The sequence below is a fragment of the Vibrio sp. Y29_XK_CS5 genome (genome assembly GCF_024181835.1).
In the GTDB taxonomy this organism is placed as follows: domain Bacteria; phylum Pseudomonadota; class Gammaproteobacteria; order Enterobacterales; family Vibrionaceae; genus Vibrio; species Vibrio harveyi.
Genome location: NZ_JAMZAM010000003.1, coordinates 205,383 through 320,018, shown reverse-complemented (window position 1 = coordinate 320,018; position 114,636 = coordinate 205,383). Strand labels below are relative to the sequence as shown.

At 44.4% G+C, this 114,636-nt stretch carries 122 protein-coding genes, 1 pseudogene and 1 riboswitch (2 of these 124 running past the window's edge); of the genes and pseudogenes, 47 read left to right on the top strand and 76 right to left on the bottom strand.

Annotation, left to right across the window (positions count from 1 at the left end; all coding sequences use genetic code 11):
* From leuB to NL647_RS15455, 4 genes are all read left to right on the top strand, one after another.
* A protein-coding gene (leuB, locus tag NL647_RS15470) for a 3-isopropylmalate dehydrogenase (RefSeq protein WP_005450462.1) crosses the window boundary here: on the top strand, positions 1-314 show its 3' end. Its footprint begins 778 nt before the window's first position; 314 of the gene's 1,092 nt are visible here — the last part of the coding sequence; the start codon falls outside the window, past its left edge; its stop codon occupies positions 312-314.
* Between the two features lie 111 nt (positions 315-425).
* Positions 426-1,844 (top strand): 3-isopropylmalate dehydratase large subunit, encoded by a 1,419-nt coding sequence (leuC, locus tag NL647_RS15465; RefSeq protein ID WP_053049222.1) that lies wholly within the window; start codon positions 426-428, stop codon positions 1,842-1,844.
* Between the two features lie 10 nt (positions 1,845-1,854).
* Positions 1,855-2,457 (top strand): 3-isopropylmalate dehydratase small subunit, encoded by a 603-nt coding sequence (gene leuD / locus NL647_RS15460; RefSeq protein ID WP_253650371.1) that lies wholly within the window; start codon positions 1,855-1,857, stop codon positions 2,455-2,457.
* 133 nt (positions 2,458-2,590) lie between these two features.
* Entirely contained in the window at positions 2,591-3,373 is a 783-nt protein-coding gene (locus tag NL647_RS15455) for a DUF547 domain-containing protein (protein WP_061065568.1), read from the top strand.
* A gap of 136 nt (positions 3,374-3,509) precedes the next feature.
* On the opposite strand, the gene djlA is transcribed toward NL647_RS15455, so the two are convergent.
* Complete coding sequence (gene djlA, locus NL647_RS15450) at positions 3,510-4,370, bottom strand: co-chaperone DjlA (protein ID WP_009698850.1); 861 nt, start codon at positions 4,368-4,370, stop codon at positions 3,510-3,512.
* 269 nt (positions 4,371-4,639) lie between these two features.
* On the opposite strand from djlA, the gene lptD reads away from it, so the two are divergent.
* The 6 genes from lptD to apaH all read left to right on the top strand — a co-directional run bounded on the left by lptD (position 4,640) and on the right by apaH (position 11,399).
* A complete protein-coding gene (gene lptD / locus NL647_RS15445; RefSeq protein WP_253650370.1) occupies positions 4,640-6,985 on the top strand; it encodes an LPS assembly protein LptD in 2,346 nt (781 codons plus the stop codon).
* A gap of 61 nt (positions 6,986-7,046) precedes the next feature.
* Complete coding sequence (gene surA / locus NL647_RS15440) at positions 7,047-8,330, top strand: peptidylprolyl isomerase SurA (protein WP_005450468.1); 1,284 nt, start codon at positions 7,047-7,049, stop codon at positions 8,328-8,330.
* Positions 8,320-9,318 carry a 4-hydroxythreonine-4-phosphate dehydrogenase PdxA gene (pdxA, locus tag NL647_RS15435; protein WP_005450469.1) on the top strand — a complete coding sequence of 333 codons (999 nt, stop codon included), beginning with the start codon at positions 8,320-8,322 and terminating at the stop codon, positions 9,316-9,318. Before surA ends, pdxA begins: the two co-directional genes overlap by 11 nt.
* Positions 9,315-10,124 carry a 16S rRNA (adenine(1518)-N(6)/adenine(1519)-N(6))-dimethyltransferase RsmA gene (rsmA, locus tag NL647_RS15430; protein WP_005450470.1) on the top strand — a complete coding sequence of 270 codons (810 nt, stop codon included), beginning with the start codon at positions 9,315-9,317 and terminating at the stop codon, positions 10,122-10,124. Before pdxA ends, rsmA begins: the two co-directional genes overlap by 4 nt.
* A 75-nt stretch (positions 10,125-10,199) precedes the next feature.
* Positions 10,200-10,580: a Co2+/Mg2+ efflux protein ApaG gene (apaG, locus tag NL647_RS15425; RefSeq protein ID WP_005450471.1), complete on the top strand. Its 381-nt coding sequence runs from the start codon at positions 10,200-10,202 to the stop codon at positions 10,578-10,580.
* 12 nt (positions 10,581-10,592) lie between these two features.
* Positions 10,593-11,399 (top strand): bis(5'-nucleosyl)-tetraphosphatase (symmetrical) ApaH, encoded by an 807-nt coding sequence (gene apaH, locus NL647_RS15420; protein WP_005450472.1) that lies wholly within the window; start codon positions 10,593-10,595, stop codon positions 11,397-11,399.
* Between the two features lie 67 nt (positions 11,400-11,466).
* On the opposite strand, the gene folA is transcribed toward apaH, so the two are convergent.
* From folA to rplU, 6 genes are all read right to left on the bottom strand, one after another.
* Positions 11,467-11,946: a type 3 dihydrofolate reductase gene (gene folA, locus NL647_RS15415; protein WP_005450473.1), complete on the bottom strand. Its 480-nt coding sequence runs from the start codon at positions 11,944-11,946 to the stop codon at positions 11,467-11,469.
* A 9-nt stretch (positions 11,947-11,955) separates the two neighbouring features.
* Positions 11,956-12,429, bottom strand: a complete 474-nt coding sequence (locus NL647_RS15410; protein WP_009698851.1) for a threonine/serine exporter family protein — start codon at positions 12,427-12,429, stop codon at positions 11,956-11,958.
* On the bottom strand, positions 12,429-13,229 hold the full coding sequence (locus NL647_RS15405; RefSeq protein WP_017817252.1) for a threonine/serine exporter family protein: 801 nt from the start codon (positions 13,227-13,229) through the stop codon (positions 12,429-12,431). Before NL647_RS15405 ends, NL647_RS15410 begins: the two co-directional genes overlap by 1 nt.
* Positions 13,230-13,532: 303 nt before the next feature.
* Complete coding sequence (cgtA, locus tag NL647_RS15400; RefSeq protein ID WP_005450476.1) at positions 13,533-14,705, bottom strand: Obg family GTPase CgtA; 1,173 nt, start codon at positions 14,703-14,705, stop codon at positions 13,533-13,535.
* Positions 14,706-14,916: 211 nt separating this feature from the next.
* A complete protein-coding gene (rpmA, locus tag NL647_RS15395; RefSeq protein ID WP_005383095.1) occupies positions 14,917-15,174 on the bottom strand; it encodes a 50S ribosomal protein L27 in 258 nt (85 codons plus the stop codon).
* A 20-nt stretch (positions 15,175-15,194) separates the two neighbouring features.
* The gene (gene rplU, locus NL647_RS15390) at positions 15,195-15,506 is read right to left on the bottom strand and encodes a 50S ribosomal protein L21 (RefSeq protein ID WP_000271393.1); all 312 of its coding nucleotides are present in this window, start codon (positions 15,504-15,506) and stop codon (positions 15,195-15,197) included.
* Between the two features lie 257 nt (positions 15,507-15,763).
* On the opposite strand from rplU, the gene ispB reads away from it, so the two are divergent.
* The gene (gene ispB, locus NL647_RS15385) at positions 15,764-16,735 is read left to right on the top strand and encodes an octaprenyl diphosphate synthase (protein ID WP_005450493.1); all 972 of its coding nucleotides are present in this window, start codon (positions 15,764-15,766) and stop codon (positions 16,733-16,735) included.
* Positions 16,736-16,810: 75 nt separating this feature from the next.
* Here ispB and NL647_RS15380 read toward each other — a convergent pair whose 3' ends face one another.
* Together NL647_RS15380 and mdh are read right to left on the bottom strand one after the other, a co-directional pair.
* The gene (locus NL647_RS15380; RefSeq protein WP_005430528.1) at positions 16,811-17,002 is read right to left on the bottom strand and encodes a hypothetical protein; all 192 of its coding nucleotides are present in this window, start codon (positions 17,000-17,002) and stop codon (positions 16,811-16,813) included.
* Between the two features lie 133 nt (positions 17,003-17,135).
* Entirely contained in the window at positions 17,136-18,071 is a 936-nt protein-coding gene (gene mdh, locus NL647_RS15375; RefSeq protein ID WP_172580349.1) for a malate dehydrogenase, read from the bottom strand.
* A gap of 358 nt (positions 18,072-18,429) precedes the next feature.
* On the opposite strand from mdh, the gene argR reads away from it, so the two are divergent.
* The 4 genes from argR to NL647_RS15355 all read left to right on the top strand — a co-directional run bounded on the left by argR (position 18,430) and on the right by NL647_RS15355 (position 23,621).
* Positions 18,430-18,900: a transcriptional regulator ArgR gene (argR, locus tag NL647_RS15370; protein WP_005430583.1), complete on the top strand. Its 471-nt coding sequence runs from the start codon at positions 18,430-18,432 to the stop codon at positions 18,898-18,900.
* A gap of 384 nt (positions 18,901-19,284) precedes the next feature.
* Positions 19,285-20,253 carry a TAXI family TRAP transporter solute-binding subunit gene (locus NL647_RS15365; RefSeq protein ID WP_009698854.1) on the top strand — a complete coding sequence of 323 codons (969 nt, stop codon included), beginning with the start codon at positions 19,285-19,287 and terminating at the stop codon, positions 20,251-20,253.
* 306 nt (positions 20,254-20,559) lie between these two features.
* Positions 20,560-23,139, top strand: coding sequence for a TRAP transporter permease (locus NL647_RS15360; protein ID WP_005450496.1), 2,580 nt, complete (start codon positions 20,560-20,562; stop codon positions 23,137-23,139).
* Positions 23,140-23,183: 44 nt separating this feature from the next.
* Positions 23,184-23,621: a universal stress protein gene (locus NL647_RS15355; protein WP_005450497.1), complete on the top strand. Its 438-nt coding sequence runs from the start codon at positions 23,184-23,186 to the stop codon at positions 23,619-23,621.
* A 94-nt stretch (positions 23,622-23,715) separates the two neighbouring features.
* On the opposite strand, the gene thiQ is transcribed toward NL647_RS15355, so the two are convergent.
* The 5 genes from thiQ to mpl all read right to left on the bottom strand — a co-directional run bounded on the left by thiQ (position 23,716) and on the right by mpl (position 29,261).
* Complete coding sequence (gene thiQ / locus NL647_RS15350; protein WP_253650369.1) at positions 23,716-24,420, bottom strand: thiamine ABC transporter ATP-binding protein; 705 nt, start codon at positions 24,418-24,420, stop codon at positions 23,716-23,718.
* On the bottom strand, positions 24,420-26,006 hold the full coding sequence (gene thiP / locus NL647_RS15345) for a thiamine/thiamine pyrophosphate ABC transporter permease ThiP (RefSeq protein WP_253650368.1): 1,587 nt from the start codon (positions 26,004-26,006) through the stop codon (positions 24,420-24,422). The genes thiQ and thiP overlap by 1 nt, the downstream gene beginning before the upstream one ends.
* 14 nt (positions 26,007-26,020) lie before the next feature.
* On the bottom strand, positions 26,021-27,013 hold the full coding sequence (thiB, locus tag NL647_RS15340; protein WP_005450500.1) for a thiamine ABC transporter substrate binding subunit: 993 nt from the start codon (positions 27,011-27,013) through the stop codon (positions 26,021-26,023).
* A 69-nt stretch (positions 27,014-27,082) separates the two neighbouring features.
* A riboswitch (TPP riboswitch) is annotated at positions 27,083-27,232 on the bottom strand.
* 32 nt (positions 27,233-27,264) lie between these two features.
* A complete protein-coding gene (locus tag NL647_RS15335; protein ID WP_005450501.1) occupies positions 27,265-27,903 on the bottom strand; it encodes a flavin prenyltransferase UbiX in 639 nt (212 codons plus the stop codon).
* On the bottom strand, positions 27,903-29,261 hold the full coding sequence (gene mpl, locus NL647_RS15330) for a UDP-N-acetylmuramate:L-alanyl-gamma-D-glutamyl-meso-diaminopimelate ligase (RefSeq protein WP_005450502.1): 1,359 nt from the start codon (positions 29,259-29,261) through the stop codon (positions 27,903-27,905). The genes NL647_RS15335 and mpl overlap by 1 nt, the downstream gene beginning before the upstream one ends.
* A gap of 314 nt (positions 29,262-29,575) precedes the next feature.
* Between mpl and fbp the strand changes: the two genes are divergently transcribed.
* Complete coding sequence (gene fbp, locus NL647_RS15325) at positions 29,576-30,592, top strand: class 1 fructose-bisphosphatase (protein WP_005450509.1); 1,017 nt, start codon at positions 29,576-29,578, stop codon at positions 30,590-30,592.
* Positions 30,593-30,717: 125 nt separating this feature from the next.
* A complete protein-coding gene (gene ppa, locus NL647_RS15320; protein WP_050924601.1) occupies positions 30,718-31,248 on the top strand; it encodes an inorganic diphosphatase in 531 nt (176 codons plus the stop codon).
* Positions 31,249-31,311: 63 nt separating this feature from the next.
* Here ppa and NL647_RS15315 read toward each other — a convergent pair whose 3' ends face one another.
* The 4 genes from NL647_RS15315 to NL647_RS15300 all read right to left on the bottom strand — a co-directional run bounded on the left by NL647_RS15315 (position 31,312) and on the right by NL647_RS15300 (position 37,794).
* A complete protein-coding gene (locus NL647_RS15315) occupies positions 31,312-31,671 on the bottom strand; it encodes a DUF2799 domain-containing protein (RefSeq protein WP_005450511.1) in 360 nt (119 codons plus the stop codon).
* Positions 31,672-31,794: 123 nt separating this feature from the next.
* Positions 31,795-32,142 (bottom strand): gamma-glutamylcyclotransferase, encoded by a 348-nt coding sequence (locus NL647_RS15310; protein WP_005450512.1) that lies wholly within the window; start codon positions 32,140-32,142, stop codon positions 31,795-31,797.
* Between the two features lie 28 nt (positions 32,143-32,170).
* On the bottom strand, positions 32,171-36,085 hold the full coding sequence (locus NL647_RS15305) for a translocation/assembly module TamB domain-containing protein (protein WP_253650367.1): 3,915 nt from the start codon (positions 36,083-36,085) through the stop codon (positions 32,171-32,173).
* The gene (locus NL647_RS15300) at positions 36,082-37,794 is read right to left on the bottom strand and encodes an autotransporter assembly complex family protein (protein WP_009698863.1); all 1,713 of its coding nucleotides are present in this window, start codon (positions 37,792-37,794) and stop codon (positions 36,082-36,084) included. The genes NL647_RS15305 and NL647_RS15300 overlap by 4 nt, the downstream gene beginning before the upstream one ends.
* Before the next feature lie 166 nt (positions 37,795-37,960).
* Between NL647_RS15300 and msrA the strand changes: the two genes are divergently transcribed.
* Complete coding sequence (msrA, locus tag NL647_RS15295) at positions 37,961-38,599, top strand: peptide-methionine (S)-S-oxide reductase MsrA (RefSeq protein ID WP_253650366.1); 639 nt, start codon at positions 37,961-37,963, stop codon at positions 38,597-38,599.
* 48 nt (positions 38,600-38,647) lie between these two features.
* Here the strand turns inward: msrA and NL647_RS15290 are convergent, their stop codons facing one another.
* Positions 38,648-38,848, bottom strand: a complete 201-nt coding sequence (locus NL647_RS15290; protein WP_005450516.1) for a DUF1107 domain-containing protein — start codon at positions 38,846-38,848, stop codon at positions 38,648-38,650.
* 215 nt (positions 38,849-39,063) lie between these two features.
* Between NL647_RS15290 and NL647_RS15285 the strand changes: the two genes are divergently transcribed.
* From NL647_RS15285 to NL647_RS15255, 7 genes are all read left to right on the top strand, one after another.
* Positions 39,064-39,615 carry a YtfJ family protein gene (locus NL647_RS15285; protein ID WP_101904259.1) on the top strand — a complete coding sequence of 184 codons (552 nt, stop codon included), beginning with the start codon at positions 39,064-39,066 and terminating at the stop codon, positions 39,613-39,615.
* 205 nt (positions 39,616-39,820) lie between these two features.
* Positions 39,821-40,120 (top strand): DUF2607 family protein, encoded by a 300-nt coding sequence (locus NL647_RS15280; RefSeq protein WP_005450520.1) that lies wholly within the window; start codon positions 39,821-39,823, stop codon positions 40,118-40,120.
* 94 nt (positions 40,121-40,214) lie between these two features.
* Positions 40,215-40,910 (top strand): DUF2796 domain-containing protein, encoded by a 696-nt coding sequence (locus NL647_RS15275; RefSeq protein ID WP_253650365.1) that lies wholly within the window; start codon positions 40,215-40,217, stop codon positions 40,908-40,910.
* Positions 40,911-40,962: 52 nt separating this feature from the next.
* Positions 40,963-41,691 carry an ABC transporter ATP-binding protein gene (locus NL647_RS15270; protein WP_009698868.1) on the top strand — a complete coding sequence of 243 codons (729 nt, stop codon included), beginning with the start codon at positions 40,963-40,965 and terminating at the stop codon, positions 41,689-41,691.
* The gene (locus NL647_RS15265) at positions 41,688-42,947 is read left to right on the top strand and encodes an ABC transporter permease (RefSeq protein ID WP_154203235.1); all 1,260 of its coding nucleotides are present in this window, start codon (positions 41,688-41,690) and stop codon (positions 42,945-42,947) included. The genes NL647_RS15270 and NL647_RS15265 overlap by 4 nt, the downstream gene beginning before the upstream one ends.
* A gap of 4 nt (positions 42,948-42,951) precedes the next feature.
* Positions 42,952-43,446: a DUF3299 domain-containing protein gene (locus NL647_RS15260; RefSeq protein WP_005450528.1), complete on the top strand. Its 495-nt coding sequence runs from the start codon at positions 42,952-42,954 to the stop codon at positions 43,444-43,446.
* Between the two features lie 321 nt (positions 43,447-43,767).
* A complete protein-coding gene (locus NL647_RS15255) occupies positions 43,768-44,673 on the top strand; it encodes a TIGR03899 family protein (protein WP_253650364.1) in 906 nt (301 codons plus the stop codon).
* A gap of 90 nt (positions 44,674-44,763) precedes the next feature.
* Here NL647_RS15255 and cysC read toward each other — a convergent pair whose 3' ends face one another.
* The 5 genes from cysC to cobA form a co-directional block, all read right to left on the bottom strand.
* Entirely contained in the window at positions 44,764-45,381 is a 618-nt protein-coding gene (gene cysC / locus NL647_RS15250; RefSeq protein ID WP_005450533.1) for an adenylyl-sulfate kinase, read from the bottom strand.
* Between the two features lie 24 nt (positions 45,382-45,405).
* On the bottom strand, positions 45,406-47,130 hold the full coding sequence (locus tag NL647_RS15245) for an SLC13 family permease (protein WP_009698870.1): 1,725 nt from the start codon (positions 47,128-47,130) through the stop codon (positions 45,406-45,408).
* Between the two features lie 210 nt (positions 47,131-47,340).
* Positions 47,341-48,771, bottom strand: a complete 1,431-nt coding sequence (gene cysN, locus NL647_RS15240) for a sulfate adenylyltransferase subunit CysN (RefSeq protein WP_253650363.1) — start codon at positions 48,769-48,771, stop codon at positions 47,341-47,343.
* A gap of 18 nt (positions 48,772-48,789) precedes the next feature.
* Positions 48,790-49,698 (bottom strand): sulfate adenylyltransferase subunit CysD, encoded by a 909-nt coding sequence (gene cysD, locus NL647_RS15235; protein WP_253650362.1) that lies wholly within the window; start codon positions 49,696-49,698, stop codon positions 48,790-48,792.
* A 58-nt stretch (positions 49,699-49,756) separates the two neighbouring features.
* Positions 49,757-50,632 (bottom strand): uroporphyrinogen-III C-methyltransferase, encoded by an 876-nt coding sequence (gene cobA / locus NL647_RS15230; RefSeq protein ID WP_009698871.1) that lies wholly within the window; start codon positions 50,630-50,632, stop codon positions 49,757-49,759.
* 275 nt (positions 50,633-50,907) lie between these two features.
* Between cobA and cpdB the strand changes: the two genes are divergently transcribed.
* The gene (gene cpdB / locus NL647_RS15225; protein ID WP_029788845.1) at positions 50,908-52,869 is read left to right on the top strand and encodes a 2',3'-cyclic-nucleotide 2'-phosphodiesterase; all 1,962 of its coding nucleotides are present in this window, start codon (positions 50,908-50,910) and stop codon (positions 52,867-52,869) included.
* Positions 52,870-53,016: 147 nt separating this feature from the next.
* On the top strand, positions 53,017-53,589 hold the full coding sequence (locus NL647_RS15220; RefSeq protein ID WP_009698873.1) for a Crp/Fnr family transcriptional regulator: 573 nt from the start codon (positions 53,017-53,019) through the stop codon (positions 53,587-53,589).
* A gap of 67 nt (positions 53,590-53,656) precedes the next feature.
* Here NL647_RS15220 and dbpA read toward each other — a convergent pair whose 3' ends face one another.
* The gene (gene dbpA / locus NL647_RS15215; protein WP_005430562.1) at positions 53,657-55,036 is read right to left on the bottom strand and encodes an ATP-dependent RNA helicase DbpA; all 1,380 of its coding nucleotides are present in this window, start codon (positions 55,034-55,036) and stop codon (positions 53,657-53,659) included.
* Positions 55,037-55,182: 146 nt separating this feature from the next.
* On the opposite strand from dbpA, the gene NL647_RS15210 reads away from it, so the two are divergent.
* Positions 55,183-55,635 (top strand): GNAT family N-acetyltransferase, encoded by a 453-nt coding sequence (locus NL647_RS15210; protein ID WP_005450547.1) that lies wholly within the window; start codon positions 55,183-55,185, stop codon positions 55,633-55,635.
* Positions 55,636-56,496: a DMT family transporter gene (locus NL647_RS15205; protein WP_038897748.1), complete on the top strand. Its 861-nt coding sequence runs from the start codon at positions 55,636-55,638 to the stop codon at positions 56,494-56,496. It abuts the gene before it with no gap.
* A gap of 76 nt (positions 56,497-56,572) precedes the next feature.
* Here the strand turns inward: NL647_RS15205 and NL647_RS15200 are convergent, their stop codons facing one another.
* Positions 56,573-57,169: a LysM-like peptidoglycan-binding domain-containing protein gene (locus NL647_RS15200; RefSeq protein WP_005450551.1), complete on the bottom strand. Its 597-nt coding sequence runs from the start codon at positions 57,167-57,169 to the stop codon at positions 56,573-56,575.
* 231 nt (positions 57,170-57,400) lie between these two features.
* Here NL647_RS15200 and NL647_RS15195 point away from each other — a divergent pair, with 231 nt between their 5' ends.
* Positions 57,401-58,021, top strand: coding sequence for an FKBP-type peptidyl-prolyl cis-trans isomerase (locus NL647_RS15195; protein WP_005450553.1), 621 nt, complete (start codon positions 57,401-57,403; stop codon positions 58,019-58,021).
* 151 nt (positions 58,022-58,172) lie between these two features.
* Entirely contained in the window at positions 58,173-58,652 is a 480-nt protein-coding gene (locus NL647_RS15190) for a DUF2780 domain-containing protein (protein WP_038897746.1), read from the top strand.
* 156 nt (positions 58,653-58,808) lie between these two features.
* On the opposite strand, the gene rplQ is transcribed toward NL647_RS15190, so the two are convergent.
* The 29 genes from rplQ to rpmE form a co-directional block, all read right to left on the bottom strand.
* On the bottom strand, positions 58,809-59,189 hold the full coding sequence (gene rplQ / locus NL647_RS15185; protein ID WP_005383141.1) for a 50S ribosomal protein L17: 381 nt from the start codon (positions 59,187-59,189) through the stop codon (positions 58,809-58,811).
* A 26-nt stretch (positions 59,190-59,215) separates the two neighbouring features.
* The gene (gene rpoA, locus NL647_RS15180; protein ID WP_005383143.1) at positions 59,216-60,208 is read right to left on the bottom strand and encodes a DNA-directed RNA polymerase subunit alpha; all 993 of its coding nucleotides are present in this window, start codon (positions 60,206-60,208) and stop codon (positions 59,216-59,218) included.
* A gap of 24 nt (positions 60,209-60,232) precedes the next feature.
* A complete protein-coding gene (gene rpsD / locus NL647_RS15175; RefSeq protein WP_005383146.1) occupies positions 60,233-60,853 on the bottom strand; it encodes a 30S ribosomal protein S4 in 621 nt (206 codons plus the stop codon).
* A 27-nt stretch (positions 60,854-60,880) separates the two neighbouring features.
* Entirely contained in the window at positions 60,881-61,270 is a 390-nt protein-coding gene (rpsK, locus tag NL647_RS15170) for a 30S ribosomal protein S11 (RefSeq protein WP_001118870.1), read from the bottom strand.
* An 18-nt stretch (positions 61,271-61,288) separates the two neighbouring features.
* The gene (gene rpsM / locus NL647_RS15165; RefSeq protein WP_005450559.1) at positions 61,289-61,645 is read right to left on the bottom strand and encodes a 30S ribosomal protein S13; all 357 of its coding nucleotides are present in this window, start codon (positions 61,643-61,645) and stop codon (positions 61,289-61,291) included.
* A gap of 149 nt (positions 61,646-61,794) precedes the next feature.
* Positions 61,795-61,908, bottom strand: a complete 114-nt coding sequence (gene rpmJ, locus NL647_RS15160; protein ID WP_000868186.1) for a 50S ribosomal protein L36 — start codon at positions 61,906-61,908, stop codon at positions 61,795-61,797.
* Between the two features lie 38 nt (positions 61,909-61,946).
* Positions 61,947-63,281, bottom strand: coding sequence for a preprotein translocase subunit SecY (secY, locus tag NL647_RS15155; protein WP_005435093.1), 1,335 nt, complete (start codon positions 63,279-63,281; stop codon positions 61,947-61,949).
* A gap of 20 nt (positions 63,282-63,301) precedes the next feature.
* Complete coding sequence (rplO, locus tag NL647_RS15150) at positions 63,302-63,736, bottom strand: 50S ribosomal protein L15 (RefSeq protein ID WP_005450562.1); 435 nt, start codon at positions 63,734-63,736, stop codon at positions 63,302-63,304.
* A gap of 5 nt (positions 63,737-63,741) precedes the next feature.
* Positions 63,742-63,918, bottom strand: coding sequence for a 50S ribosomal protein L30 (rpmD, locus tag NL647_RS15145; protein WP_005450564.1), 177 nt, complete (start codon positions 63,916-63,918; stop codon positions 63,742-63,744).
* Between the two features lie 7 nt (positions 63,919-63,925).
* The gene (rpsE, locus tag NL647_RS15140) at positions 63,926-64,429 is read right to left on the bottom strand and encodes a 30S ribosomal protein S5 (RefSeq protein WP_005435090.1); all 504 of its coding nucleotides are present in this window, start codon (positions 64,427-64,429) and stop codon (positions 63,926-63,928) included.
* A gap of 14 nt (positions 64,430-64,443) precedes the next feature.
* A complete protein-coding gene (gene rplR, locus NL647_RS15135) occupies positions 64,444-64,797 on the bottom strand; it encodes a 50S ribosomal protein L18 (protein ID WP_005435088.1) in 354 nt (117 codons plus the stop codon).
* Positions 64,798-64,806: 9 nt separating this feature from the next.
* Positions 64,807-65,340 carry a 50S ribosomal protein L6 gene (gene rplF, locus NL647_RS15130; RefSeq protein WP_005450565.1) on the bottom strand — a complete coding sequence of 178 codons (534 nt, stop codon included), beginning with the start codon at positions 65,338-65,340 and terminating at the stop codon, positions 64,807-64,809.
* 12 nt (positions 65,341-65,352) lie between these two features.
* On the bottom strand, positions 65,353-65,745 hold the full coding sequence (gene rpsH, locus NL647_RS15125) for a 30S ribosomal protein S8 (RefSeq protein ID WP_005450567.1): 393 nt from the start codon (positions 65,743-65,745) through the stop codon (positions 65,353-65,355).
* A gap of 29 nt (positions 65,746-65,774) precedes the next feature.
* Complete coding sequence (gene rpsN, locus NL647_RS15120) at positions 65,775-66,080, bottom strand: 30S ribosomal protein S14 (RefSeq protein WP_004410442.1); 306 nt, start codon at positions 66,078-66,080, stop codon at positions 65,775-65,777.
* A 17-nt stretch (positions 66,081-66,097) separates the two neighbouring features.
* Complete coding sequence (rplE, locus tag NL647_RS15115; protein ID WP_005450569.1) at positions 66,098-66,637, bottom strand: 50S ribosomal protein L5; 540 nt, start codon at positions 66,635-66,637, stop codon at positions 66,098-66,100.
* Positions 66,638-66,660: 23 nt separating this feature from the next.
* Positions 66,661-66,978, bottom strand: coding sequence for a 50S ribosomal protein L24 (gene rplX / locus NL647_RS15110; RefSeq protein WP_005435084.1), 318 nt, complete (start codon positions 66,976-66,978; stop codon positions 66,661-66,663).
* A gap of 13 nt (positions 66,979-66,991) precedes the next feature.
* Positions 66,992-67,363 carry a 50S ribosomal protein L14 gene (gene rplN, locus NL647_RS15105; protein WP_004410450.1) on the bottom strand — a complete coding sequence of 124 codons (372 nt, stop codon included), beginning with the start codon at positions 67,361-67,363 and terminating at the stop codon, positions 66,992-66,994.
* Positions 67,364-67,527: 164 nt separating this feature from the next.
* Positions 67,528-67,782 (bottom strand): 30S ribosomal protein S17, encoded by a 255-nt coding sequence (rpsQ, locus tag NL647_RS15100; RefSeq protein ID WP_005450571.1) that lies wholly within the window; start codon positions 67,780-67,782, stop codon positions 67,528-67,530.
* The gene (gene rpmC / locus NL647_RS15095) at positions 67,782-67,973 is read right to left on the bottom strand and encodes a 50S ribosomal protein L29 (protein WP_004410456.1); all 192 of its coding nucleotides are present in this window, start codon (positions 67,971-67,973) and stop codon (positions 67,782-67,784) included. The genes rpsQ and rpmC overlap by 1 nt, the downstream gene beginning before the upstream one ends.
* Positions 67,973-68,383 carry a 50S ribosomal protein L16 gene (gene rplP / locus NL647_RS15090; protein ID WP_005379577.1) on the bottom strand — a complete coding sequence of 137 codons (411 nt, stop codon included), beginning with the start codon at positions 68,381-68,383 and terminating at the stop codon, positions 67,973-67,975. The genes rpmC and rplP overlap by 1 nt, the downstream gene beginning before the upstream one ends.
* Before the next feature lie 11 nt (positions 68,384-68,394).
* Complete coding sequence (gene rpsC / locus NL647_RS15085) at positions 68,395-69,093, bottom strand: 30S ribosomal protein S3 (RefSeq protein ID WP_005435080.1); 699 nt, start codon at positions 69,091-69,093, stop codon at positions 68,395-68,397.
* An 18-nt stretch (positions 69,094-69,111) separates the two neighbouring features.
* Positions 69,112-69,444: a 50S ribosomal protein L22 gene (rplV, locus tag NL647_RS15080; protein WP_005383164.1), complete on the bottom strand. Its 333-nt coding sequence runs from the start codon at positions 69,442-69,444 to the stop codon at positions 69,112-69,114.
* Between the two features lie 10 nt (positions 69,445-69,454).
* Complete coding sequence (gene rpsS, locus NL647_RS15075) at positions 69,455-69,733, bottom strand: 30S ribosomal protein S19 (protein ID WP_005431614.1); 279 nt, start codon at positions 69,731-69,733, stop codon at positions 69,455-69,457.
* 21 nt (positions 69,734-69,754) lie between these two features.
* The gene (gene rplB, locus NL647_RS15070; protein WP_005450574.1) at positions 69,755-70,579 is read right to left on the bottom strand and encodes a 50S ribosomal protein L2; all 825 of its coding nucleotides are present in this window, start codon (positions 70,577-70,579) and stop codon (positions 69,755-69,757) included.
* Positions 70,580-70,594: 15 nt separating this feature from the next.
* Positions 70,595-70,897 (bottom strand): 50S ribosomal protein L23, encoded by a 303-nt coding sequence (gene rplW, locus NL647_RS15065; protein WP_004398471.1) that lies wholly within the window; start codon positions 70,895-70,897, stop codon positions 70,595-70,597.
* A complete protein-coding gene (rplD, locus tag NL647_RS15060) occupies positions 70,894-71,496 on the bottom strand; it encodes a 50S ribosomal protein L4 (protein WP_005435074.1) in 603 nt (200 codons plus the stop codon). The genes rplW and rplD overlap by 4 nt, the downstream gene beginning before the upstream one ends.
* A 17-nt stretch (positions 71,497-71,513) precedes the next feature.
* Positions 71,514-72,143 (bottom strand): 50S ribosomal protein L3, encoded by a 630-nt coding sequence (gene rplC, locus NL647_RS15055; protein WP_005435072.1) that lies wholly within the window; start codon positions 72,141-72,143, stop codon positions 71,514-71,516.
* 14 nt (positions 72,144-72,157) lie between these two features.
* A complete protein-coding gene (gene rpsJ, locus NL647_RS15050; protein WP_004410492.1) occupies positions 72,158-72,469 on the bottom strand; it encodes a 30S ribosomal protein S10 in 312 nt (103 codons plus the stop codon).
* Between the two features lie 456 nt (positions 72,470-72,925).
* On the bottom strand, positions 72,926-73,147 hold the full coding sequence (gene rpmE, locus NL647_RS15045; protein WP_005450576.1) for a 50S ribosomal protein L31: 222 nt from the start codon (positions 73,145-73,147) through the stop codon (positions 72,926-72,928).
* 296 nt (positions 73,148-73,443) lie between these two features.
* Between rpmE and priA the strand changes: the two genes are divergently transcribed.
* The 7 genes and pseudogenes from priA to rraA all read left to right on the top strand — a co-directional run bounded on the left by priA (position 73,444) and on the right by rraA (position 81,897).
* A complete protein-coding gene (gene priA / locus NL647_RS15040) occupies positions 73,444-75,645 on the top strand; it encodes a primosomal protein N' (protein WP_253650361.1) in 2,202 nt (733 codons plus the stop codon).
* Between the two features lie 203 nt (positions 75,646-75,848).
* Positions 75,849-76,859 (top strand): annotated as a pseudogene (gene cytR / locus NL647_RS15035) (DNA-binding transcriptional regulator CytR); the annotation flags it as partial.
* Between the two features lie 165 nt (positions 76,860-77,024).
* Complete coding sequence (locus tag NL647_RS15030; protein WP_017817240.1) at positions 77,025-77,570, top strand: SPOR domain-containing protein; 546 nt, start codon at positions 77,025-77,027, stop codon at positions 77,568-77,570.
* Between the two features lie 585 nt (positions 77,571-78,155).
* Entirely contained in the window at positions 78,156-78,707 is a 552-nt protein-coding gene (gene hslV, locus NL647_RS15025; RefSeq protein ID WP_009698878.1) for an ATP-dependent protease subunit HslV, read from the top strand.
* A gap of 29 nt (positions 78,708-78,736) precedes the next feature.
* Positions 78,737-80,068 (top strand): HslU--HslV peptidase ATPase subunit, encoded by a 1,332-nt coding sequence (gene hslU / locus NL647_RS15020; RefSeq protein ID WP_009698879.1) that lies wholly within the window; start codon positions 78,737-78,739, stop codon positions 80,066-80,068.
* A gap of 308 nt (positions 80,069-80,376) precedes the next feature.
* Entirely contained in the window at positions 80,377-81,294 is a 918-nt protein-coding gene (locus NL647_RS15015; RefSeq protein ID WP_005450584.1) for a 1,4-dihydroxy-2-naphthoate polyprenyltransferase, read from the top strand.
* A gap of 75 nt (positions 81,295-81,369) precedes the next feature.
* On the top strand, positions 81,370-81,897 hold the full coding sequence (gene rraA, locus NL647_RS15010; RefSeq protein ID WP_005450585.1) for a ribonuclease E activity regulator RraA: 528 nt from the start codon (positions 81,370-81,372) through the stop codon (positions 81,895-81,897).
* 96 nt (positions 81,898-81,993) lie between these two features.
* Here rraA and zapB read toward each other — a convergent pair whose 3' ends face one another.
* A complete protein-coding gene (gene zapB, locus NL647_RS15005) occupies positions 81,994-82,236 on the bottom strand; it encodes a cell division protein ZapB (protein ID WP_005450586.1) in 243 nt (80 codons plus the stop codon).
* 347 nt (positions 82,237-82,583) lie between these two features.
* On the opposite strand from zapB, the gene glpX reads away from it, so the two are divergent.
* From glpX to NL647_RS14990, 3 genes are all read left to right on the top strand, one after another.
* A complete protein-coding gene (glpX, locus tag NL647_RS15000) occupies positions 82,584-83,591 on the top strand; it encodes a class II fructose-bisphosphatase (RefSeq protein ID WP_253650360.1) in 1,008 nt (335 codons plus the stop codon).
* Between the two features lie 961 nt (positions 83,592-84,552).
* Complete coding sequence (locus NL647_RS14995) at positions 84,553-85,167, top strand: metalloregulator ArsR/SmtB family transcription factor (RefSeq protein WP_005446749.1); 615 nt, start codon at positions 84,553-84,555, stop codon at positions 85,165-85,167.
* A 137-nt stretch (positions 85,168-85,304) separates the two neighbouring features.
* Entirely contained in the window at positions 85,305-85,649 is a 345-nt protein-coding gene (locus tag NL647_RS14990) for a DUF3135 domain-containing protein (RefSeq protein ID WP_009698881.1), read from the top strand.
* On the opposite strand, the gene NL647_RS14985 is transcribed toward NL647_RS14990, so the two are convergent.
* The 3 genes from NL647_RS14985 to NL647_RS14975 all read right to left on the bottom strand — a co-directional run bounded on the left by NL647_RS14985 (position 85,646) and on the right by NL647_RS14975 (position 87,337).
* Positions 85,646-85,909 carry a GIY-YIG nuclease family protein gene (locus tag NL647_RS14985; RefSeq protein ID WP_367618295.1) on the bottom strand — a complete coding sequence of 88 codons (264 nt, stop codon included), beginning with the start codon at positions 85,907-85,909 and terminating at the stop codon, positions 85,646-85,648. The genes NL647_RS14990 and NL647_RS14985 overlap by 4 nt on opposite strands.
* A 476-nt stretch (positions 85,910-86,385) precedes the next feature.
* Positions 86,386-86,808 (bottom strand): DUF805 domain-containing protein, encoded by a 423-nt coding sequence (locus tag NL647_RS14980; protein WP_005451171.1) that lies wholly within the window; start codon positions 86,806-86,808, stop codon positions 86,386-86,388.
* A gap of 181 nt (positions 86,809-86,989) precedes the next feature.
* Positions 86,990-87,337, bottom strand: coding sequence for a 5-carboxymethyl-2-hydroxymuconate Delta-isomerase (locus tag NL647_RS14975; RefSeq protein WP_020195823.1), 348 nt, complete (start codon positions 87,335-87,337; stop codon positions 86,990-86,992).
* Between the two features lie 271 nt (positions 87,338-87,608).
* Between NL647_RS14975 and tpiA the strand changes: the two genes are divergently transcribed.
* Positions 87,609-88,379: a triose-phosphate isomerase gene (gene tpiA / locus NL647_RS14970; RefSeq protein WP_005428123.1), complete on the top strand. Its 771-nt coding sequence runs from the start codon at positions 87,609-87,611 to the stop codon at positions 88,377-88,379.
* Between the two features lie 673 nt (positions 88,380-89,052).
* Entirely contained in the window at positions 89,053-90,402 is a 1,350-nt protein-coding gene (locus NL647_RS14965) for an MBL fold metallo-hydrolase RNA specificity domain-containing protein (RefSeq protein ID WP_253650359.1), read from the top strand.
* A gap of 29 nt (positions 90,403-90,431) precedes the next feature.
* On the opposite strand, the gene NL647_RS14960 is transcribed toward NL647_RS14965, so the two are convergent.
* The 17 genes from NL647_RS14960 to NL647_RS14880 form a co-directional block, all read right to left on the bottom strand.
* Positions 90,432-91,436 carry an NAD-dependent epimerase gene (locus NL647_RS14960; RefSeq protein WP_253650358.1) on the bottom strand — a complete coding sequence of 335 codons (1,005 nt, stop codon included), beginning with the start codon at positions 91,434-91,436 and terminating at the stop codon, positions 90,432-90,434.
* 68 nt (positions 91,437-91,504) lie between these two features.
* On the bottom strand, positions 91,505-92,671 hold the full coding sequence (locus NL647_RS14955) for a nucleotide sugar dehydrogenase (protein ID WP_253650357.1): 1,167 nt from the start codon (positions 92,669-92,671) through the stop codon (positions 91,505-91,507).
* A gap of 157 nt (positions 92,672-92,828) precedes the next feature.
* Positions 92,829-94,778, bottom strand: a complete 1,950-nt coding sequence (locus tag NL647_RS14950; protein ID WP_253650356.1) for a nucleoside-diphosphate sugar epimerase/dehydratase — start codon at positions 94,776-94,778, stop codon at positions 92,829-92,831.
* Between the two features lie 178 nt (positions 94,779-94,956).
* The gene (locus tag NL647_RS14945) at positions 94,957-96,132 is read right to left on the bottom strand and encodes a DegT/DnrJ/EryC1/StrS aminotransferase family protein (RefSeq protein WP_053301951.1); all 1,176 of its coding nucleotides are present in this window, start codon (positions 96,130-96,132) and stop codon (positions 94,957-94,959) included.
* An 18-nt stretch (positions 96,133-96,150) separates the two neighbouring features.
* Positions 96,151-96,783 carry an acetyltransferase gene (locus NL647_RS14940; protein WP_053301952.1) on the bottom strand — a complete coding sequence of 211 codons (633 nt, stop codon included), beginning with the start codon at positions 96,781-96,783 and terminating at the stop codon, positions 96,151-96,153.
* Complete coding sequence (locus tag NL647_RS14935) at positions 96,783-97,391, bottom strand: sugar transferase (protein WP_053301953.1); 609 nt, start codon at positions 97,389-97,391, stop codon at positions 96,783-96,785. Before NL647_RS14935 ends, NL647_RS14940 begins: the two co-directional genes overlap by 1 nt.
* Positions 97,388-98,596: a glycosyltransferase family 4 protein gene (locus NL647_RS14930; protein ID WP_029788859.1), complete on the bottom strand. Its 1,209-nt coding sequence runs from the start codon at positions 98,594-98,596 to the stop codon at positions 97,388-97,390. Before NL647_RS14930 ends, NL647_RS14935 begins: the two co-directional genes overlap by 4 nt.
* Before the next feature lie 53 nt (positions 98,597-98,649).
* A complete protein-coding gene (gene wecB / locus NL647_RS14925) occupies positions 98,650-99,780 on the bottom strand; it encodes a non-hydrolyzing UDP-N-acetylglucosamine 2-epimerase (protein WP_025540060.1) in 1,131 nt (376 codons plus the stop codon).
* A 19-nt stretch (positions 99,781-99,799) separates the two neighbouring features.
* A complete protein-coding gene (locus tag NL647_RS14920) occupies positions 99,800-100,903 on the bottom strand; it encodes a capsular polysaccharide biosynthesis protein CapF (RefSeq protein WP_029788860.1) in 1,104 nt (367 codons plus the stop codon).
* Entirely contained in the window at positions 100,904-101,941 is a 1,038-nt protein-coding gene (locus NL647_RS14915) for a polysaccharide biosynthesis protein (RefSeq protein ID WP_053301983.1), read from the bottom strand.
* On the bottom strand, positions 101,934-103,052 hold the full coding sequence (locus NL647_RS14910; RefSeq protein WP_053301954.1) for a glycosyltransferase: 1,119 nt from the start codon (positions 103,050-103,052) through the stop codon (positions 101,934-101,936). Before NL647_RS14910 ends, NL647_RS14915 begins: the two co-directional genes overlap by 8 nt.
* Positions 103,039-104,166, bottom strand: coding sequence for a glycosyltransferase (locus tag NL647_RS14905; protein WP_053301955.1), 1,128 nt, complete (start codon positions 104,164-104,166; stop codon positions 103,039-103,041). The genes NL647_RS14910 and NL647_RS14905 overlap by 14 nt, the downstream gene beginning before the upstream one ends.
* A complete protein-coding gene (locus NL647_RS14900; protein WP_253650355.1) occupies positions 104,153-105,241 on the bottom strand; it encodes a hypothetical protein in 1,089 nt (362 codons plus the stop codon). The genes NL647_RS14905 and NL647_RS14900 overlap by 14 nt, the downstream gene beginning before the upstream one ends.
* 3 nt (positions 105,242-105,244) lie before the next feature.
* Positions 105,245-106,471, bottom strand: coding sequence for a lipopolysaccharide biosynthesis protein (locus NL647_RS14895; protein WP_253650354.1), 1,227 nt, complete (start codon positions 106,469-106,471; stop codon positions 105,245-105,247).
* A 30-nt stretch (positions 106,472-106,501) separates the two neighbouring features.
* Entirely contained in the window at positions 106,502-107,470 is a 969-nt protein-coding gene (locus tag NL647_RS14890; protein ID WP_053301958.1) for a Wzz/FepE/Etk N-terminal domain-containing protein, read from the bottom strand.
* Between the two features lie 305 nt (positions 107,471-107,775).
* The gene (locus NL647_RS14885) at positions 107,776-110,448 is read right to left on the bottom strand and encodes an SLBB domain-containing protein (RefSeq protein WP_053301959.1); all 2,673 of its coding nucleotides are present in this window, start codon (positions 110,446-110,448) and stop codon (positions 107,776-107,778) included.
* Between the two features lie 66 nt (positions 110,449-110,514).
* A complete protein-coding gene (locus tag NL647_RS14880; RefSeq protein WP_053301960.1) occupies positions 110,515-111,030 on the bottom strand; it encodes a porin family protein in 516 nt (171 codons plus the stop codon).
* Between the two features lie 608 nt (positions 111,031-111,638).
* Between NL647_RS14880 and NL647_RS14875 the strand changes: the two genes are divergently transcribed.
* The 4 genes from NL647_RS14875 to NL647_RS14860 form a co-directional block, all read left to right on the top strand.
* Positions 111,639-111,863, top strand: a complete 225-nt coding sequence (locus NL647_RS14875; protein WP_050936820.1) for a hypothetical protein — start codon at positions 111,639-111,641, stop codon at positions 111,861-111,863.
* 69 nt (positions 111,864-111,932) lie between these two features.
* The gene (locus NL647_RS14870; protein ID WP_053301961.1) at positions 111,933-112,607 is read left to right on the top strand and encodes a YjbF family lipoprotein; all 675 of its coding nucleotides are present in this window, start codon (positions 111,933-111,935) and stop codon (positions 112,605-112,607) included.
* Complete coding sequence (locus tag NL647_RS14865; RefSeq protein WP_050908809.1) at positions 112,604-113,365, top strand: capsule biosynthesis GfcC family protein; 762 nt, start codon at positions 112,604-112,606, stop codon at positions 113,363-113,365. Before NL647_RS14870 ends, NL647_RS14865 begins: the two co-directional genes overlap by 4 nt.
* 2 nt (positions 113,366-113,367) lie before the next feature.
* Positions 113,368-114,636, top strand: the 5' portion of a protein-coding gene (locus NL647_RS14860; protein WP_253650353.1) for a YjbH domain-containing protein. Its footprint extends 930 nt past the window's final position; the window shows 1,269 of its 2,199 coding nt (coding positions 1-1,269); the start codon lies at positions 113,368-113,370; the stop codon falls past the right edge of the window.

The following is a 114,636-nucleotide window of genomic DNA, read 5'->3' as shown; positions in this document are numbered from 1 at the left end:
TGATCACTGGCTCAATGGGTATGCTGCCTTCAGCAAGCCTAAACGAAAGTAAATTTGGTCTGTACGAGCCAGCAGGTGGCAGTGCACCCGATATCGCAGGTAAGAATATTGCTAACCCTGTGGCGCAAATCCTATCAGCAGCACTGATGCTGCGTTACAGCCTAGGTGAAGAAACTGCGGCGCAAGACATTGAAGCCGCAGTATCAAAAGCACTTTCAGCTGGGGAGCTAACGGGCGATCTTGCTGGTGACAACCCTGCGCTTACAACATCTGAGATGGGCGATAAGATCGCTGAGTACATCTTAAACTCATAATACAGAACAGATTCATAATAAATACTAAATCCTCTATCCACCAATGACTTACCTCTCAGTCATTGGTGCTAAAACAAAGCGACAAGGATAACGAGGAAAGGAAGCAAACCAATGGGCAAAACACTATACGAAAAAGTCTACGACGCACACGTTGCCGTCGCAGCAGAAGGGGAAAACCCAATCTTGTACATCGACCGTCATTTGGTACACGAAGTGACGTCTCCGCAGGCATTTGACGGATTGCGTGAAAAAGGTCGTAAAGTGCGTCAGGTCAGCAAAACTTTTGCGACTATGGACCACAACGTTTCCACGACGACAAAAGACATCAATGCTTCCGGCGAGATGGCCCGTATCCAGATGGAAACGCTATCGAAAAACTGTGAAGAATTTGGCGTTACGCTTTACGACATTAACCACAAATACCAAGGCATTGTGCATGTAATGGGACCAGAACTTGGCATTACGCTACCGGGTATGACCATTGTTTGTGGTGACTCACATACCGCAACTCACGGTGCATTTGGTTCACTTGCATTTGGTATCGGTACTTCAGAAGTGGAGCACGTGCTAGCAACTCAAACGCTAAAACAAGCACGTGCAAAAACGATGAAAATCGAAGTGAAAGGCAAAGTAGCTCCGGGCATCACTGCTAAAGACATCGTACTTGCCATTATTGGTGAGACCACAGCTGCTGGCGGTACAGGTTATGTCGTCGAGTTCTGTGGAGAAGCCATCACTGATCTTTCCATGGAAGGTCGTATGACGGTATGTAACATGGCGATTGAGCTAGGCGCAAAAGCAGGCTTGATTGCACCAGATGAAACCACATTCGATTACATTAAAGGTCGTAAGTTCTCGCCACAGGGTGCTGAATTTGATGCGGCAGTGGAATACTGGAAAACCTTAAAAACGGATGATGATGCTCAGTTTGATGCCGTAGTAACGCTGAACGGTGCAGACATCAAGCCACAAGTCACCTGGGGCACAAACCCAGGTCAAGTAATCGCTGTAGACCAGCCCATCCCAACACCAGAGAGCTTTGCAGATCCAGTAGAAAAAGCCTCTGCTGAAAAAGCGTTGGCTTACATGGGACTTGAAGCTGGTAAGTCGTTATCAGATTACAACGTCGATAAAGTCTTTGTTGGTTCTTGTACTAACTCACGAATCGAAGACATGCGTGCAGCAGCAGAAGTAGCGAAAGGTCGTAAAGTCGCAGGGCATGTTCAAGCTCTTATCGTTCCGGGCTCAGAACAAGTAAAAGCCCAAGCTGAAGCGGAAGGCTTGGACGTTATCTTTAAAGAGGCAGGATTTGAATGGCGTCTACCGGGTTGCTCAATGTGTCTGGCCATGAACAACGACCGCTTGGGTCCCCATGAGCGTTGTGCGTCAACATCAAACCGTAACTTTGAAGGTCGCCAAGGTCGTGATGGTCGCACCCACTTGGTTAGCCCTGCTATGGCAGCGGCAGCGGCAATCGCTGGTCACTTTGTTGATATTCGCGAATTGACTTCTTTTGAGAACCAGGACTAGGAGAGAACAGATGTCAGGTTTTAAACAACACACAGGCTTAGTTGTTCCTCTAGATGCAGCGAACGTAGATACCGATGCCATTATTCCTAAGCAGTTCCTACAAAAGGTATCTCGTCTAGGTTTTGGTAAACACTTGTTCCATGACTGGCGTTTCTTAGATGATGCTGGCGAACAGCCAAATCCAGAGTTCGTGATGAACGCTCCGCGCTACCAAGGCGCTTCTATCTTGCTAGCACGAGAAAACTTCGGTTGTGGTTCTTCTCGTGAGCACGCCCCTTGGGCATTAGCCGATTACGGCATCAAAGCGATGATTGCACCTAGCTTTGCCGATATTTTTTACGGCAACTCCATCAACAACCAGATGGTACCTGTTCGCCTTACAGAACAAGAAGTGGATGAAATATTCCAATTTGTTGAGGCTAACGAAGACGCTGAAGTGGAAGTGGACTTAGAAGCTAATGTCGTTCGTGCTAACGGCAAAGAATATGGTTTTGAAATCGACACCTTCCGTCGTCATTGCTTACTGAACGGTTTAGACAATATCGGTCTGACCCTTCAACACGAAGATAAGATTGCTGAATACGAAGCGAAAATTCCAAGCTTCTTAAGCTAATTCAAATCGAGATTGAAACAAATACAAGGTTGGCTTATGCCAGCCTTTTTTCTTTTATTTTCATTACCTCAGAAAGAAACTACTTCTTCTACAGGTCTACACTATCAACAAGGTTTAACCCAAAGGTTCAATTATGAAGCGTCTATTATTGATATTGTGTGCCCTCGTCTCTTTCTCCGCTTTTTCTGCGCCGAAATCCGATTTGTGGCCGTATTGGAAGCAATCGAATCAAGCCAACAAAACACAAATTTCTCACCAAGAATGGCAACAACTATTAGACCGCTATTTGGTTGAGCAGGATGAAAACACGTTATTTCGCTATAACCAAGTTTCAGCAACGGATAAAGCGAAGTTAAAACAGTACATCCAACGCTTAGCCAAACTCGATCCCCTACAATACAATCAAGCAGAGCAATACGCGTATTGGGTTAACCTTTATAACGCCATCACCGTTGACCTAATTTTGGATAACTACCCTGTTAACTCCATTACGAAACTAGGCGGGCTATTTAGCTTTGGACCTTGGGGAGACGAAGTTGTGGTGGTGAATGGTAAAGATTTGACTTTAAACGACATTGAACATCGTATTTTGCGTCCAATTTGGCAAGATCCGAGAACACACTATGCAGTGAATTGTGCAAGCTTGGGATGTCCAAATTTACAAACTCAAGCTTTCACCGCTGAAAACACGCAGGCGCTACTCGACTCTGCAGCCAAAACATTTATTAACAGTAGTAAAGGTGTATCAATTAAAGGTAATTCAGCGCAGCTTTCTTCCATTTATGACTGGTTTGCTGAAGATTTTGGCGGTGAGGAACAAGTATTTAATCACATTGCTCAATATGCACCGCAATACCAAGGCTTTTCTGGAAAAGTAAAATACGAATACGATTGGAATCTAAATCAAGCCAATTAATGGGGACTGGTAGGTCTATGCGCTTTTGGATCATGCTAACCCGAAAGCTCGAAAGCATCACCAAACCAAAGACCAGACAGAAACTAAAAAAGGGCACTAGGTGCCCTTTTTATTGAGATTTGATAAGAATACGCGCTTATTTAAAGCCCTTCACCTTTTTGATCAGATCGTACGCGTTTTGAATTTCCTGCGACTTTTCTTTCGCAACGTTCATCATCTCTGGTGGTAGACCTTTTGCCATCAATTTATCTGGGTGATGCTCGTTCATCAATTTACGGTAAGCACGCTTAACGGTTTTACCGTCTGCATCTGAAGACACATCCAGAATTTTATAGGCATCGGCCAACTGGTCTGCTTGTGACGCTTGCTGCCACCCTGCACCTGAAGATTGATACTGACCTTGCTGCTGACCATGGAAGCCACCTTGGCTTTGGAAACGGAAAGCCGCTTCTTGCATATTGAGACGTCGCTCTAGCTGTTCGGAAGAGAAACCAAGACCACGAGCAATTTTATGTAGAACACTGCGCTCACTCGGATGAATAGAACCATCGGCAAATGCGGCAGAAATTTGTAACTCTAAAAAGAATTGCAGCAAATCAAAGCGACCGGCTGAAGAAATCTTCACTCGGACCAATACTTCTTCCAGTGGAAAGTCGCTCTCTTTACCTTCTCTGAATGCATCTTGGGCAGCACGGCGTTGCTCACCATGAAGGCTCATGCGGTCCATCATCGTTGAAGCAAGTTGAATCTCTTCTTTCGTTACCTGCCCTTTGGCTTTAGCCACATGTCCCATTACTGCGAATGCTGCTTTAAAAAATTCTTCCTGACGTTGAGCTTGGCTTGGACCTTTACCAAAACCGCCAGTAGAAAACCCCGCTTGACTCAAACGACGTGCTTTATCGAATTGGTGACCGATAAATAGACCAAACAATAAACCGAATGGACCTCCGAGTAACAAGCCAAAAAAGGCACCCAATATTTTGCCAAAAATATGCATTATGTGTTCTCTATCAATGAATTTTTATCGACGACGGCGGTCTTATAGTGCCGGACGCAACGATTTCCTTTATGATAATGGAATTAGTTTTTTTACGGTCAGGCTATTTCGCCTGCTTATCTTTGCAGCTATTTTATATCGGCATTATGCCACAGCGAGTCCATGCTCTGGGATAATTGCAAACTATAGTTGATTCATTTGGCTATAAAGCTAGGGTACAACAAGCCCTATAGCCATCGAGTAGTAGTGACACAGGAAAGTTCAATTCAATGCAACATTTCTCCCGCACATTTTTAGCGGCCTCTATCAGCACCGCCTTGTTTGTACCCACCACTCAAGCTGAAGCGAATATCAATGATAGTGTGCAGGAAATGCCCATCACAGATCAATGTTTGGTCGAGACAAGTGGTGAGGAGGACGCGCTAAATTCCCCAGTCGTAGTACAAGCTGATAGTCTTCAGGCGATCAATGGCGACAAAGCCCAATACTCCGGCAACGTAGAAGTGACGCAAGGACCAAAGAAGATTACTGCGGATAGCGTGACACTTCATCAGCAAGACAATGTAGTGGTAGCGGAAGGTAACGTAACCTTCAATGACGGTAAGGTGAAGGCGCGCTCTGATCGTGTCACCAACGACATCAACCGAGATACCTTCTCGCTAGAAAATACCGACTACCAATTCCTTTGCCAGCAAGGTCGAGGTACCGCAGCGTATATCGCACGTACGGGTCAATCCGTTTATGAGCTGGAAGACGGCTCTATCACATCATGCCCTCAAGGCGATAACTCTTGGCGATTAGTCGCATCAGGTATTGATGTCGACCAAGATGAAGAAACCGCTACACTGCACCACCCTCGTTTTGAAGTATTGGACGTTCCCGTTTTTTACGTACCGTACTTAACAATGCCAATTGGTGATACGCGTAAGACAGGCTTCCTATTCCCTTCTCTGTCGTATGGCTCCAACGATGGTATGGAAGTTGAGATTCCATTCTATTGGAACATCGCGCCTGAGTACGACATGACGATCACTCCGTTATACATGCAGAAGCGTGGTAACAAGCTCGACGCTGATTTTCGTTACCTAACCGATGGTTGGGGACAAGGTGAAATCAAAGGCGAGTACATGAACAGCGACAAGAAGTACAACGACGAGTCGCGTTGGGGTTACCAGTTCAAACATGAAGGCATCATCAACAAACAATGGTTAGTCAACTTAGACTACTCCAAAGTCAGCGATATTGATTACTTCCGAGATCTCAGCTCTGATATTGGTAACCGAGAAGATGGTCAGTTGCTTCAAGAAGGTGAAGTACAATACCGTTCGAATTTCTGGGATGCATCACTGCGAGTTCGTGATTTCCAAATCCTACTTCAAGACGAGAACCAACCATACCGTCTGCTGCCTCAGTTGGATTTGAACTACTACACACCACTCATGGGCAATTACGTTAACTTTGACGTGAAGAGCCAAATCAGCCGCTTTGATACTGATGATACAGCTAAGCCCGATGCAACTCGTGTTCACGTAGAGCCAGGTCTTACTATCCCGCTTTCGAACTCATGGGCGACATGGACTACAGAAGCTCGTGTCCTATCGACATACTACTCTCAAGACTTAACAGGGCTAACAGATACTAATTTACGAAACCAGCTTGATGAAAACGTATCACGCGTCATCCCAGAGTTCCGTACGCATGCGCGTATGTATCTAGAGCGTGACACTAGCTGGATTGACGGCTACACACAAACGCTAGAGCCTCAGTTGCAGTACTTGTATGTCCCTGAAGAAGATCAGACGAACATCTACAACTACGATACCACCTTGCTGCAAACTGACTACTATGGTCTATTCCGCAGCCGTAAATACAGTGGCATTGATAAGATCGCATCAGCAAACCAGTTGAGTTACGGTGCAAGTACTCGATTCTTTGATGATGACTATAAAGAGCGCCTCAATATCTCGTTTGGTCAGATCTACTACTTCGATAAGAAAACCAAGATCAGTAACAGTCCTAGCGTGCCAGATGAGACCTCAAACTACTCATCTTGGGCAATTGAAACAGACTTCAACTACAACGATTACCTGTTCTACCACGGCGGTATTCAATACGACATTGATTTGAGCGCAATGCAGCTTGCTAACAGCACGCTGGAATACCAATTCAATGGTGGCTTTGTTCAAGGTAACTACCGTTACGTCACTCGAGAATACATCGAAGATACGATCATTCTCGAAAACCTAGATACGATCACTCGTAAGGGGATTTCACAAGCGGGTATTGTAGCGGCTTACGAGTTCAACCCAAGCTGGTCTGCAAGTGGTCAGTACTACTATGACCTGAATGAAAACATTGATATGGAATGGTTGGCGAGCGTGCGTTACCAATCTGACTGTTGGTACTTTGGTTTGACATATTCCAACCAACTGCTTGGCTGGGATGAAAAAGCCATCGGCAGTGCTGGCGCATCACCAAAATACGAAAACAACATCAGCGTGAACTTTGGTATTCAAGGTTTTGCAACCAACCAACGAGCTGATACTGCGGCGAAAGAGCTTGATGGCTCAGACAACGCAATCAAATACGGTCGTCCATTCTATTTGAACAATTAATCAAATTAGGCGTCTTAAACAATAGCAAGACGCTTAATCTATATTACTGACGGAATTTTTAATGAAAATTTGGAAATCACTCTTATTCACCGCGCTACTTTCTTGTGGTGTAACCGCTGCGCCAGTAGAGCTTGATAAGGTTGCGGTTATCGTTAACGACGGCGTAATTCTTCAAAGTGACATCGATACTGCGATGAAGACGCTTCAGGCAAATGCTCGTCAAAATGGCAAGAGCCTACCTTCAGCAAGTGTGCTGAAAGACCAAGTGGTAGAAAAACTGATCATCGACACACTACAAGGACAGGAAGCTGATCGTATTGGCGTCCGTATCGATGACAACCGTCTAAACCAAGCAATTGCGGAAATTGCTCGTAATAACAAGCAGACCGTAGAGCAACTTGCAGCATCTGTTCAAGCTGAAGGTCTAAGCTACCCAGAGTTTCGTGAACAGATCCGTAAAGAAATTGCGGCTTCTGAAGCTCGCAATGCGCTAGTGCGTCGTCGTATCAATATTCTTCCTGCTGAAGTAGATAGCCTTGCCGACCAACTGGCAAAAGAAACCAATGCAACCGTTCAGTACAAAATTGGTCATATTCAACTTCGCTTCTCTGATGATAAAGACAAGTCAGAAGTAGAAGCCGAAGCAAAAGCCTTGGTTAAGAAACTAAAAGACGGTGCTGACTTCTCGGAAATGGCATACACCTATTCAAAAGGTCCAAAAGCCCTACAAGGTGGTGATTGGGGTTGGATGCGTAAAGAAGAAATGCCGACCATCTTTGCAGACCAGATCAAGATGCAAAACAAAGGTAGCATCATTGGTCCATTCCGCAGCGGCGTAGGCTTCCACATTCTAAAAATTGAAGATGTAAAAGGTCTTGAAACCGTAGCAGTAACAGAAGTAAATGCTCGCCATATCCTAATCAAACCGACGGTAATCCTAAGTGATGATGGTGCGAAGAAAGAGCTAAACGACTTTATTCGTCGTATCAAGGCAGGCGAAGCGACCTTTGCTCAGTTGGCGACACAATACAGCCAAGACCCTGGTTCAGCAGCGCAAAATGGTGAGCTAGGTTACCAAACTCCTGACCTATACGTGCCAGAATTTAAACACCAAGTAGAAACACTACCGATCGGCTCAATCAGTGAACCATTTAAAACGGTACACGGTTGGCACATTGTTGAAGTTCTAGACCGTCGCCAGGTAGACCGCACGGATTCAGCGATGAAGAACAAAGCATACCGAATTCTATTTAACCGTAAGTTTAATGAAGAAGCTGGCGCATGGATGCAAGAGCTACGCGCAAGCGCATTCGTTGAAATCGTGGATGATAATGATGGCAACTAATTCGATTCGCAGAATCGTCGTAACCGCAGGGGAACCTGCAGGTATCGGTCCCGATTTGGTGCTCGCCTTGTCTAAGGAAGACTGGGCACACCAAATCGTCGTCTGCGCAGACAAAAACATGCTGTTGGAACGTGCCGCACTACTCGGCATTGATGTTCAACTGACTGATTACAATCCAGAAGAAGCACCCAAAGCCCAAAAAGCGGGTACCTTGATCGTTGACCATATCGAAATGGCAGAAAATGTCATCGCTGGTCAACTCAATGAAGCTAACGGTCACTACGTATTAAAAACACTAGAAAGAGCCGCTTTGGGCTGTATGAATGATGAATTTGATGCTATTGTCACCGGCCCTGTACATAAGGGGGTGATCAATCGCTCAGGCGTTGCTTTCAGTGGTCATACTGAATTCTTCGCCGAGAAGTCCAACACACCGTTGGTCGTGATGATGCTGGCAACTGAAGGACTGAGAGTAGCACTTGTCACTACGCACATTCCTTTAGCTTACGTATCAAAAGCCGTCACGGAAGAGCGATTAGAAAAAATCATCGATATTCTTCATAAAGATCTTGTAGAAAAATTTGCCATCTCGCAGCCAAACATCTATGTTTGCGGGTTAAATCCACATGCGGGAGAAGATGGCTGTTTGGGTCGCGAAGAGATCGAGACCATCACTCCGACATTGGAAAAGATTCGACAAGAAAAAGGAATCAATCTGATCGGTCCATTACCGGCAGATACCATTTTCAATGAAAAGTATTTAAACGATGCTGATGCTGTTTTAGGCATGTACCACGACCAAGTGTTGCCAGTATTAAAGTACAAAGGCTTTGGTCGTTCAGTAAACATTACTCTTGGTCTACCTTTTATTAGAACCTCGGTGGATCACGGTACTGCATTAGAACTGGCAGGGACAGGTCAAGCGGATACAGGGAGCTTCCGAACAGCGCTCACGCATGCGATAGAATTGGTAGAGAAGAAACAATGAGAAATGATGTCCATTTAGGACACAAAGCGCGTAAACGTTTTGGTCAAAACTTCCTGAACGATCCGTACATTATTGACGGTATCGTATCAGCAATTAACCCAAGACCAGGTCAAAACCTGGTTGAGATCGGCCCGGGTCTAGGTGCAATCACCGAACCTGTTGGTCGCGAAGTCGACAAGTTCACGGTGATCGAATTGGACCGTGACCTAGCAGAACGTCTACGCAACCATCCTGAATTGGCAGATAAGCTTACTATCCATGAAGGCGACGCGATGCGTTTCGACTTCACTCAACTGGTGAAGCCAAACAACAAGCTGCGTATCTTTGGTAACTTGCCATACAACATCTCTACACCATTGATGTTCCACCTATTTGAATTCCATAAAGACATTCAAGATATGCACTTTATGCTTCAAAAAGAAGTAGTAAACCGCTTGGCAGCAGGTCCGGGTAGCAAGGCTTATGGTCGTCTAACGGTCATGGCGCAGTACTACTGTAAAGTAGTACCAGTGCTAGAAGTGCCACCAACCGCTTTTGTTCCGCCACCGAAAGTAGACTCAGCTGTTGTTCGTCTAGTACCTTACGAAGAACTTCCATGCCCAGCTAAAGATCTACGTTTGCTGGAGCGAGTATGTCGTGAAGGCTTTAACCAACGCCGTAAAACAGTACGTAACTGTTATAAATCTCTGCTCAGTACAGAGGTGTTGGAAGAGCTTGGTATCAACCCAGGCATGCGTCCAGAAAACTTGACGCTACAACAATTCGTCGCCATGGCGAACTGGCTCGCGGATAACCCGCAGCACTAAGAACTCAAACGATAAGCCAAACCCTTGCCGGTTTGGCTTATTATTATTGGGATATTACGTTTCTGAGGAGTGCACATGGACGTCATTCAACCTTGCATTAAGATTCAAGTTCATACCAAATACATCGAAGAACAGTCCAATCCAGAGCTACAACGCTATGTGTTCGCTTACGTCATCACAATAAAAAACCTCAGCCAACAAACGGTACAATTAGTCAGTCGTCGCTGGTTGATTACCGACTCCAACGGTAAACAAATGACGGTAGAGGGAGAAGGTGTCGTTGGTCAACAACCCTTTATCGCAGGTAATGACGAGTATACTTACAGCAGTGGCACTGCGTTAGAAACACCAGTTGGTGTCATGCAGGGACACTACATGTTACTGGATGAAAAAGGACAGGAATTCATCACTGAGATTGATCCATTCCGCTTGGCTGTTCCTAACGTCTTAAATTAATCAGGAGACTCTGTGGCTAACTACATTGTTGGTGACATCCAAGGCTGTTTTGACGAGCTTCAACAGCTATTAGAGCAAGTTAATTTTTCTGTAGAACATGACCAACTTTGGTTAGCTGGCGACCTTGTCGCTCGAGGTCCTAAATCATTAGAAACACTGCGCTTTGTTCGTTCTCTTGGTGACAGTGCTAAAGTCGTGCTCGGTAATCATGACCTGCACCTTATGGCGGTCTCGCAAGGACTCAAAAAGGTCAAAGATAAAGACAAAACCGCACCCATATTCTCTGCCCCAGACAAAGACGAATTACTGACTTGGCTCGCTCAACAACCACTACTTGCAGAACACGATGAGTTTGTAATGTGCCATGCCGGTATCTCCCCGCTATGGGATCTTGAAACCGCCAGAGCCTGTGCCCGTGAAGTGGAAGCGATCATTCGAAGTGAACAATTACCTTGGCTGCTAGAAAACATGTACAGCAACCAACCTGATCTTTGGGATGAATCCCTATCGGGACTTGATCGCTATCGCTATACCATCAATGCCTTTACCCGTATGCGTTTCTGCTTTCCTGACGGGCGACTGGATATGGATTGTAAATTGCCACCGCAAGAAGTATCAGAGGATGAACTGGTGCCGTGGTTTAAGTTACCGCAAAGAATCCCTCTAGAAAAAGCGGTACTTTTTGGGCATTGGGCGGCACTGCAAGGTCATATCGATGAAAGCATTATTGGACTTGATACGGGCTGCGTTTGGGGGGGCTCACTAACTATGATTCGTTGGGAAGACAAACAAGTCTTCATTCAAGAAGCTCTCAGTTAACGGCTCTGATTGCCGGACTAAAAAACAAAAAGCACCGCGTTTGCGGTGCTTTTCTCATTCTATCCGATTACTTTTCAAGGACAGTAAAACGCATGTTGTAAGCGTTTTTCTCATCTGCTTGGTATGCCTCAGAGTACGTTTCTTTAAACTCAATACCCCAATCAGGGAACTGAGTATCGCCCTCAATTTCAGCTTCGATATGAGTCACATACAACTTGGTTGCCATTGGCAGACAAGCTGCGTAAATCGCACCACCACCAATGATCATCACCTCTTCCACCTCACCCGCAACGTCTAACGCTTGCTCAATCGATGTGACAGTTGTTACACCTTCAATACAAAGTGACTCATCACGACTGATGACAATGTTCAAACGACCAGGTAGAGGACGCCCGATCGATTCATAGGTCTTACGTCCCATCACAACAGGCTTGCCCATAGTGCAGCGCTTAAACCATGCAAAATCTGCAGGAAGATGCCAAGGCATCTGGTTGTCTTTACCGATGATTCGATTGTCTGCCATCGCGGCAATCATGCTGATGATCATATTGGGTCCTTATACTATGGGTCTGCGGCGATAGAATAACAGCCCCGGAACCGCCAAGCCAACCGCTAAGCCTGCAATAATAAACATCGCCTTAAGAAAGTTTTCCATGCACGTCGCAATGAGTTCAGGCGAATAACCTAAGTGGTTTATCTCAACCATGGCTATCATGGCTTTATAAGCGAATACCCCTGGAACCATAGGGATTAAAGCAGCCACAGTGAATACTTTTGGATGAGCCAGAAAGCGATGAGACCAGTGAACACCTATCAAGCCCACTAAAGTCGCCGCGAAAAAGGTCGCCCATTCAATTGGCAAGCCAAAGTGCATCATTAGATAACGGCTACCATGACCGATCGCACCACCTGCCGCACAGTACTTAAGTGCCTTTTGTGGCACGTTAAAGACCATAGCAAAACCAACCGCAGGAATAGCGGCAAAGAACATGTCGTTTAAAAGCCCTAAAATAAGCTCAAATACACTCATTAGCTCATCCATCCCCAAATACCGGTTACTTCCATTGCAGCAACAATACCAAGACAAGTAGCTAGAGTGAGCAAACTCGCCATAGTGAAACGTGCAATGCCCATATTGATATGACCTTTCAACATATCGGCAACCGAGTTAATCAATGGAAAGCCTGGAACCAACATTAATACGGAAGATGCCATGGCAACAGTCGGCAAGTTACCAATTTCGAAGATAACCGCTTGAGCTGAAATCAACGTCGTAACAAAGGCCGTAACAGCAAAATTGAGAAGGGGATTAAAGTGTCGATGACCAATTTCTTGTCGCACGATCATACCGCCAGCAGAAGCAAGAAAAGTCATGACAAACACCCCTAAATCACCTCCAGCCAAATGACTGAATGCCGCACAGGAAAGCCCTATCATAAATACAACTAACCAACGGTTATAGCGCTCAGGACTGATACTATTGAGCTTCTTCTGCGCCATTTTCACATCAAGTAAGCCACGCTCCATCATGATACAAATGCGTTGGATCTGAGTTATCACGCGCATATTAATGCCACGATCCGCACAGCTTCTTGTGGTGGTGATGCAGTGATCGTCCTTTACAGTCGTCACCACTAAAGCATTGGCTGATAATGCCACCGCAACGTCACTCACACCGCATGCAATGCCAATGCGCTGCATAATGTCACTAACCAGCGTACTTTCTGCCCCATGGGCTAATAACATTTGCCCTGCTTGGGCAACAAGCCGAGAGATGGCTCTTTGATTGGATGCCGTCGTAGTACAAGACGGTATAGCTTCCAGTGTCATAAATACTTCCTAAGTCCATTTATACCCAAGTAACCTCAAGACGTTTGGTTCAGCAAGAATGTCTTGGGTTGTAGACGCACAGCGATTTAAGGATTTAGTGAACCTAAATTAAAAATCGACAACAAAGTGCACAAGCCAAGACAACTCGCCCTTTGTAAGCGTGTCATCGACTCGCTCTGACTCCTTCGCCTTGAAGTCACTTGGGTATAATTTATTATTGTGCCGTAAATCACATCTACTAAACATGATTTAGATACAAAAAAAGCCGCAATACACATTGCGGCTTAGTGAATTAGCTAGCGATTAGTCGCGGACGTAAACAACGTGACCGTCGTCTTCTTCATCGTCCCAGTCATCCCAATCGTCGTCGTCTTCAGTAACAACGTCTTTACCAGCGATCGCGTCTTTATGGTAGTCATCCCACATGAAGTTAACTTTATCTTCTTCAGCAACTTCTTCCTCTTCGCGAGGTAGGTTTTCCATAAAGTCAGCTAACTTGTAGCAAAGCTCTTTTGTGCCGTTACGGTTGATCGCCGAGATCTTAAAGTACTCGTCTTCCCAACCTAGCGCATCCAAGATCTCTTGGATCTTTTCATTCGCTTCTTCTTCAGGCATCAGATCCGTTTTGTTGAAAACTAACCAACGAGGTTTGCCTGCTAGTTTTTCACTGTACTGCTCTAACTCATCAATGATAGTTAGAGCATTTTGGATTGGATCTGACTGATCGATTGGCATGATATCGATCATGTGCAGCAGCACACGACAACGTTCTAGGTGCTTAAGGAAGCGAATGCCTAGACCAGCACCGTCAGCTGCGCCTTCAATTAGGCCTGGAATGTCTGCAACAACAAAGCTTTTCTCAGGTACGACACTCACTACACCCAAGCTTGGGATTAACGTAGTAAATGGGTAATCAGCTACTTTTGGTTTTGCTGCTGATACTGCGCGGATAAAGGTTGATTTACCTGCATTAGGCAGACCAAGCATACCAACATCAGCCAATAGCAATAGCTCTAAACGGATCTCACGGATTTCACCTTTAGTACCCAGCGTTCTCTGACGAGGTGCGCGGTTTACTGAAGATTTGAAACGCGTGTTACCAAGACCGTGCCAGCCGCCTTTAGCGACCATCACTTTCTTACCGTGTTCTGCTACTTCGGCAACGATTTCGTTAGTGTGGATATCAACTGCGCGAGTACCTACTGGCACGCGAAGTGTGATGTCTTTACCACGTTTACCAGTACAGTTACCACCGCGACCGTTTTCACCGCGTTCTGCTTCGTAAAAGCGTTGGAAACGGTAATCGATCAGGGTATTTAGGTTTTCATCGGCTTGGATGTATACATCACCACCATCACCACCGTCGCCACCATCAGGGCCACCTTTAGTGATGAATTTTTCACGCCAGAAACTTACAACGCCGCTACCGCCGTCACCAGCCTGAACTTTTACTACCGCTTCATCTACGAACTTCATCTTTTACTCCGACTACTTCGTGCGTGGATTAAATCTGATTTGCCATCAAACAATTTTAGCAGATGACAGATCTAAGCTCCCAGATTCCAACCGTGATGGGCTAAAACGAGAAACTTGAATATGCCGACTGCTACAAATAAAAAACCCCGCCGAATCGGCAGGGCTTTTGAATTCAGCTATAAAGCTTTAGTAATTAACCAAAAAGGTAAAATTACTCAGCTTCGATGCTTACAAACTTACGGTTCTTAGGACCTTTAACCTCGAACTTCACCTTACCTTCAGTAAGAGCGAATAGAGTGTGGTCTTTACCGATACCTACGTTGTTACCAGCGTGGAACTTAGTACCACGTTGACGAACGATAATGTTACCTGCAAGAACAGATTCACCACCGAAACGCTTAACACCTAGACGTTTGCTTTCTGAATCGCGGCCGTTACGAGTAGAACCACCAGCTTTTTTGTGTGCCATTGTTAAACTCTCCTAATAGATTAAGCGTTGATACCAGTGATCTTCACTTCAGTGAACCACTGACGGTGACCCTGTTGCTTACGAGAGTGCTTACGACGACGGAACTTAACGATTTTAACTTTATCGCCACGACCGTGTTGTACAACTTCAGCAACAACTTTGCCGCCCTCTACAAGAGGAGCACCAACTTTGATGTCTTCGCCGTTAGCAACAAGAAGAACTTTATCAAATTCTACAGTTGCACCAGTTTCAACGTCTAATTTCTCTAAACGAAGAGTTTGACCTTCGCTTACACGGTGTTGTTTACCACCAGATTGGAAAACAGCGTACATATTTTACTCCGCTTTTTCCGCACAGCCTTTTCATGAGGGTGTGCGCTAAACTAATCATCAATAGGGCGCAGATTCTACAGAAGAGATGCCCCTATGACAAGCCATATTTTGAAAAAATTGGCGAAAAGCTAATCGCCAAAGAAAAGTGCGGCAATCATGCCCTTTAGTAATGTATTAATCAACGTTTTTTAGTGTATTATTCGACAATTATATAAATCGAATAAGCCTTGCAGGGTCTAACTTCAGCCGGATATACGATGGATTTTAAAACTATCCAAGCGCTTACTGCCGATGACATGGCAAAAGTGAATGAAACAATTCAAGCCCAACTAAATTCTGATGTCTCTTTAATCAACCAACTCGGTTTCTATATCGTGAGTGGTGGAGGCAAACGCCTGAGACCACTTCTGGCGATATTGTCAGCTCGTGCTCTTGGTTACCAAGGTAACGGTCATACCATGGCTGCGGCGTTTATCGAGTTCATCCATACTGCGACTCTGTTGCACGATGATGTAGTTGATGAATCTGACATGCGCCGTGGTAAAGCGACAGCGAATGCTGCGTTTGGTAATGCCGCGAGCGTGTTAGTTGGGGACTTTATTTATACTCGCTCATTTCAAATGATGACTGAGCTAGGATCAATGAAGATCCTTAAACTGATGAGTGATGCAGTTAATGTGATCGCAGAAGGTGAGGTTCAGCAGTTAATGAACTGTAATGATCCTGACACGACTGAAGAAAGCTATATGCAGGTCATCTACTCAAAAACTGCGCGTCTGTTTGAATCAGCAACGCAGATTGGTGCCATCTTAAATGACGCACCAGAAGAAGTAGAAGTGGCATTGCAAAACTACGGCAAATACCTTGGCACCGCATTCCAACTGATCGATGACGTGATGGACTATACGTCAGACGGTGAGGATATGGGTAAGAATGTTGGTGACGATTTGGCTGAAGGCAAACCAACGCTTCCTCTATTGCATGCGATGCGCAATACCACGCCAGATAACGCAGCGATGATTCGTGAAGCTATCGAGAAAGCTAACGGTATGGATCGACTAGAAGATATCTTAACGGTTATGCAGCAAGCTGGTTCTCTTGAGTACACAACACAAAAAGCGTTAGAAGAAGCCGATAAAGCCATTGCTGAGTTGGCGGTGCTGCCTGAATCCGACTATAAGCAAGCACTAATTACACTCGCTCATATGTCTGTGAAGCGCACTAGCTAACAAAAAAGAAAGACCCAAAAGTAAAAAGGAAGAGCCATGCTCTTCCTTTTTGTTATCTTTTACTGGTAACAGACCCTAGTAATATTGATCGCAGTTACCATGCAACTGTGGGTTGTCTTCTATTTCATCAAAGCTTACCGCAAGCTGCTCTTCTGACCCCTGCTTCGCCAATAGAACGGTTTCAGCTTCTTGATCAACGACCAAGATGGTTCCAACACCTTGCTGACACTCTACAACCATACCTTTACGGATTCGACTCGCTTCCATCATCTTCTCCTTCACAAAGTTGTTTGGTTCTGACTCTGATACGGCAAGCCAAAAGAAAGGATCAAAAAAGCCGATCCTAAGATCGGCTTTCTTTGCTATTTGTCTTGTTTACATGCTTTGTATGTAGAGACGCTTATTTTGCGAATTCAACACCAATGTTGATATCACCATTTAGCGTTTCTAGCATGCCATCAAGTGCCGACTTCTCGTAGTCGCTTAATGCGCCATAGCTTAGAACTGCTTCTACGCCATCTTTACCTAGCTTCACAGGTTGCGCAAAGTAAGGAGCATGCTCGCTATCGCCTTCAACATATGCACACTCGATCACGCCTTCTTCACCTTGAAGAGCACGAACTAGCGCTAGACCAAAGCGACATGCCGCCTGACCCATAGACAGAGTTGCACTACCGCCACCCGCTTTTGCTTCTACAACTTCTGTACCTGCGTTTTGGATACGCTTCGTCAGAGCTTCTACTTCTTCAGCTGTGAACTCAACACCTTCAACTTGAGAAAGTAGAGGAAGAATCGTTACGCCAGAGTGACCACCGATAACAGGCACGCGGATATCACCTGGATCTTTGTCTTTTAGCTCAGCTACGAATGTTTCTGAACGGATAACATCTAGCGTCGTTACACCAAACAGCTTGCGCTTGTCGTAAACGCCTGCTTTTTTCAACACTTCAGCAGCAATTGGCACCGTTGTGTTCACTGGGTTAGTGATGATACCTACACATGCTGTTGGACATACAACGGCAATCTTCTCTGCTAGCGATTTAACGATGCCAGCATTTACGTTAAACAGATCCGCGCGATCCATACCAGGCTTACGAGCCACACCAGCTGAGATTAGCACCACGTCCGCACCTTCAAGTGCAGGCGTTGGATCTTCACCAGCGTAACCTTTGATAGAAACTGGAGTTGGGATATGGCTAAGATCAGCAGCCACACCAGGAGTTACTGGAGCAATATCGTATAGGGCTAAATCAGAACCTGCAGGAAGACGGTTCTTAAGTAGAAGGGCCAGTGCTTGACCGATGCCGCCAGCGGCACCAATAACGGCTACTTTCATGTAGTTCTCCTTGAGAGTATTTCTCTTATAAACGTATTCGTAGGGTATTTTGTAACCAGCTGAAATAAAGCTATCGGAATCACAACTTGATTACAATCAATTAACGCCAGCTTTGCGACCTCGCGCAACTCACTGTTACCGTGCTACAAACAAAGGTCTGATTATTCTTTTATTCTGTTGAAATGACAAGAAATTCAACACAATAAATAGGTCAACAATTTCATACTTAAAGAATCCTATCCTGTTTAGGGTTTACAGTGATGGAATTAACATAATGTCGTGACTTTTTGGCACTGCATGAATATCTATGCGAGAATATGCAAAATTGCTGACCCTTGATAAGAGAATCATAACGACTATGCGCAATTCAGAAAAACAAGATAACTTAGTTCGCGCTTTTAAAGCCTTATTAAAAGAAGAGAGTTTTGGCTCACAGGGCGAAATCGTTGATGCACTAAAACAACAAGGTTTTGAAAGCATCAACCAATCTAAAGTCTCTCGCATGCTAACCAAGTTTGGTGCTGTCCGTACACGCAACGCAAAAATGGAGATGGTTTACTGTCTGCCTGCTGAGCTAGGTGTACCAACAGTGAGCAGCTCTCTACGCGAGTTGGTATTAGATATTGATCATAACGCCGCTTTGGTTGTCATTCATACAGGTCCAGGTGCTGCTCAACTGATCGCACGCTTGCTTGACTCTCTTGGCAAATCTGAGGGTATTCTTGGTGTCGTTGCGGGCGATGACACTATCTTCATTACCCCAACAATGCCAGTATCTACAGAACAACTGTTCAAATCTGTGTGTGAACTTTTCGAATACACAGGCTAAGTAACTGTTTGTGGGCTATGAAATTAATTGAATTTTGTAGCCCATTAAAAATGTAAATTTTTTGATTTTACAGCTTATTTTTCACCCGGCAATTTTGTGATCAACATCACGCTATTGGTTTTTTTAACACCTCTTCTCAAACTCATCATAAGTATTTGTTCTAGAAAGAATTAACTTACAAATTTATCTCCACTCTCAGTCGCAACATTTAGACTTATTCGCTATAACTTTTAACAATCGGATAATTTTCTGCCAATTTTTTGTTATGATTCGCTCGCTTTTTCAAACGATTGGATTGGAAAAGATGCCGTTTCCAAATAGGAAACTCCTGAAGTAATTTATGGTTATTTCCGGGTTAATAATGAATATAAGGAAGGGAAATTCATGGCATTTAACAAACTTCTTAAAGTAGGCGCTATCGCTGCAGCAGTTATGGGCGCAGGCGCAGTTAACGCTCAAGAGTTTATTACTATCGGTACTGGCTCTGTTACAGGTGTTTACTACCCTACTGGTGGTGCTATTTGTAAATTGGTAAACAAAGGTCGTAAAGATCACAACATTCGTTGTTCAGTAGAATCGACTGGCGGCTCAATTTACAACGTCAACACAATCCGTGCTGGCGAGCTAGACTTTGGTATCGTGCAATCGGATTGGCAGTACCACGGCTACAACGGTACGAGCAAGTTTGCTGAACAAGGTCCGTACAAAAAACTACGCGCAATGTTCTCTCTTCACACAGAACCTTTTAACATCATTGCACGTGCAGATTCTGGTATCGAAAACGTTAAAGACCTGAAAGGTAAACGTGTAAACATCGGTAACCCAGGTTCTGGCGACCGCGCAACAATGGGCGTAGTGATGGATGCTATGGGCTGGACTAACGACAGCTTCAAGCTAGCATCAGAGCTTAAAGGCTCAGAGCGTTCACAAGCTCTATGTGACAACAAGATCGACGCGTTCATCTACATGGTTGGTCACCCGAATGGTTCAATCAAAGAAGCAACAACCTCTTGTGACGCGAAACTGATCCCTGCGACAGGCCCAGAGATCGACAAGATCGTTGCTGAAAACCCTTACTACGCGTTTAGCACAGTACCTGCTGGTATGTACCGTGGTACAGACAAAGACGTAAACAGCTTTGGTGTTGCGGCAACAATGGTAACAACATCAGACGTTTCTGATGATGTCGCTTACAACGTGGCAAAAGCGGTGTTTGAAAACTTCGACACATTCAAACGTCTACATCCTGCATTTGCAAACCTGAAGAAAGAAGACATGGTGAAAGCTGGTCTTTCTATCCCTCTTCACCCAGGTGCAGTGAAATACTACAAAGAAGTAGGTCTGCTTAAGTAAGCAACTACTGACTTCAAGCTCAGGCAGAAACGGATCGCTTTCTGTCTGATTGAGTATGCTGGCGGGACAGCCCCATCAGCATACTTTGTTCAATTTGCTTTATGCAATCTGCCGATTTCTTTCGGAAGTCGCGCTCATACCTAAGAAAAAGAAAACGCACCTTTACCACTCTCATCGTTCAATGAGTTTAAGGGTTATCGCGGTTCAATCGAAAGCAAACTTCGCTCTATTCACTACACTGTTATAGCGAAGCGAGGTTCTCGAAACACAAAACAGACAGGACCATCAATAATAAGGAAAAAGTACATGGCGACGAACAACACTCCGTCACAAGATGTGCAAGAGATGGTGGCTCAGGCAGACACAGGTGCGCGTAGCCCAATGGGCTTGCAAGGTCGAATCCTATGGTTCGTACCACTGTGCTGGTCGCTATTTCAATTGTGGTATGCCTCTCCGCTACCATTTATTTTTAATTTTGGCGTACTCAATGACACTGAAGCGCGAGCAATTCATTTAACTTTTGCTACTTTTCTCGCTTTCACTGCTTATCCAGCAATGAAAAACTCTCCGCGTGATCATATCCCTTTGATTGACTGGATATTGGCACTAGCGGGCAGTTTTGCGGCAGCTTACATTTATATTTTCTACACTGAGCTTGCCGGCCGTTCAGGCGCACCAACCACTGTCGATATCGTGGTATCAGTCACTGGTATGGCATTGTTGCTTGAAGCAACACGTCGTGCACTTGGTCCCCCTTTGATGGTAGTTGCAGCCGTATTCCTGACTTACACCTTCGCTGGTCCATACATGCCAGATGTTATTGCTCATAAAGGCGCAAGCTTAAACAAAGCGATGTCGCATCTGTGGTTAACAACAGAGGGTGTATTCGGCGTAGCGCTTGGCGTATCAACGTCTTTCGTATTCTTGTTCGTACTGTTTGGTGCCATGCTAGAGCGCGCAGGTGCTGGTGCTTACTTCATCAAAGTTGCTTTCTCACTGCTTGGTCACATGAAAGGTGGTCCAGCGAAAGCCGCAGTGGTTGCATCAGGTCTATCCGGTCTAGTTTCAGGTTCATCCATCGCTAACGTAGTAACGACAGGTACGTTTACGATTCCATTGATGAAGCGAGTTGGCTTCCCTGGAACAAAAGCGGGTGCTGTTGAAGTTGCAGCCTCTACTAACGGTCAGCTCACACCACCTATCATGGGTGCAGCGGCATTCTTGATGGTAGAGTACGTCGGTATCTCTTACGTTGAAGTCATCAAAGCTGCTCTACTTCCAGCACTGATTTCTTACATCGCCTTGATTTACATTGTTCACCTAGAAGCATGTAAAGCTGGCATGACAGGGCTTCCTCGTCGCCACAACCCAACAATGCTACAAAGCCTATTGTCATTTACTGGCACTATTCTCGGTTTGTGCGTTATCAGTGCCTTGGTTTACTACGGTGTGGGTTGGACTAAAGACGTATTTGGCGATGCTGCTACAACCATCGTAACCATCGCGTTATTAATTGCTTACGTCGGTCTGGTGAAGATTTCAGCCAACCACGCCAAAGATGGTGCAATCGAAATTGATGCGGAACTCACTGAGGTCCCAGATCCAGGTCCAACAATTAAATCTGGCTTACATTTCCTATTGCCTATCGTCGTACTGGTTTGGTGTTTGACCGTTGAACGCTTTTCTCCGGGTCTATCGGCATTCTGGGCAACGGTATTCATGATCTTTATCTTGCTGACGCAACGCCCATTGATCGCATTACTGTCAAAACAAGGTGACTTGGTTGAACAAACTAAAGACGGCTTTGTTGACCTCGCAGAGAGCTTGGTGTCAGGCGCACGTAACATGATCGGTATTGGTGTCGCAACAGCAGCGGCAGGCACTGTAGTTGGTGTGGTCACCCTTACTGGTATTGGCTTGGTGATGACAGACTTCGTCGAGTTCATCTCTGGCGGTAGTGTCATACTCATGCTGCTGTTTACTGCGGTTATCAGTTTGATTCTGGGTATGGGTCTGCCAACAACTGCCAACTACATCGTTGTATCAACACTAATGGCACCGGTTATCGTAACTCTAGGGGCAGCTCATGGCTTGATCATCCCACTGATTGCGGTGCACTTATTCGTGTTCTACTTCGGTATATTGGCTGACGATACCCCTCCAGTAGGTTTGGCTGCATTTGCAGCTGCTGCAATTGCCAAGTCAGATCCGATTCGTACTGGTATTCAAGGCTTTACCTACGATATTCGGACTGCGATCCTGCCATTTATGTTCGTCTTCAACACTCAACTTCTATTGATGGGGATCGACACTTGGTGGCACTTAGCGCTGACCGTAATCTCTTCAATCATTGCCATGTTGATTTTCTCTGCGGCGACGCAAGGTTGGTGGTTCACACGTAACAAATGGTGGGAAACGGTCCTACTATTAGTATTAACGTTCTCTTTCTTCCGCCCTGGTTTCTGGTGGGACATGCTCTACCCAGCGAAAGTTCTTTCCCCTGGTGTTGAGATAGCTCAAATCACAGAAGGGCTAAATGTAGGAGAATCCCTAGAGTTACGTGTCGCTGGTGAAAACTTAGAAGGCGATTACATAGAGAAAACGGTACGTCTTCCGTTCGAAGATAAAGCGGCAACCGCTGAAGAGCGTATTTCTTCAATGGGTCTAATGCTGACCGAGAACGACGGCAAAATGATCGTAGACATGGTTGAATTTGGCAGCCCGGCAGAATCTTCTGGTATCGACTTCGATTGGGAGATCAAATGGGTAGTTCAAGACGCCGATCGACCGATGAAAGAGTGGGTATTTATCCCTTGTTTGATGATTTTGCTGGTACTTGCCCTGAACCAAAAACGTCGTGCTCGTAAGGAACAGTTGAGCGCATAACCGATTTGGCCTCGAGGATACGGGGCCTTAATGAGAGACATTGAATGTACAAACAAATTCTTGTTCCGGTTGATCTAAATGACCAAGGCTTTTCTGACCGCGCCGTTGAATTGGCGGTATGGCAGGCGAAGCAAGCCAATGCTGAAGTGCACCTGCTGACAGTATTGCCAGGCATCCATATGTCAATGGTCGCGAGTTACTTCCCGAAAGATGCCGCTGCAAAAATGAAGCAAGACGTAAAGCAGCAGCTAAAAGCGTTTGCTGATCAGCATATGGACGACGAAGTGATTTACAAAGTGCATGTTGCGGAAGGTAAAGCTTACGCAACCATCTTAGATTACGCAGAACGTTTAGGTGCAGACCTTATCATTATGCCAAGCCACAAACGTTCGAAGATCAACAAAGTGATGCTGGGCTCTGTAGCGAGTAAAGTAGTAGAGAACTCACCAATCAACGTTATGGTGGTGAAGCCTCAAGGCTAACGCGCTCATTCAAACTCAAAATGAAAGAAAAGGTTGATGCTCGCATCAACCTTTTGTTTTTCTAACGCCTAATTCATCAAAGATAAACGGCGCTCTACCCTGCCGCTCGCACAAACGCTGTTAAAACATCGCTAGAGTGCGATACCGCTAATTCATCAATGTGACCTGACGCTTCGACCTGACCACCGGCGACAAAAGCAAAATGACTCGCAATCGCTCTCGCATCACTCAAATGGTGCGTCACCATTAACACGGTAATACCACGATCAGTCGCAAGCTGTTTCACCAGTGTCAGCATCTCTTCACGCAGCACGGGGTCAAGTGCAGAAAAAGGCTCATCGAGTAGCCACATCGGATGCGGCTGAACAAAGCAACGCGCAAGAGCAACACGCTGGCGCTGACCGCCAGAAAGATGTTCAGGTAAACGGTCCAGATACTCAGCAACACCCACTTGCATTGCTGCTTGCTCGACAAGAAGCTTTTGGTCTGTCGTGAGCTTTAACCCCGGATGCAAACCCAAACCGATGTTGTCTCTTACTGAAAGATGAGCGAACAGATTGTGTTCTTGAAACAACATTGAAAACGGACGCAGATACGGCTCTTTACTCACGATAGACTCACCATCAACCAAGATATCGCCTAGGTCAGGATTAATGAATCCAGCAACCAAAGCGAGCAACGTTGATTTACCTGCACCGCTCGGTCCCATCAGCGACACGATTTGTCCGCGTTTAATCTCTAAATCAAAGCGAAATAGCTCACGTTGATAGGTGTACTGAACATCATCCAACACTAGCATTACGCTCTCTCCTTCGTTTTCAATACTTTTTCAATCAAAGCAAAACAACCTACGCTGAGTAACAATAAAGTAACGGATACTACCGCTGCCGCATCCATTTGATAACTGCCCAGTAGTTGGAATAAATACAGCGGTAAGGTTCTAAATTCTTGCCCGCCAAACAAGGCGATCGCACTTAAGTCACCAATCGCAAACATAAAGCTGATAGCAAAAGCATGTGCAAACGGCTTACGCAGTGCTTGCCACTCCACGACTTTAAATCGTTGCCAACCACGCATACCTAAGCTGGCACACACGTACTGATATTGCTGCTCAATGTGCAACATGGGTTGAGATAAAGTTTTAATGACATAAGGCAATGCCATCAAGCCGTTAACCAAAATAACGACAAAAAACGCTAAGCTGAATACATCGGTAAACGATCGTAGTAACAGGAACAATCCCGTACTGATCACCAATCCCGGCGTTACTAAGATAATGGTTCCGATAAGCTCGATTTGGTCGGCGCGAGTGTTTTTGCACTGCAATCGCCAACGTCGGCTGGTCAGTAAAATCGACACGCCAGCAGCAACAGCAAGAGAGCTCGCGAGAACAGCGACTTTGATTGAATTAAGCAACGCGGACCAAAAACGCTCATCGGTTAATACCGTCCCAACTTGTTGGTTGATCCCACTGAACACCACCATCAAAAGAGGCGGTATTACTAGTAAAAAGGCACCTATGATCCAAAAGCTATCCCAAGCTTTTGACCACCCATGATCCTTCGTTAAATATTGCTGTACTGATATACTGCCAGCGCTTACTGGTACTGGCTTCGTCAACTTCTGTACGCCAATTGCTAACAAGCCACATAACAGCATTTGCCATAGTGCCAAAAGTGCCCCTGCCTGCAGATCAAAATCGAACTTAATTGCCTGATAAATGGCAAGCTCAATAGTGGTCGATTTCGGTCCTCCACCCAGCGCCATCACGGTGGCAAAGCTGGTAAAGCAAAGCATGAACACTAAGCCGCTTACGTGTGGTAATTGCTGCCTTAGGCGTGACCATTCCACCCAGCGGAATTTGTCCCAATGGCTCATTCCAAGGTGCGCGCACAGTTTATGTTGCTCTGCGGGGATCGACTCTAATGCTTGCAAAAGTAGGCGCGCCGCATAGGGCATATTGAAGAACACATGCGCAAGTAAAATTCCGTTCAGACCATAGATGGAAAACGGCAGCTCAGCGTCGATACTTTTTAGCCATTGAGCCAATAAGCCGCTATTACCGTAAATCGCCAATAAGCCAAATACACCGACCAACACAGGCAGAACTAAGGTAGACGCAAACAACTTTAATAGTAGAGACTTACCATAGAACTCACGTCGAGAAAGCGCGTGCGCCACAGGGATCGCCAAACCGACACTCAAAATCGTAGAGAGGAAAGCTTGGTAAAAGCTGAACTTGGTGACGTGCTGATAGTATGGATCTACCCACACTATAGACACATCAAGAGAAGGCGCTTGGACAATCAAAGCACCTAGGGCAGAAATAACAAAGGTCGCGATAATCATCGCGACCCCTAACCCTATTTTCGGAACAGAATTCAAAAGTAGAACCTATCTTAGAACGTCAATGCGCTTTGCCATTCACGAATCCAAGTCTTGCGCATTTTTGCTACTTCGTCTGCACTAAAGCTCAATGGTTTACTTGGTACGCTTAAGGTTTCAAAGCCTTTTGGTAATTCAACGTCAGTCACTGGGTACATCCAGTTGCCTGTTGGCATTGCCGATTGGAACTCATCACTCAAGATGAAATTCATAAACTCATCAGCAAGTTCCGCATTCTTTGAGCCTTTAACCTTAGCCGCTACTTCTACTTGCATGTAGTGACCTTCAGAAAAATCTGCGCTCGCATATTTCGCATCATCTTCTGCAATCAAATGGTACGCGGGAGAAGTCGTGTAAGACAGCACGAGATCGGACTCACCGTTCAAAAACATCGAGTAAGCTTCTGACCAGCCTTTCGTAACCGTAACTGTTTTCGTTGCCAGTTGCTTCCACGCTTGAGTCGCATCATCGCCGTAGATGGACTTCATCCACAGCATCAAACCTTGACCCGGCGTCGAAGTACGAGGGTCTTGGTAAATCACTTTCAGATCATCACGCTCTTCCACTAGCTCTTTCATGCTTTTTGGAGGATTCGCCAACTTCTCCTTGTTGTACACAAACGCAAAGTAGCCGTAATCGTACGGTACGAAGGTCTTATCATCCCAACCATTAGGCAAGGTCGTCTTCGATGTATCAACATTGTGCTCAGCCAGAAGCCCAGTCTTTTTCGCTTCCGCCATCAGGTTGTTATCCAAACCTAACACGATATCCGCTTTGCTATTGTTTCCTTCCAAGCGAAGGCGGTTAAGGATTGAAACACCGTCATCCAGAGCAACGAAATTAACGTCGCAACCACATTTGGCTTCGAACGCTTTTTCAACTTTAGGACCAGGTCCCCAATCGGCAGCGAAAGAGTCGTAAGTGTAGACAGTTAGGGTGTTTTCAGCGGCAAACGCTGAAGTAGAAGTGATGGCTGCAAGGGCAATCAGACTAAGAGTGGTTTTCACTGCTCGCTCTCCATTTGCATTAGTAAACATGAGTTGAGCGGCACAGGGTTGAGGCGGTATCTAGGACTTCCAATATCCAGACTCAATTCCTACGCCAGCATTATCTGGTTCAGGTAATACGGGTCCCTGTTTGCTCAACAACGTTAAGCGATTAGGTCTCAGCACCCAATGGTATTGATAAGGTCAATGCCAAATGGGTTTGCTCCCCGATGAGTTGGATGGATTGTAAAGGTCTTTTATTGATTACACAATCAACGTTGGTCATAACCCCAACGTGGCACCAAGCCTTGCTCAATGCCCAAGTGATCAAGAATTCTCGCCACCATAAAATCCACTAAGTCTTCAATACTCTTTGGTTGATGATAAAAACCAGGAGCCGCAGGCATAATGGTGACGCCCATCTGAGAGAGCTTGTGCATGTTTTCAAGATGCAGCGTAGAGAAAGGCGTTTCACGCACCACAAGTAATAACTGTCCGCGCTCTTTCATTACCACATCCGCAGCGCGTTCAATCAAGTTATCCGACATGCCATGTGCAATGGCCGCAACACTCCCCGCAGAACATGGGCACACTACCATTTGCTTTGGTGCAGCAGAGCCCGATGCTACCGGAGAGAACCAATCGTCTTTGCCACAAACGGTGATGTTATCTGGATTGCAGTTGAGATGCTCAACTAACGCCTTTTGTGCCGCTTCAGGGCCGCTTGGTAATTTCAGATCATGCTCGGTTGCCATTACTACACGTGCAGCCGAAGAGATCAGCACATACACGTGATAATCCGCGGCAACCAAGCATTCAAGAAGACGAAGCCCATACGGGGCACCAGAGGCGCCCGTTAGTGCTAATGTGATGGCTTTTTTAGGGGTTACTTTTTGCTGCATAGATGTCATTAAGCTTTTTGTTTAAGTTGTTGCAGAAGCTTGCCGTGGATACCACCAAAGCCACCGTTACTCATTACGAGGATTTGATCACCCGGCTGCGCTTGCTCTACGATTTTTGCGACAAAGCTGTCCATCTCTGCATCCACAAAAGCAGGTTGTTTACACTGGTCTGCAATCTCTTGTACCGACCAATCAATGTTGTCTGGTTGGAAGAGGAACACCTCATCAGCACTGTGCAATGAAGCCGCCAAAGTATTTTTATGAACGCCGCGCTTCATCGTCGCAGAGCGAGGCTCTAAAACGGCAAGGATACGTTTTTCGCCAACCTTGTTACGTAAACCACCCAATGTCAGTTCAATCGCCGTTGGATGATGAGCAAAATCATCATAAACCGTCACGCCTTGCTCTTCTCCTTTGAGCTCCAAGCGACGTTTGGTGTTAATAAAGCGACCGAGAGCCTGACAAGCCAGTTCTGGTGCCACACCGACATGGCGTGCAGCTGCGATGGCCATCAAAGCGTTATCCACGTTGTGGTCACCAACAAGCTCCCAATCTACGACGCCTACTTTCTCACCTTGCAGCGACACTTCAAATTTCGAGCCATCAACAACCAGTTTGTGTGCTTGCCAATCACCATCGACACCAGAGAACTGCTTTTCTGTCCAACAACCACGCTCGATCACATCTTGCAGCGACTGATCTTGCTTCGGAGCCAAGATCAAACCGTTCCCCGGAACAGTACGCACCAAATGATGGAATTGACGCTTTATCGCCTCTAGATCGTCAAAGATGTCTGCATGATCGAACTCAAGATTATTCATGATCAGTGTGCGTGGGTGGTAATGAACAAACTTAGATCGTTTGTCGAAAAAAGCACTGTCATATTCGTCTGCTTCGACGACGAAGAACATACTTTCACCCAAGCGAGCTGACACACCGAAGTTACCTAACACACCACCAACAAGAAAACCTGGTTGGTAACCGCAATCTTCTAAGATCCACGCCAACATACTTGAAGTGGTGGTTTTACCATGGGTACCCGATACCGCTAGAACCCAGCGATCGTGCAATAAGAACTCTTGTAACCATTGTGGGCCAGAGGTGTAACGCATATTGGTATTCAGCACATGCTCAACACATGGGTTACCACGGCTCATCGCGTTACCAATCACCACAAGATCTGGTTGAGGGTCAAGTTGAGAAGGGTCAAAGCCTTCAATAATTTCAATACCTTGAGACTCCAACAGGGTACTCATTGGTGGATAAACATTGGCATCCGAACCCGTCACTTTATGACCTAGCTGACGCGCTAAAATTGCCGCACCGCCCATAAACGTGCCGCAGATACCCAAGATATGAATGTGCATAAACTTAACCTTGTAATGCGTTCTTTAATCCTTTCATTATCGTGATAACCACCAGAAAAGCGAGAGCCTTTCGCTGTGTTCTTGCAGTCTCTTTCACAAATCTGACAGGGCTTAGCACTGACTGACCAAGCATTAACCAAGTGACAGACTTCTTATGCAATAAGACAAATAAATTGAGATCTCAGTCGGTTACTTCATTACCATTAATAAGATCCACGTCATAAACTTACATCTAGCGCAATCGTTTAACATCCATAAAGAGATGACCCCATTGCGCGACACCCCCAACGAAATGAAAAATGTAAGGATAAACCATGTCAGGACTGCGCACCCTAGGCGAATTCATTGTTGAGAAACAAGCGGATTTCCCCCACGCTAGCGGTGATCTTTCATCTCTCTTAGCTTCCATTCGTTTAGCTGCAAAAATTGTTAACCGTGAAATTAACGCGGCAGGTCTTGGTGATATCACCGGCGCTGTAGGTACGGAAAACGTACAAGGCGAAGATCAGCAAAAGCTTGATGTATACGCGAACGACAAGTTCAAAGCAGCACTCGAAGCACGTGACCAAGTGTGTGGCGTTGCAAGTGAAGAAGAAGATGAAGCGGTTGCGTTCAACAAAGAACTCAACCAAAACGCAAAATACGTTGTACTAATGGACCCACTCGATGGCTCATCAAACATCGATGTGAACGTATCAGTCGGTACGATTTTCTCTATTTACCGTCGAGTTTCTCCTATTGGTACCCCACCAACAGAAGAAGACTTCCTACAGCCTGGTCACAAACAAGTGGCAGCGGGCTACGTGATTTACGGCTCATCTACTATGTTGGTTTACACCACAGGTAATGGCGTAAACGGCTTCACTTACGATCCATCGATTGGCAGCTTCTGTCTTTCTCATGAAAACATGATGATCCCAGAAGACGGCAACATCTACTCGATCAACGAAGGTAACTACATCCGCTTCCCGCAGGGCGTGAAGAAGTACATCAAGTACTGTCAGGAGAATGTGCCTGAAGATGGTCGCCCATACACTTCTCGCTACATAGGCTCACTGGTTGCGGACTTCCATCGTAACTTGCTTAAAGGCGGCATTTACTTGTACCCAAGCACGCAAAGCCACCCTCAAGGCAAACTGCGTCTGTTGTACGAGTGCAACCCAATGGCATTCTTGATTGAGCAAGCTGGCGGTCTGGCATCTGACGGTGTAAACCGCATTATGGATTTGAAACCAACCGAACTGCACCAGCGTGTGCCTTTCTTTGTGGGTTCAAAGAACATGGTCAACAAAGTCGAAGAGTTTCTTGAGCTGAATCGCGAAGAAGACTAATTTCAGACCTTTGTCCAACGCGGCAGGTGTTTACCTGCCGCGTTTTTGTCGTTAAAGTGAACTGCGTAAATGTTAGCCAGATTAAGCCTCTCAACGCTTAATCCTCAATGAAAAGGAATATTCAAATGAGCTTAAACAACGTACCAGCAGGTAAATCTTTGCCTGAAGATATCTATGTCGTTATTGAAATCCCAGCTAATGCGGATCCAATCAAATACGAAGTAGATAAAGACACTGGTGCTGTATTTGTCGACCGTTTCATGTCTGCGCCAATGTTCTACCCATGTAACTACGGCTATGTGAACAACACCCTTTCTCTAGATGGCGACCCAGTGGACGTACTGGTTCCGACCCCTTACCCATTAATGCCAGGTTCTGTGATTCGCTGCCGTCCAGTCGGTGTATTGAAGATGACGGATGAATCCGGTGAAGATGCGAAAGTCTTCGCTGTACCGCACTCTAAAATCTCAAAAGAGTACGAAGGCATTCAAGATGTTGACGATATTCCAGAGCTACTCAAAGCCCAAATCACACAGTTTTTTGAACGTTACAAAGAGCTTGAAGCAGGTAAGTGGGTGAAAGTGGATGGTTGGGCAGATGTGGCTGCCGCAAAAGCAGAAATCCTAGAATCTTACGAGCGTGCGAAAAACAAGTAATTGCGAACGCCAGAAAGCAAAAGAGCTGCAAATTAGCAGCTCTTTTTTGTTATATCATTTTGACTAATACTCGCCAGCGGTAGAAGTTCGACCCGATTCATAATTTTGTTTGAAAAACGGGTCAATATCATCACAAATGCCAAAGTAAGGCATATCTCGTACGCCAAGCATATAAGCACTTTGCTCACAGTACTCTTTTTTACCTTCTTGGTAACCAGATTGATAAGCCATGATCAGTTCCGGTGTAGCACGATTTGTATCATCAAGCTTGACGATACGGTCTTCCGATAATTCAATCAGACCATCGAGAGCAGATTGCTTACCGAAGTCCTGCCAATCTGTTACGTTCACTGAATCTGGTAACCTTGTTTGCGCACAAGCGGTGAGAAAAAGCAGCATGGCGCCGATGATGATGGATCTCATAAGTTCTCCTTGGGCTTATACAAAAGACCGTCGGAAACTCACTTTCATACTCCTTTATCGAGTACTCATTCGACAGTCATACACTTTCACTACAAATGCTTACGCGTACTCGCGGAGTATGGTTCACACTCTCTGACACCAATCACCAGATGCAATCTCTTCACTCAACTGCTCAGTGTCTTGATACAAGTAGATCCAAGCTTGGCCAAAAGGTGTAGTAATGCTTTCTCGACGATACTCAACCGGTACGTCTTCTAACTTATCAAGTTCCTGCAGCGTGTCATTATCAATCAAATAAACTTCGCCCTGTATCGCATTTTGTCCGACCGACAAAGCCGGGTAAGGACCTAAATCATACAGAGCGAATTGGGCATCTGTTTCATGGTGACCAAGAAACTCAGCAGTGCTTAAAAAGTGATGATTGCACTCTCCTTTGCGCAAAGTTCCATACACAAACACTAAATGTTGCATAGCCGCTCCTTCTGCTTACAAGCTAAGTTTAGTTGAATTCGAATTGATAGAGCAGGTCAACAGCACTATCAACACCTGAAACTGCCTCTAGGTACAAGTCTTTCATCAAACGATAACGCACTGTGAACTCACCTAATGAGGTAAAAATACCCACACCATATTTCACCTGTAAACCAGGAAGAATATAGCCGCTCACCGTTACTTGAGAGTCGTCACCTGAACCTGCAGTATCCAGTTGCAGATCTTGTACGCCAAAGGCTTCGCCGATTTCACCTACGACTTTACCGCTCTTCGCTAAACTCAAGCCAATAAGGGTCGTCGTCATCGCATTACCGCCCGATTCTGCATCGATATCTTGACCTCGCAACAGGTAAGAAAGTGCATTCGCTTGCGGCATTGCCGGATCAGAGAAGATTTCCACCGTAGGATCACTTGCAGGACCAGTCACACGCACACCCGCTGTCACATCATCTTGCGTGTTGTCCGGATTACGAATCGCTTTGATCGAGACATAAGGCTGATCCGCAGGTCCATTCATCATGATCTTACCTTCTTGGATGACCAAGTCTTGCCCAAATGAGCGATAAGAACCGTCAATGATGTTCACCTCACCGACAATAAACGGACCTTTGTCTTTTTGCGTCACGTTGAGGTTACCTTGCAAATCACCTTTTAGACCAAACGCAGACAACTGGAAATCATCGCCGATTTTGATGTTAATGTTGGTTTCAACGTTAAACGGCAACGCTTGCTCACCATCAACAGGCTGCATGTCTTTGTTCAAAATGACTGTGTCGCTTGAAACACCAACCGCACTTGGTGGCAGTTCATCAATTAAGATACGTCCCCAAGGTAGATTAATACTGCCTTCGACCTTGGCAAGTTGAGGCGTCACATCAATAGTCATATCCGGTTTGACTTTGATTCTCACCATCGGTGGCATATCCACTTTAAGCTCTTCAGCGAACACACGAGCCTTAGTGTGCCAATTTTCTAGGTCACGCCAATCAGCATCGCCTTTAATCTCTAGCTTGCCATCTGGCGTAATGATCCCAGCGTCTAAATCAGCTTGATGACCTTTAAAGTTAATCGCCACTTGTCCTGAATTGATATCAATTGGCGTAACTTCACCTTGCAGTTTCATTTGATCAATCAAGAACTGACCATTCACCTTTGGATGCATCACATCACCAGATAGAGCAAGGTCAGTGTTCATGTTGGCTTTAAACAGGCTGTATTCGCCAATCAGGGGCGCTAAAAAGTCCAAGTGGAATGTCGATAGCGACACCTTACCGTCAATCGTCGGCTTCTCGGACGACACATCATTCAGGGCGACTTTACCAGACAAATCACCGTTATCCGTTACATCAAGCAACCACTCAGCATCTAGCTTATCTTGTGCCAACTTGGCTTTAAAACTCACACTTTCCCAACCGACTTTCACTGGTTGTTCTAGCGTTTGTTCTACCTGACCTTTTGGCATATCGACATTCACCGTGACTTCCGGTTTCATGTCTGGCGCCCATTTCGCGAAAGCATTCGCGTTCACAGAACCTTGCAGTTTGGTTTCTGGCGGTAAGAATTGTTTGATTTGGTCGAAGTCAAAGTTAGTGATTGCTAACTTCGCCTCACCGCTTTTACCAACGCTGATGTCTTCACTTAAACACACGCTTGATTTTGACTGTAACCAACAGTGTGCTTGCACATCAGCAATCTGCTTGTCGATGTTCACTTTGACTGCCGTCGACTTTTGCAATACCCATGGACCTTGAGGCGTGCTCAGCGTTAAGCGGCGTAGTGCACCATCCCAAATCATTTCTGGCTTTTGCTTAAAGGTGCCTTCGATCTCTAAACTGCTCGAAACAATGTCTGAAACCACGTCGAGTGTCAGTTGGTGTAGCTTTTCATCGCCACTCACTTCCAAATCTGCACTGTCAATTTTAATGTCGTCGTAGGTGATGTTCTTCGCAATTAGGCTAACATCGGCTTTTGGCGCAGGCAGTGGTGTAACATCCCCTTTTAGAGTGATGGTTTCCACCTTGGCTTGCTGCTGCCAATTCAGCTGGTTCAGCGCGAGATCTAAATTAATGTCCGGCTGTTTCAAACTGCCGCGAAGAGCAACCGTACCATTCATCTTACCAGCAAGATCCGGTACGCTTTTCGCAAAATCAGGGAAATTAACATCAACATCCATCAAGATTTGTTTGTCGATTTTACCCTTTGCTCGCAAAGAGTTGGGACCATGTGACAAAGCTAAACCTTGCGTGTTCAATTGAATATCTTCACCTTTACCGTTCTTATCTGAGGCTTCTAATTGACCTTCGATATGCAAAGGGTAGCCACGTAAAATACCGTCAATATCCAATTTAGGTAGACTCACTTGCCAGCCACCTTGTGCGGTTAATGACCCCGACGTCGACAAGCTACCACTGATATCGCCTTCCGCTTCTTCCCACTGTAAGCCCGGTTGAATATTTTTTAAGTTCAGATCGGCTTGCCAGTTGATAGGTGCAGCCCAATTCGCCATGACTTTACCAGCAAGCTCACCACCCAGCGTTTTGACAACTAAGCTGTCTAAGTCAATCTGTTCTAAAGTACCTTTACCGTTTAACGCCACATCAACTGCTGGAATATCTTTACCAGACGCCTTAGTTTCCAAGGCAACCGTGTAACCTTGTAAAGAGCCTTTCGCTGCAAGACTCGGGACCGATACTTGGTAATCACTCTTACCACTCAATGGCCATTGCGCCTCAACATCTTTCAATTTGATATCAAACGGCAACTCAGACTTAAGAGGTTGAATTTGCCCCTGAATCTTGGCTTTCACCAAATCAGATAACGTGGCATCCAGTGATAAATCACCAACCGAGCCAGATGCCGTCAGTGACAATTTCTGACCTTTTACATCCGCTTGTTTAACCAATGCGTCAATTTGGGCTTGAATTGGGTAGTCACCTGATAATGTCACTTGAGTGCTTAACTGCCCTTTCACTTCTGGCATGTCAAGCTCAAGGGTTTTGACATCAACTTGGTCACCCCCCGCTTTGGCTTCTAACCCTAAATGATGAACGATAACCGGTGTGTCGCCAGCCAACTTAAAGTCGTGAATATCGAGGCGCTGTGCTTCAATATTAAGCGGAATCCAGACTTCAGGTAGAGCGATACCATTTGATTCAGGCTTAACGTCTAACTTCTGTTCATCAGGCTTTGAACCTTTGTTAGCAGCAACATTTTCTGCACCTTGCTGCGATGGCTTTTTAGACGCGTCTGAATTGAGCGATGTTGACGACTGGACTTCCGCGTCTTGCTCAACTTGAGCTTGATGGTTCGTTTTAGTGTCTTGAACTGGCGGCTGTTCCACACCCTCTTCACTTGGTGCAAGTGCCACATTAATGGTTTTCAATGCCGTAGGGGCAATCACCAAACGATCACCTTGCATTGATAATGCGGTTGAAAAATCTTGCCAATCAATCTTATTCCCCAAGATATTCAGATTGATATCATTAAAGCTGACTTTATTGACAAAAATAGGCACTGGCGTACTGATAGAGCGCAATGGTGGCGTTTCTTCTTCAGGCTCGTCAGATGCCGGAGGGAGCTCTGGCATCTGAAAGTTCACCCCTTTCAGTGCCAGCTCATCGACACACACTTTCGGATCGAAGAAGCAACGGAAGTTGATAGCAAGCGTTACGCTTTCAACCTTAGCATCGACATGTAAGGATTCATCGACAAAGCTGACGTTACGTAAAGCAAAACGCGGAAAAAGCGAACCTTGAACTTCTTCCACTTTGAGTTGCGGTAAGGCTTTCTCTGCCCCCCACAGCGCAAGTTTTAAACCCGGATGGGTGAAAAGCAATGTGCCAACAAAAACCGTCAGCAGCAATAATAGACTCAGCAGACCGATTGAGAGCCATTTCGTCCACTTCAGAGTTGTTTTGATCATAGTTCAGGCCCCAACGAGAAGTGAATGCGGAATTCTGGATCAGGCTCGGAGTCGAGCCCCCAAGCAAAGTCAAAGCTCACCGGACCAACCGGTGACGCCCAGCGGATACCAACACCCGCACCAGCCTTCCATTCTGGGGTTTCATTAAATGCATCACCAATATCGTAGAAAGCAGCGCCCCACCAGTTGCCGTAGACACGGTATTGATATTCAAGGGTGCTGGTCACCATATACTTAGCACCCGTCAATGCACCACTGGCATCTTTCGGTGAGATAGACTCATAGCCATAACCACGAATGTTGTTATCACCACCAGCAAAGAAACGTAGTGATGGCGATAGTTTTTCAAATTCATCCGTAATGTTGGCACCGCCCTCTAAACGGAACAAACCACGGTGGTTTTGGCCAATACCGCGAATCCAAGATGTGCGTCCTAACAAGCGCAGTACTCGTGTTTCTGACAGCAAAGCAGTATCGCCATATTCAACGGTCACACTCTGCTTATCCCCCCACATTGGCATATTGCCACCACGGGTCCGGGTTCGAGAAAAAGAAGCACCAGGCAAGACAAATTGCACACCATCTTCTTGCAAACCTTGCGAGAAGTTTTCGTACAGGTGGCGAACATACAAAGTCTTATGCCAACCACCGTCGGTGATCCAGTGGCGTTCTACCGCAAGATTCGATTCCAAACTTTCGGTATCTCGGTTATCAAGATGCTTGAGACCAAACTGCAATTGGTAGTATTCGTGTAGAACGTCATCAAGAGGGATTTTGTAGCCTGCTGTGATAGTTTGTTCAGGCTTGGAAAGAGAAAGAGCAGTATCAAAACTATGACCACGTGCGCTTACCCACGGTTTTTTCCATTTCAGCGTACCGCGAACACCCGTGTCGGTCGAATAACCAATACCAGTCTCAAGTTGGTTTTTAGCTGCAGGGGCAAGTGAGACTTTGATTGGCAGCTCGCGACCATCGTCTAGCTTACTTAAATCTGGCTCAACAAATACTGACGAAAACCAATCGGTATTAGACAGGTTTTGGTTGTATTCCCCAACTTCTGAAACCAAATAAGGTTCACCAGTTTTAAATGGACGCAGAGACTCAACACGGTCTTCCCAAATCTGACTTCCAAAAATCTCCACCGAACCAAAGTGATAACGGATACCACTGTCATAATGAAGACGCACATTCGCTTCGTTAAGTTCGGGAACCACCTCAAGACGGCTTAAAGTGAAATCTCCATTAAAGTAACCACGTTGCAACGCTAAGTTACGAATACTTGATTTCAAGCTGTCGTATTCACCTTGATTTAAGATGCGTCCTACCTTCAATGGTGATTTTTCAAGAAGCTTAACGAATGCTTCGTCTTGGTTTGCCTCACCTGAAATCACCACATCCATAAGTTTCACCCTTACAGGCTCACCCGGTTGGACATTGACGATCAATTCATCATTATCTTTCGTAATAGTGTATGAAATTTTCGCATGATAATAGCCGAGCGCATTGAGCGCTTCAGTGATACTTTGTTCCAATCGCGCCTGAAAACGCAGGGACGTGGAATAATCGTCTTCAGGAATGGAAGACAAATAAGCGTTCACATTATCTTCTAGCGCACCATCGATCCCTTTAATTTTTAAGGAAACATCGGCATAAGCGCTATGAGAAAAGGCAAGTAGGCTGACAATGATCGGAGTAGCTTTTCTTATCATGCTTTTTAGCTGGACGAGGTTAAATAAACGTAAACAATAATAACGCCAAATAAAGGCTAAGTCTGTAATATTAATAGGTTTAACGCGGTCTATGTCATCACAACATCATATTCAGACTGAATAGATTTTTTCGCAAAATTAAGACACGTATTAAAGGACAAATACCATGCTCAACAAACAGACAATGATCAGTATAGAAGATGCACTGCCCGGTAGAGAGGCATCAATGCAGATCGACGACACTCATTTTGTCAATCAATCGAGTTTAACGGCGCAGCCACAAGCTAACCAGCAACAGATTTTGTTTGGCATGGGATGCTTTTGGGGAGCTGAACGCCTGTTTTGGCAACTCGATGGCGTGATCTCAACATCGGTCGGTTACGCTGGCGGTTATACTCCAAATCCAACTTACGAAGAAGTCTGCTCTGGAAAAACCGGACACACAGAAGTTGTTCGTGTCGTATTCGATGAAGCGGTAATTTCTGTAGAGCAGTTACTTGCGGCATTCTGGGAAAAACACGACCCAACTCAAGGTATGCGTCAAGGCAACGATTTGGGTACTCAATACCGCTCAGCGATCTACACCTACTCTCAAGAACAACAAGATGCCGCTGAAAAATCAAAAGCTCAATATCAACAAGCACTGCAAGAAGATCAACATTCAGCAATCACTACAGAGATCCAAGCAGCAGGTCCTTATTACTTTGCTGAAACTTACCACCAGCAATACCTAGCGAAGAACCCTAACGGTTATTGTGGTTTAGGTGGTACGGGCGTGTGCTTCCCACCAAGCCTACAAAGTTAACCACAACGAAAAAGAGCGACAAAAGTCGCTCTTTTACAATTCTTGTCATCACACTGGAAGAGATAAAATCGCTTGGTTTACTTCTCTAAATACAGAGAGTTGCTTGGGATTTTTGACATCAGGTAATAGCACTTTTCCGTTGTCAAAACGGAACTCACCAATACCTGCAATTGAGAATTGACCTTTGAATAAAGTCTTAACGAAACGCGCCACCTGACGTGGACGGTAAACAGCAAACTCACGTAGCATAACCAACCTCAACATCCTTTTGAGAAAACACCGATTGCTCTTTCCTTGGCAACCTTTATGCGCAATTTGCGACGAACTTCATTCTATCAAATTCCAACGTGAACGCAACATTATTAGATGGCATACGTTAAATAATTGTTATGTCGGGTTCTACATTTTTATGCACCGTACGTATATACTTGGTGAGTCTCACAACCCATATGGAACATAACAACATGAAAACTAAGACTCTCCTCCCTCTTCTACTCGCTCTTGCTCCAGGTCTGGCTCTGGCTCATAACCTATCTATTGGTGAGAGTGTACCCGCAGCAAAAGTCGATGCTTATGGTGAAATCGTACTGCAAGGCGAAGGTGTCGCTTACCAGCCTTGGGCAACTCAAAACATGCTGGGTAAAGTTCGTGTCATTCATGCAATTGCAGGACGCAGCAGCTCAAAAGCGATGAACGCACCACTAATGACAGCGCTAACTGAAGCGAAATTCCCAGAAGACGCTTACCAAACGACTACCATCATTAACCAAGATGATGCTGTTTGGGGAACAGGTTCATTTGTAAAATCATCGGCGCAAGACAGCAAACAAGAATTCCCTTGGTCTTCAATGGTGCTGGATGAAAACGGTGTTGTGGCAAACACATGGGCACTGCAAGAAGAAAGCTCTGCTATCGTAGTCCAAGATAAGCAAGGTAAGATTTTGTTTGTAAAAGAGGGCGCATTAACGCCTGACGAAATCACTCAAGTGCTTGGCTTAATCAAACAGAATATTTAGATCTGTTGATATATACCCAAGTAACCTCGAGATGCTTGGGTATACAGCTCTCCGCTCATTACACACTTTAAGCAAAGAGCCCCCTATTTTCCTGAGCGTAAGCTCTTATTTCACCTAGATAATTTACCCAAAACGAACAAAAGAGTGAACTTTTAACGAAAATGGGTGTTATATTATAACACTAGGTATCGTTTCAGGTTTTAAGATGCATTCTCGTTGGCAAGTCACCACACATCATTGGCGTCGCACTGTCATATTACTCAGTGTTGCGCTGCTGCTTACCTGGAACTTTGCAACCATCGCGCATCAACTTGATCTCATCCCAGAGCATCATAGCCATCATCATTGCCAGCTGTTTGCTGGTGCACAACATGGTTTGGTCAAGCAGTTACCGGAGATAATCCCTCCAACCTACCAGCGCGCCGCACACTCTGACGTCATAGAACGGCAGTTCAGCCTTAGCGACGTGCGTTATACTGCGCGTGCACCTCCTATTTTTGCTTAAACTTAAGAAGTCCCCTTATAAGAAATTAAGGTTGCTAGTCGCACGATTTGAACTGCAACCACATCAGAAAATTAAGCAAAATTAGGATAAGAAAATGCCATCTAAACACGCTCTAGCTCTTGTTATCGGTCTATCACTAACCGCTACTGCTAACGCTGAAGAATACCGTCAACATGAAGCACACGTGCACGGTCACGTAGAATTCAATATTGCTCAAGACGGTAAAGACCTATTGATCGAAATCACATCTCCAGGTGCTGACGTAGTGGGCTTTGAGCATGCACCAGAAAACGCAGAACAAGAAAATGCACTGAATAATGCTATTGCTGCTCTAAAAGACACGAACAACCTGTTTGCTATCAACCAGCAAGCAAAGTGTGTAATTGAAGATGTACATGTAGCTCACACGCTAGGAGAAGAGTCACACGAAGGTCATGATCACCACGACCATGGAGGTCACGATCATGATAAACATGACCACGAAGGGCATGATCACGATAAACATGACCATGACAAGCATAAAGACCATGATCATGATGAGCATGATGACCACCACGATCATGACGGTCACGAGCATCACGAAGGTCATGACCATGAACACGGTGGTCATGGTGAATTCACCGTAGAGTACCGCTACCACTGTGATTCAGTTGCAGACCTAAACAGCATCGATACGACTTGGTTTAAGCAATTCCCAGCAACGGAATCTATCAGTGTGAACCTGTTCACTGACACCACTCAGTCTGCGACTAACCTAAGCAAAGACAACGCAAAGATCGCAATTAAATAACTCATATGGCGTGTAAGTACCCACTTACACGCCATTGCTTTGGTGATTTACTATGACTGAAACCACGTCAAACGTTGTTGAGCTATCTAACGCCCAGTTTGTCTGGCCCGGCTCAGAAAACGCGACCATTAACATCCCGCAACTTCACATTGCTCAAGGCGAGCATGTCTTTATCAAAGGTCCTAGCGGCTGTGGTAAATCGACTCTGCTTGCTTTGTTAACTGGCATCAACACACTCACATCTGGCTCACTGTCGGTATTGGACACTGATATCGCCAGCCTAAGAGCAAGCCAAAGAGACAAATTTCGTGCCGATCACATTGGCTATATCTTCCAACAATTCAATTTGTTGCCTTACCTAAATGTGATTGAGAATGTTCTAATTCCATGCCAATTCAGCAGAATTCGCCGCGACCGCGTTGCTCCAAATGCTTCTACGGCATCACTGGAGCAACAAGCAACAACGCTATTAGAGCGCTTACGTTTACCAAAAGCACTGCATGACAAGCCGGTATCAGAACTCAGCATTGGTCAGCAACAACGTGTCGCAGCCGCACGCGCTTTGATCGGTCAGCCTGAATTGGTGATTGCCGATGAACCGACATCTGCATTGGATCATGACAACCGTAAGGCTTTCATTGAACTATTAATGGAGCAAGCCAACCTTGCTAATGCGACACTGGTTTTTGTCAGCCATGACCCGACGCTAGAGTCCTTGTTTGACCGAACACTCAATCTGCCTGAAATCAATCAAGCGCAAACCCTAGGAGCCGCATCATGAGTGCAGTTGTAAAGCTCGCTTGGAAAAGCCTGATGAACCGCAAGGCGACTGCTATTCTCACCATCATGACAGTCGCAATTTCTGTTGTTCTACTATTGGGTGTAGAACGCATTCGAACCCAAGCAAAAGACAGCTTCGCTAACACCATTTCTGGTACAGACTTAATTATCGGTGGTCGCTCAGGGCAAGTGAACCTATTGTTGTACTCGGTATTCAGAATTGGTAATGCCACAAACAACATTGACTGGAAGAGCTACCAAGAGTTTGCTAACCACCGCGCCGTAGATTGGGCGATTCCAATCTCGCTGGGTGATTCACACAAAGGCTTTCGAGTCATGGGGACCAACCACAGCTACTTCGAACATTATAAGTACGGAAGTAAGCAACCACTAACCTTCTCTGAAGGTAGAGAATTCAATGGCTTATTTGAAACCGTACTTGGCTCTGATGTTGCGAAACAACTTGGCTATAAAATTGGTAGCGAGATCATCATTGCTCATGGCATCAGTGATGTCGGCTTCAGTCGACACGATAACTTGCCATTTAAAGTGGTGGGGATTCTTGCGCCTACTGGCACTCCGGTGGACAAAACTGTCCATGTTTCTCTAGAAGCGATTGAAGCGATTCACGTCGGTTGGGAAAGCGGAGCTCGATTAGGTCCGACACCAAGTGCGGCTGAGCTCAAAGCCAGAGACTTCCAACCTAAACAGATCACTGCCATGTTGGTTGGCTTGAAATCACGCATTCAGACTTTTGCTCTGCAAAGACAAATTAATACTTACCCGAAAGAGCCGCTTAGCGCCATCATGCCGGGCGTCGCTCTGCATGAATTATGGGGCATGATGTCGGTTGCAGAACAAGCACTGATGGCAGTCTCAGGCTTCGTAGTCGTTGCAGGTTTATTGGGTATGTTGAGTAGCTTGCTAACCAGCTTACAAGAACGCCGCCGTGAAATGGCAATTCTGCGTGCGATGGGGGCAAGACCTAAACACGTCTTCTCATTACTGATCAGTGAAGCGAGTTTACTGACGTTTGCAGGCATCATTACTGGTGTTGCGGGCTTGTATTCCATTCTTGCCCTCTTGCAACCAATAATCCAACAAAGTTATGGTATACACCTAACCTTAACGGCACTGTCGCCGTATGAATGGATGTTGCTTGGCTTTGTACAGTGTGCAGGTATTGTGATTGGCTTCATCCCAGCATTCCGCGCTTACCGACAATCGCTCAGTGATGGAATGACAATTAGGATTTAGTAAAATGTGGAAAAAGATACTCGCTAGCTGTTTGCTACTAATTTCCTTCACTGCGCCAGTAATGGCAAGTGATGAACCATTAACGCTCGATTGGATTGATCTTGTGCCAGAGAATGAGCGCAAGATGTTCGACAGTGTTGGCATGCCAGCCACTGACCACAATGGTGGTGCGGCACTTCAATCTAAGATTGGTAATGTTCGCCCTGAGCTTAACGGCAGCAAAGTAAAAATCCCGGGCTTTGTCATCCCATTAGAAGGTGATGCGAATACGGTGACGGAATTCCTACTGGTGCCATATTTTGGCGCTTGTATCCATGTTCCGCCACCACCACCAAATCAGATCATCTATGTAAAATTCCCGAAAGGAGCCCCAGTGCAGGAGCTTTGGGATGTCATTTATGTGGTGGGAACGTTAAAAACCGAGACCATTGAACATGAGTTGGCAGAAACTGCCTACGTGATTGAAGGCTCATCAATCGAACCCTACGATGACATGTAACTGTCTGCTTGATTAAATAAATACACTAGGCGTCGGTTCGGCGCCTTTTTTATGCCTGCTGTTTATACGATATAACGAGATAAATACGCTAACACGCCAACATACAAAACCAAAAGTAGCGCTATCGACAGGTGTTTTCTCAGTTTGCTTGCGTCTGAATATTTCATCACCCCTCCAAAATAACGATAACAATTTTAACAACTCATTATCATTTTGAATAGTCCTTATTCTGTCAAAATCCGGACATGCCTCTCTGGTCGAGAAAACAGGAAAGGTGTAAATTTAAGCAAGCGCTAATCGCCAGTCTTGGTAGGAAATGAAATGGCAGAACCAACAAAGCAACCTGTTGTTATCGAACACGAACCCACACAACAAAAACATACTCATCATGAAAAGAAGTCTGGCTACATTAAAGACAGTGCAAGCCGTGTTCAAAGCATTGCCCAAATCTACGGGTTAGACGCATTGTTGCAAAGTGATCCTCCAGCTAAAACCGCACTAGAACGCGCTCAATTGCGTGAACAACGCCGCCAAGAGCAAAGACAAAAGAACTTAGAGCAGATCCTAAAACTGGCGCACAGCTCATGTCGAGATGAAACCGCAGGTGAACCTGACCAAGACTGGTTGTATCGTTTTTTCGATATGGCTCAGGACATCCACAACAGCTCAATGCAAAAGTTGTGGGCACAAGTCATGAAGCGCGAAGTGACCAACCCCGGCTCAACATCGATGAAAGCGCTTAAAGTCCTTAAAGATATGTCGCCGAGAGAAGCACAGACTCTGCAACGGGCAGCCACACTGGCATGCAGCTTCGGTGGAGATACCAGTCGCAAACTGCTGATTGGCTACAAAGCGCATGGCGGGATGTTCAGCTTTGGCAAACGCGATACCACTAGCAATCTTAATATGGGCAGCTTCCAGCTTCCTTATTCAAGCTTGTTAGTGTTGATTGAATTGGGACTGCTGCACAGCACTGAATTAGAGTCCGGAGAAATTGGCATTGAAACGCCTTTGATGCTCACCTATCAAGGTAAAAACTTATCACTGCAGGTAAATACGAAAGGCGTGCGCCTGTTGTACTACCGCTTTACCCCAACAGGTAATGAGTTGTGTAAACTGCTCGGAAATAAACCTAACAACCAGTATTACGATCAGATTTTAGCGCTTTTAAATCAGAGATTTAGCGTTCATAGTGAAGCAAAACCTACGGTGAATCACACCGTTTAGTACAGCAAAAAGAGCTTTTGGTCACCTATGATCCAAAAGCTCTTTTATCTGCTCAATGACTTTTTGGCCACCTATGATCCAAATGCTTTTTTATCGGATCACGCCACGTTGTTTAAGGTCGATTAAACACAACTCCACCAGCTCTTCGACACTCTTTTCGCCCGCAGGCAAATCAATTTCTGGGTTTGCTGGTGCTTGGTATTCTGAGTCAATACCGGTGAAATTCGGGATTTCACCTGCGCGTGCTTTTTTGTACAAGCCTTTTGGATCGCGACCTTCACATACTTCTAGAGACGCATTGACGAACACTTCAATAAACTCACCCTCAGGCAGTAGATCACGCACCAATTGACGCTCAGCGCGGTGAGGAGAAATAAACGCTGACAAAACAATCAACCCCGCATCTGCCATCAGTTTTGCTAACTCACCAATACGGCGAATGTTCTCGCGACGGTCTTGCTCAGAAAAGCCTAAATCGCTGCACAAGCCATGGCGCACATTGTCGCCATCGAGCAAATAAGTGTGATAACCCAATTCGGCTAAGCGATTTTCCAATGCGCCCGCCACCGTTGATTTACCTGCACCTGATAGCCCAGTAAACCAAAGTACCGCAGGCTTCTGCTTTTTTAATCCAGCACGAAACTGTTTATCAACCGAGTGCTGATGCCAAACGATGTTTTCATCTTTTACCGGAGTTTCGGCAGTCATAACGTATCCTTGTAAATTTACAGATTAAAACGGAAAGAAGACCGGAATCAGCGTCAGTACTAGCACTGAATACACAATGGAAATCGGCACGCCAATTCGCACATAATCGGTCAATTTGTAATTCCCTACGCTGTATACCAACAAGTTGGTTTGGTATCCGTAAGGAGAGATAAAACTGGCACTGGCACCAAACAGCACCGCCATAATGAAAGGCATTGGGTCAACGCCATAGCCTACCGCCATGCTATAGCCAATAGGGAAAGACAGCGCCGCCGCCGCATTATTGGTGACAAGTTCCGTTAGCACCAGAGTCATGATGTAAGTTGCAACTAAAGCGCCAAACACGCCCCAGCCATTAAAGGCTTCGATAAACATATTGCCCATACGCACCGACAAGCCGGATGAAATCATCAATTGCGCAATAGATAACGCAGAGCCAACAATCACCACGATATCAATTGGGAAGCGACGACGAAGTTCAGAAAGTTGAATCACACCAAAGGCAAGTAGCGCAATCAAATACGCCGCCAGACCTTTGATAATAGGTACGAGTTCCAACAACGCACAGCCAATCACTGCAGCAAAGCCAAACAACACCAAGGCCGATTTATTCGCATCCAAACGTGCACTCGAATCTAAATCGTTCACCAACACGAACTCTTTACGATGCGCGCGGCGTTCCGCTTCAAAGCGCTTACCGGGAACTAAAACTAACGTATCACCCGCGGCTAAAGTGATATTGCCTAAGCCACCTTCAAGACGCTCATGACCACGGCGAATCGCCACGACCACCGCATCAAATCGATCTCGAAAACGGCTCTCTTTAAGCGTTTTATGGCAGAAGGTCGCCGATGAGCTCACCACCACTTCCATGAAATTTTGTCCGTTGAGGTGTTGATGACCAAACAACGTTAAACCTGGGATCTCTTGTAGCGTCGCAACACTCTCTACATCACCACAAAATAGTAATCGGTCTTTAGCATTAAGCACAAAATCAGGACCAACAGAAGGTACACTGACACCATCGCGTATCACTTCAGCCAAGAATAGTTTTCTCAGTGCGCGTAAGTTATTTTCCGTAATAGTACGTCCAACCAGTGGCGAGCCCGGTTCGACACGAGACTCCAAGAAGTAAGGCAAGTCTTCTTGGTTTTGGTCATCGTAATTAGGCAAAAGGTAACTTAGCGGAATCAGAATCAGCACACCGCCCACCAGCACCGCTAAGCCAATCATGGTTGGAGTAAAGAAGCTCAAGCTTGGTAAGCCCGCATCCTCAACAAAGCTGTTGATGATTAAGTTTGTCGAGGTTCCAATCAGAGTCAGCGTGCCACCAAAAATCGCCGCATAAGAAAGGGGAATTAAAAGCTTAGAAGGCGCGTGTTGTTGATTACGTTTTATCGCACCAATTAATGACACCACAACGGCAGTATTATTAGTAAAAGAAGAAAGCAAAGCAGTAGAAAAACCCAACTTAGCGATCACACTGCCAAGGTGCCCTTCAGAAATACTGCGACTGACCCAACTGATTAATAGCGTTTTTTCTAATGCGCTCGATGCAAGAATCAACAACACCAAGGTCAGAAGTGAAGAATTAGTAAAGTTTGCCGCAATGGTATTGAGCTCAATCATCCCCGCCATAAACGCAATGAAAGCTGCCCCAGCAAATACGTAGCTTGGTTTGATTTTGGTTACGAGCAAACAAGTGATAATGCCAAGCAAAATCGCTAATACAAATCCTTGTTCCCACATAGCCAATCCTTACCAATAAACCCGATACGGGCACAACAACGACTCGTGCAAACTTAGCTGCACGGAGTGACAAACGAGTAACCAGACAAAAAAGCAAAGCAAGCGAAAAAGAACGCCAGAATGCTCGGTTTCTTGGGCTTCCGGAGCATTCTGGATTCGGGGGAAATCAGCCTGACGGGTTTCGCAATCCAGTCAGGCTAAGTGAACCAATTACTTCTTCAATAACTGGCTCAGGTCTTTAGCTTCCCAATGCGGGAAGTGCTTACGAACCAAAGCATTGAGTTCAAGCTCGAACGCAGAAACATCCGCAAGACCACGCTCAACAGCAGCCAAACTTTCTTTCGCCATGCCGGCACCTACTGTTACATTGGTTAGACGATCGATGATGATGAAGCCGCCGGTATCGGCACAATCTTGGTAGTTATCCAATGCGACAGATTCGTTCAGCGACCACTCACACAAACCGATGCCGTTGAGTGGCAATTCAGCTGCACCGTGAGTAGAAAGATTGTTGATGTCGTACTGGTGACGAATCGCTTCAACGTGACCAACCGTCTTCTTACCAGCAATCTTAATGTCGTAATCACGACCCGGTTGCAGCGGTTGCTCTGTCATCCACACCACGTCAGCCAACAAGTGGTTAGTTGACTCTACTTGTGCATTTTCCAGCACCAGCAAATCACCACGACTGATATCAATTTCGTCATTCAGAGTCAGCGTCACAGCCAGACCTGCTTGTGCTTCCTGTACATCGCCATCAAAGGTCACGATGCGTGCAACGGTTGAGGTTTTGCCTGATGGCAGCGCCTTGATCGCATCACCTACTTTCACTGAACCTGATGAAATCGTGCCCGCAAAACCACGGAAATCGAGATTAGGACGGTTTACATACTGAACAGGGAAACGGAAATCACCTTCGCCTTTCTCATGGTCAACATCAACAGTCTCAAGTAGCTCAAGCAGAGATGGACCTTCAAACCAACTTAGGTTCTGTCCTTTCTCTACTACGTTGTCGCCTTCTAGCGCTGACAACGGAATGATTTGGATATCCGTCTCTCCCGCTAGGTTTTCTGAGAACTGTAAGTACTCATCACGGATCTCTTCAAAACGTTCTTGTGAGTAATCCACCAAGTCCATTTTGTTGATAGCGACAACAAAGTGTTTCAAACCCAGTAGGTTAGAAATGAATGAGTGACGACGCGTTTGGTCCAACACTCCTTTACGTGCATCAACCAGAATCACAGCCAAATCACAGGTCGATGCACCTGTTGCCATGTTACGCGTGTATTGCTCATGCCCTGGCGTATCAGCAATGATGAACTTACGTTTCTGCGTCGAGAAATAACGGTAAGCCACATCAATGGTGATGCCCTGCTCGCGTTCTGCTTGTAGACCATCTACCAGCAATGCCAAATCTGGCTTTTCACCCGTGGTGCCTACGCGTTGGCTATCCGAGTGAACCGCAGCTAGCTGATCTTCATAAATTTGTTTTGAGTCGTGGAGTAAGCGACCGATTAGGGTACTTTTACCGTCATCTACCGAGCCACAAGTCAGGAATCTAAGTAACGACTTGTACTGGTGTTGTTTTAAATAGCCTTCAATACCAAGCTCGGCTAACTGAGCTTCAACTGCACTGTTCATTATCTTTCCTTAGATCCTTTAGAAGTAACCTTGACGTTTCTTAAGTTCCATCGATCCTGACTGATCGTGGTCGATCGCACGACCTTGGCGCTCACTTGAGGTTGCCACCAGCATTTCTTCGATGATGCCTGTTAGCGTGTTTGCTTCAGACTCAATCGCGCCAGTCAGTGGATAACAACCCAAAGTACGGAAACGAACACTCTTCTCTTCAATCACTTCACCTGGTTCTAGCTCCATGCGGTCATCGTCTACCATGATCAGCATGCCATCACGCTCAACAACCGGTCGCTTGTCTGCAAGGTACAGAGGCACAATCTCGATGTTTTCTAGGTAGATGTATTGCCAGATATCCAGCTCAGTCCAGTTTGAAAGTGGGAACACACGAATGCTTTCCCCTTTGTTTACTTGACCGTTGTATGTTTTCCAAAGCTCCGGACGTTGGTTTTTCGGATCCCAGGTATGGTTCTTATCGCGGAATGAGTACACGCGCTCTTTTGCACGTGACTTCTCTTCATCACGACGTGCACCACCGAATGCCGCATCAAAACCATACTTGTTCAGAGCTTGCTTCAAACCTTGAGTCTTCATAATGTCGGTATGCTTAGAAGAGCCGTGCACAAATGGGCTACAACCCATTGCTAGACCTTCTGGGTTCTTATGAACCAAAAGCTCAAAGCCGTATTTCTCAGCAGTACGATCACGAAACTCGATCATCTCGCGGAATTTCCAATCCGTATCTACGTGCAGCAGTGGGAATGGAATTTTGCCTGGGTAGAAGGCTTTACGCGCAAGATACAACATGACTGATGAATCTTTACCAATCGAATACATCATGACTGGGTTATCGAACTCAGCTGCAACTTCGCGGATGATATGAATACTCTCCGCTTCGAGTTGTTTAAGGTGAGTTAAACGTTGTTGGTCCATGTTTTGTCTTTCCTTTTTAAGCTTGAAGGCTCATTAGTCCCTAATCTTTGGTCTGAAATTATATGGAGCTGGCAATAGCACTTTTGTTGAATTCAGTACTAGACAAAAACCAGTCCAACTTTTGAGACAGACGCACAACTTCGCCGACAACAATCAAAGACGGAGCTTGAGCTTCTTTAGATAATTCAGATAGTTGAGAAAGTTCTCCGGTGAAAACTTTTTGCTGGATTTGCGTACCGCGCTCGATGATGGCAATAGGGGTTGAGGCTGCCCTACCATGTTTGATGAGCTGATTCTGAATATAGTGTGATTTCATCAGTCCCATGTAGATCACTAAAGTCTGATTCCCGCGCGCTAATGTCGACCAGTCCATGTCGTCACTTTCTTCTTTAAGATGACCCGTAACAAACAGTGCTGACTGCGCGTAATCACGATGCGTCAGCGGGATCCCGGCATAAGCAGTCGCACCCGCAGCGGCAGTAATGCCCGGAACTACTTGGAAACGAACACCGGCATCAGCCAAAACTTCCAATTCTTCACCACCGCGACCAAACACAAATGGATCGCCACCTTTAATGCGCACCACTTTGTAGCCTTGCTTGGCAAAGTCCACCAGCAATTGGTTAGTCTTTTCTTGCGGCACACTGTGGTGACCAGCACGTTTACCCACGCACACCAAAATGGTTTCGCTTGGAATTAGCGCCATGATCTCGTCAGACACTAGGTAGTCGTAAAGCACGACGTCAGCCTGTTGTAGGCAGTTAAGTGCTTTCAGTGTTAACAGCTCAGGGTCACCCGGACCGGCACCAACAAGGGCAACTTCACCTGGTTGAAGAGATTGCTTGCTAAAACGCGGAAGATCGGCAGCTCGGTTATTCGAAACCAGCCGAGGCTTGTTGATTGGAAAATTCGTTACTGAATCGTTAACTGCCATGTGCTTGCTCATCATCCATTGATATCGTTATGGATGGCATTATGGCGGTGGGTTTATATTACCGGAAATTCTAAAATTTCATTTTTTATTCAAAAAACTGCTAAGAAGCTTTTGTTAGGTCTCATTCAAAATGGTGAAAAAGGCATCACTTTGACACTTTCCTCCGCATTTAATTGCCTAATGTTCACAGTTTTCTGCATCTTAGCCTGAGCTTGCACTAATATTTGTTACATTACGCTGTACGACCCCTCTATCCCATTTAATTGGAGCACCTCATGAAAATGGCAGTTAATCCCGTATCCGTCGCAGTTTTAAGCGGTATGTTGACGCTTGCAGGTCCAGCAATGGCGGACACTATTAAGCTACGTATTATCGAAACCACCGATATTCACACCAATGTGATGGATTACGACTACTACAAAGATCAGCCCTCTCAACAAATCGGTCTTAGCCGTGCGGCGACACTGGTTAAGCAAGCTCGTGAAGAAGCTGTAAACAGTGTATTGGTCGACAATGGCGACTTGATTCAAGGCAGCCCGATGGGCGATTACATGGCAGCGAAAGGGATTAACGCTGGCGAAATCCACCCGGTATACAAAGCGATGAACCAGTTGGATTACGATGTAGGTAACATTGGTAACCATGAATTCAACTACGGTCTTGAGTTCCTGAAAAACTCTATCGACGGTGCGAACTTCCCTTATGTTAGTGCTAACGTTTTCGACAAGAAGACAGGTGAGCACTACTTCAAACCTTATCTCATTAAAACGCACACGTTTAAAGACACCGACGGTCAAAGCCACGAAATCAAAGTGGGCTACATCGGCTTCGTACCACCGCAAATCATGGTGTGGGATAAGAAAAACCTAGAAGGTAAAGTTTTCGCTGAAGACATCACTGAGACTGCGAAAAAGTTGGTTCCTCAGATGAAGAAAGAAGGTGCTGACGTAATTGTGGCGATTCCACACTCGGGCATTTCGACTGACCCATACAAGCTCGGCGCTGAAAACTCGGTTTACTATCTCACAGAAGTTGAAGGCATTGATGCGATTGCATTTGGTCACTCTCACGCCGTGTTCCCAGGTAAAGACTTTGCCAAGCTACAAGGCGTCGACAACGCAAAAGGCACAATTAATGGCGTAACCGCAGTCATGCCAGGTCGCTGGGGTAGCCACGTTGGCGTAATGGACTTGATGCTGAAAGAAAAAGACGGCAAATGGCAAGTTGTTGAGGGTCAATCTGAAGCTCGCCCTATCTTCGACAAAGCCAACAAAAAGTCGTTGGCGGAAGCCGATAAAGGCATCGTGGATGCACTTGTTGATGACCACAAAGGCACACGTGAATTCGTCAATCAGCCAATCGGTAAAGCAAATGATGTGATGTACAGCTTCCTAGCACTTGTACAAGATGATCCAACGATTCAAATCGTAAACCTTGCTCAAAAAGATTACGTGGAACGCTTTATCCAAGGCGACCCAAATCTTGCAGACATTCCAGTACTAAGCGCAGCTGCACCATTTAAAGTGGGCGGACGTAAAGACGATCCAAATGGCTTCACGGAAGTAGAGTCCGGCCAGCTGACTTTCCGTAATGCCGCGGATCTTTACTTATACCCGAATACGCTGGTAGCAATGAAGGTTAAAGGCAAAGAAGTTCACGAATGGCTAGAGTGTAGCGCGGGTCAGTTCAACCAGATTGATGTCAACAGCACCAAACCTCAGTCTTTGTTGAATTGGGATAACTTCCGCACTTATAACTTCGACGTGATTGATGGTGTGAACTACCAAATCGATGTCACTCAACCACCGAAGTACGATGCAAGTTGTAACGTGATCAACCCAGACTCACAACGTATCGTGAACCTGACTTATAACGGAAAACCGGTGGATCCGAAGCAAGACTTCATCATTGCAACCAACAACTACCGTGCTTACAGCGCGACTTTCCCAGGCACTGGTCCGGATTTCATCGCATTTGATTCTCCAGATGAGAACCGCTCAGTAGTTGCTGCTTACATCTCTCGCATCAGTAAAGAGCAAGGTGAAGTAACACCAAGTGCAGATAACAACTGGTCTTTCGCGCCAATCAAATCGGATAACAAACTTGATGTTCGCTTTGAAACCTCACCAAGTGATAAAGCTGCGCAGTTCATCAAAGAGAAAGGGCAATACCCGATGAAACGTGTCGCAACTGACGAAGTTGGTTTCGCGATTTACCAAATCGACCTGAATAAATAAGGGGTATGCCCAAGTAACCTCGAGATGCTAGGTTCTGCGAGAATGACTTGGGTATACTTGACAATGATTTCAAGCGGCTCTCATGAGCCGCTTTTTTGTTATCAGTAAAAAACGTTAGAATGAGAAAAACCGTTTCTGAGTTATCACATGCACAGCGATCTTTTTTCAGACTTAATCAATCATGGCTTCCTCGAAAATGAGGCAAATCAACTTATTGAACATGGGCAACAGCTTGAACTGCCAACGCGCCATATTCTCAATCACCAAGGTGAGTTCAGCTCGCACATCTACTTTGTATTAGAGGGATTGTGCCACGCCAGTTATCTGACCGACAAAGGGAAGGAATTCAGTAAAGAGTTCTACTGGGAAAAAGATTGGGTGATTGGCTTTGAAGGGCTTATCAAAAATCAGCCTTCGCCGTATTTATTGGAAACGCTGACACCTTGTCATCTGTTTTGCTTACCGGTTGAAGTGCTACATCAGTGGCGTGAAGAAAAGCATCCTATCTACTTAAAGCTGCTCGAAGCGCAACTGATGCATAAAGAAAACAAAGAACGTTTTATGTTGCTTTACTCACCAGAAGAACGTTACCAACTGTTTTGTCAACACTATCCAGACTTAGAACAGCGCATTACCGATAGCCAGATTGCCGCTTACTTGGGGATTACCGCGATCAGTCTTAGCCGAATTAAGTCGCGCTTAAAGAAAGGCAATGAATAAGGTCAGATAGGCTGGAAAAAACAAAGGCGCTCAATGTCGAGCGCCTTTGCATTAAATGAGGTTCTGCTTACTTCAGAATACGAGCACGGAATTGACGACCTTTCATCTTACCGTTACTGATAGTTTGCAGTGCTTTCTTCGCCACAGATTTCTCTACCGCGACATAAGAGCGCATCGCCATTAACTGGATCTTACCCACTTGTGCACCCGTGATACCATTTTTACCAGTCAAACAGCCAAGGATGTCACCCGCACGTACTTTCTGTTTCTTACCGCCATCGATATTAATCGTCACCATCTTCGCTTGGTATGGCTGCTGAGTTGATTTCGCTGGCAGTGTTGCTGGTACCACATCCATATCTAGGTACTCTTCAATACGAGCTACACGTAGACCATCTTTCTCACCAAAGAAGCTGAACGCCAGACCTTTGCTGCCCGCACGACCAGTACGACCAATACGGTGAACGTGTACTTCAGGGTCACGAGACAGTTCGAAGTTAAATACTGCATCAAGGTTGTCGACGTCTAAACCACGCGCCGCCACGTCTGTTGCAACAAGGATAGACACACTCTTGTTAGCAAACTGTACCAGAGCTTGGTCGCGTTCACGTTGTTCTAGATCGCCATGAAGGTCCACCACACTGAAGCCTTTGTGATGCAGTTCATCTGCCACATTCTGTACTTCTTTCTTGGTATTACAGAACACTACTGCTGACTCTGGCTGGTGCGTCAGTAGTAGGTTTGCCAGAGCTTCATCGCGCGCTTCTGAACCTTCAACGTTGTAAAAGTATTGCGCGATGCTCGACGTATCATGTGTCGATTCTACTTTGATCATCTCTGGTGATTGCATAATACGTTGAGCAATCTGTTCGATCTTCTCTGGGAAAGTCGCACTGAATAGCAGTGTTTGACGTTGCTTCGGTGCTGCATCAATGATCGCATCGAGTGCGTCTTGGAAGCCCATTTCCAGCATGCGGTCTGCTTCATCTAGAACCAGCGTGTTTAGCTCTTCTAGGTTAATGCGACCTTTCTCTAGGTGATCAAGGATACGACCTGGCGTACCTACCAGAATATGCGCGCCATGCTCTAATGAACCGATTTGCGGTCCCATTGGCATACCACCACACAGTGTCAGTACTTTAATGTTGTGAATACCACGACCTAACGTACGGATCTCTTTCGCCACCTGATCAGCCAGTTCACGCGTTGGGCACAACACCAAAGATTGTACACGGAAGCGCTTCACGTTTAGGTTGGACAATACGCCCAGACCAAATGCCGCGGTTTTACCTGAGCCAGTTTTGCCCTGACCAATCACATCACGCTGATTCAAAATCGCAGGTAAGCTCAACGCTTGAATTGGCGTCATATGGGTGTAGTTCAATGATTCAAGCGTCTCTAGTAGCGCTGGATTAAGCCCTACTTGGTCAAAAGTTTGTTTGCTCACAGGGAAATATCCTCAGGTGGGATGAAAAAGAGGGCACATTATCGCCAGATTTGTCACGAAGACCAGTGAAAATTAACCATTGTTAATGAGTAATAGCAGAAAACGACGTAAAGTCAGCTGCATTCGCTCATTAATGGATATTGAAAATGATCAACTGGACTGCCCTACCTTTCTCTCAACTGACGACGACACAACTCTACGAGATGCTGCGCTTGCGCGTTGATGTCTTTGTGGTGGAGCAAACCTGTCCTTATCCAGAGCTAGATGGAAAAGATACACTGGAAGGCGTTTTTCACCTATTAGGTTACAAAGGAGATGAACTGGTTGCCTGTGCTCGCCTATTGCCTGCAGGTACCACCTACGACAATGTCAGTATTGGTCGTGTAGTAACCAAGCAAAGCGCTCGTGGTGGTGGTCTTGGACATGAACTGCTTGAGCAAGCCCTGCAACATTGCCAACAGCTTTGGGCAGGTAAAACGATAGATATCGGCGCACAGGAACACCTGATGGCTTTCTACGCGAGTCATGGTTTTGAAGTTATTTCCGAAAGCTACCTTGAGGATGGTATCCCTCATGTGGATATGCGCCGAGTAAGCTAAATGTCACCCCATCATCTGGCGTTACTATTACTGGTTATCGGCAACTTGGCGGCGTCACTCTCCGATGTCGCCGTTAAACTGATTGAAGGCGGCATTAGCCCGTTCCAATATATGTTTGTGCGCCAGTTGGCTTCACTGCTGCTCATCCTACCTTTCTATCTCAGACAACAACCGGATAAACGTAGCCTAAAGCAAGCACCTATTACCTTGTTGCGAGCGCATCTAATATTAATTGGTAGCGGATGTATGATGGTTGCGGTGACTCACCTCCCTCTGGCAACTGCAAACGCGGTTTTTTACGCAGCGCCGATTTTAATGTTGCCGCTGTCGATATTGTTCCTCAAAGAGCATCCTCCACTAAGTAAAATCTTGCTCACTTGCTTCGGGTTCCTTGGTGTCCTAGTGGTACTCAGACCGGATCATTTTCATTGGGCTGCATTGTTTGCACTCGGCACGGCGACCACATTGGCGATGTTTAATATATTGGTAAGAAAGCTACCCAGTGAACAGTCTGTGGTCACCACACTTTGGTGGACCACGCTGTTCTCGTTGCCTATATCGGCGATAATGGCTTGGTTTTATTGGCAGCCGATTAGTTGGCAAGAACTGACACTAGTTATCGCAAGTGCAGTGTGCATCTTAAGCTATAACGGCTTGGCAGTAATGGCATATCAAAAAGCTCCAGCCGGAGAAATTGCTTTAGCAGAATACTCTGGCTTAGTGTTCGTAACACTCTTTGGGATATGGTGGTTTGACGAGATTCCAGATTGGCTGACTGCAATAGGGATCCTGATGATCGTATTACCGCTCTTACCATGGAATAAGAGAAGACAACATGCCAATCAACAGGGACAAGATTGAGTTCCAGCAGCAAGTAAGCTGACAGACATAAAAAAGACGCGAATCATCGCGCCTTTAGAATGCTTGCTAGTGAACGTTATTTATTACGTCCGAATGTCCCGTCAGATAAACGGAAGAACATCACCGACTCACCACTTTTCTCAAGTTGAAGCATATCTAATTTGCCATCGTCAGCGAGCTTGAAGCGCACCAATTGACCTTGCTTGATTCGACTTAAAGGTTTGTCGCTGCCTTCAATTTTAACTAGGGCGTTTAAGTCCGCCATTGGCAGTTGATTACTGCGGAATACTTGGGCCAGTGTATCGCCGTTCTTTACCGTGTACTCTTTCCATTGCTCAGACTTTGGTTCTGAGTTTTGTGCAGAACGCTGCTCACTCAAGCTTTGTGCATTCAATTGAATGGCAACACGTTGATTCTCAACTTGAGTATCATCGATAAGTGCTTCAGTATCTTTTGGCACTGGAATGATCAGAAGCACCAACACCACAGGCACCAATACCATTAGTGCACGTTGATGTAGTTTTGGAAGACGGTGCCAAAACTGAGTGACAGGCTCGATCCTCTCCTGCCACTTCTCTTTGCTAAACGGCTGCTTCCAATCGATAGCAGCGAACTTTTGTTTCATCAATTCGACGTGGTCGACTTGCTGCTTTTTCTTTCTGCGACGATTCATTCTGATGAGTCCCTTAATACTTCTAATCTCAGTATAAAAATACCAGCGCGGAGAGTATATGTTTTTCGCCAAAGTAAAATGTAATTTGGCGTAAATTAGCAGAAATTTCACTTGGAGTAAGAGATAAGTCACACCCTCTGCTCCAGAATGCGACATTCGAGCTCAATCATTTAAACCGAGGCTCGAACCTGATATCCTGTGCCTTTATCACTCCTAACAAGAGCGACATTCATGTCTGAAATTAAATTTGAAACTGCAGAACAGAAAGCTAGCTACGGTATTGGTCTGCAAATGGGTCAGCAACTAGCTGGTTCTGGTCTAGAAGGTCTTAGCGTTGACGCTATCGCTGCTGGTATTGCAACGGCACTAACTGGTGACATGCCATCTATCGAAATCGATGAGATCAACAACGCGCTTCAAGAGCTACACACTCGTGCAGAAGCAGCTCGTCAAGAAGCAGCTAAAGCAGCAGCAGCTGACGGCGAAGCGTTCCTAAAAGATAACGCTCTACGTCCAGAAGTAAACGTTCTTGAGTCTGGTCTTCAGTACGAAATCATCACTGAAGGTACTGGTGAAATCCCAACAGCGGCGTCTCAAGTACGTGTTCACTACCACGGTGAGCTAACTGACGGCACTGTATTCGACAGCTCTGTATCTCGCGGTCAACCTGCTGAGTTCCCAGTAACTGGCGTAATCAAAGGCTGGGTTGAAGCACTTCAACTAATGCCTGTTGGCTCTAAGTGGAAACTATACATCCCGCAAGACCTAGCATACGGTGAGCGTGGCGCAGGTGCTGCAATCCCTCCATTTGCAGCTCTAGTATTCGAAGTAGAACTACTAGACATCCTATAATTGAGACCATTCTCAATAGCAAATTCGAAGCGGCGCACACTAGCGCCGCTTTTTTTGTCTAGAATAAACAGACTTGAGCTCAATAACCTTACGTCTCAGTAATCTCAAGAAGTAAACAAACAATAATAATCGCAAGCCACATGGAGGTATTATGCGTAAAACACTCCTCACCTTAGCTCTGCTGTCAATGAATATTGGTACAGCTCACGCTTTTCTTGATGCCGTGACCGACAAAGATAACCAAGAAGGTTTAATGGACATGGTTAGCCAAGGTATGAATGCGGAGTCCTCTCCAATCACAGATTTACTAACGAGCCAATTACCAGTTTCGACTGAACAAGCCGCTGGTGGCACAAGTGCATTATTAGCTTTGGCACAAAGCCAACTGTCAGATCAAAATAGCAGTGAACTAGAATCTCTGATCCCAGGGATGTCGAGTTTGGATAGCGCACAAAGCTTGCTAGGTAATATCGAAAGTTTAAGCGCGGTACAAAGCACTTTTGACAAATTGGGGTTAGACCCTTCAATGATCAGTCAATTTGCGCCGGTGATACTGGGCTATTTGGGCGACCAAGGGGCAAGCGAGGGCTTACTCAAGTCACTAAGTGGATTGTGGGGTTCAGGCAGCTAAGAAGTTTCGCCTAAACATAAATTAAGACTAAAGATTCGATTATCAAAGGTTAGTTTGAGAGGGGAGACGGAAAACTCAATTTGTTTCGCTTTCAAATACGACAGATACAAAAAAGCCGAGCTAATGCTCGGCTTTTTTTGTTCTTACGAACTGAGATTACTCAGCAGCTTCTTCAGCAGCTGGGCGATCTACAAGCTCAATGTAAGCCATTGGAGCTTTATCACCAGCACGGAAGCCAGCTTTTAGGATACGAGTGTAACCGCCCTGACGAGCAGCAAAACGTGGACCTAGTTCGTTAAACAGTTTTGCAACTACTTCGTTGTCACGAGTACGTGCAAATGCTAGACGACGGTTAGCAACACTGTCAGTCTTAGCTAGTGTAATCAAAGGCTCAACTACGCGACGTAGCTCTTTTGCTTTTGGCAAAGTAGTCTTGATAACTTCATGACGTACTAGAGAGCTAGCCATGTTGCTGAACATCGCTTTACGATGTGAGCTGTTGCGGTTGAGTTGACGACCACTCTTACGATGGCGCATGACCTAATCCTTCTAACTAGTATCGATTAATCTTCAGCGATTGATGCAGGTGGCCAGTTTTCTAGGCGCATGCCCAGAGACAGACCACGTGACGCAAGTACGTCTTTAATCTCAGTAAGAGATTTTTTACCAAGGTTAGGCGTTTTAAGTAGCTCAACCTCAGTACGTTGTACTAGATCACCGATGTAGTGAATCGCTTCTGCTTTCAGACAGTTAGCAGAGCGAACTGTTAGTTCAAGATCGTCTACAGGACGCAGTAGGATCGGATCGAATTCTGGCTTCTCTTCCTTCTCCTCAGGTACACGTACATCACGAAGATCTACGAACGCATCCAATTGTTCAGCTAGGATAGTAGCTGCACGACGGATTGCTTCCTCAGGTTCTAGAGTACCGTTTGTTTCCATATCGATAACAAGCTTGTCTAGATCAGTGCGCTGTTCTACACGAGCTGCTTCTACAGCGTAGGCAATTTTGTCTACTGGGCTGTAAGTAGCATCTACTAGTAGGCGACCGATTGGACGCTCGTCTTCTTCGTTATGGATACGCGCAGAAGCTGGAACATAACCACGACCACGTTCAACTTTGATACGCATTGCGATCTCAGCGTTGTCATCCGTTAGGTGACAAATAACGTGTTCAGGGTTAGCGATCTCTACATCACCGTCATGGGTGATGTCACCTGCAACCACAGGGCCCGAGCCTGATTTGTTCAAAGTAATGAACACTTCATCTTTGCCTTCAGCTACGCGCACTGCCAAACCTTTAAGGTTTAGAAGGATTTCAAGAATATCTTCTTGTACGCCTTCTTTAGTGCTGTACTCATGAAGTACGCCTTCGATTTCTACTTCTGTCACTGCACAACCAGGCATAGAAGATAGAAGAATGCGGCGAAGTGCATTACCTAGAGTATGACCAAAGCCACGCTCTAATGGCTCAAGAGTTACTTTTGCGTGAGTCGAGCTGATTTGTTCGATGTCAACTAGACGTGGCTTAAGAAATTCTGTTACAGAACCCTGCATTGTGTCCTCTCTTTAGTTTAAACCTTACTTAGAGTAAAGCTCGACGATCAATTGTTCGTTGATGTCAGCTGATAGATCAGAACGCTCAGGCATACGCTTGAATGTACCTTCCATCTTGCCACCATCTACTTCAATCCAAGTTGGTTTTTCACGTTGTTCAGCAACTTCTAGAGCTGCTTTGATACGAGCTTGCTGTTTAGCTTTCTCGCGGATAGAAACAACGTCATTAGCCGCTACTTTGAAAGAAGGAACGTTTACAACTTTACCGTTAACTAGGATAGCTTTGTGGCTAACTAGCTGACGTGCTTCTGCGCGAGTTGCGCCAAAGCCCATGCGGTAAACTACGTTATCAAGACGACCTTCAAGAAGCTGAAGTAGGTTTTCACCTGTGTTGCCTTTAAGACGCGCAGCTTCTTTGTAGTAGTTACGGAATTGTTTTTCTAGAACGCCGTACATACGACGAACTTTTTGCTTCTCACGAAGCTGAACGCCATACTCAGATAGACGACCGCGACGAGCGCCGTGTACACCTGGTGCGTTATCAATTTTACACTTGGTATCGATCGCGCGAACACCAGACTTAAGGAATAAGTCAGTGCCTTCACGACGGCTAAGCTTCAGCTTAGGACCCAAATATCTTGCCATGATCTTTCTCCAGTAATCTAAAAAACGTTATACGCGACGTTTCTTAGGTGGACGACAACCGTTATGAGGGATTGGTGTAGCATCAACGATGTTTGTGATGCGGAAACCAGCAGCGTTCAGAGCGCGAACAGTAGATTCACGACCTGGACCAGGACCCTTAACCATAACTTCCAAGTTCTTTAGACCGTATTCTTTAGCCATTTCAGCACAACGCTCAGCAGCAACCTGTGCAGCGAACGGAGTAGACTTACGAGAACCACGGAAACCAGAACCACCTGCAGTAGCCCAAGCTAGAGCGTTACCTTGACGGTCAGTAATGGTTACGATTGTGTTATTGAAAGAAGCATGGATGTGCGCAACGCCATCTGCAACTTGCTTGCGTACGCGCTTACGAGCGCGAGTTGGTTGTTTAGCCATTGTACTCTACCTTCCCGATTATTTCTTGATCGGCTTACGCGGACCCTTACGGGTGCGAGCGTTGGTTTTAGTACGCTGTCCACGTAGTGGTAGACTGCGACGATGACGAAGACCACGGTAACAGCCAAGGTCCATAAGACGCTTGATGTTCATAGATACTTCACGACGTAGATCACCTTCTACAGTGTACTTAGCTACACCATCACGCAGTTGATCGATCTGCTCTTCAGTTAGTTCACTGATCTTAACATCTTCAGCAATACCCACTTCAGCTAGGATAGCTTGAGAGCGAGTTTTACCGATGCCGTAGATCGCCGTTAGAGCGATTACAGCGTGTTTCTGATCAGGAATGTTAATGCCTGCTATACGGGCCATTATTCACTCCTAAGTGTTTCTATAAAAGAATTAGCCGCAGCAAAGCCCGTTATGGATACGCTGCGGAGTACTACTTCTTTTGCACGCAAAAGGTAGGCCGAGGAATATACTCGACCTAACCTTCATTTTCAAGTAAAAATTTCTGCTAATTAGCCTTGGCGCTGTTTGTGCTTTGGCTCACTGCAAATCACGCGAACAACACCGTTGCGCTTGATTACTTTACAGTTACGGCAGATTTTTTTAACGGAAGCACGAACTTTCATTGCTAAACTCCGTAATTGAAACTGAGTCTACCGTCGAATTAACGACCGTAGCCTTTCAGATTCGCTTTCTTCAACACAGAATCATACTGTTGAGACATCAGATGAGTCTGTACCTGTGCCATAAAGTCCATGATAACAACTACTACGATAAGTAGTGATGTACCGCCGAAGTAGAAACGTACGTTCCACGCGACCATCATGAACTCGGGAATCAGACAGATAAAGGTAATGTACAGTGCACCCGCTAGGGTTAAACGTGTCATCACTTTATCAATGTACTTAGCTGTCTGCTCACCTGGGCGGATACCGGGTACGAATGCACCGGACTTCTTCAAGTTATCTGCTGTTTCACGCGGGTTGAATACCAACGCCGTGTAGAAGAAACAGAAGAAAATAATCGCTGCTGCATAAAGCATTACATACAGCGGTTGACCTGGACTAAGAGCCAAAGACACGTCAGTTAACCAACCGAACGCGCTGCTCTCACCGTTCTGACCAAACCACTGAGCCAGTGTTCCTGGGAACAGGATAATACTTGATGCAAAAATCGCTGGAATAACACCCGCCATATTAATTTTAAGTGGCAAGTGCGAGCTTTGCGCAGCAAATACTTTACGACCTTGTTGACGCTTAGCGTAGTTAACGACGATTCGGCGTTGACCACGTTCCATGAAAACAACGAAGTAAATTACTGCAAAAGCTAATACCGCGATTAGCAACAGAAGAAGTACATGCAATTCACCTTGACGCGCTTGCTCGATTGTTTGACCGATTGCAGAAGGCAATCCAGCAACAATACCTGCAAAAATCAGAATGGAAATACCATTACCGATTCCTCGCTCTGTAATTTGTTCACCTAACCACATTAGGAACATGGTACCAGTTACTAAACTTACGGTAGCAATTAGCGTAAACATGGTTTGGTTCATAACAACCAGATTATCGACCATGTTTGGTAAGCCTGTTGCAATACCAATAGCTTGGAATGTTGCAAGTACAAGCGTGCCGTAGCGTGTATATTGGCTGATCTTACGACGGCCTGCTTCACCCTCTTTTTTGAGTTCCGCTAACGCTGGATGAACTACAGTTAGCAATTGGACAACAATAGAAGCCGAAATATACGGCATGATGCCCAACGCTAATATAGATGCACGCTCAAGAGCACCACCGGAGAACATGTTAAACATTTCAACGATGGTACCTTTTTGCTGTTCGAACAAATCGGCAAGTACAGCAGCGTCAATACCAGGAATCGGCACAAAAGAGCCGGCTCGGAATACTAAAAGTGCACCAATTACGAATAACAAGCGCGACTTTAGTTCACTTAAGCCGCTCTGAGCACTACGAAAATCTTGTCCTGGTTTCTTAGCCATCTGTACCTCGTTCCTCGAGATTATTCCTCGATTTTACCGCCTGCAGCTTCGATTGCAGCTTTAGCGCCTTTAGTCACACGTAGACCTTTAACAGTCACTGCTTTGTTAATCTCACCAGAAAGAACAACTTTTACAAATTCGATGTTCTTAGTGATGATGTTAGCAGCTTTAAGGCTGTTTAGATCAACCACGTCACCAGAAACTTTCGCTAGCTCAGCTAGACGAACTTCAGCAGACACTAGGCTCTTACGAGAAGTGAAACCGAATTTTGGTAGACGTTGTTTCAGAGGCATTTGACCGCCTTCGAAACCTGGACGAACTTTACCGCCAGAACGTGATTTTTGACCTTTGTGACCACGGCCACCAGTTTTACCTAGGCCAGAACCGATACCACGACCTACACGCTTAGGAGCGTGCTTAGAGCCAGCAGCCGGTGCAAGAGTATTCAAACGCATTCTGATTACTCCTCAACTTTAACCATGTAGAAAACCTTGTTGATCATACCGCGTACACACGGAGTATCTTCAAGTTCTACTGTATGGTTGATTTTACGAAGACCTAGACCACGCAAAGTAGCTTTGTGCTTTGGTAGGCGGCCAATTGAGCTTTTAGTTTGAGTTACTTTAATAGTTGCCATGGTGTTCTTACTCCGAAATAGCTTCAACAGTTAGACCACGTTTAGCAGCAACCATTTCTGGCGACTTCATGCTACCTAGTGCATCGATCGTTGCACGAACGATGTTGATAGGGTTCGTAGAACCGTATGCTTTAGATAGTACGTTGTGTACGCCAGCAACTTCTAGTACTGCACGCATCGCACCACCTGCGATAACACCAGTACCTTCTGCAGCAGGCTGCATGTAAACTTTAGAGCCCGAATGGCGACCTTTCACTGGGTGGTGAAGAGTGCCTTCGTTTAGCGCGATAGTAGTCATGTTACGACGCGCTTTTTCCATTGCTTTTTGAATCGCTGCAGGTACTTCACGAGCTTTGCCGTAACCGAAACCTACACGACCGTTACCGTCACCAACTACTGTTAGTGCAGTGAAGCTCATGATTCGACCGCCTTTAACCGTTTTAGAAACACGGTTAACTGCGATTAGCTTTTCTTGCAAATCATTCGCTTGAACTTGTTGTTCTTTAGCCATCTTCCAACCCTACCTTAGAATTTCAGACCAGCTTCGCGAGCAGATTCTGCTAGCGCCGCTACTCGACCGTGGTATTGGAAACCAGAACGATCAAATGCAACTGCAGTTACGCCTTTTTCAAGAGCGCGCTCAGCAACAGCTTTACCTACTGCTTTAGCTGCATCAACGTTACCAGTGTATTTCACTTGCTCACGGATCGCTTTTTCTACAGTAGAAGCTGCTGCGATAACCTCAGAGCCATTAGCCGCGATAACCTGTGCGTACACGTGACGAGGAGTACGGTGTACAACTAGGCGAGTCGCACCCAGTTCTGCAATCTTACGACGTGCACGTGTAGCACGACGGATGCGAGATGCTTTCTTATCCATAGTGTTACCTTACTTCTTCTTAGCTTCTTTAGTACGCACATTTTCATCTGCGTAACGAACACCTTTACCTTTGTAAGGCTCAGGTTGACGGTAAGAACGAATGTCAGCCGCAACTTGACCAACTAGTTGCTTATCACAACCAGTGATGATGATTTCAGTTTGGCTTGGACATTCAGCTTTAATACCCGCTGGCAACTCGTGCTCAACTGGGTGAGAGAAGCCTAGTGTTAGACCTACAGCGTTGCCTTTGATAGCAGCACGGTAACCAACACCTTTAAGAGTTAGCTTCTTAGTAAAGCCTTCAGTAACACCAACAACCATGTTGTTAACTAGAGCGCGAGCTGTACCAGCTTGTGCCCATGCGTTAGCAACACCTTCTTTAGGACCGAAAGTTAGGTTGTTTTCTTCCTGAGCGATTACTACAGCGTTGTTAAGAACGCGAGATAGTTCACCCTTAGCACCTTTTACAGTGATTTCTTGGCCGTTTAGTTTCACCTCTACGCCAGCTGGAATAGCGACAGGTGCTTTAGCAACACGAGACATATTCTACTCCTATTAAGCTACGTAGCAGATGATTTCACCACCAAGACCTGCTTTACGTGCAGCGCGGTCTGACATAAGACCCTTGGAAGTAGAAACGATAGCAATACCAAGACCACCCATTACAGAAGGAAGTTGATCTTTCTTCTTGTAAACACGTAGACCTGGACGAGAAACACGTTTAAGTTGCTCGATTACTGGTTTAGCTTGGAAGTACTTAAGAGTAACTTCTAGCTCAGGTTTTGCTTCGCCTTCAACAGCGAAGTCAACGATGTAACCTTCAGCTTTTAGTAGTGCAGCGATTGCAACTTTAAGCTTTGAAGAAGGCATTTTAACAGCAACTTTGTTTGCTGCCTGACCGTTACGAACACGGGTCAGCATATCCGAAATCGGATCTTGCATGCTCATATGATTTACTCCAAATGATTAAGTGGCAATTACCAGCTAGCCTTACGAAGACCCGGAATCTCGCCTTTCATGCAAGCTTCACGAACCTTAATACGGCTTAGACCGAACTTACGTAGGTAACCGTGTGGACGACCAGTTTGGTTACAACGGTTGCGCTGACGTGATGCACTTGAATCACGTGGAAGAGATTGCAGTGTAAGAACCGCATTCCAACGATCTTCTTCAGATGCGTTTACATCGCTGATGATAGCTTTTAGCGCTGCACGCTTTTCAGCGAACTTAGCTACTAGCTTCGCACGTTTTGCTTCACGTGCTTTCATTGAATTTTTAGCCATAACAGTAACCCTTCACCTTACTTACGGAATGGGAAGTTAAAGGCAGCCAGCAGAGCACGGCCTTCCTCATCAGTACCAGCAGACGTCGTAATAGTGATGTCTAGGCCGCGTACTCGATCAACTTTATCAAAGTCGATTTCCGGGAAGATGATTTGCTCGCGAACGCCCATGCTGTAGTTACCGCGACCGTCAAAAGACTTAGCGCTAACACCACGGAAGTCACGTACTCGTGGAAGAGCGATCGAAATTAGACGCTCAAGAAAATCCCACATACGTTCGCCACGCAAGGTTACTTTACAACCGATAGGGTAGCCTTCACGGATTTTGAAACCTGCAACAGATTTACGAGCTTTAGTGATAAGTGGCTTTTGACCAGAGATCGTTGCCATATCAGCAGCTGCGTTTTCTAGCAGTTTCTTATCGTTGATTGCTTCACCAACACCCATGTTTAGGGTGATTTTCTCGATTCTAGGGACTTGCATGACGCTTGTGTAGCTAAACTGTTTGGTCAGTTCAGCGACTACAGACGACTTGTAGTAATCATGCAGTTTCGCCATAGTAGAACTCCAAATTACTTCTATTAGTTAGAAACGATTTCGTTGTTAGACTTAAAGAAACGAACTTTCTTACCATCTTCAAAACGGAAACCGATACGGTCAGCTTTACCAGTAGCTGCGTTAAAGATCGCCACGTTAGAAACGTCGATTGCTGCTTCTTGCTCTACGATACCGCCTTGGATACCTAGTGCAGGAACAGGTTTCTGGTGTTTCTTAACAAGGTTGATACCTTCAACGATAACTTTACCAGTTGCTAGGACCTTAGTTACTTTACCTTTCTTGCCTTTGTCTTTACCAGCAAGAACGATTACTTCGTCATTACGACGGATTTTAGCTGCCATTTCTACGTGCTCCTTACAGAACTTCTGGAGCCAGTGAAACGATCTTCATGAACTTATCGCCACGAAGTTCGCGTGTCACAGGACCAAAGATACGTGTACCGATTGGTTGCTCAGTGTTGTCGTTCAACAATACACAAGCATTTCGGTCGAAGCGAATGACAGAACCGTCAGGACGACGTACGCCTTTACGGGTGCGCACTACCACCGCCTTCAGAACGTCACCTTTTTTAACTTTACCGCGAGGAATTGCTTCCTTAACAGTAACTTTGATAACGTCACCGATATGTGCATAACGGCGGTGAGAGCCACCCAGAACCTTAATACACATTACGCTGCGTGCGCCTGAGTTATCAGCTGCGTCCAGCATACTTTGCATTTGGATCATGTTAGTGCTCCGCTAAATAATAAAAAAACTAGACCCTCTCGGGTCGGGCTGCCTCTTTAAAAGGGACGCGAATTGTACCACCCTTTTTTGTGATTGGGTAGTCAAAAAATAAACGGCTCCAAAAATAATTTTGGAGCCGTTTGTCAATCATAGATTGGGAAAGATTACATCTTCGCCTTTTCTACAACTTTAACCAAAGTCCAAGACTTAGTCTTAGACAGTGGACGACACTCTGCGATTTCAACTTTGTCGCCTAGGCCACATTCGTTGTTCTCGTCGTGTGCGTGTACTTTAGTCGTGCGCTTTACGAATTTACCGTAAATTGGGTGTTTAACCATGCGCTCGATAGCAACTACGATAGACTTGTCCATCTTGTCGCTAACAACACGACCTTGTTGAGTACGTTTTACTTCGCTCATTATGCGCCTGCCTTCTCAGTCAAAACAGTTTTCACACGTGCGATATCACGGCGTACAGCTTTCAGAGTATGAGTTTGCTGTAGCTGACCAGTTGCAGCTTGCATGCGCAAGTTGAACTGTTCACGTAGCAAATTCAATAGCTCAGCGTTAAGCTCTTCAACGCTTTTCTCGCGTAGATCTTGTGCTTTCATCACATCACCTGCTTAGTTACAAATGTAGTTTTGAATGGCAGTTTACGAGCCGCTAGGCGGAACGCTTCACGAGCCAATTCTTCAGGTACACCACCCATTTCGTACATAACCTTACCAGGTTGGATTTGGGCTACCCAGTACTCAACGTTACCTTTACCCTTACCTTGACGAACTTCAAGTGGTTTTTCTGTGATTGGTTTGTCTGGGAACACACGGATCCAGATTTTACCTTGACGCTTAACGTGACGTGTCATTGCACGACGTGCCGCTTCAATTTGACGAGCAGTTAGACGACCACGGCCAACAGCTTTAAGACCGAATTCGCCGAAGCTTACATCAGTACCTTTAGCTAGACCACGGTTACGACCTGTCTGAACCTTACGGAACTTAGTACGTTTAGGTTGTAGCATCTGTCGACTCCTTACTTACGGCCTTTACGCTGCTTCTTAGGCTTGTCGCCTTTAGGCTCTACAGCGTTAGCTGCTGGCATACCACCTAGGATCTCACCTTTGAAGATCCAAGTTTTAATGCCGATCACACCGTATTGAGTGTGAGCCGAAGAAGTTGCGTAATCAATGTCTGCACGTAGAGTGTGTAGAGGTACACGACCTTCACGGTACCACTCAGAACGTGCGATTTCAGCGCCGCCTAGACGACCGCTTACTTCTACTTTGATGCCTTTAGCACCTAGACGCATTGCGTTTTGTACCGCGCGCTTCATAGCACGACGGAACATAACACGACGCTCTAGTTGAGACGCGATGCTGTCACCAACAAGTTGTGCATCAAGTTCAGGCTTACGTACTTCAGCGATGTTAATTTGCGCTGGTACACCTGCAATTTTTGCTACAGCTGCGCGTAGTTTCTCAACGTCTTCACCTTTCTTACCGATTACAACGCCTGGACGAGCAGTGTGAATAGTCACACGGATGCTCTTAGCAGGACGCTCGATAACGATGCGTGAAAGAGACGCTTTTTGTAGTTCCTTAGTTAGGAACTGACGTACCTTGAAGTCGCCGTCTAGGTTGTCAGCGAAATCTTTGGTGTTAGCAAACCATGTAGCATTCCAAGGCTTAACGATGCCAAGACGAATACCATTAGGATGTACTTTTTGACCCATTGCTTACTCTCCTAGTCTCTAGCGATCTGCTACAACAACAGTGATGTGGCTTGAACGCTTCAAGATACGATCCGCACGACCTTTAGCACGAGGCATAATACGCTTCATGGTTGGGCCTTCATCTACAAAGATTTTTGCGACATTCAGATCGTCAATATCTGCACCTTCGTTGTGCTCCGCGTTAGCGATAGCAGACTCTAGAACTTTCTTAACTAGAGCAGCAGCTTTTTTGTTGCTGAACGTTAGAATTTCTAGAGCTTGGTCAACAGATTTACCACGAATTAGATCCGCAACTAAGCGAGCTTTCTGAGGCGAAATGCGAGCAAAGTTATGTTTAGCAATAGCTTCCATTATTTACTCCTTAACGCTTCTTAGCTTTCTTATCCGCAGCGTGACCGCGGTAAGTACGTGTTGGTGCGAATTCACCTAGTTTGTGACCGATCATTTCTTCGGTTACGAAAACAGGTACGTGCTGACGACCATTATGGACAGCGATGGTCAAACCGATCATCGATGGGATGATCATTGAACGACGGGACCAAGTCTTAAGTGGCTTTTTGTCTCCGCTTTCCACCGCTTTCTCTACCTTCTTCAGCAAGTGTAGGTCAATAAATGGACCTTTCTTGAGAGAACGTGGCATGGCGATTCCTCTTTATATAGATTACTTGTTACGACGACGTACGATGTACTTGTCAGTGCGTTTGTTCTTACGAGTCTTGAAGCCTTTAGTTGGCATACCCCAAGGAGATACTGGATGACGGCCACCAGAAGTACGACCTTCACCACCACCGTGTGGGTGATCAACCGGGTTCATTACTACACCACGTACGGTTGGACGTACGCCGCGCCAGCGTGAAGCACCAGCTTTACCAAGTTCACGTAGCATGTGCTCAGAGTTACCAACTTCACCGATTGTTGCACGGCCTTCAGAAAGAACTTTGCGCATTTCGCCAGAACGTAGACGGATAGTTACGTACGCACCGTCGCGAGCAACGATTTGAGCGTAAGCACCAGCCGAACGAGCTAGCTGACCACCTTTACCAGGTTTTAGTTCAACGTTGTGTACAGTTGAACCTACTGGGATGTTACGCATTGGTAGAGTGTTACCAGCTTTAATCGGTGCATCAACACCAGATTGGATAACATCACCAGCTTGAACACCTTTAGGTGCTAGGATGTAGCGACGCTCACCGTCTTTGTAAAGAACTAGAGCAATGTTTGCGCTACGGTTTGGATCGTATTCTAGACGCTCAACTGTCGCTGGGATACCGTCTTTAGTACGTTTGAAGTCAACTACACGGTAGTGGTGCTTGTGACCACCGCCGATGTGACGTACTGTGATACGACCGTTGTTGTTACGACCACCGTTCTTAGAGTTTTTCTCTAGAAGTGGTGCGTATGGCTTGCCCTTGTGTAGGTCAGCGTTAACAACTTTAACAACGTGACGACGACCAGGGGAAGTCGGCTTACATTTAACAATAGCCATTCTTAACTACTCCTGTTATTCCGCGCCGCCAACAAAGTCAAGATCTTGACCTTCTTTCAAAGTAACGTACGCTTTCTTAACGTCGCTGCGGCGACCTTGGCGTAGACCTTGACGTTTGGTCTTACCCTTAGTGATAAGAGTATTTACAGACTTAACTTCAACTTCAAAAAGCTTTTCTACAGCTGCTTTGATCTCTTTTTTAGTTGCATCTTTAGCTACTTTGAAAACGATAGTGTTCGCTTTCTCAGCTGCCATAGTTGCTTTTTCAGAGATGTGCGGAGCACGTAGAACTTTTAGGATACGCTCTTCAGTGATCATGCTAGCATCTCCTCAACTTGCTTAACTGCTTCAGCAGTCATTACAACTTTGTCGAACGCGATTAGTGAAACTGGGTCGATACCAGCAACGTCACGTGCGTCAACTTTGTATAGGTTACGAGCAGCTAGGAATAGATTCTCATCTACTTCGCTAGTCACGATTAGAGCGTCAGTTAGCTCAAGCTCTTTAAGCTTAGCAACTAGCTCTTTAGTCTTTGGCGCTTCAACTGAGAAGTTATCAACAACGATTAGACGCTCTTGACGAACTAGCTCAGAAAGAATGCTCTTCATAGCACCGCGGTACATTTTTTTGTTTACTTTTTGGCTGTGATCTTGTGGTTTCGCAGCAAAAGTAACACCACCTGTACGCCAGATTGGGCTACGGATTGTACCAGCACGCGCACGGCCAGTACCTTTTTGACGCCATGGCTTAGCGCCACCGCCAGAAACTTCTGAACGTGTTTTTTGAGCACGTGTACCTTGACGAGCACCTGCTGCAAACGCAACAACTACTTGGTGTACAAGAGCTTCGTTAAACTCACGTCCGAAAGTAGTTTCGGAAACAGTTAGTGCATCAGCACCTTTAACCATTAGTTCCATTACTTACTCCTGAGACGTTATGCTTTAACAGCTGGTTTAACGATCACGTTGCCACCTGTTGAGCCTGGTACTGCACCTTTGATAAGAAGCAGATTGCGCTCAGCGTCAACACGTACGATCTCTAGGTTTTGAGTCGTTACACGCTCAGCACCCATGTGACCTGCCATTTTCTTGCCTTTAAATACGCGACCTGGAGTTTGACATTGGCCAATTGAACCCGGTGCACGGTGAGACAATGAGTTACCGTGAGTCATATCTTGAGTACGGAAGTTCCAACGCTTAACAGCGCCTTGGAAACCTTTACCCTTAGATGTACCAGTAACGTCTACTTTCTTAGTTTCGTTGAATAGTTCAACTGTTAGCTCAGCGCCAACTGCGAACTCTTCACCGTTTTCCAAACGGAATTCCCAAAGACCACGACCAGCTTCAACGCCAGCTTTAGCAAAGTGACCTGCTTCAGCTTTGTTTACGCGGTTAGCTTTCTTAGAACCAGCAGTTACCTGGATTGCAGCGTAGCCATCTGTCTCAAGAGTTTTAACTTGAGAAACACGGTTTGCTTCAACTTCAACAACTGTTACTGGGATAGAAACGCCGTCTTCAGTAAATACGCGGGTCATGCCCACTTTACGACCGATTAGACCAATCATTCTTCTAATCTCCCTTAACCTAGGCTAATTTGAACGTCAACGCCCGCAGCAAGGTCTAGACGCATTAGAGCATCAACAGTTTTGTCTGTTGGCTCAACGATGTCGATTAGACGCTTGTGAGTACGGATTTCGTACTGGTCACGTGCTTTCTTGTTAACGTGTGGAGAGATAAGAACTGTGAAACGCTCTTTACGAGTTGGTAGTGGGATTGGACCACGAACCTGTGCGCCAGTGCGCTTAGCTGTTTCAACGATTTCCGCTGTAGAAGCGTCGATTAGTTTGTAATCGAATGCTTTTAGGCGGATACGGATACGTTGGTTCTGCATGAGACAGAGCTCCAATATTAAAAATTACACAAACAATATCGCCACTCAGACTCGTAAAGACGAGAGAATGCCGATTGATTTATGTGAAACCGTAGCATCCAAGATTAGGACGCATTGTCAGTTAATTTTCGATTAACTACCCCTACATACCAGAGTCACCTCTGGGGATAGTTTTTCCGAAGAAAAGATAGCTAATTGTATTAACCGCGAACATAAGCTGAGTCTACATTACCTCGTAAATCCGAAGATTTACTCGCTCCTCATTGCTCATTGGTTCACAACTGGCTTAACCAGTGCGCTGCATTATACAGATCACACTTTAGGATGCAATAGCCGAGTGAAAAATAATCGAACAAATTTTAGTCGCTCGATTCTCCCCTACTTTTGCACTAGCCAATAAACAAAAAGGACGCCGAAGCGTCCTTTTTTAAACTGTAATCGTAATAGCGTCTGCTATTATTTCTTACCGCTTGATAGTGCACCGAAACGCTTGTTGAAGCGATCAACACGGCCGCCTGTATCAACGATACGTTGCTTACCAGTGTAGAATGGGTGACACTTGTCACATACGTCTAGGTGGATAGACTCCTTCGCTAGAGTAGATTTGAACTCGAAAGAGTTGCCGCAAGAACAAGTAGCAGTGATTGCTTTGTATTCTGGGTGGATACCAGCTTTCATGGGATAACCTCAATTGTAGGCCGTGTCGCTATACGAGTCTAAGCCGCACACCACACGTAATTAATGATAAAAGTGCGATACCGCATCGACCAATCGCCGAAGCCATATCTCAAGGCGCAGTATAGTAATGAATCACTAAGCTAGGATCAACACATTTGGCAACTTTTTCGCCACTTTTTTCACCAGTACTTTAGTACTGAGAGGAATCTACCCTCATTAAATACCGATCACTCGAATTTCTTAGTGCGTTTTAATAGACTATAGCCCTCTTCCCTCTTTTATATAGTAAAGATTCTATGCGTCCATCCATTGCCAGAGTGGCACTGCCAGTCCCTCTCGACAAACAGTTTGATTATGCCATTCCCGGGCATCTGTTTCCGATCATTGGTGGGCGAGTTTCTGTACCTTTTGGGCGTCAAACTTTAGTTGGAATTGTCACCGCGATGGTTAATCACTCTGACTTTCCTAAAGAGCAACTTAAGCCACTTAAAGCTGTATTAGACACCCAACCCATTTGGTCAGAGAAGCTCTATTCTTTGCTTACTTGGTGTAGTCAGTTCTATCAGTATCCTCTTGGTGACACCTTGCACAACGCTATGCCTGCCGCCCTAAGAAAAGGCAAACCTGCTGACTTCTCAACCTTATACGAGTGGCAAATTACCACTTCAGGCAAAGATAAACTTATGCAAGGGCTTGGTCGAGCGGTTAAACAGCAGCGTGCTCTGCAGATGTTGATTGACGGTCCCATTCCACATCAAGAGTTTAGTGATCAAGAAATACCATCTTCAGTGCTCAAGTCTTTAGAGGAAAAAGGCTGGATTGAACGTATTGAAAAGAGACCAGAGATCACCAAGTGGGGAGAGCAAGTTGAGCGTGAAGTTGAGAAGCCCAAGCTTAACCATGAACAAGCTCTGGCAATCGCCAGTGTGAATAGCCAAACCGGATTTGCCTGCTATTTATTAGAGGGCGTTACCGGTTCGGGGAAAACCGAAGTCTACTTAAACCTGATCAAGCCAGTGCTCGAGAAAGGCAAACAAGCGTTGGTTTTAGTGCCCGAGATCGGCTTAACACCGCAAACCATCAATCGCTTTAAGCATCGCTTCAATGTTCCTGTGGACGTGATTCATTCTGGTTTGAATGATACTGAGCGACTCAATGCTTGGCTTTCAGCGCGAGACAAAGCAGCTGGCATCATTATCGGAACACGCTCTGCTCTGCTTACCCCTTTTGCTGACCTTGGCATTATTATTGTCGATGAGGAGCATGACTCTTCATACAAACAGCAAGACAGCCTGCGCTACCACGCTCGCGATGTCGCTGTAATGCGAGCACATAAAGAACAAGTACCCATCGTACTTGGTTCTGCGACACCTGCTTTAGAAACACTGCACAACGCACTTTCTGGTAAGTATCACCACTTAACGCTCACCCAACGCGCAGGCTCTGCGGTACCAACAACGAATAAAGTACTGGATGTTAAAGGGCTTTACCTAGACAGTGGCTTATCTGCCCCTCTGATCGCTGAAATGCGTAAGCACCTCGATTCTGGCAACCAAGTCATGCTGTTCCTAAACCGCCGTGGTTTTTCTCCTGCGTTGATGTGTCATGAGTGTGGCTGGACAGCAGAGTGTAAGCGCTGCGATGCCTACTATACCTTCCACCAGTACAGCAATGAGATCCGATGCCACCACTGTGGCTCTCAACAACCCGTGATTCATCAATGCCAAGGTTGTGGCTCCACTCAACTAGTCACCGTTGGAGTTGGGACAGAGCAACTGGAGCTTCAACTTGCTAAGCTCTTTCCTGAATACAAAGCGATTCGTATTGATAGAGACAGCACTCGCCGTAAAGGCAGCTTGGAAGATGCTCTCGAATCGATTCGTAAAGGCGAATATCAAATCCTGATCGGTACGCAAATGCTGGCGAAAGGTCACCACTTCCCGAACGTGACGCTCGTGGCACTGCTGGACGTGGACGGCTCTCTATATAGTAGTGACTTTCGGGCTTCGGAAAGGCTGGCGCAATTGTTCATTCAAGTTGCGGGGCGTGCTGGTCGTGCAAGCAAACCTGGCGAAGTGATTTTACAGACTCACCACCCTGAGCACAGCTTACTTCAGTCTCTATTACAGAAAGACTATCGTGACTTTGCCATGACAGCACTAGAGGAACGTAAGTTGGCTCAGCTTCCACCTTACAGCTTCTTAACCCTATTTAAAGCGGAAGCCAACCAAAGCGAGTTGGTCGAAGACTTTTTGCGTCAGGTTCGCTTCACTCTTGAGTCACACCCATTATTTGATGGTTCCTGCATGGTTTTGGGTCCGACTCCATCACCATTAGCTAAGCGTGCTGGGAAATATCGTTGGCAGTTGTTACTGCAAACTCAGCATCGCTCATTGATGCAAAAGTTATTAACCAGTGCAAAACCTGCTATTGAGTTGTTGCCAAATGCCAAGAAAGTTCGCTGGAATTTAGACATAGAACCACAGGATCTCAGCTAGCAAACGTTTAACTATGTAATGAATTACCTTCTAATGTGAGTCAAATCACATTAGGATTGCAATTTTTGTTAAACAGACCGTAACTTTCCCTTTAGAAATGAATAGACTATTCAAATTAGTAAAGTCTAAAGTGGATCAGTCACATAGGCTTCAATTAGAACAATGACTCACGTCATCTTGGCGAATATTTTAAGAGGGTAAAAACTATGGCGACAATGAAGGATGTTGCCCAGCTTGCAGGGGTATCTACTGCTACGGTATCGCGAGCATTAATGAATCCAGAAAAAGTCTCTTCATCAACAAGAAAGAGAGTGGAAGATGCCGTACTTGAAGCTGGTTATTCACCGAATTCATTAGCTCGTAATTTACGTAGAAATGAATCAAAGACCATTGTCACTATCGTACCGGACATATGCGATCCGTATTTCTCTGAAATAATTCGCGGTATCGAAGATGCAGCAATGGAACACGGTTACCTAGTTCTTCTTGGCGATAGCGGTCAGCAGAAAAAGCGCGAAAGCTCATTCGTAAACTTAGTATTCACCAAGCAAGCTGATGGCATGTTACTACTGGGCACCGACTTACCATTCGATGTCAGCAAGCCAGAGCAGAAAAACCTACCACCAATGGTCATGGCGTGCGAATTCGCTCCTGAGCTGGAACTACCAACGGTGCATATCGATAACTTGACCTCTGCATTTGAAGCCGTGAACTACCTGACGCAACTTGGTCACAAGCGTATTGCTCAGATCTCCGGTCCAGATACTGCGGTGCTGTGCCAGTTCCGCCAACAAGGTTACCAACAAGCACTTCGCCGTGCTGGTATTAGTAAAGAAGAGCAATACAGCATTGTGGCTGACTTCTCTTTCGAAGGTGGCGTTCAAGCCGTACGCAAACTTCTCGAATTGCCTGAACCACCAACCGCTCTATTCTGTCACTGCGACACCATGGCGATTGGTGCTATCCAAGAAGCGAAACGTCTTGGTCTGCGTATTCCGCAGGATTTATCGGTTGTCGGCTTTGATGATATTCAATTCGCGCAATACTGCGATCCACCGTTAACCACCATCTCTCAACCACGTTATGAGATTGGTCGCCAAGCAATGCTAATGATGCTAGAGCTACTGAAAGGTCACGACGTGCACTCAGGCTCTCGCTTGCTTGAAACTAAATTAGTTGTGCGTGGTAGTGCAGCGCCACCACCTTTACGCTAATCAGTAAGCGAATCCACAACATAAATAGAAACGAAAGCGACGCATCTAGCGTCGTTTTTTTACGCCTATCCTGTACGTAGCTAACAAGATTACGTGAATAGGGTGTTTTCTCGTCGCGTTCTGGATTAACATATTTGCCAGAATCCTTGATGACCAGAAGTAACCGTGGCAAATAGAGATTATGTAAGACGCGGACGCGGCGCTCCGAAGAAGTCGACAAAAAAACAACCTTCCAGAAAGAAACCTTGGCGTAGTGGTCTACTAGCAATTCTGCTTGTGGGCGGTTTTGGCTACGGCTTATATCTACTCAGTAATGACCCTGAACCGGAACAACCCGTTGCGAAACAGGAACCAGTGACCACCAGCAAACCAAAGCCGAAGAAAGAGTTACCGCCCCCACCAGAAGAAAAGTGGGAATACGTGGAATCTCTACCGAAGCGTGAAGTGGAAGTCGTTGCCAAAGAAGTTGAAGTATCAAAAGTCCCTTATGTGATGCAATGTGGCGCTTACAAAAAACAGAGCCAAGCTGAAGAACGTAAGCTAGCGATTGCTTTCCAAGGTATTACGAGCCGTGTCATTAAGAAAGACGGAAGCTCTTGGTACCGTGTTGTTCTTGGTCCATACAAGTTCAAACGAGACGCAGAGAAAGATCGCCACAAGTTGCAACGCGCGAAGATCGAGCCGTGTGCAATTTGGAAAGAGAATCTTTAATTCTTATTCGATATACCCAAGTGACTTCAAGATGCAGGATTCAGAGCGTTGTCATTGATTCGAGATCAAGGAAAACAACGCAGCGAAATAGCCTGCTCTTTCCAAGTTGTTTGACACAGAGATCGAATTAATGACACGCTCCCGAAGGGCGAGTTGTCTTGGCTCGTATACTTTGTTGTCGATTATTGATTTAGAGTAACTAGATCTTCAAATCGCCGCCGCGTCTACGAACCAAGTCATTCTCGCTGAAGCAAGCATCTCGAGGTTACTTGGGTATACATTAATGCAGAGACCAACCGAGTGATCGGTTGGTCTTTTCTTTTATTGGAGAGTGCTGCTCATTCTCACGCTAGGGAATGACTCAAGATCATTCATCACCACAAATCCAGTTCAGTTTCACTATATAGGGTATATACCCAACTCGTTCGTATAAACCAGCACCCTCGCCAAACACCCTGCTCTCTTCCTTGTTCAAAATGACAAAACGTAATGTCTGCAATCGAAAAACACCTTCCCCTTGAATCCCCGAATCCCTTACCCCATATACTTAATTAAATCCAAAGAGAAATAATTAAGAGGTCGACTGTGACTACCATTGTATCTGTACGTCGAAACAATAAAGTCGTCATCGCGGGTGATGGCCAAGTGTCGCTAGGCAATACCGTAATGAAAGGCAACGCACGTAAAGTTCGCCGCCTATACAACAACCAAGTTCTTGCTGGTTTTGCTGGCGGTACTGCGGATGCCTTTACCCTATTCGAGCGCTTTGAAAGCAAGCTGCAAATGCACCAAGGTCACCTTACTAAGGCTGCCGTTGAGTTAGCAAAAGATTGGCGTAGCGACCGCGCACTTCGCAAACTAGAAGCACTACTGGCCGTTGCGGATGAAACTGCTTCACTGATCATCACTGGTAACGGTGATGTCGTTCAGCCAGAAAACGATCTTATCGCCATTGGCTCTGGCGGCGCATACGCGCAAGCAGCAGCAACCGCATTATTAGAAAACACAGATCTAGACGCGCGAGAAATCGCAGAAAAAGCACTGAACATTGCTGGCGACATCTGTGTATTCACCAACCATCATCACACTGTAGAAGAGCTAGAATCTACAGCAGAGCTTCCTAAGCCAACGGCTTAAGCGTAATCGTAACGAAGTAAGGAAAGAATATGTCTGAAATGACTCCTCGCGAAATCGTTCATGAACTGAACCGCCACATTATTGGTCAAGACAAAGCAAAACGTTCGGTTGCGATTGCACTACGTAACCGCTGGCGTCGTATGCAGCTTGAAGAAAGCTTGCGTGTCGAAGTAACGCCAAAAAATATCCTTATGATTGGTCCAACTGGTGTTGGTAAGACAGAGATCGCTCGTCGTCTTGCTAAGCTAGCAAACGCACCTTTCATCAAAGTCGAAGCAACAAAGTTCACCGAAGTGGGCTATGTAGGTAAAGAAGTGGAAACCATCATCCGCGATCTGACCGATGTTGCTGTGAAGATGACTCACCAACAAGCGATGGAAAAAGTAAAATTCCGCGCTGAAGAGCAAGCCGAAGAGCGTATTCTTGATGCCCTACTGCCACCAGCACGTGATGCTTGGGGTCAAACAGAGCAGAAAGAAGATACATCGAACACTCGCCAAGTCTTCCGCAAGAAACTGCGCGAAGGTCAGCTAGACGACAAAGAAATCGAAATCGATGTAGCTGCACCGCAAATGGGTGTCGAGATCATGGCGCCTCCTGGTATGGAAGAAATGACCAACCAGCTACAAGGTATGTTCCAAAACCTCGCTGGCGACACCAAGAAAAAACGCAAGCTGAAAATCAAAGACGCGATGAAAGCATTGGCGGAAGAAGAAGCAGCGAAACTGGTGAACCAAGAAGAGCTGAAAGAGTCTGCCATCTTCAACGTAGAGAACAACGGCATCGTATTCATCGATGAGATCGATAAGATTTGTAAGCGCGGTGAAAGCTCTGGCCCTGACGTTTCTCGCGAAGGTGTTCAGCGTGACCTATTACCTCTTATTGAAGGTAGCACGGTATCAACGAAGCACGGTATGGTGAAAACAGACCACATCCTATTCGTCGCTTCTGGCGCATTCCAAGTAGCGAAACCTTCTGACCTGATCCCAGAATTGCAAGGTCGTCTACCAATTCGCGTTGAGCTTGAAGCACTGACCAGCAACGATTTCAAACGTATCCTAACTGAGCCAAAAGCGTCTCTGACAGAACAGTACGTTGCGCTGATGAAAACTGAAAACGTGGATGTAGAATTCACAGAAGATGGCATCACGCAAATCGCAGAAGCAGCATGGACAGTAAACGAAACCACTGAAAACATCGGTGCACGTCGTCTGCATACTGTGATGGAGCGTTTGATGGATGAGATTTCTTACGACGCAGCAGAGCAATCAGGTGCGAAGTTCGTGATTAACGCGGCTTACGTGAAAGATCGTCTAGGCGATACGATTGAAGATGAAGATCTAAGTCGCTTTATTCTTTAATTGTAATCTATCATGCCAAAGCCCAGAACCTTGTTTCTGGGCTTTTTCGTTTAGAATGATGGTAGCTTTAACAAGCTCTAGACCAAAAGAGTTCATCATCCTAGCAAACTCAGGCGTGGCTATGGTTCTAATCATCGCGTGCATCGCCCTCTTCTCTTCATGAAAGAGCACTGTTTTATTGCCTCAAATATGGAAACTGTGTTCCTTCTCTATAAGTCCTTGAGTCTTAATTGAGTTGTTTCAAGTCAATAGCGCATCGAGCGCTTTGTGCTTATACTGGGCACATTGGTTACTAGCACGAAATATCCATGAAACAATCATTGCAGATCTGGCTTGAAGCCGCTCGCCCAAAAACTTTACCTCTCGCACTGGTGTCTATTTTAACTGGTAGCGTACTTGCATACTCTGCTGGTCACTTCTCGCTGACCATCGCAGTGATGGCATTTGTCACAGCAACACTGCTGCAGATTCTGTCTAACCTTGCGAACGATTATGGCGACGCAGTGAAAGGCACAGATAACGACAATCGCTTAGGTCCTCAGCGGGCGATGCAGTCTGGCGCAGTCACAGCGGATCAAATGAAAAAAGCGATCATCTTCAACATCATTCTGACTGCCATTGCCGGTCTGACATTGGTGTTTTACGCGCTGAGCTCGTTTGAAAGCATCATTACCTTTATTGGCTTAGGCATTCTTGCCATCCTTGCGGCGATTGCGTACACCATGGGCAGTAAACCTTACGGCTATGTTGGTCTAGGTGACTTGTCAGTATTCCTTTTCTTTGGCTTACTTGGTGTATCTGGCACTTACTTCCTGCACACGGGTCATGTTGATGCGACGTTATTCTTACCAGCGCTAGGCTGTGGTTTATTGGCGGTAGCAGTACTGAACATCAATAATATGCGTGATATCGAAAATGACAGCGAATGTGGCAAACGCACCATGGCAGTTCGACTAGGGCAACGTAAAGCTAAGCAGTATCACTTTATTTTGCTTGGTGGTGCGCTACTGGCTTTTGCCGCTTACCTGCTCATTCAAGACAAGCCAGTATGGATCAGCTTACCCTTCTTGCTCAGCATCTACGTAGTAGCCCACCACGGGAAAGCCGTTTGGGATACTGAGAAACCAGCACAAATTGCACCTATGATGCCAGTTGTCGTGAAGTGCTCACTGGTGACTAACGTTTTATTTGCAACAATTGTGGTAGCTCAAACTCTGATGAGTTAAAAAAGGATTGTCATTGCATTGACTTAATGCCTAGATATACTCAAAGACAACAGTTTCTGTTTAGAAAGGTACGCTATGGAATACAATACCTCAGCACTCTGTGATATCTATCTTGATCAGGTAGATGTAGTTGAACCGATGTTCAGTAACTTTGGCGGTCGAGCGTCGTTTGCCGGGCAAGTGACGACGATTAAGTGTTTTGAAGACAACGCACTGATCCGTGAAACGTTAGAACAAGATGGTATCGGGCGAGTATTGCTGATTGATGGTGGCGGTTCCTTGCGCAGAGCCTTAATCGATGCAGAAATCGCAACACTAGCAGAAGAAAACGAATGGGAAGGGATTGTGGTTTATGGTTGTGTTCGCGAAGTGGACGAACTGGAAGACATGAACCTTGGCATTCAGGCTCTCGCTTCAATTCCTGTTGGGGCAGCAAATCAAGGCATTGGGGAAATCGACGTACCAGTGAACTTTGGTGGTGTTAGCTTCCTACCTGAAGATTACATCTATGCCGATAGCACAGGCATCATTCTTTCACCTGAGCCACTCAATGTAGACTTAGAGCTCGATGAAGAAGACGAAGATGAAGCAGAGTTAAATTAATCTTTTATTAGCAACTAGCCGCATCGCTAAAAAACATCGCCAAATACGCAAACACCCGCCGAAGCGGGTGTTTTTGATTCTGGATACTTAAGTGGATTATTCCACTTCGTCCATCTTGCCAAGTAGTGCACGAATGCGCTCTTGCCATTGTGCGTGCTCTTGTTGAGCTTGCTGAGATTTTTGCTCTAGCTCTTCACGTTGAGAACGAAGCTCGTTAGCTTCTGTTTCAAGTTTTACTTTATCTTCTTTCAGCTCTTCGACTTCCATCTGAAGAAGAGTGATTGTGTCAACTGCAGTTTGAATTTTCGCTTCTAGTTGTTCTAGTACTTCAAAAGACATCTTGGCCTACCTATTGTTATTCCGTTGGGACGATGCGCGAGCGTTCGCTTGCATCTTACCGATAAGGTTCATTCTACTCAGCGTAGCGACGAGAAACACTCACTATATTCGATATTTCGCATCATTCGGTTAAAAAATCAGCGCAATCTCACTAAACGCTGACTTTTCTTATCCTAGAGGCATTTTTGAACAATGCAATTTGCTCTCTCAACGCCAAAAACTCACCCAAGTATTGATCAAATTCAACTTAGTTAAAGTAAAAGCTCAGCAAAAAGGCAAACGTTTAACTTACGATGTGATAGAATCGCCGCGCAAATTCTTCTTCCCTCTTGTTACTTGGAGACATCATGAAACGCGATTTAGCGATGGCATTTTCCCGTGTTACTGAAGGTGCCGCTCTGGCTGGCTATAAATGGCTTGGTCGTGGCGACAAAAACGCAGCGGACGGTGCTGCTGTTGAAGTTATGCGCACCTTGCTGAACAAAACAGACATCAATGGTGAAATCGTTATTGGTGAAGGCGAAATCGATGATGCGCCAATGCTATACATTGGTGAGCAAGTGGGCATCGGTGGCGATGAAGTAGATATCGCCGTTGACCCGATTGAAGGCACACGCATGACAGCAATGGGTCAATCTAACGCATTAGCAGTGCTAGCAGCCGGTGAGAAAGGCAGCTTCCTTAAAGCGCCGGACATGTACATGGAAAAATTGGTTGTTGGTCCTGGTGCAAAAGGCGTTATCGACTTAGGTAAACCTCTAAAAGAAAACCTAGAAAACGTTGCTAAAGCACTGAACAAGACTCTTGATACACTTGTTGTGATTACGCTTGCTAAGCCACGTCACGATGAAGTGATCGCAGAGATGCAAGCGATGGGCGTTCGTGTGTTCGCAGTGCCAGACGGTGACGTAGCCGCTTCAATCCTAACTTGTATGCCAGATAGCGAAGTAGACGTGATGTATTGCATCGGCGGCGCTCCAGAAGGCGTTGTATCGGCAGCAGTGATTCGCGCACTAGACGGTGACATGCATGGTCGTCTTCTTCCTCGTCACGAAGTAAAAGGCGATACTGAAGAAAACCGCATCTACGGCGCTGCTGAACTTCAACGCTGTGAAGAGATGGGCGTTCAAGCGAACGTGGTTCTAAAGATGGAAGACATGGCACGCAGCGACAACGTAGTATTCTCTGCAACGGGTATTACCAAGGGTGACCTACTGGAAGGTATCTCTCGTCAAGGTAACATCGCAACAACAGAAACCCTATTGATTCGCGGTCGCTGTCGTACTATTCGTCGCATCAAGTCTACGCACTACCTAGAGCGTAAAGACCCTGAAGTGCGCGATATCATTCTTTAAGCAGTATTCGAGGCTCCCACTCACTCTGAGTTGGAGCCTTTCTTTTCTGGTAAGTCATTTAAACTTCGTTTTTAATCGCGAGACTGAGAATCTAATTCCAGCAAGCTCTTAAGCTTTATTCCTCTTCCAGACCACAGAAACAAAAGATAATAGATTCTGAATCACACTCGTTCCTCGGTGTTCAGAATGACGATTACTTTAACAAGCTATAAACCAAAAGAGTTCGTCATCCTAGCGAGCTCAAGCGAGACTAAGGATCTAGTAACAGCGCCCCCAAACTCTTCTTCATTCACCTTAAATCACAGCACAAACGGATAATAGATTCTGCATCACGCTCGTTCCTCGATGTTCAGAATGACAATTACTTTAACAAGCTATAAACCAAAAGAGTTCGTCATCCTAGCGAGTCCAAGCGAGATTAAGGATCTAGTAACAGCGCCCCCAAACTCTTCTTCATTCACCTTAAATCACAGCACAAACGGACAATAGATTCTGCATCACGCTCGTTCCTCGATGTTCAGAATGACGATTACTTTAACAAGCTATAAACCCAAAGAGTTCGTCATCCTAGCGAGCTCAAGCGAGACTAAGGAGCTAGTAACAGTGCCCCCCAAACTCTTCCTCATTCACCTTAAATCACAGCACAAACGGACAATAGATTCTGAATCACACTCGTTCCTCGGTGTTCAGAATGACGATTACTTAAACAAGCCATAAACCAAAAGAGTTCGTCATCCTAGCGAGCTCAAGCGAGACTAAGGAGCTAGTAACAGCGCCCCCAAACTCTTCTTCATTCACCTTAAATCACAGCACAAACGGATAATAGATTCTGAATCACACTTGTTCCTTGTTGTTTAGAATGACGACATATACCCAACAAATCCACACACAAATTAAGTCAACACTTTTCTTTACTAACCCTATCGAGCATAATATGTACTGATGTATAGATGGTGGGTATATGAAGACCGTAGATAGGATTTTGCAAATCGTTAAGCGTGATGGCTCTGTCACTGCGAAACAACTCTCTTCTGAACTGGGAATGACAACCATGGGTGCGCGTCAGCATCTACAAGGTTTAGAAGATGACGGCATCCTGTCGATTCATGATGTAAAGGTCAAAGTTGGGCGCCCAACCCGTCATTGGTCCCTTACACAAAAAGGTCATGAGCAATTTGCTGATCGCCACGGCGAACTGACCATTCAGTTTATTGAAGCGGTAGAGCACATCTTCGGTAAAGACGGATTGGAGAAAGTCACATCTGAGCGCGAGAAACTCACCCTACAAAACTACCAGCAACACCTTGAGCAGTGCGACTCTCTGGAAAGCAAGTTACAGACACTTGTTACTCTGCGTGAGCAAGAAGGCTACATGGCAGAACTAGAGAAAGATGAACATGGGTTTATTCTCATCGAAAACCACTGCCCTATTTGCAAAGCAGCCACTCGCTGCCCAAGTTTGTGCCAATCTGAACTCAATGTCTTCCAATCACTTTTAGGTAGCGAAACCAAAATCGAACGAGATGAGCACATCATCAGTGGTCAACGTCGCTGCGTGTACCGAATCCAACAATAAATCTTCGATCAAACCAACCGTTATTATGAACATACTCTCTTATAAATGAGACTATGACGCAATTCATCCGCTCTCATCCTCTATGTGGATTAAGCTTTTAGTAACTAGGAGCAACATCCAATGGATTTGGAGCGGCTATGCCGAACAGCTACACACCTCAAGTTTTGCCCTCATTCGATGAAATGGTAAAAATGGCAGAACGCGACCCCGAAGCCTTTGAGCAATTTCGTCATGATATGGCGAAAGAGATGATTGAAGGTGCTTCAGAGCAGATGCAACCTCGACTGTGGGCACAGCAAAGTCACATAGATAGAGTCATTCATAACTGCAAAAATCCCAACCACACAAATGTCGTATTAATGAATGAATTGCAGAAACAGGTCGTGAAATTCAGAGAGGCATTACAAGGGGAAACCGCCCCAACTAAAAAAGCCGATGTGGTTGAGTTGAAAACGTTTAAAGATAGGGATGATTTTTACTAAAACTCGTTGGATAAATCGAGAAAGTCAGGATTCGTTTTTCTCACTAAATCTAACTTCCACTCTCGCTTCCATTGTTTCAACTGCTTTTCTCGGTTTATGGCAGTTGCCATATCTTCAAACAGCTCAAAGTAAACGAGCTTGTGAACATGATATTTCTTGGTAAAACCCTCAACGATTCCGTTTTTATGCTGCCATATTCTTTGGGCTAGTTGGCTGGTAACACCAATGCAGAGAACTGAGTTATTTTTTGAAGTTAGGATGTAAACGCAAGGTATCTTGTCGATGGTTCATTCTCCTTAATGATCTGTGGTTGCTTTTCCATTGTAATTCACTAGCTCGGTCGTTTACTGCAAACTCGGAGCACTCGGTGAGTAGATTCTGAATCACGCTCGTCCCTCGCTGTTCAGAATGACAGTTAATTTAACTTGCTATTAAGTAACAGAAATCCGTCATTCTAGCGAGCTTCAGCGAGACTAAGAATCTACTTTCAGCAAGTACAAGGACTTAGAAAGAACACCCTCTCGTAGTTACTTTAAGTCACTCTTAAATAAAAGGAATCCGTCATTCTAGCGAGCCTCAGCGAGACTAAGAATCTACTTACAGCAAGTACGAGACCTTAGAAAGAACACCCTCTCATAGTTACTTTAAGTCACTCTTAAATAAAAGGAATCCGTCATTCTAGCGAGCACTAGCGAGACTAAGAATCTACTGCCAGCAAATTCGATACCTAAAGACCTTACTCCGGCTCAGGACCGTATTTGTTCTGACCGGCAGAACCTTTCAAGAAACCACACTCGATAAGAATCCATAGACCACATAGCAGAGAGACCGAAGCAATCAGCATTTGCGGTGTAGATGGGTCCTGCGCAGCAGGGTTAGTCATTGGCGTGGCAACTCGACCAATGATCAATGGAATGTTCAACGCTAGCCAGTAAATCGACTTATTACGGTCATGCCAACGCTTAGTGGTTATCGCCAAATCTGGGATCAGAAGAATCAATAAGAAGATAGGCAGAAGAATATAAGAAAATGCAGGGAACAACTTACTGATGCCCGCACCAAAACCTAAGATTAGGATGTAGTAGATGATGTTCCACATCCAGTAAGTTTTACGACCTATACGCCCTTGGAAAGAAAACAATAACTCTTTAATCGACATCGACTTTTACCCTAATTTTGAAAGGCTATAGATTAGCCGAGTCAGCATGGTTTGAAAAGTTCATCCCCCAAAGGAAAACATCACCAGATTTCAAACTGTAGGTCTGCACATTTAGAGCCTTCAGCTTGTCGACTCTAAATGTCTAAATGAGGCAGTTTGGGCTTTAACCCGAGCAATAGAGCTAGTTCACTACTTTCTGGAAGCAATCAATATCCATATCGCGCACATTCACCGTTAAGCTACGAACATGACTCGCTTGTTCCTGTAGCACAACCATCAGTGCTCTTGATAACTCGCGTTTTTGTTCTGCATTTCTTCCTGCCAGCAAATCAAAGTTGATGTGAATAAAATCAACACTATCACCCTCTTCTCCCACCAACCAATTGTGGCAACGAAGCGCACGTGATTTGACGGACGCAAGCTCGAACAAACCACTCTCCAAGGTGACTTTGTGTAGATCTTCTAGTAATCCCTGGACATTTACACGCTCATCGACTGAGTTGGAATATTCTAAAACTAAGTTTGGCATTTTGATTCCTTTCTTATTACGGCGAACTTTTAACCCACAGTAATACCAATCTAAGGCGCATTTTCCGAGGAATGGACTATCATTCTGTCTACGCGATCACCAATCGATTGCTTTTGACAAAAATAACAGAACTAATGCAGCACCGACCAGATGAAGAAAGCCGAATAAGACATGACGCCAATCATGATCTGTTCACATTATTCTGTTATATTCCTACGTAGATTTTTTACATTAATAGACTATTTACATTAAAGATAAGGGAGATATTCCTATGCGTCGTCCTGTAGTGATGGGTAACTGGAAACTAAACGGTAGCAAAGCAATGGTAACTGAGCTGCTAACTGGTATTAACGCTGAACTTGAAGGCGTTGAAGGTGTTGACGTAGCAGTAGCTCCACCAGCTCTTTACATCGATCTAGCTGAGCGCGTAATCGCTGAAGGCGGTAACAAAGTTATCCTAGGTGCACAAAACACTGACCTAAACAACAGCGGTGCTTTCACTGGCGACATGTCTCCAGAAATGCTGAAAGACTTCGGTGCTTCTCACATCATCATCGGTCACTCAGAGCGTCGTGAATACCACAACGAATCTGACGAGTTCATCGCTAAGAAATTCAACTTCCTAAAAGAAAACGGTCTAACGCCTGTTTTCTGTATCGGTGAATCTGAAGCTCAAAACGAAGCTGGCGAAACTGAAGCAGTATGTGCACGTCAAATCAACGCAGTTATCGACACTTACGGTGTTGAAGCTCTAAACGGCGCAATCATCGCTTACGAACCAATCTGGGCTATCGGTACTGGTAAAGCAGCAACAGCTGAAGATGCACAACGCATCCACGCTTCTATCCGCGCACTAATCGCAGCGAAAGACGAAGCAGTTGCAGCACAAGTAATCATCCAATACGGCGGTTCTGTTAAGCCAGAAAACGCTGAAGCTTACTTCTCACAACCAGACATCGACGGTGCTCTAGTTGGTGGCGCTTCTCTAGACGCTAAGAGCTTCGTAGCTATCGCTAAAGCAGCGGCAGCAGCTAAAGCTTAATTTCGCTTTTTATTAAGCAGTAATAACAAAGGGATGCATCACGCATCCCTTTTTGTTTACTTACGATCTAATGAGTTCTGTCATTCCGAGGAGCCTAAGCGACATCAGGAATCTACTAACCGCACACCCCCAAATCAAACCAGCAAAACAACAGACATAACCTATAAGACTCCCGTCATTCCGAGGAGCTTAAGCGACATCAGGAATCTACTAACCGCACGCACCCAAATCAAACCAACAAAACAACAGACATAACCTATGAGAATCCCGTCATTCCGAGGAGCCTAAGCGACATCAGGAATCTACTAACCGCACGCACCCAAATCAAACCAGCAAAACAACAGACATAACCTATAAAAATCCGGTCATTCCGAGGAGCCTAAGCGACATCAGGAATCTACTAACCGCACGCACCCATATCAAACCAACAAAACAACAGACATAACCTATAAGAATCCCGTCATTCCGAGGAGCCTAAGCGACATCAGGAATCAACTAACCGCATGTGTCAAACCCAAAGTTAAGTAACGAAAAACGCCTTACATCAAAACAAAGAACCTAATCGCACTTCCAGTTATTCCTACTTAATTCCATCCAACCAACGAACTCTATTCACTTACCCTGCACACTGGATTTATAGTTACTGATACTTGTTCAAGGAGGAGCAATCGACATGACAACACCAATATCAGACATCGCCAGTGTGATTCACCATGGTGGAAAACATACCGTCACTGGCTCTTGTCATGAATTGAAACTGCCACACGGCAGCATCTTGATCGATTGTGGACTCTTCCAAGGCAAAGACATCCATTTTGGTAATCGCAAGGCATCACTGGATATTGAATTTCCGGTTAAACACATCAAAGCATTAGTCCTGACTCATGCTCATATCGACCATATTGGACGCCTACCTTGGTTACTGGCTGCTGGATTTAAAGGTCCTATTTACTGCACCAAAGCAACAGCCGAACTAGTACCGCTCATGTTAGAAGATGGATTAAAGCTGCAACTGGGTTTGAACTACCACCAGCGTCAACAAGTCCTCAACGTTATTAAAAAACAGCTAAGACCCCATGACTACCAACAATGGCTGCCACTTTGCAAACAATGTTACCTGCGCTTTCAACCAGCAGGGCACATTCTTGGCTCCGCTTACGTGGAATTCAAACTCCCCAATCATGAAATCATCGTGTTTTCCGGCGATCTAGGTCCGTCCAATACCCCGCTCTTACCCGATCCGAAGCCGCCAAAGCGTGCCGACTATTTGTTCATCGAGTCCACATACGGCAACAAAGAGCATGAAGACATTGCCACTCGAACTGAGCGCTTGAACACCATTATCGATCACGCACTGCAAGACGGTGGTGTAATTCTGATCCCAGCTTTCAGCGTAGGACGTACACAGGAACTGTTATTCGATATTGAACAGCTGATTCACCAACGCGACTTGTCGTCTTCTTTGCCAATTATCCTAGACTCACCACTTGCGAAAAGAGTCACGAAGACCTATCGCCGTTTCAAAAAACTGTGGGGAAAAGAAGCAAAGCAAAAGCTCAACAACCATCGTCATCCCCTCGCTTTTGAACAATGCATTACTGTAGAAAACCATCGAGAACATCAAGCATTAGTGAATCGACTAGCCTCCACCGATGAGCCTGCAATTGTCGTCGCGGCATCCGGTATGTGCGAAGGAGGAAGAATCGTCAATTACTTAAAAGCACTCTTACCTGACGAAAGAAATGATGTGCTGTTTGCGGGCTATCAAGCGCAAGGAACCTTAGGTCGAGAAATCCAATCAGGCAGCCACACGGTGGATATCGATAACCAACCAATCGAAGCCAACGCACAGATCCATACCATCTCTGGATATTCTGCACATGCAGACCAAAGCGATTTATTGAAGTTTGTTACTGGTATTCCAACACAACCAAAAGCCGTGCATTTGATACATGGAGAGAAAGAAGCGAAAAAAGAGTTAGGAGAGAAGTTGGAAGCTGAGGGAATTGAGGTGGTTTATTGACAATAAAGGGGCTCTCACCCCTTTATTTACTACTTGTTATAAAACTCTTTATACCAAGAAACAAACTCTGCAACGCCTTCTTTAACTGTTACTCTTGGTTTGTAACCAGTAGCGGTAAATAGATCTTCTGTATTAGCATAAGTTTGATAAACATCCCCAGGCTGCATTTCGCGGAAGTTTTTCTTCGCTTCTATACCAAGCTCATCTTCAATCGCTTTAACGAAGTCCATCAAGTTGATAGGAGAGCCATGACCAATGTTATAAACCGAATATGGAGCAGAACTGCTTGCTGGAGTTCCAGATTCTACAGTCCAGCTTTCATTTCGAGTTGGTAAGACGTCTGCAATACGAACTACACCTTCAACAATATCATCTACATGGGTGAAGTCTCTCCACATATCACCATTATTATTGATATCGATAGTATCGCCATCAAGAATTTTCTTAGTGAAAATAAATGGGGCCATGTCCGGACGCCCCCAAGAACCATACACTGTGAAAAAGCGCAATCCTGTTGTTGGGATGTCATACAGATGAGAATAGCTATGAGCCATTAACTCGTTAGACTTTTTCGTTGCTGCATAAAGTGATACTGGATGGTCAACACTATCTGAAGTAGCAAAAGGAACTTTTGCATTAAGCCCATACACTGAGCTCGAAGATGCATATACCAGATGGCTTACTTTGTTTTGACGGCATCCCTCAAGAATATTTAGGTGCCCAACCAAGTTTGAGTCCGCATAAGCGTGTGGGTTTTCTAGTGAATAACGTACCCCAGCTTGGGCAGCTAAATGGATAACGCGATCAAACTTCTCAGTTGCAAACAACTGCTCCATCGCTCCACGATCTGCAATATCCACACTTACAAATTTGAACAGTGGATTTTCAATACGAGCGAGTCGAGCATGTTTTAGATTCACATCGTAGTAATCATTTAGATTATCGATACCCACAACTTCATGCCCTGCAGCATTAAGCTTCTCCGCTGTTGCACTACCAATAAAACCAGCAGCACCAGTTACTAAGTATTTCATAATTAACCGATTCCTAAAGAAACAAAAGCCAGTCAAATAAGACTGGCTTAACCTAAGCAAGTGTGAGGTTAGTCACTACCAAATAGATCACGTGTATAAACTTTTTCAGCTACATCCGCTAACTCTTCGACCATGCGGTTAGAGACAATCACATCCGAACATTTTTTGAATTCATTCAGATCTTTCACAACACGTGAATGGAAAAACTCAGCATCTTGAAGCACAGGTTCATAAACGACAACTTCTATACCCTTTGCTTTAATACGCTTCATAATGCCTTGAATTGAAGACGCACGAAAGTTGTCTGACCCAGCTTTCATGATCAAACGATATACGCCTACTACTTTGGGCTGGCGTTTAATGATCGAATCTGCAATAAAGTCTTTTCGTGTACGGTTAGCATCAACGATAGCACCAATAATATTGTTTGGAACTTCTTGATAGTTTGCTAAAAGCTGTTTGGTATCCTTTGGTAAGCAGTAGCCGCCGTAGCCGAAAGATGGGTTGTTGTAATGATTACCAATGCGAGGATCTAAACCAACACCTTCAATGATCTGACGAGTATCTAAACCGTGAGCTTCTGCGTAAGAATCCAGCTCATTAAAGTATGCTACACGCATAGCAAGATAGGTATTCGAGAAGAGTTTTACTGCCTCAGCTTCTGTCGAGTCTGTAAATAAGACTTGGATATCTTCTTTTACAGCCCCCTCGACCAGCAAGCGAGCAAATACTTCCGCACGTTCGCTGCGTTCACCAACAATGATACGTGAAGGGTGAAGGTTATCGTAAAGCGCTTTGCCCTCTCGTAAGAACTCTGGGGAGAAAATGACATTTTCACATCCCAACTCTTCTTTGATTCGAGCGGTATAGCCAACAGGAACAGTTGACTTAATCACCATAACTGCTTCAGGGTTAATTGACATAACATCTTTAATCACGGCCTCAACAGAAGATGTATTAAAGTAATTAGTTTGTGGGTCATAATCAGTAGGCGTTGCAATCACAACATAATCTGCAGATAAATAAGCCTTTTCCTTATCCGTAGTCGCAACAAAATTTAACTCTTTGTGCGCCAAAAAGTGTTCAATTTCAGTATCAACAATCGGCGACTTGCGCTGGTTAAGTAAGTCAACCTTCTCAGAAATGATGTCTAGAGCGATCACCTCGTGATTCTGGGCTAACAGCATAGCGTTAGAAAGCCCTACATAGCCAGTCCCAGCAACTGCGATTTTCATGGGTTAATCCTTCATTTATTTTTGGCAGAGGATACCAAAATGCAAAAAAATGAGCGAGGACAACGACTTCCACAATAAGCAGAATAACCTAACAGAAGGAGTTCGGCTGTCCTTAAATTCTATTTAATTGTTCAATAAACTTACCTAAGTTCAGAGATTAAGATTGACTTATAAATTTTATAGAGTCTGAATAATCAACTTCAGATTGGTTATGGTTCCAAACTAAGTCGCCAATACCATCTGTAGGATTAAAGCCTGTTGGAGCATTCAATAGTAATGTACGAATGTTTTCGTGATCCATACTATGACAGGCAAAATCAAGTTCATTCAACAATAGGTCGTATTCTTCCAGAGGTAAATGCACCTCATGAGCCGTCATGATTCGTTCATGCGCCGTCTGCTTTACATTGTCACCAATGAGTAGTTCTTCATAAAGTTTTTCACCAGGACGAAGTCCTGAGAATTGAATCTCGATATCACCATGAGGGTTAACTTCAGATTTTACTTCAAGACCAGATAACTGAATGAGATTACTTGCTAAGTCTGTAATTTTTACTGACTCACCCATGTCTAAAACAAATACATCGCCTCCTTTACCCATTGCTCCAGCTTGAATAACTAGCTGTGCAGCTTCAGGAATGGTCATGAAGAAACGAGTGATCTCTGGGTGAGTCACGGTTACTGGCCCGCCTGATGCGATTTGCTTTTTAAACACAGGAATCACGGAGCCTGAAGAGCCGAGGACGTTGCCAAATCGTACCATGCAGAATCGAGTGCCATTTGGTTTTGCATTTTCTTGATCAGCAAGAGCCTGCAGACCAAGTTCTGCCATGCGTTTAGTTGTCCCCATCACGTTAGTAGGACGGACGGCTTTATCTGTAGAGATTAATACAAATGATTCAACACCGGCTTTAATCGCCGCGCACGCAGTATAATAAGTCCCATAGATATTATTACGCACACCCTCAATTACGTTAAATTCGACTAATGGAACGTGTTTATATGCTGCTGCGTGATATACCGTTTGGACTTTAAAAGAAGACATTGTCGTTTCTAGACGATGTTGACGCTGAACAGAACCCAACAAAGGAATAATGTCGCAAGTGAGCCCTTTTTCAATCTTAAGTTGATTTAGTTCGCGATCAATTTGATATAGACCAAACTCAGACAATTCAAATAAAATAATAGACTTAGGTGACTGTTCCACAATTTGACGACACAATTCAGAGCCAATAGAACCACCTGCACCTGTCACCATAACCACTTTGTCTTTGATATTAGCTTCTAACAACACTTGTTGAGGCGCTACTGGGTCACGCCCTAGCAAGTCCTCAATTGCGACATCCTTAAGCTCATCAATTTTGGCTTTCCCAGAAACAATGTCTGTCATATCTGGGACTGTGAGTACTTCAACAGGTAACTTAGCTAATTCGTCTAGAATGACCTTACGACGTGAACGCTTAGCACTTGGCACAGCTAGTAAAACTTGAGAAACGTCATATTTATTGATGATAGGCATTGCATCTTCAATGGCAATAACAGGTAAACCCAATATCATGGTGTTGCAAAGAGTTGAGTCACCATCAATAAATGCTCTTACACGGTAGTCTCCACTACTTCTTAATGCCATCGCTAACTGCCGACCGCCCGATCCCGCCCCATAAATTAGAACTTCTTTACTCTGCGTTGAATAGCTTTGAGCAATCAAAGATCGAACAATAACACGGGGACCTCCACAGAAAAGAGCAAGAAATGCACCATAAATGATAGGAACTGTCCTAGGAAACGGGTCACTCATGTAGAAACTAAGGGCAGCTACGAGCGTAGCAGAAATGACCGCACCAGCTGTCACTACAAATAAAGCTTGAAAAGTAAGATAACGAAGAACTGCTCTGTAGAGCCCTAAGCGAGCAAAAACAGCAATCGTGACAATTGTCACTGCAATTTGAATCCCCCAGACAACAGGATAAGTAAAATAATTGGTTTCTCCAGAACGAACTAAGATTGCCAAATGAAAAGCCATGAAGATCAACATAATATCAATCAGAACACTGACAATTCTTTTGTTAGTCCGCGAAAGTTGCCATATAAATTGTAGACGTTGCATAGTATTTCTATTTGTTAGTAGCATTCATAATAATTTAAAGTGTAAGTAAAACATCCACATTTACACTATTATCTCCATTAGAATGTTAATTTCATGGTTCACTTTAGGTTACTTGTCATACAAACTCGATGAGCAAACAAGGAGCTTAGCATTAAAGCCCCTTAATATGTCTACTGACCTATTTTTGCGCCAGCAACAAAATCTCTCGTATGACTTGACAGGTCTTATCAACCTCTTGCTCTGTCAAGGTTGGATGAACTAAAAACATCAAACTAGTTTCGCCCAATTTAACAGCGTTTTTCAAGCGCTCAACTGGGCGCCAAGGCGTACCATCAAATGCTCTTTCCAGATACACTTCAGAGCAACTACCTTGATAAGCAGGGACACCACGTTCAAGAATAGCTTCAATAATGCCATCTCGGGTCCACCCTTCAGCAAGGTTTTCGGGCTCCACAAACAAATAATGCTTATATTCTGCATGCTCACAATATTCCGGCACTTCAACTCGACGAACCACTGTTAAATCTGCAACGGCCTCATCTATTTTTTCGGCATTCGCTTGACGCAAAGCAGTCCATTTATTCATACGCGTTAGCTGGATACGACCAATCACTGCCTGCAGTTCAGTCATTCTCCAATTGGTACCAAAGGTTTCATGTAACCAACGGAAGCCCGGCGAATGTTCGCGGTTATAGATAGCATCAAAACTCTTACCATGATCTTTGTAAGACCACATAGCTGACCACAATGCTTTATCATTAGTTGTAACCATGCCCCCCTCACCACCTGTTGTCATGATCTTATCTTGACAGAAAGACCAAGCACCAATATGCCCAATAGTGCCAACACTACGACCTTTATATTTAGCGCCATGAGCTTGAGCACAATCTTCTATGACGTAAAACCCATACTGCTCAGATAATGCCATGATGGCATCCATCTCTGCTGGCATGCCAGCAAGGTGTACCACAATAACTGCTTTTGTTTTTGATGTGAGTACTGCTTTTATTGATTCCGCACTAATTGCTTGGCTGTTTAAATCCACATCAGCGAAAACAGGTGAAGCTCCCGACGTTACAATCGATGATGCCGAAGCAAGAAAAGTTCTTGGTGTGGTTATGACCTCATCCCCGTCACCAATTCCCAGAGCCCTCAATGCCACATCTAGTGCAAGCGTCCCGTTACCGAGAGCAACTGCATATTCGCAACCAACCCACGTTGCAAACTCTTTTTCAAACTCTCGACACTCGCTACCTGTCCAGTAGTTAACTTTGTTTGACAGCAGCACGCGGCTGACTGCATCAGCTTCTTCTCGGGAAAAAGAAGGCCATGGAGAAAATGGTGTATTAAGCACGATGCCACCTAATAAATTTTATTGTTTTGATTTAATAAGTTTATGAGCAGGAGAGCCCACAACTACTTGAGAGCTAGTAATATTGTTTATAACAGTTGAACCACAACCAACAATCGTATCATGACCGATGACAATCAGTTGCTTAATTTGGCTACCGATCCCAATCCAAGAATTTTCGCCTATTTCAACCCCACCAGCCAAGTTTACACCAGGGCTAATGTGTACGCCATCTGCGAGATTACAATCGTGGTCGATAGTGCATGCTGTGTTGATGATACAACTCATTCCTATATTACTAAAAGCGTTAATTACAGCATTCGCCATCACTACAGTCCCAACTCCAATATTAGCGTATTTGCTTATTACAGCACTAGGATGAGCAACAACGCTAAAGTAAGCCCCTGCAAGGCTTAGTTCTCGCTGTTTACTAATGCGGATAGCATTATGACCTATAGCAATTATAGTAAGATCATACTCTTTCGCCCTACGTAAAAGTGTATTGGTATCGCCTAGTACTTTCCAGTGAGCGACAGAAGTAAGGTTAGGCCATTGATCATCAAAAAATGTAATTTCGTTATAACCGTTTAGTTCTGCTATTTCAGCAACAACTTTACCATGACCACTAGCGCCCAAAATTGCACAACGTTTCATTACTTATCACGCTCTCGGTGCTCTTGACCTGTAAAAGGCTCAATAGTCGCATGGCCATCTGCAGATATACCTTCTTTTACTAATACTTTCTTAACAGTCAAAAAAATAATTTTTATATCTAGCCAAAAAGACTGATTTTCCACATACCAAACATCGAGCTTAAACTTCTCTTCCCAACTGATTGCATTACGCCCGTTAACTTGCGCCCAACCAGTTACCCCAGGACGAACATTATGACGCCTTGATTGTTCTTTGCTATAAAGCGGTAAGTATTGCATGAGTAATGGACGAGGCCCAACCAAGCTCATTTCCCCTTTTAACACATTCCATAGTTCTGGGAGTTCATCTAAGCTACTATTTCTCAGCTTATCGCCAAAGGGAGTCATACGCTCAGAATCAGGAAGTGGACTCCCTTGTTGATCCACCGCATCCTTCATAGTACGAAACTTGACCATTTCAAAAGGTTTACCATTTAAGCCTGGACGCGTTTGACGGAACAAAACTGGAGAACCAAGGTTTTTACGAATCTTCCAAGCAACTAGCACAATAATAGGAGAAAGAGTAATTAATGCTACAAAAGACAAGACAACGTCTAACATTCTTTTCACAAGACCTCCTTAAAAACCGAAATAAAACGTTCCACACCTTTTTTTAAAGACAACTCTTCATAATAGAAATGTTTTGCATTCTTTTTCATCTTCTCAAGCTCTAACGGGGATTTACAAACCACGGAATTAATCGCATCAGCTAAAGACTCTGGATTGTTAGGCTTACATGTTACTCCAGCTTCAGATTGTTCAATTAAATCAGCAGCATCACCACTTACTCCCATAATGATCGGTTTACCGATTGCCAAATTCGCTTGTGTTCTAGAAGGAATAGTGATCCTAAATAGTTCTTCGTCGTTTAAATGCACTAGAAGCATATCCGCATCATTTAGCAGGCTCCCTACCTGGTTCATTGGTACTCTTGGTAGAAAGAAAGTATTCGTTAACTTCTTGTCTTGACTTATTTGAACAGCATCTTTCTTGGCAACACCATCACCAACAAAAACAACATTGACATCAATTTCCTTTTTCATGAGAATTTCTGCCGCATCTAAAATTGCAGGTAGCCCTTGTGCCAAACCTAAATTCCCAGCAAAAACCAGATTTAACTTCCCATTAGATGGTAAGCTTACTTTGCATTTTTCATAATTATTTAATGCAGGCTCATTACACCAATTATATATAACTTCTATTTTACTATCTGGTACACCTCTCGAGACCAAACGCTTTTTAAAGCCCGGCGATAAAACTACTATTTTTGATGCGCGCTTGTAAACAAACTTACAGACCAAACTAATAATTTTTAAAGCCTTTTTATTATTCAACATTCCTGTTGCTGCTAAAGTATCTGGCCATAAGTCTTGGATATCTATAACGAAAGGAGTCCGCTTAAAAATCCCCAACAATGCAGCAGAAATACTTGTGGTTAAAGGTGGATGATAACTATAAATAACATCGACACTTCGTACTTTAAGCAAACCAATAATTGTCGAACTAACAGAAAATGATAGATAGTTTAGTATACGCTTGATTGCTGAAGAGTCATGACTAGGATACAGAGGCGCTCTATGTATTGTAAATCCATCTAATACTTCTTTCTGGTAAGGTAAGATTTTATAGCCATCATAAACTTTCCCTCCGGGATAGTTAGGAAAACCAGTTAAAATCTCTACTTCGTGACCTTGCCTTCTCAACTCTTGGGCGAAAAGCAATCCTTTAAATGTAGGTTCTGGTTCAAACCATTGCGTTAATAATAATATTTTCATTTTGGTTATTATAGTTAAGGGCTTGTAATAGTGTATACAAGCCCCATTTGAAATTAATATTCTTTCCAAACAACTCGTTTTACATAGTCAGTATATGAATGAATAATACGTACCACTTTATCAGAGACGTTTGGCATTGAATAATCGTAAACTTGACGTAGTTGTCGTTCTTCGCCTCTAGATTGAGACTCTAAAACACCTAACGCCTGCATTACTCGTTCTACACCCAAGCCAACCATCATTACTGAAGCTTCCTCCATACCTTCAGGGCGTTCATGAGCTTCACGCATATTTAATGCAGGGAAGTTCATAATTGACGATTCTTCGTTAATAGTACCACTATCAGAAAGAACCGCTTTCGCGTGTTTTTGCAAATGGTTATAGTCATGAAAACCTAAAGGTTTTAATAATCGAATATTTGGGTGGAACTCAAGACCTTGAGCTTCAATACGATTACGAGTACGCGGATGAGTAGAAACTATAACTGGAAGATCATAGTGACTTGCAACCGTATTTAACGTCTCTGCTAACTTTGCTAGTTGCTTAGGTGAGTCAACATTTTCTTCTCGGTGAGCGCTAACTACAAAAAACTGCTCTTTCTGTAAACCAAGTCGCGAAAGTACGTTTGAGTTATCGATTTGAGGCATGTAGTGGTTTAACACCTCAAACATTGGACTGCCCGTTTTAATAACGCGATCAGCTGGAAGCCCTTCCGCTAACAAGTAATCACGAGCAATCGCGCTGTAAGTAAGATTAATGTCTGCGGTATGATCGACAATACGGCGGTTGGTCTCTTCAGGGACTCGCTGATCGAAACAGCGATTGCCTGCCTCCATATGAAAGATAGGCACCTTACGGCGTTTCGCTGGAATGGCAGAAATACAAGAGTTGGTGTCACCTAAGACCAACATAGCTTCCGGCTTTATCTCTGCCAACACTTCATCCACTTTGATAATGACCTGACCAATGGTTTCAGCAGCGTTCTTGCCAGCTGCATTAAGAAAGTAATCCGGCTTACGGACCCCTAAGTCGTTAAAGAATACTTCATTAAGCTCGAAGTCATAATTCTGACCGGTGTGCACTAGAATATGCTCACAATGCTCATCCAATTTTGCCAACACACGAGACAGACGAATAATCTCAGGGCGTGTGCCAACCACCGACATGACTTTTAATTTCTTCATTTTTGTTTCTCTTCAAGGTTTACAGTGGGAACGCAAAGGTATCTGGCGCTTCTCGGTCAAAAATCTCATTTGCCCAAAGCATAACGATCATCTCTTCTTCGCCAATATTCGTGATGTCATGTGACCAACCTGGCACTGTCTCGACGATTTGAGGAGCGCAGCCTTCTGTCTCCAACTCATAGCGCTCACCCGTCCCGATGTGCTCAAACTTAAAGCGAGCTTTACCCTTTAAGACAAGGAACTTTTCATTCTTGCTGTGGTGATAGTGCCCACCTCGAGTTATCCCAGGGTGCGCGGTAAAGAAAGAAAATTGGCCTGCCTGCTTTGTTTTTAGCATCTCGCTAAACACACCACGCTCATCACCATAACTTGGGATGGTATAGCTAAATTGCTCAGGCGACATATAGCTTAAGTAAGTCGAGTATAATGCACGAACCAATCCTGTCCCCACATCTTCCGTGACTAAGTTATCTCGACTCTCTTTAAAAGCTCGCAGTAAATCTGCAACCTCACCAACTGTGGTTGGGTACTCCGGTGAAACGACTTTAGCCCCGCTCGGCTCAGTACCATCAAGTAAAGCAATTAAGCTACGACAAACGTCATCGATATAAACAAGCGTTACTGAAGCTTTAGGGTCGTTGATGGTAATATCTAGATCATTGAGTGTGTTGTAACAGAAAGTGGCAACAAATGAGTTGTAGTTTGGGCGGCACCATTTCCCAAATACGTTAGGAAAACGGTAGATATAAAAAGACGCACCGCTCTCGTGTCCATAGAGCTCAACACTCTGCTCTGCAGAGCGTTTGCTCTGTCCATACGCATTGTCTTGAAGAGCTTGAGTGGAAGAACTCACCACAAGAGGCGTCTTTCGGCCACTGGCTTTCAGTTGCTCCACAACAAAGTCAGTAAAATCGGCGTTGCCCTCTTGGAATTCCGCTTCTGTTTTTGGGCGATTAATTCCGGCTAAGTGATAAACAAAGTCAGCTTCTGCTAACGCGTGAGTCGTTTGCTCACTTGTGGTATCACGGTCAATTTCAACAAGGTCTTCATAACCATGTTCGCGAAGCATGACACAAAGGTTTTTTCCAATGAAACCTTTTGCTCCTGTTACAACAATCTTCATTTATACACCCTCTGGTACGACCAAGCTTCCCGACTCGATATCGCCAATAAAGTCAAGCTTACGCAATAGTTCAACCATACCTTCTACATCTAAACGCTCTGTATTATGAGAATTGTAGTCCTCAATAAGTGACAGATCTTTTTCACCTTCTTCATTGTATTTTGAGTAGTTAAGGTCTCGATTATCTGATGGGATGCGGTAATAGTTACCTTGATCTTGAGCTACAAACATTTCCTCACGGCTACACAATGCTTCGTACAACTTCTCGCCATGTCGAGTACCAATGATATTCACTTGGTGACCTGACTTATCTGTAATCTGTAACAAAGCATTAACCAACACTTCAATCGTTGCCGCTGGTGCCTTTTGCACAAAAATATCACCATTTGTACCATTCTCGAATGCATGAAGGACTAAATCAACAGCATCGTTAAGAGTCATCATAAAGCGAGTCATATTAGGGTCAGTAATTGTAATCGGTTGACCATTAATAATTTGACGTAAAAACAATGGAATAACGGAACCTCGAGACGCCATAACATTACCATATCGAGTCGCCGATATTACCGTTTTATCTGGGTCAACATTACGTGATTTTGCAACGATGACTTTTTCCATCATTGCTTTAGAAATACCCATAGCATTTATAGGATAAACAGCTTTATCTGTGCTTAAGCAAACTACACGTCTAACTTCGTTTTGTATAGCTGCTTCTAAAACGTTTTCTGTACCTAATACATTAGTCTTAACAGCTTCCATAGGATGAAACTCACAAGAAGGTACTTGTTTTAGCGCAGCCGCATGATAGATGTAATCAACACCGCGAGTAGCATTGAGAATACTTTGATAATCACGAACATCACCAATATAAAACTTAAGTTTATCGCTGTTATATTTTTTACGCATATCATCTTGCTTTTTCTCATCGCGAGAGAATATACGAATCTCCTTAATATTTGTTTCTAAGAAACGATCTAAAACGGCATTACCAAATGAGCCAGTACCGCCCGTGATCAATAGAACTTTATTATTAAACATCATCAGGCACCCCTTCAATTATCGATGTTATTTTTGAAAACCTATCTTTTTGTGAACCATAGATAGAAAGTTTTTTACACCTACCACTTTCATATTTTTTTGAATCATGTAAATTTGATGCAATGTGAATAATTTTTTCCACAAAATCCTGCTCTGAGTTAACATCGTAATAGTATGCCGCATCACCACATATGTCTTGAGTAAAATCGAGTTTAGGTACTAGTAAAGGCATCCTAGTAGCCATAGCCTCAATATATGTTGTAGAGAAAACTTCTAAAACACTAGGTTGAAGAACAATATCATATGATAAAAATAGTTTTAAAGCATCAGAATGCTTATATGGACCTAAATTATGTATATAATTTCTATTAACCGGCACACTAGAAACTCTCTCAAAGTCGTTGGGATTAATAGTAAGAAAAAAATCGATTCGGATTGAAGATCTATCATTCACAACTTCGGATAATTTAGCTATCCTTTCTAGATCCTTATGCTTATAATAGGCAGAAGGAATTATGACTTTAACTTTAGAATTGTGCTTTTTTGGAATAAAATTTTTAGATTCATTGTAATAATCTAAGAATTCTTTAGATATTGAATTATAAACAACAAATATTTTACCTTCTGGTATACCAATCTTTTCCATTGCATTTTTAGAGGCATGAGTCTGACATATAAATGCATTTGCTTTGGATATATAAAATTTTTGATATTTAGTATGTAACCATCTTGAAAATTTTTTAAGCGGATTCCCAATTAGAGCCTTAGCATACTTATTAGCTCCAAGTATATATGGATTACTACACCCCATAATATGATAGCTTTCGAAGTTAACATAAGCAGGTCCTGCAGAAGTATAGATGACTTGTGGTTTCAGCTCCTGCGCTTTTTTTTTAATCTCACATCTCGCTGTAAAGCTTCTAGCTGGCGTTTTAAAAACAGAAACTTTATTTTTATCGATAAAACCTTCTACTTGATTATAAACTTCATAACTAAGAAAAAAATAATAATTTGCTACTCTTTCTTCATCCGAATGCAATTCTCTAATAAAATTAACTGCATTTTGAACTGCACCACCAACAATATTAGTAGTACAATTAAAAACTATCATCCAACATGCCTCTAATAAAATTATTTAATTTGTTACTATGACACTTAATATCAAATGAATCACTCCATAATTTCTTGCGAGAATAAATGTCACTCTTTAAACGCTCCAACTCTTTAACCTCTTGACTAGTAATTACCTCTTCTGACCCTGAATATAAATACCCCACATTACCAATATAAGTACTTATATCACCGACATCATTTGTAATCACTGGAGTATCAAAAGATATAGCTTCAACAAACTTGGAAGGAAAACCTGCCCAAGCGTATCTTTTATCTTCACGAAAAAATACGACAAAGTCGACGCAACTATAGTAGTTATAAATAACGTCCATCGATACTCGACCAAAGAAGTTCACATTAGAATCAATCTGTGTGTCAGGATAAATGCCCTTAAATTCTTCTTCAGTCATTCCGAACACACTTAATCTAACGTTACATTCATTTGAGAGCTTTTTAGAGAATAATAGAATATCATCAACTCTATCTTTTTTACCCGGAGAACCTGCATACATCAAATGTAATGAGTCATCATTAATTTTATTTTTCACCTTAAACTCATCGGAAACAGGAGGAAACTTATAAGACATTCCAAATTTAGAATAATAATCATCCAAAAACGTCGATATAGTCCATCGATACTTAAACAAACGATAGATAACCCGCATTCTTAGTCCATTTTCTAAAGATGGAAGTGAATATCGCCCACCAGGAAGGTGAGTAGAATCATACCATTCAGTAATGTCGAGAATAATCTTAAATTTATATATCTTAGATAAGAACAACATCATCAAACAGTATAGCGAAGGTGGATTATACAAAATAACCAAATCACTAGTAGTAAACTCAGATTTAAAATTTTTAATCGATTTAAATCCTAAAAATACATAATCTTTAATCTTTTCAATAAAGTTTCTATTGCTGCTAAATACAAGATCATGGGAATTTAAAACCTTATACTCAAATTTGTCAGAATCACTTTCACTTCCCCAGTTAATAATTGTTAAGTTGTAATTCTTAGACAGCATATCAGCTATTATCTTAGCTCTTTTCCCCGCGGCATCATTATCGGGAAATCTAAACGCGCCAGTATAAGTTATTTTATTTTTTTGCATAATAAAACCCGTAATAGAATGAGATAAGTGTAATGATCGGTAAAAAGTTAATCAAATACCTAGGGCTAACACTAGGGTTTAACAACCAAACTAAAAAGAAAGATAAAATACAAGACATTAACACTCGCAAACGGTCGTCATTCATACTGCGATTGTAATTTAAAAATGCTAAAACAAAATAAGGAACTGAATATAAGAATAATAAAAGTTGAGGTAAATCTTTTATTCTTGACACATCTAACTTATCACCAACAATAAAGTCAAAAGATAGTAAATAGCCATAAAAATATTGGATTACTCTTAAAGGGTTTAGTAAGAAAGAACCTACATAGTAATTATAGTTCAAATAATAAACCCAATAACTCAAGCCATCAGATAGAGTTTCCTCTGATATAAACATTCCTTGATATTTCGCAAAAAAACCATTAACTAAAGCGAAAAAAGTATATATAAAAAATAACCAAACCGTGTATTTTTTAGTTTTAAAGAATGAGAAAAACCCCAACACTACAAAAAAAACTGGAAGCTGAATTCGAACAAAAACAGATAACAAAGCTAAAACAAAAAAAGACTTTTTCCTTCCCTTTACAGCAAATTCAACCCCCTTCAATATAATAAATATAGTAAATATGTCTTTATTAATTAATTGAGCAAAATATATTAAGCTTGAAAAGAGAAAGAAACTAAACACATAATAATATGGCAATCCTAACAATTTAATGATTTTTTTATATGTGATAAAACAAGCTAATATTAAAAAACAATTAACCCACAAAGAAAGGACATCATATTTTAAATCCAACCCAAAATAGACAAAAATTTCGGAAATAGAGCTGTATATAAAAGCGATACCGAAATTATTATTAAACCCTATATTCTCTATCCCTCTAGAGATATTATTTGCTTCTCTAACATAAACATAGTTATCGTGAGTATTGGTAGGGTACAAATACCCTTCAACAGGTTCATAATCAAAAGGCATATTATATGAAAAAGTAAAAAAATAAACCACTATAACTATAACAAGAACCTGTAAGCCAACAATATTCAAAGGAGCTAATCGATTAATTTTCATTATTTACCTTTCAATGAAATCATTATTGACCATTTTTCTAATAAAGCACTCTACAAAAATAACTTTCAATGCATATAAACTCACAACAAAAATTAAAAAATCTTGTGGTTCTTTTAGAGAAAGAAGGGAAACTGTAATATAAAACACAAGCAGATAAGTCAATTCAATTATTAATAAATAACTTTGTTTCTTCTTAACTCTATACAGAACACGATACGGCACCACGTATAGAAACATAATACACAATATTGAAATATATTTTGAATAAACAACGGCCTCTTTCCATTCATAACCAAATAATACATCAAAAACGAGAGGAGACAATACATACCCAAAGAAAAGCAACGGTAAGAATAATATTTTTACTGCATGATTGTATACACCTCCCGCCGTTAATTTTTTATCATGGGGGCGAAAGCGGCTAAGATCTCGAAGTAAGACTTGCGCAATAGCACTAGAGATTAATACAACCAAAGGCCAATATATCCTACTCACAACAGAATATTGACCTCCATAGTAATCTCCAAAGTAATAGACAATCCCCATCATAGGCAACCAATATATAAGCGTACTAGTTGCTTCTTGTAAGCTACCAAATAAAGTATATTGGCGATTAGACCAGATTTCTTTTAGATTTAACCTATGAAATTTTAAATTTAAAATAGAATAATTTTTACCATACTTAATATTTTCAAACATTAATGATATTGCTAGTATAGTTTCACCAACAATTAACCCATATATGAGGCCATTTATTTCATCATTGCTAATTAAAATCAATTGAGAAGATATTAATGCGAGAACCCTAAATAGAGCACAACTAGAAACAAGATTATATTTTTCTCTAGCAATTGCAACACCTCTAAAAAAGTTATTAGCTGACATCAATATTGCTAGTAAAAAAAACTGGTTTACAAAAATCCACGTTTCATTGGAAGCAAAAATAAAAGTACAGATAGATACGAGAAAAAAACACACAACTCCTAGGGTCGAAACAAGAGTATACCCACCAAAAATAGAGTCAATATCATCTTCTTTGTCAGTTGCAACGATTGCAACATTAAGTTGCAATGACAGAAAAATGCAAAGAACACTTGAATAAGCAATAACCTGAGCCAATTCTCCGAATTCTATCGGGGAGTAATGGTTAGTAAGAATTGGTATAAATAATAACTGTAAACCTTGCGCGGAACCATTGCCAAGCATGATTTTTAATACTTTTTTGACCATCTTCTCAATGCCTAGCCATATAAACTTTAACTAATTTTTATTTCTAAAAACAAATACCAATAATACAACTGAAAGGCTGAAGACAAATCCTAAAATAGTTGAAAGGAAGCAAATCAAAGCTCTTTTAGGTCCATATTTTACTTCAGGGGCAACAGCAGGGTCTATTGTCTTAAACACAAACTCTTGTTGCACTTCAGCAAGCATAAGACTTTTAGTCTGCTCTTCAATAAGCTTATAGAAGGTACTTTGCATATCTGCAACCGCAGTTTTTTGTAACTGAGTATTCAAGTAAGTCAAGTTTTGGGATGTTTCTTTAATTGTGCGCTCACGCATCACTTTATTAATATCATCAATCAGCCAATTTACCCATTGTTGTGCTAAATAAGGAGAGTAACTTTTAACAGACACAGTATATAAACCACTCTCTTTGTCTTGGCTAATACTCAATACTTCTTTACTGAACACTTCAAACGCTTCTTGTGCCGTTGGTGTTGCACCACGCAAGCCATCTGGTTCGCGCAGCCACTCACCTGTACTAGGGTTATATAACTCTTCATCTAAGATGAGTTTGTTATTAACTAAATCCCAACCTTTTGCAGCTATTAGTGGTACAAGTAAATCATGTTTGTTAATGAATGCTTCTATAAACTGACGAGACTTCATAACCTGAACGGCTAAATCTGTTTGAGAAGATTCCCCTGCACCCAAGTTAACACCTGCTAGTGCCGCAAGACCACCTAACTGACCAGCCATTTTCGAGAGACCACCACCATTTGAGCTCTCTGCTGGCGCTAGTAATGCATCGGATTTGTATATATCCGGTAAGTTCAATGCATAAAATACGGAGCCTATAGCAAATACAAATGTGGTTGCGATTATGAGCCATTTGCCTTTCCATAACGCTTTGAAAAGTTCACGTAGATCAATTTCATCGTCTGTGGACTGGGGGTGGGGTGGGTATGGTAGATAATTTGGATGGGGTTCTTTTTGTGGTTCCATGGGTCTTTAATCCTAAGCTCTGAAGTTCGTTATATTGGACTCAGAGATTGGTGAAATTTGGTAGATTGTTCTCCGACTTTCAAAACAAAACCGCGCTGTGACAAGATTCCTAGTCTCGCTTCGGCTCGCTGGAATGACGGGCTACGGCTGAATAATGCCACTATTGGTGTGCAGAGTAGTATTTGCCGTTTTGATTAATAATGTTCATAAAACTGAGCTTATGTAACTTCAATCGTTACATAAGCTCTTACTATTATTACATTTCTAATCTTGTTTTAAGCTGATTGGAGTGATCTTGTCGTTCCTTATTTCAACGCGTTGATCGCTACACCTGTTTGGTAAAGGATTTGCGTAGCCGCAGTCCAAGTACTTAATGCATCACGGTAATCGGTATCAATTGGTACAACAATCGTATCGCCAGCTTTTAGCTCTTCATGATTATTACCAAACCAGTAGCCTGATGTTGGTTTGTAAACCGAGCCGTCTGCGCGCACAACGAAGATACGGTCTTCATCCGCTTGTTTTTTCGCACCGCCGGCTTTGTTCAAGTAATCATCCACATCTAGCTTGTTATCCAGCAGATATGTAATTGGAACTTGAACTTCACCCATGATCGAAACCGTGTTGCGGAAGGTCGGTACAAATAGGAAGTCACCGTCTTCTAACATAAAGTCCGCAGAACGCTCGTCTTTAAGGATACGATTAAGCTGTACGACCATACGACCAAGAGCTTTGCTGCGACTTGCTTCTTCAACAAACTTCAGTGTTTTATCAGGGTCTGAAATTACCGAGCCCATATTGCTGTCTGCGCGGAAGGTTTTCTTAGCGGTTTCTGCTCGCATATCTGCAGCATATTGGTTTAATAGCTTTTGCTCTTGAAGGCGCAATGCTTCACGAGTAAAGATAGCCCCTTGCGGATGTGCGAATTCGGTTAAACCACCTGCACGCTCTAACAGCTCACCTAAGGTCTCACCTTGGCGGACGGTATAAGTACCAGGGAAGCGAACCTCACCTTGCAATGTTACCGTGCTTTGTAGTTTGACGTTTGGCTTCTCCAGAATATTCAAACGGTCTCTGCCAACAATAATGGCATCGTCAGCGGTGCTACCCTGAATGGCATGGCGCAAATCAATACGCTCAACATCAATAGAAGCGCGCTCATCTTTACTGTTAATTACCGTACGTGCTAACTCGGCGTTGATGGTAAATGCGTTATAAGTTAAGCCACCCGCAGCCTCAATTAAGGTAGAAATCGTCATACGTGGGGTGATTGGGTAACGCCCAGGGTGCTTTACCTCACCAAAGACTTCTGCAATTTGAGGAGCCAAACCCAAACGCGATTGCTGTTGAAGTTGCAGCAACACAGGTGCTAGCAAGGTTCTTCGTGTGTTTTGCTTTAATGCTTCAAAATCGTCTTTAGTGATTTCTTTACCACGGAACACGATCTTTGGTTGCTTTGAATCTTTTTCTAGTGGCGTCGCAGAAGACACCGCCACTGATGAGCTCATTACTTCTTGCTCTTTCAACTGTTCTTGTTGCGCTTGAAGTTGAGCTTGTTCTAAGGTTTTCGCTTTGGTAACGGTTTCTTGATCCGCTAATGTATCCAAATCTTCGTTATTGAAGCGGTTAAATACCAAGACTCGATCGCGAGAGTTGAGCTTCAAGTTATCTTTACTCGTTGGAGAAAGAATCGCATTTGCAAGGTTAACTTGGTACACCTCGATATCGCGTTGAGGGTTAATCTCACGCACAACAATGGCGTAGCTTACATCTGCAGTAGAGTTAAATGAGGTATCAACGGATTGGAATAAATCTGCAATACGTAGACCGCTCTTCCACTCAATAAAGCCCGGATGGCGTACATCGCCTTCAATTTGTACGTAACGTGTCAGCTCTTCATTTTTCTTAAGCACATTAACCGCATCACCATCTTTGACTTTAGTTTGTTGATCATGTGACTGACTAAAGTTCAGTGTTAAGGCATCGCGAGCACCTTTTGCGGCGTAACGCTTCACTTCGATTTGATCGCTGTATGCGCTAGCCGTAAAGCCACCCGCCATTTGAATGGCTTGTTTATAGGTTTCGCCTGGTTTGATTTCATAGATTGCCGGACGGTTTACTTCACCATCGATTGAAATCGTATTACCCAATGCACCGATGAAGACCACGTCTCCTGGTAACAAGCGGATGTCGTTACGCGCATCACCTTTAAGTAGCAGGTCGTACATATCCAGTTTACGAACTACCTGACCATTGCGCTTAAGTTGCACGTTACGAAGGGCACCACTCTCACTAAAGCCACCGCTATAATAAATCGCTTGAGAAATCGTGGTTAGAGCACTCACCGTGTAAGCACCTGGCTTGTAGGCATCACCCATAACAAAAACTTGCATGGTACGCATTTCACCTAACGAAATATCACTGCGAACCCCGATCATTTGCTCTTTTACACGCTGGTTTAAAGAATCACGCACATCAGAGAATGTCATGCCGGCCACTTGAACAGGACCAAGAGAAGGGAAATTAATGATACCAGCGCGATTAACACGGAGACGATGCGTCGTATTCTCTTTACCAAAAAGTTGGATAACGATTTCATCACCAGCTCCTACCGTGTAGTCAGCCGGAACAGGCACGTCACTGATTGGCGCAAACGTCGTCGGTGAACCCGCAAATAAGTCCAAACCAAAACGCTTTAGACCTTGTTGGTCTTTTTCGGCGTCGTTTACTTTTGCTTCAGTCGCGCTGCTAGCAACCGGACGTTGTTCAACCACTTGAGGATTTTGGTAACTGCTTGGCTGAGACGAAGCGCCGGATGGAATAGAGATACCATACTTACTCGCCAGTGCTTGTTGCTGGTCTGCAGGTAAGTTCTGAAACATCTGAATTTGTTCTGGGGTTGGAGTCTGCGCATTAGTAAGCGGCGCAAATAGGCTTGCCAGAATGCAAGCACCTATCGAGAAATATCCTTTGAGCATGATAATTCGCTATTTAAAGTCAGGAGTTAAAAATCCTAGCAACAAAACTAGGCGCTAGGTCTTTAATTAAAATCGGTGTTGAAAGCCAAGAGTAAGTGCGTTCAAACGAACCTGATCTTCAGATGTACTGTCAACAAACTCAAAGACAACCGCATTCTGCTTGTCTAAAGCGTAATGCATCCCTAAACCAAAGCTAAAACCTTGATCTTTATTTGAGCCTACATTTTGTTGGTTGATCTGAACACTCGAATAACCGGCAAGTCCGTAAAGGGCGATACGTTCGGAGACGGGCATGTTCAACTTAATAAAGCCACTCGTGAGGCTGTCTACTGCCAGTCCGCTGTCTCGTTGTACAGAAGTTCCGTAACGCGCTTCAAAAGCGAGGTAATCATTGAAAAAGTAACCAGCTTGCGCTTGGAGAAGGAAAGGGGTTCCCTCGGTTACCGAAGAAGAGGAATGATGAAATTCGGCGTTAGAGTAACTGACTAACGCACCAGCATAAAAATCTGCTGAGGCAGAAAATGAGCACAAGCCTAAGCTGATTGCACTCAACGCCCCTAGCCATGGTCGTTTATTAATCACGTAAGTGTTCCTTGGGTGTCGACTGACCGCTGCACATTATGAATGACGCGCGCAGTGAATGTCGGTTAACTTTTGTCAATTTCGTTTGTGCGTTTCCACGCTACCGCCCGGCGGCATTACGCGTTAGCCACTGTTCGCTGATTCCCGATTCATTCGGTTTATTGATATAACTATTCTTTTTAAGCCTCACTTTTGCGACTAGCCGTTCAAAAAAACAGTCTTGATAAACGCTACACAAAAGCTGGCAAATTATGCATGGATTAGCGCAAAACGGCAAGAGGGAGGGACTTCGAAGAGTTCTGTTTATGGTTTGCAAATTCTCACAGATGAGAAACTCATTGACTGTCAGCGACTTAAAACAAGACATACAAAGAGTCGCGTTGAATAAAAATCGTGAACGCTGAGGTGACTTCAACTTAAGTATTTTTATTAAATACTATAATCACACCTAAGCAACCCTCTATTCTTCCACGATCTTTCTTTAGCGTTAGGTAAATTCGCATAGGAAACTATTTACATGCTGATTGTTTTTTAACTAAAATGAGAAATGGTATGTGATAAACAGACCAAACATCGATGTTTTAAAATCTGAAATACAAGGATTAATAATGAAGAACACAGCTCTAGCTATTCTTATGGCTCTAAGCGCGTCAACTGCATTTGCAGCGACTGAAGCTGGTACTACCGGTACAGCAGCAGCATCTGCAACTGGCACAACTGCAGTAGCAGTAGGTGCAGCAGCAGCAGTAACTGTAGTAGCAGTTGCAGCGTCAGACAGCGATTCTACTTCTACTTCTACTTCAGGCTCAGGTTCAGGTACTAATCCACAATAGCCTAATTAAGTTCTAAGTAAAGTCATCGCCCTGAATACTCAGGGCGATTTTATTTGTTATGAGGGAATGATGAACACCTTTCTATCGCTAAAATGGATGCGCTTACTTATTGCTCTACCTTTACTGAGCTCAATCTTCGGCTGTACACAAAAATTTAATGACGTATCCGCGACAGTCCAAGAAGCTTATGGCAACTACATCGATGTCGAGCTAACTCCAGAAGAAGTTGAAGCTGTCCCTTATGCCAGTGCTTACTTAAAAATTGGTGATCAAAAACAGGTCTTCGTAGTGTTGGCCTTTGCTGAACAAAACCCATTAACTGGCAATACCCAATTAAAGTGGGTAAGTGCAGACAAGGCAATGGTGGTAACAGAGAATGGTCATATCGTTAAAACCATTGGTTTGCAAACCACCAATCTAGCAGGCATTTATGGCAACGTTCCTGCCTACTCAGCGCCCTCTGTGCAATATTCTCTTTCTTACGATTGGGCTGACAAATACCGTTATGGGTTCCCGGCTAAAGTCCAACGTTCTCGTCAAGGTAAAGAAACCGTCATAACCCCTATTTCATCTACCTCTACTGATGTTTATACAGAAGTGGTAACGTTTACCAGCTTAGAAAAAACTGTAGAGAACCAATACTGGGTAAACGGTAAAGGAGAAGTAGTGAAAACACGTCAACACTTAGGTCCAAACATGGTGCCTGTTGAATTGACGATTCTGAAAGGGTACAGCAAATCATGAATAAGCGACTGCTATCTTTATTAAGCCTAAGTTTAACGGCAACGATTCTGGCGACACCTACTATCGTTCAAGCTCAAAATCTCACCCCATCATCGCTCAATGTAGAACTTGTCGGAACAGGAAAAACATTGCAGTTCCAACGAGCAGCACGATTAGAGAGCGTACTTAAGCATGCACAAGAACAACAAGTCGCCCTACAATATCCTTTAGCCGTGACTCTATTTGATAATTCCGAAACTGCAGTGCAAGAAAGTACTGCCTTAAAGAATTCGGTGCTGAACCAAATGATTCAACACAATTTAGTTGCGCACCCATTTTACAAGTTTATCCAACAAAGCCAGTTTGCACCTCGCGTGCTGTCAGACATTGATGTTGATCGCATTCGTCTAGATAAATTTGATAACCCTCTTTTACAAGGTCAACTTACGTTAAGTGCTCCAAAACGTGAAGAAAAAGTATTGTATGTGGGTAACTTGGAAAAAGTCTACGCAGTAGAAAACCAAGCGGGTATCGCTCTGCATGAACAGGTCAAGAATCTAGGTTCAAGTGATATTGGTGAGCTCGCCTATCCGCCAATCCTAATTTACCCGGATGGCAAGGTCGTTCATCCTCACCATGGCAGTTGGTTAACCACTCAATATTACTTACCACCACTTACCATGGTGTACATCCCATTTGATGAATTCGAAACGTCACAAATGGATAAAGATATTGTCGCTCTGCTTGCACAACGTAAACCAACCTCATCGAAGAACTAAACATGAACCTGATCAGAACCAGTTTATCCCTTTCTTTAATGGGTCCAGCGTTGGTGTGGGCTCAAGACATGCCTTTCGAAGCACCACCATTGCAACCATCACAAATGGACTTTGGTGGTGTCGGCTTAATGCAGATGCCAACCGGTCGTATGGCGCCTGAAGGCGAGTTTAACTTTGCTGTTACTGGCAGCGATGAGTACCTTTTTTACAATGTCACACTGCAAGTCATGCCATGGTTAGAAACGACCATTCGCTACACCATGGTGAATGATCTTTTTTATAGTGATGATCCAAGCTTCTCGGGTGATACCAAATACACCGACAAAGGCATCGACTTTAAAGTTCGACTTTTGCAAGAGTCAGAGTACTTACCAGAGCTTTCTGTTGGTATTCGCGACTTTGCTGGTACTGGTCTTTTTGATGGTGAATTCGTTGCCGCGACAAAACGTTACTCTAACCCAAACCTCGGTACCTTTGATTTTACGTTGGGTATGGGCTGGGGCTACTTAGGCACTCGCGACAGTATCAGTAACCCAGCTTGTAAGTTATCCGATAAATTCTGTGAGCGACCTTCGGACTTCAAAAATAACGGTGGTAGTGTGGATTTTGAACGTTGGTTTAAAGGTCCTGCAGCACTCTTTGGCGGCATCGAGTATCAAACTTTATATGCCCCGCTACGCTTTAAGCTTGAATACGACAGCAACGACTACAGTGAAGACTATCCTGTAGTACGTGGTGGCGTAGATATGACACCCCATACGCCTTGGAACTTTGGTGTTTTGTATCGTTTAGGACATATGGCAGATTTGCGCTTGAGCTACGAGCGCGGTGATACGTTAGTTGCAGGCGTAAGCCTTTACACAAACTTCAATGATATGCCATCTTTCTGGCGTGATACACCAACACCAGAAGTTGAAGACAAGCAACCAGAGCAACTGTCTGATGTAGATTGGGAACGTGTTACCGAGGAGCTGGATAAAATTGCTGGCTACCAAAATACCCAACTCTATGTTGAAGACAATACCGTTTCGGTTGTCGGCGAGCAGAAAAAGTATCGTGATCGTAATGAAGCTCATGAAAAAGCAGCGGCAGTCCTTTACAACGAAATGCCAGACAACATTGATACCTTTACGATCAATGAACGCAGTCGTGGTCTGATCGGCGATCAAACGGTTATCTCAAAAGAGAAATACCGTGACTTTGCAGAAGTTAACTACATCAATCCAAATATCGAAGATGCAACATCAGCCTCAAGCGATAAACCGCAAGGT

Bases quoted from the DNA above. Each gene is read 5' to 3' on its own strand.
- leuC (WP_053049222.1), top strand. From the start codon at position 426: ATGGGCAAAACACTATACGAAAAAGTCTACGACGCACACGTTGCCGTC.
- leuD (WP_253650371.1), top strand. From the start codon at position 1,855: ATGTCAGGTTTTAAACAACACACAGGCTTAGTTGTTCCTCTAGATGCA.
- NL647_RS15455 (WP_061065568.1), top strand. From the start codon at position 2,591: ATGAAGCGTCTATTATTGATATTGTGTGCCCTCGTCTCTTTCTCCGCT.
- djlA (WP_009698850.1), bottom strand. From the start codon at position 4,370: ATGCATATTTTTGGCAAAATATTGGGTGCCTTTTTTGGCTTGTTACTC.
- lptD (WP_253650370.1), top strand. From the start codon at position 4,640: ATGCAACATTTCTCCCGCACATTTTTAGCGGCCTCTATCAGCACCGCC.
- surA (WP_005450468.1), top strand. From the start codon at position 7,047: ATGAAAATTTGGAAATCACTCTTATTCACCGCGCTACTTTCTTGTGGT.
- pdxA (WP_005450469.1), top strand. From the start codon at position 8,320: ATGGCAACTAATTCGATTCGCAGAATCGTCGTAACCGCAGGGGAACCT.
- rsmA (WP_005450470.1), top strand. From the start codon at position 9,315: ATGAGAAATGATGTCCATTTAGGACACAAAGCGCGTAAACGTTTTGGT.
- apaG (WP_005450471.1), top strand. From the start codon at position 10,200: ATGGACGTCATTCAACCTTGCATTAAGATTCAAGTTCATACCAAATAC.
- folA (WP_005450473.1), bottom strand. From the start codon at position 11,946: ATGATCATCAGCATGATTGCCGCGATGGCAGACAATCGAATCATCGGT.
- NL647_RS15410 (WP_009698851.1), bottom strand. From the start codon at position 12,429: ATGAGTGTATTTGAGCTTATTTTAGGGCTTTTAAACGACATGTTCTTT.
- NL647_RS15405 (WP_017817252.1), bottom strand. From the start codon at position 13,229: ATGACACTGGAAGCTATACCGTCTTGTACTACGACGGCATCCAATCAA.
- cgtA (WP_005450476.1), bottom strand. From the start codon at position 14,705: ATGAAGTTCGTAGATGAAGCGGTAGTAAAAGTTCAGGCTGGTGACGGC.
- rpmA (WP_005383095.1), bottom strand. From the start codon at position 15,174: ATGGCACACAAAAAAGCTGGTGGTTCTACTCGTAACGGCCGCGATTCA.
- rplU (WP_000271393.1), bottom strand. From the start codon at position 15,506: ATGTACGCTGTTTTCCAATCTGGTGGTAAACAACACCGTGTAAGCGAA.
- ispB (WP_005450493.1), top strand. From the start codon at position 15,764: ATGGATTTTAAAACTATCCAAGCGCTTACTGCCGATGACATGGCAAAA.
- NL647_RS15380 (WP_005430528.1), bottom strand. From the start codon at position 17,002: ATGGAAGCGAGTCGAATCCGTAAAGGTATGGTTGTAGAGTGTCAGCAA.
- mdh (WP_172580349.1), bottom strand. From the start codon at position 18,071: ATGAAAGTAGCCGTTATTGGTGCCGCTGGCGGCATCGGTCAAGCACTG.
- argR (WP_005430583.1), top strand. From the start codon at position 18,430: ATGCGCAATTCAGAAAAACAAGATAACTTAGTTCGCGCTTTTAAAGCC.
- NL647_RS15365 (WP_009698854.1), top strand. From the start codon at position 19,285: ATGGCATTTAACAAACTTCTTAAAGTAGGCGCTATCGCTGCAGCAGTT.
- NL647_RS15360 (WP_005450496.1), top strand. From the start codon at position 20,560: ATGGCGACGAACAACACTCCGTCACAAGATGTGCAAGAGATGGTGGCT.
- NL647_RS15355 (WP_005450497.1), top strand. From the start codon at position 23,184: ATGTACAAACAAATTCTTGTTCCGGTTGATCTAAATGACCAAGGCTTT.
- thiQ (WP_253650369.1), bottom strand. From the start codon at position 24,420: ATGCTAGTGTTGGATGATGTTCAGTACACCTATCAACGTGAGCTATTT.
- NL647_RS15335 (WP_005450501.1), bottom strand. From the start codon at position 27,903: ATGACATCTATGCAGCAAAAAGTAACCCCTAAAAAAGCCATCACATTA.
- mpl (WP_005450502.1), bottom strand. From the start codon at position 29,261: ATGCACATTCATATCTTGGGTATCTGCGGCACGTTTATGGGCGGTGCG.
- fbp (WP_005450509.1), top strand. From the start codon at position 29,576: ATGTCAGGACTGCGCACCCTAGGCGAATTCATTGTTGAGAAACAAGCG.
- ppa (WP_050924601.1), top strand. From the start codon at position 30,718: ATGAGCTTAAACAACGTACCAGCAGGTAAATCTTTGCCTGAAGATATC.
- NL647_RS15315 (WP_005450511.1), bottom strand. From the start codon at position 31,671: ATGAGATCCATCATCATCGGCGCCATGCTGCTTTTTCTCACCGCTTGT.
- NL647_RS15310 (WP_005450512.1), bottom strand. From the start codon at position 32,142: ATGCAACATTTAGTGTTTGTGTATGGAACTTTGCGCAAAGGAGAGTGC.
- NL647_RS15305 (WP_253650367.1), bottom strand. From the start codon at position 36,085: ATGATCAAAACAACTCTGAAGTGGACGAAATGGCTCTCAATCGGTCTG.
- NL647_RS15300 (WP_009698863.1), bottom strand. From the start codon at position 37,794: ATGATAAGAAAAGCTACTCCGATCATTGTCAGCCTACTTGCCTTTTCT.
- msrA (WP_253650366.1), top strand. From the start codon at position 37,961: ATGCTCAACAAACAGACAATGATCAGTATAGAAGATGCACTGCCCGGT.
- NL647_RS15290 (WP_005450516.1), bottom strand. From the start codon at position 38,848: ATGCTACGTGAGTTTGCTGTTTACCGTCCACGTCAGGTGGCGCGTTTC.
- NL647_RS15285 (WP_101904259.1), top strand. From the start codon at position 39,064: ATGAAAACTAAGACTCTCCTCCCTCTTCTACTCGCTCTTGCTCCAGGT.
- NL647_RS15280 (WP_005450520.1), top strand. From the start codon at position 39,821: ATGCATTCTCGTTGGCAAGTCACCACACATCATTGGCGTCGCACTGTC.
- NL647_RS15275 (WP_253650365.1), top strand. From the start codon at position 40,215: ATGCCATCTAAACACGCTCTAGCTCTTGTTATCGGTCTATCACTAACC.
- NL647_RS15270 (WP_009698868.1), top strand. From the start codon at position 40,963: ATGACTGAAACCACGTCAAACGTTGTTGAGCTATCTAACGCCCAGTTT.
- NL647_RS15265 (WP_154203235.1), top strand. From the start codon at position 41,688: ATGAGTGCAGTTGTAAAGCTCGCTTGGAAAAGCCTGATGAACCGCAAG.
- NL647_RS15260 (WP_005450528.1), top strand. From the start codon at position 42,952: ATGTGGAAAAAGATACTCGCTAGCTGTTTGCTACTAATTTCCTTCACT.
- NL647_RS15255 (WP_253650364.1), top strand. From the start codon at position 43,768: ATGGCAGAACCAACAAAGCAACCTGTTGTTATCGAACACGAACCCACA.
- cysC (WP_005450533.1), bottom strand. From the start codon at position 45,381: ATGACTGCCGAAACTCCGGTAAAAGATGAAAACATCGTTTGGCATCAG.
- NL647_RS15245 (WP_009698870.1), bottom strand. From the start codon at position 47,130: ATGTGGGAACAAGGATTTGTATTAGCGATTTTGCTTGGCATTATCACT.
- cysN (WP_253650363.1), bottom strand. From the start codon at position 48,771: ATGAACAGTGCAGTTGAAGCTCAGTTAGCCGAGCTTGGTATTGAAGGC.
- cysD (WP_253650362.1), bottom strand. From the start codon at position 49,698: ATGGACCAACAACGTTTAACTCACCTTAAACAACTCGAAGCGGAGAGT.
- cobA (WP_009698871.1), bottom strand. From the start codon at position 50,632: ATGGCAGTTAACGATTCAGTAACGAATTTTCCAATCAACAAGCCTCGG.
- cpdB (WP_029788845.1), top strand. From the start codon at position 50,908: ATGAAAATGGCAGTTAATCCCGTATCCGTCGCAGTTTTAAGCGGTATG.
- NL647_RS15220 (WP_009698873.1), top strand. From the start codon at position 53,017: ATGCACAGCGATCTTTTTTCAGACTTAATCAATCATGGCTTCCTCGAA.
- NL647_RS15210 (WP_005450547.1), top strand. From the start codon at position 55,183: ATGATCAACTGGACTGCCCTACCTTTCTCTCAACTGACGACGACACAA.
- NL647_RS15205 (WP_038897748.1), top strand. From the start codon at position 55,636: ATGTCACCCCATCATCTGGCGTTACTATTACTGGTTATCGGCAACTTG.
- NL647_RS15200 (WP_005450551.1), bottom strand. From the start codon at position 57,169: ATGAATCGTCGCAGAAAGAAAAAGCAGCAAGTCGACCACGTCGAATTG.
- NL647_RS15195 (WP_005450553.1), top strand. From the start codon at position 57,401: ATGTCTGAAATTAAATTTGAAACTGCAGAACAGAAAGCTAGCTACGGT.
- NL647_RS15190 (WP_038897746.1), top strand. From the start codon at position 58,173: ATGCGTAAAACACTCCTCACCTTAGCTCTGCTGTCAATGAATATTGGT.
- rplQ (WP_005383141.1), bottom strand. From the start codon at position 59,189: ATGCGCCATCGTAAGAGTGGTCGTCAACTCAACCGCAACAGCTCACAT.
- rpoA (WP_005383143.1), bottom strand. From the start codon at position 60,208: ATGCAGGGTTCTGTAACAGAATTTCTTAAGCCACGTCTAGTTGACATC.
- rpsD (WP_005383146.1), bottom strand. From the start codon at position 60,853: ATGGCAAGATATTTGGGTCCTAAGCTGAAGCTTAGCCGTCGTGAAGGC.
- rpsK (WP_001118870.1), bottom strand. From the start codon at position 61,270: ATGGCTAAACAACCAACTCGCGCTCGTAAGCGCGTACGCAAGCAAGTT.
- rpsM (WP_005450559.1), bottom strand. From the start codon at position 61,645: ATGGCCCGTATAGCAGGCATTAACATTCCTGATCAGAAACACGCTGTA.
- rpmJ (WP_000868186.1), bottom strand. From the start codon at position 61,908: ATGAAAGTTCGTGCTTCCGTTAAAAAAATCTGCCGTAACTGTAAAGTA.
- secY (WP_005435093.1), bottom strand. From the start codon at position 63,281: ATGGCTAAGAAACCAGGACAAGATTTTCGTAGTGCTCAGAGCGGCTTA.
- rplO (WP_005450562.1), bottom strand. From the start codon at position 63,736: ATGCGTTTGAATACTCTTGCACCGGCTGCTGGCTCTAAGCACGCTCCT.
- rpmD (WP_005450564.1), bottom strand. From the start codon at position 63,918: ATGGCAACTATTAAAGTAACTCAAACTAAAAGCTCAATTGGCCGCCTA.
- rpsE (WP_005435090.1), bottom strand. From the start codon at position 64,429: ATGGCTAAAGAACAACAAGTTCAAGCGAATGATTTGCAAGAAAAGCTA.
- rplR (WP_005435088.1), bottom strand. From the start codon at position 64,797: ATGGATAAGAAAGCATCTCGCATCCGTCGTGCTACACGTGCACGTCGT.
- rplF (WP_005450565.1), bottom strand. From the start codon at position 65,340: ATGTCTCGTGTTGCTAAAGCACCTGTCGCTATTCCAGCTGGCGTAGAG.
- rpsH (WP_005450567.1), bottom strand. From the start codon at position 65,745: ATGAGCATGCAAGATCCGATTTCGGATATGCTGACCCGTGTTCGTAAC.
- rpsN (WP_004410442.1), bottom strand. From the start codon at position 66,080: ATGGCTAAAAATTCAATGAAAGCACGTGAAGCAAAACGTGCGAAGCTA.
- rplE (WP_005450569.1), bottom strand. From the start codon at position 66,637: ATGGCGAAACTGCATGATTACTACAAGTCGTCTGTAGTCGCTGAACTG.
- rplX (WP_005435084.1), bottom strand. From the start codon at position 66,978: ATGGCAGCTAAAATCCGTCGTAATGACGAAGTAATCGTTCTTGCTGGT.
- rplN (WP_004410450.1), bottom strand. From the start codon at position 67,363: ATGATCCAAATGCAAAGTATGCTGGACGCAGCTGATAACTCAGGCGCA.
- rpsQ (WP_005450571.1), bottom strand. From the start codon at position 67,782: ATGAGCGAAGTAAAACGTACTCAACAAGGTCGTGTTGTTAGCGACAAG.
- rpmC (WP_004410456.1), bottom strand. From the start codon at position 67,973: ATGAAAGCACAAGATCTACGCGAGAAAAGCGTTGAAGAGCTTAACGCT.
- rplP (WP_005379577.1), bottom strand. From the start codon at position 68,383: ATGCTACAACCTAAACGTACTAAGTTCCGTAAGGTTCAGACAGGTCGT.
- rpsC (WP_005435080.1), bottom strand. From the start codon at position 69,093: ATGGGTCAAAAAGTACATCCTAATGGTATTCGTCTTGGCATCGTTAAG.
- rplV (WP_005383164.1), bottom strand. From the start codon at position 69,444: ATGGAAGCTATTGCTAAACATAACTTTGCTCGCATTTCGCCTCAGAAA.
- rpsS (WP_005431614.1), bottom strand. From the start codon at position 69,733: ATGCCACGTTCTCTCAAGAAAGGTCCATTTATTGACCTACACTTGCTG.
- rplB (WP_005450574.1), bottom strand. From the start codon at position 70,579: ATGGCTATTGTTAAATGTAAGCCGACTTCCCCTGGTCGTCGTCACGTT.
- rplW (WP_004398471.1), bottom strand. From the start codon at position 70,897: ATGATCACTGAAGAGCGTATCCTAAAAGTTCTACGTGCTCCGCACATC.
- rplD (WP_005435074.1), bottom strand. From the start codon at position 71,496: ATGGAACTAATGGTTAAAGGTGCTGATGCACTAACTGTTTCCGAAACT.
- rplC (WP_005435072.1), bottom strand. From the start codon at position 72,143: ATGATTGGTCTAATCGGTCGTAAAGTGGGCATGACCCGCGTATTTACT.
- rpsJ (WP_004410492.1), bottom strand. From the start codon at position 72,469: ATGCAGAACCAACGTATCCGTATCCGCCTAAAAGCATTCGATTACAAA.
- rpmE (WP_005450576.1), bottom strand. From the start codon at position 73,147: ATGAAAGCTGGTATCCACCCAGAATACAAAGCAATCACTGCTACTTGT.
- priA (WP_253650361.1), top strand. From the start codon at position 73,444: ATGCGTCCATCCATTGCCAGAGTGGCACTGCCAGTCCCTCTCGACAAA.
- hslU (WP_009698879.1), top strand. From the start codon at position 78,737: ATGTCTGAAATGACTCCTCGCGAAATCGTTCATGAACTGAACCGCCAC.
- NL647_RS15015 (WP_005450584.1), top strand. From the start codon at position 80,377: ATGAAACAATCATTGCAGATCTGGCTTGAAGCCGCTCGCCCAAAAACT.
- rraA (WP_005450585.1), top strand. From the start codon at position 81,370: ATGGAATACAATACCTCAGCACTCTGTGATATCTATCTTGATCAGGTA.
- zapB (WP_005450586.1), bottom strand. From the start codon at position 82,236: ATGTCTTTTGAAGTACTAGAACAACTAGAAGCGAAAATTCAAACTGCA.
- glpX (WP_253650360.1), top strand. From the start codon at position 82,584: ATGAAACGCGATTTAGCGATGGCATTTTCCCGTGTTACTGAAGGTGCC.
- NL647_RS14995 (WP_005446749.1), top strand. From the start codon at position 84,553: ATGAAGACCGTAGATAGGATTTTGCAAATCGTTAAGCGTGATGGCTCT.
- NL647_RS14990 (WP_009698881.1), top strand. From the start codon at position 85,305: ATGCCGAACAGCTACACACCTCAAGTTTTGCCCTCATTCGATGAAATG.
- NL647_RS14980 (WP_005451171.1), bottom strand. From the start codon at position 86,808: ATGTCGATTAAAGAGTTATTGTTTTCTTTCCAAGGGCGTATAGGTCGT.
- NL647_RS14975 (WP_020195823.1), bottom strand. From the start codon at position 87,337: ATGCCAAACTTAGTTTTAGAATATTCCAACTCAGTCGATGAGCGTGTA.
- tpiA (WP_005428123.1), top strand. From the start codon at position 87,609: ATGCGTCGTCCTGTAGTGATGGGTAACTGGAAACTAAACGGTAGCAAA.
- NL647_RS14965 (WP_253650359.1), top strand. From the start codon at position 89,053: ATGACAACACCAATATCAGACATCGCCAGTGTGATTCACCATGGTGGA.
- NL647_RS14960 (WP_253650358.1), bottom strand. From the start codon at position 91,436: ATGAAATACTTAGTAACTGGTGCTGCTGGTTTTATTGGTAGTGCAACA.
- NL647_RS14955 (WP_253650357.1), bottom strand. From the start codon at position 92,671: ATGAAAATCGCAGTTGCTGGGACTGGCTATGTAGGGCTTTCTAACGCT.
- NL647_RS14950 (WP_253650356.1), bottom strand. From the start codon at position 94,778: ATGCAACGTCTACAATTTATATGGCAACTTTCGCGGACTAACAAAAGA.
- NL647_RS14940 (WP_053301952.1), bottom strand. From the start codon at position 96,783: ATGAAACGTTGTGCAATTTTGGGCGCTAGTGGTCATGGTAAAGTTGTT.
- NL647_RS14930 (WP_029788859.1), bottom strand. From the start codon at position 98,596: ATGAAAATATTATTATTAACGCAATGGTTTGAACCAGAACCTACATTT.
- wecB (WP_025540060.1), bottom strand. From the start codon at position 99,780: ATGAAGAAATTAAAAGTCATGTCGGTGGTTGGCACACGCCCTGAGATT.
- NL647_RS14920 (WP_029788860.1), bottom strand. From the start codon at position 100,903: ATGAAGATTGTTGTAACAGGAGCAAAAGGTTTCATTGGAAAAAACCTT.
- NL647_RS14915 (WP_053301983.1), bottom strand. From the start codon at position 101,941: ATGTTTAATAATAAAGTTCTATTGATCACGGGCGGTACTGGCTCATTT.
- NL647_RS14910 (WP_053301954.1), bottom strand. From the start codon at position 103,052: ATGATAGTTTTTAATTGTACTACTAATATTGTTGGTGGTGCAGTTCAA.
- NL647_RS14905 (WP_053301955.1), bottom strand. From the start codon at position 104,166: ATGCAAAAAAATAAAATAACTTATACTGGCGCGTTTAGATTTCCCGAT.
- NL647_RS14900 (WP_253650355.1), bottom strand. From the start codon at position 105,241: ATGAAAATTAATCGATTAGCTCCTTTGAATATTGTTGGCTTACAGGTT.
- NL647_RS14895 (WP_253650354.1), bottom strand. From the start codon at position 106,471: ATGGTCAAAAAAGTATTAAAAATCATGCTTGGCAATGGTTCCGCGCAA.
- NL647_RS14890 (WP_053301958.1), bottom strand. From the start codon at position 107,470: ATGGAACCACAAAAAGAACCCCATCCAAATTATCTACCATACCCACCC.
- NL647_RS14885 (WP_053301959.1), bottom strand. From the start codon at position 110,448: ATGCTCAAAGGATATTTCTCGATAGGTGCTTGCATTCTGGCAAGCCTA.
- NL647_RS14875 (WP_050936820.1), top strand. From the start codon at position 111,639: ATGAAGAACACAGCTCTAGCTATTCTTATGGCTCTAAGCGCGTCAACT.
- NL647_RS14870 (WP_053301961.1), top strand. From the start codon at position 111,933: ATGAACACCTTTCTATCGCTAAAATGGATGCGCTTACTTATTGCTCTA.
- NL647_RS14865 (WP_050908809.1), top strand. From the start codon at position 112,604: ATGAATAAGCGACTGCTATCTTTATTAAGCCTAAGTTTAACGGCAACG.